Origin of the sequence: Tumebacillus avium, from assembly GCF_002162355.1 — a bacterium.
Lineage (GTDB): Bacteria > Bacillota > Bacilli > Tumebacillales > Tumebacillaceae > Tumebacillus_A > Tumebacillus_A avium.
The window spans coordinates 3,972,639-4,087,981 of record NZ_CP021434.1; the positions used below are offsets into that span (position 1 = coordinate 3,972,639).

Below are 115,343 nucleotides of genomic sequence, written 5' to 3' on the forward strand. Positions count from 1 at the left end.
GGTGCGGCTCACCAAACAGCTGGAAGAGTTCAGCCGGGAAGAAGGCGTCACGCTGTTCATGACCCTGTTTGCCGCGTTTAACTGCATGCTGTACCGCTATACGGGGCAGGAAGACATTCTGATCGGCTCGCCGATCGCTGGACGCAACCGGAGTGAATGGGAAGGGCAGATCGGATTTTTCGTCAACATGCTGGTCATGCGCACCGACCTCTCGGGAGCGCCGACATTCCGCGATCTGCTCAGCCGTGTGCGCACAACTTCGCTTGATGCCTATGCCCATCAAGACGTGTCTTTTGAGAAGCTGGTCGAGGAGATTCAGCCGGACCGCGACCTCAGTCTGTCGCCGCTGTTCCAAGTCACGTTTGCTATGCATCAGGCGGCGGGCAGCAACTTTGCGCTGGAAGGGATCGACCTGAGCGCACATGAGGTGGACAGAGGCGCGTCCAGCTTTGATCTCAGTTTGGCGATGGAAGAGACGCCGGACGGTCTGGCGGCGAGATGGGAATACAGCACCGATCTCTTTGAGAGTTCCACCATCGACCGAATGATGGGGCATCTGCAGACTCTGCTGGAAGCTGCGGTTGCACAGCCGGAGCAACCGCTGTGGAAGTTGCCGATGTTGACAGCAGGGGAGAAGCATCAACTGCTGGTCGAGTGGAATGACAACGCGGACCCGGAGCTGGCCGATGTTCTGTTGATCCCGACGTTTGAAGCGCTGGCGGCGCGAATGCCTGATCAGATCGCGTTGACTTATGGCGAGCAGACGATGACCTACCGCGAGTTGAACGAACAATCAAACCGCTTGGCGCGTGAACTGATCCGGCAAGGGGCACAAGCGGACACCAGGATCGGCATCTCGATGGAGCGCTCCTTTGAGCTGTTTGTCGCGATCCTCGGCGTGCTCAAGTCGGGCGCTGCCTACGTGCCGCTCGACCCGTCCTATCCGCCGGACCGCTTGACCTATATGCTGGAAAACTCGCAAACGGCCACCTTGCTCACCCAGCCGCATCTGGCAGAAAAGTGGAACTCCTTGCATGGAAACGTGTTCTGCATCCCAAGCGATTTTGTAACGCTTGCACAAGGGAGCGGGGACAATCTGCACCGTGACATCGCGGCTGACGATCTGGCCTACGTGATCTACACGTCCGGCTCGACCGGCTCGCCAAAAGGCGTCATGGTCACGCACCGCGGCCTGGTCAATTTTGCCGGGCATCTGGCGCGGGCGTTCGAAGTGCGCGAAGACAGCCGGTTCCTGCAGTTCGCTTCGATCAACTTTGACCTGTCCGTGCTGGAGATGCTGTGCGCCTTGCTGTCCGGGGCGCGGCTCTGTCTCGCCACGCCGGACACGGCACTGCTCGGGGCGCCGTTTGTGCGCTTCCTCCACGAGCAGGGGATCACTCATGTCATGCTCACCCCGTCGGCGCTGGCCACCTTGCCAGAGCAGGAACTGCCTCCTTCCTTGCAAATGATCGGCGTTGGCGGTGAAGCTTGTTCGCCGGAGCTGGTGCAGCGCTTTGCGCAGGGGCGGCGTTTCTTTAACGCATACGGCCCGACCGAAGCGACCGTCTGTGTGACGCTGGCCGAAGTGACCGTCGACACGGAGTGCGTGACGATCGGCCGGCCGTTGTCGAACACGGAGGTCTACCTGCTGGACGCGCATCTGCAACCTGTGCCGGTCGGCGTGCCGGGGGAACTGCATGTCGGCACGAACGGCTTGGCGCGTGGTTATCTGCACCTTCCAGAGCTGACACAAGAGAAATTCATCCCGCATCCGTTCTCCGCAAAAGCAGCTGCACGCCTGTATAAAACGGGCGATATGGCACGCTATCTGCCGGACGGTTCGATCGATTATCTGGGCCGCGTCGATCATCAGGTCAAAATTCGCGGCTTCCGCATCGAGCTTGGCGAGATCGAAGCTGTGCTGGTCAAACATCCCGGTGTTCGGGAAGCGGTGGTGACGGCGCGGGAAGACGTGTCCGGCAACAAACGCCTGGCCGCCTATGTGGTGCTCACAGCAGCGGATGCTGTTCCTCCACAGGAGCTGCAGCGCTTTGTGCAGGAAAGGCTGCCGTCTTACATGGTGCCGTCCAGTTACACGATCCTCGACAAGTTCCCGCTGATGAGCGCCGGCAAAGTCGACCGCGCCGCCCTCCCGGCGCCTGAGGAAGCCGGATGGGAGCAAGGCGGTACGCTTGCTGCGCCGGGCAACCCGGTGGAAGAGCTGCTGGCGGCGATCTGTCAGGATGTGCTGGGACTTTCGCGCATCTCGATCCATGATGACTTCTTTGAACTTGGCGGGCACTCGCTCTTGGCGACGCAGATCGTCTCGCGGATTCGCGACCTGTTCCAAGTCGAATTGCCGCTGCGAACCTTCTTTGAAGGGCCGACGGTGGCGAAACTGGCCCGGTATGTCGAAGGAGCTGTGCGCAGCGAATATCGCTTGTCGCAAGTTCCGCCGATCCAGAAGGCGCCGCGCGACCGCCCGCTGCCGCTGTCCTTTGCCCAGCAGCGTTTGTGGTTCCTCGATCAGATGGACCCGAACAGCGCGGTGTACAACATGATCGACCTGCTGGAGATGAACGGCACGCTGAACGTTGCCGCGCTGGAGCAGAGTCTGCAGGAGATCGTGCGCCGTCATGAAGTGCTGCGCACCACGTTTGCCGATCAGGACGGGCAGCCGGTGCAGGTGATCCGCCCGTTTGTGCCGACACCGCTCTTGGTGACCGATTTGCAGCATCTGCCCGAAACGGAGCGGGAGGAAAGGGCGATCCGCATCGCCAAGGAAGATTTTGCAAAACCGTTCGATCTGACGCGTGATCTGATGATCCGCCCGCACCTGCTCAGACTAGGAGCAGAGTCGCATCTGCTGGTGCTGGTCCTGCATCATATCACCAGCGACGGCTGGTCGACCGGGGTGTTTGCCAAGGAGCTGGCGGCGCTGTACGAAGCGTTTTCCGAAGGCGCACCATCGCCGCTGGAGGAGCTGGGCATCCAGTATGCCGACTTTGCTGTCTGGCAGCGGGAATGGATGCAAGGCGACTTGCTGGAAGAGCAGCTCGCATTTTGGAAACAGCATTTGAGCGGCGACCTGCCGGCCCTGCAGCTGCCGACCGACCGGCCGCGTCCGGCCAAACCGTCGTTTGTGGGCGGCATGTACATGTTCGAGTACCCGGCAGAGCTGGTCGACGCGATGAAGCGGATCTCCCTGCAAGCAGGGGCGAGCCTGTTCATGACGCTGCTGGCCGCTTTTGAAACGCTTTTGCACCGCTATTCGGGTCAGGATGATCTGATGATCGGCGCGGCGATCGCCGGCCGCAACCGGGGAGAGATCGAAAACCTGATCGGATTTTTCGTCAACATGATGGTGCTGCGCGTCGATCTCTCAGGCAACCCGTCTTTTACTGAGCTGTTGGGACGTGTGCGCGACATTACGCTTGGGGCGTATGCGCATCAGGACTTGCCGCTGGAAAAGCTGGTCGAGGAATTGCAGCCGGAGCGTGATCTGACCCAGTCGCCTTTGTTCCGGGTGGGATTTGCTCTGCAAAATGCGCCGCGTGAGACGACGGAGCTGAAGAATCTGACGCTTGCGTCGCGCTATCTGCACAACGAAACCTCGAAGTTTGACCTCAGTTTGAGTTTGATGGAGACGGAGCGCGGACTGATCGGGGGGATGGAGTACGACGCGGAACTGTTCGATGAGTCGACGATCAAGCGGATGATCGGACACTTCCGCATGCTGCTCGAAGGGATTGCGGCCGCGCCGGAAGCCCGCATTTCCGAACTGCCGCTGGTGAATGAAAAGGAACTGCACCTGCTGCTGCACGAGTGGAACGACACGGCGACCGACTATCCGCGCGACACGGCGGTGCATCGTTTGTTCGAACAGCAGGCGGCCAAGACGCCTGATCAAACGGCGCTGCTGTTTGGCGAGGAGCGCTTGAGCTATCGTGAATTGAACGAGCGCGCCAACCAGATCGCGCACGGGCTGCGTGCACACGGTGTCGGCCCCGACTCGCTGGTGGCGCTCTGCATCGACCGCAGCCTGGAGATGGTCATCGCCACGCTTGGCATTTTGAAAGCGGGCGGGGCGTATGTGCCGCTCGATCCGGAGTACCCGCAAGAGCGGCTGGCGATGATGCTGCAGGACGCCGGAGCACCCGTGTTGCTGACCCAGTCCGACCGGGTGGCCAAACTGCCGGTTGTGCAGGAAAAAGTGATCTGCATCGACCGTGATCAAGATTGGATCGCCGCGCAAAGCCGGGAGAATCTCGACGTGGAAGTAACGGCCGACCATCTGGTCTACGTCGTGTTCACGTCCGGCTCCACAGGGCGTCCGAAAGGCGTGTCGATCAAGCATCGCGGAGTGGCGCGTCTCGTCACAGAGACCAACTTCTTTACGGCCGCAGCTGACGATGTGTTCCTGCAAATCGCGCCGATCTCGTTTGACGCCGCCACGTTTGAACTGTGGGGGCCGCTCTTGAACGGTTCGGCACTTGCCATCTATCCGCCGGGCAAGATCGATCTGCTGGAAGTCGGGCGTACTGTCGAACGATATGGCGTCACCGTGCTGCATCTCACAGCCGGTCTGTTCAATCAAATGGTGGATGATCAGCTCGCCAGCCTGCAAAACGTGCGCCAACTGCTGACCGGCGGTGACGCGCTGTCGATCCCGCACGCGAAAAAGGCGCTGCAGGCGTACCCGAACTGCCGCATCTCCAACTGCTACGGTCCGACCGAAGTGACGATGCTGGCCAGCGTGTACCGCATGCCTGCTGCTGACCTGCTCGCCGATACGGCGCGCATCGGGCGTCCGATCTCGAATACGACGCTCTACGTGCTGGACAGTGAGCTGCGCCCTGTGCCGGTCGGCGTCCCGGGCGAGCTGTACATCGGCGGCGACGGACTGGCGCGAGGCTATCTGCACCGCCCGGAACTGACGGCGGAGCGTTTTATCAGCGATCCGTTTGCGGCCGACGGGAGCGCCCGACTGTATCGCACCGGCGACTTGGTGCGCTATCTGCCGGACGGGAACTTAGAGTTTTTTGGCCGGATTGACCAACAGGTGAAGATTCGCGGACACCGTATCGAGACCGGCGAGATTGAAGCGGTGCTCGGGGAACACGATCTGGTGCGCGAGTCGGCCGTGGTGGCCCGCCTGGATGAGACGGGCGATAAATATCTCGCGGCGTACGTCGTGCCTGACTACCACAGCGTCGCTCTGCTGGCCGACCAGCCGGAGGAAGCGTGGCAGGCGGAACAAGTCGAGCAGTGGGAGCTGTTGTTTGACGACTATTTCTACAGCCAGGAAGACGCTGGCCTCGACCACACCTTTAACATCACCGGCTGGAACAGCACCTACACAGGTGAGCCGATCCCGGCGCAGGAGATGCGGGTCTGGCTGGACAGCACGCATGAGCGGATCTTGCAGTTGCATCCGCAGCGCGTGCTGGAGATCGGATGCGGCACCGGGCTGATCCTGTACGGCATCTTGCCCCATGCCCAGTCATATCTGGGCATGGACATCTCCAGCGGCGTCCTGGAAGGCATCCGCCGCAACCTGTCCGGGCATCCTGCCGATCTGGCCAAGGTGCAGCTCTTGCACCGCAAAGCGGACGATTTGACCGGAATTGAGTCAGGTCAGTACGACACGGTGATCCTCAACTCGGTCGTCCAGTATTTCCCGAATGTGGACTATCTGGTGACCGTGTTAACCAGTGCGGTGCATGCGGTTGGGGCACAAGGCTCCGTCTTTGTCGGTGATGTGCGCAGTTTGCCGCTCCTGCGGGCGTTCCATACGGCGGTCGAACTGCACGGCGCTCCCGAAGACCTGACCTGTGGCCAACTGAAACAAGCGGCGCTCGCCCGCATGGCGCGCGACAACGAGTTGGTGATCGATCCGCAGTTCTTCGCGGCGCTCCAGCAGCATCTGCCGCAGATCTCCTCCGTCGAGATCAAGCTCAAACGCGGCTATGCGCGCAATGAAATGTCCCAGTTCCGCTACGATGTGGTGCTCCATGTCGGCGGTGCAGGGGAGCCGACCGCTTCCACTGCGGCTCTTGTCGCGATGGATTGGCAGGACGACCGTTTGACGTTGCAGCTTCTGCGCGACCACTTGTCCGCGCAAAGCCCGGCGCTGACCGTCGTCCGCAACATCCCGGACGCCCGGATCAGGGAAGCTGTTCGCGCAGCTGAGCTGCTCGCCGCTGACGAGGTCAACACGGCTGGCGAACTGCGCGCCTTGCTTCGTGACCTGCCGGAAGAAGGAGCTGTCGAGCCGGAAGACCTGTTCGCGTTCAGCAGTCTGCTGCCATATCGGGTGGAGCTCACCCGTACCGCCTCTGACGAAAGCGGCGCCTTTGATGCGGTGTTCATTCCGCAACCGGCCGACATCGCGGTCAAGCGGGAACTCACGGCCGATGCGCAGCAACAGGCTCCAGCCTCAGCTTCAAATGCGGCGATCCACTGGAAACGTTACGCCAACAATCCGCTGCAGGCGAAATTGGCCGCCAATCTCGTCCCGCGCTACCGCAGCTTTTTGCAGGAAAAACTGCCCGAGTACATGGTGCCGGCCGCCTTTGTCGTGCTCGATCATCTGCCGCTGACACCAAACGGCAAAATCGACCGCAAAGCGCTGCCTGCGCCCGACAGTTCGCGCCGTCCGGATACCGGCTATGTCGAGCCGCAAAGCGTGCTGGAAGAGACGGTCATCGAAGTCTGGCAGGAGATCCTCGGTGTGGAGAAGATCGGCATCCATGACAATTTCTTTGAGATCGGCGGACATTCGCTGAAGGCGACCCAAGTGATTGCGCGCCTGCGCGACGCTTTTGAGATCGAACTGCCGATGCAAAAGATATTCGACGCGCAGACGGCCGCCGAACTGGCGCAGGTGATCGAAGAGATCATCTTTGCCGAGATTGACGAGTTGAGCGAAGACGAAGCAGAAGGACTGCTCGAGTAGATAGGGAGAGGAAGGGTTGCCAACATGACGTCCAGAGATCTGTCAAAATTATCTGCAGCCAAACAAGCTTTGCTGGAAAAACGGCTGCGGGCCAAACCGGGAGCAGGAGCAGGGGCAGGTGCCTCTGCTCCCGAAGGAACCTCGTCCCGAATTGCCAAACGCACGAAGCAGGATCTGCTTCCGCTTTCGTTCGCCCAGCAGCGGCTGTGGTTTCTCGATCAGTTGGAAGGAGGAAAAAGCCCCGCGTACAACGTGCCGTTCGTCTGGACGGCACGGGGGGCGCTCCACCATGAAGCGCTGGAAAAGAGCATCAATCAGATCATCTCCCGCCATGAAGCGCTGCGCACCACGTTCCGCTCGGTCAATGGTCAGCCGGAGCAGGTGATCCATGAGCAGATGCCAATCGAAGTCCCGCTGTACGACCTCAGCCAGTTGCCGGAAGCGGAAAAAAGAGCAGAGGCGCGCGCCCTGACCCAGCAATTGGTGTACCGCCTGTTCGATCTGCAAGGAGGGTCGCTGACGGCGCTTAGCGTCCTGAAGCTGTCCGAGCAGGAGCATCTCGTGATCCTCAACCTGCACCACATCGTGTCGGACGGCTGGTCGATGGGAGTCGTGATGCAGGAGTTAGCCACGCTGTATGACGGGTATGTGACCGGAACTGCGCGCTCCTTGCCGGAACTTCCCGTCCAATACGCCGACTACGCCCTGTGGCAGCGCGACTGGCTGCAAGGAGAAGCTTTGCAAGGGCAGCTCTCGTATTGGAAAAAGCAGTTGGGCGGCGAACTGCCGACCCTGCAGCTTCCGACCGACCGGCCGCGCCCGAGCCGCCAGACCCAACATGGTGCCGCCTATGAGTTTGATCTCCCCGCAGAGCTGTACGAAGGGCTGAAAGAACTCAGCCGACAAGAAGGTGCGACGCTGTTTATGACGATGCTCGCGGCGTTCGCTGCGGTGTTGTCCCGCTATGCGGGCCAGCAGGATCTGCTGATCGGCTCGCCGGTGGCAAACCGCAGGCACAGCGAGATCGAAGGGCTGATCGGCTTTTTCGTCAACACGCTGGTCATGCGCGCCGACCTGTCGGGCAATCCGACCTTCCGGGAACTGATCGGCCGCGTGCGCCAAGTCGCGATGGAGGCGTTTGCCCATCAAGATCTGCCGTTTGAAAAATTGGTCGAAGAGCTGCAGCCGGAGCGGGAGGCAAGCCAATCTCCGCTGTTCAACGTGATGTTTGTACTGGTGAACACCGGAAAAGATGAACTCCGGCTGCATGGTCTTTCCCTGGAACGACAGGAATTTGCAGCGGAGACAGCCAAATTCGACTTGACCTTGGTCGTCGGCGAAGGAACGGACGGTTTGCATGCCGGGTTGGAGTACAACACCGACCTGTTTGATGAGGCGACGGTGGAGCGTCTGGCGAGCCATTTCGTACGCCTGCTGCAAGCGGCGGTGCAGAACCCGGACGGCCGTGTGGCCGGGATGAAACTGCTGACTCCGCAGGAAGAGCAGCTCCTTTCCGACTGGAATCAAACGGCCGCCGAGTTTCCCGCACATAGCTGTCTGCACGATCTTGTCACGGAGCAGGCGCATAAGACGCCCGATGCGATCGCCGTCGAGATGGCGGGCGAGGGCTGGACCTATCGTGAATTGCAGACCCGTTCGGACGATCTCGCGGCCTGGCTGCAGGCGCACGGCGTCTCCCAAGGGGATCGAGTTGGCATCGCCTTGTCCCGCTCCCTGCGTTTGCCGCTCGCTGTGCTTGCGGTGATGAAGGCAGGCGGAGTTGTCGTTGGTCTGGCTCAGGACTATCCGGAGGAGCGTCTGGCGGCGATTTTTGCAGATGCGAGACCGGCCCTCGTTTTGACAGAGGAAAAGCTGGCCGGGCGATACCGCGAGTACGGGGTACCGATGCTGCTGGTCGACCAAGAGCAGATTCCCGCAGCATCTGAACCGCCGTCCCAGACCGTTCGTCCGCAAGACTTGGCCTATCTGATCTACACGTCCGGCTCGACCGGCAAACCGAAGGCGATCTCAATGCCGCATCGGCCGATCGTCAACATGGTCGCCTGGCAAGTGCGCGATTTTGCTTTCAAGCAACCGGCGCGGACGCTGCAGTTTAGCACGCTGATTTTCGATATCTTTTATCAGGAGCTGTTCGCCACCTGGATGACAGGCGGGACGCTGATTCTGCTGCAAGACGAGGTGCGCCGCAATCCGGAGGCCCTGCTTGGCTGTCTGCTCGAGGAGCAGGTGCAGCGGGTGTATCTGCCGGTTGCGGCGCTTCAGCACTTGGCCGAAACGGCGCAGACCAAACAGACCTTCCCGACAGATCTGCAGGAAGTCGCCGTGGCCGGGGAACAGCTGCAGATCACACCTGCCTTGCGCGTCTTTTTTGAAAATTTGCCAGGTGCGGTGCTGCATAACCACTACGGCCCTTCCGAAGCGCATGTGATCACCCGCTATACGCTCAGCGGCGCGGCTACGGACTGGGACGTCTTGCCGCCGGTCGGCAGCGCGGTCGACAACGTGCGGCTGTACGTGCTCGATGAGTTGATGCAGCCGGTGCCGGTCGGCGTGACTGGAGAGCTGTTTGTCGGCGGAGTTGCGCTGGCGGACGGCTACTGGGAGCGGGAGGAACTGACTGCCCAAGCATTCTTCTGGCATGACTTTGCGGACGGGTCGAGAGAGCGCTTGTACCGCACCGGCGATTTGGTCAGTTGGCGCCGGGACGGCAATCTCTTGTATCGCGGTCGGATCGACGGCCAGGTGAAGATCCGCGGCTACCGGGTGGAACTGGGCGAGATTGAAACGGCGCTGCACGAGCACCTGTCTGTTTCCGAAGCGGTGGCAGGCGTCTACACGGATGACGATGGGAACAAACGTCTGGTCGCGTACGTCGTGCAGAACGCGGTGACGGAGGAGCGGGTCAACTACCGCGCCTATTTGGCAGAAAGGCTTCCGAGCTACATGGTGCCCGCTTCGATCATGCTGCTCGAAGCGCTGCCGGTGACGGTGACGGGCAAAGTGGATCGCCGCGCCCTGCCCAAGCCGGACGGGGGAGCGGTCGAAGGGGACGCGCAAGCGGACCTGCCGCGCAACTCGGTGGAGGAACTGCTCGCGGGCCTCTACGCCCAAGTGCTCGGCGTCAAGAACGTCGGCCTGCGGGACAACTTTTTCCACTTGGGCGGGCACTCGCTTTTGCTGACCCAGGTCGCGTCCCGCCTGCGCGATGTATTTGGTGTGGAACTGCCGCTGCAAAAGCTGTTTGATGCCCCGACGGTAGAAGAGCTCGCTCCGCTCGTCGAAGCGGCGATCTCAGACGGGGCAAGCGTGCTCCCCGCCATTCCGAAAACGCAGAAGGGGGCGCGGCTGCCGCTTTCATTTGCTCAGCAGCGCTTGTGGTTCCTCGATCGCTTCCAAGGTGCAGGCGAAGGCGACGCTTCTTACAACATGCCAAGCGTGATGAAGATGCAAGGCGAGCTCGATCTTGACGCGCTTCGACGGAGCATTGGGGAGATCGTCAGCCGCCACGACGCCTTGCGCACCGTGTTTGCCGAAGCGGACGGACATCCGTATCAGGTGGTGCTGCCGGAACTGGCGCTTGATGTGCCGTTCGTCGACCTGTCCTCGCAGGAGGGCGACATCCAGGCGCTGGCCGATCAACTGGTCGCCGCAGAGGTGGCCCGCCGCTTTGACTTGGCGCGCGGTCCGCTGATCAGCGCCAAGGTGATCGGCCTCGGTCAGCAAGAGTATCTGCTCGTCATGAACGTGCATCATATCGTCTCAGACGGCTGGTCGATCGGCGTGCTGATGAAAGAGCTGACGGCGCTCTACGCGGCGTATGTGCAGGGGCAGCCTGCTCCGTTTGCCCCGCTCCCGATTCAATATCCCGATTATGCGGTCTGGCAGCGCAACTGGCTGGAAGGGGAGACGATGCAGCGCCAACTGTCCTACTGGAACGTGCAGTTGGCAGGCGACCTCCCGGCGCTCCGCCTCCCGACCGACCATCCGCGTCCGGCCCGCAAAACGTATGTCGGACGGGTGGAGTCGTTCAAACTGCCGCTGCAGTTGGCAGAACGGCTGAAAGAGGTGAGCCGCGCCGAAGGCGCCACGCTGTTCATGACGCTGTTGTCCGCCTTCTCCGTGCTGCTCGGGCGCTATGCGCTGACCGACGATGTGGTCGTCGGTACGCCGGTGGCCGGGCGCAGGCAAAGTGAGACGGAGGCGCTGATCGGATTTTTTGTCAATACGCTGGCCATGCGCACCGATCTTTCCGGCGACCCCACGTTCGCTGAATTGCTGCGCCGTGTGCGCAAAATGTCGCTCGAAGCATACGCGCATCAGGATGTGCCGTTCGAAAAGCTGGTCGAGGAGATTCAGCCGGAGCGCGACCCGAGCCATTCGCCGCTGTTCCAAGTCATGTTCGTGTTGCTCAACATGGATCTCGGCGGGCAAGAGGTGCCGGGACTGTCCCTGTCGATGTACGGCTTCGAAGCGCAAACGGCGAAATTTGACTTGACCTTGTTCGCCAGCGAAGAAGAAGACGGTCTGTTGATGGGGCTGGAATACAATACCGACCTGTTCACCCGTGAGACGATCCTGCGCATGGCCGGACATCTGCACACGCTGCTCGAAGCGATCGTCGAGCATCCGCATCTCCAGACGTCGCGGTTGCCGATTATGGGAGCAGCGGAACGTCAGGCTGCGCTGCAAGCTGCCTGCGGGCCGACCGTCGAGATCCCGGAGGATCTGACCGTGCATGCGTTGGTCGAAGCGCAAGCGGCGCGGACACCGGACGCAGTTGCCGTTGAATATGCCGGGAACAGCCTGTCGTACCGCGAGTTGAACGCCCGTGCGAACTCTCTGGCCGTCCGCCTGCGGGAGTTGGGGGCCGGGCCAAACGTGCCGGTTGGCTTGAGCCTGAATCGCGGTCTGCACCTGATGGTCGCGATGCTTGGCGTGCTGAAAGCGGGCAGCCCGTATGTGGCGCTCGACCCGGCATATCCTGCCGAGCGTTTGGCGGTGATGGTGCAGGAGTCGCGGGTGCCGATCCTCGTGACAGAAGCGGGGCTGGCCGATCTGCTCCCGGCTGTGGAGACGACGCTGTTTGTAAACGGTGTGGAGGACCTGCCGCCCCTTGAGGAAAATGTGGACTCGGGCGTGACGCAGGCAGACCTCGCCTATGTGCTGTACACCTCGGGCACGACCGGCACGCCCAAAGGTGTGGCGATGCCGCATCGCGCGCTCGTCAACCTGCTGCTCTGGCAAGAGGCGCAGTTGCCTGCAGGCGAGCTGGCGCGCACGCTGCAGTTTGCTTCGTTGAATTTTGATGCCTCGTTCCAAGACAGCTTCTCAACGTGGATGAACGGCGGCACGATGATCCTGATCTCCGAAGAGGACCGCCGGGATGCCTATGCGATGCTGCGCCATGTGCAGCAAGAGCGCGTGACGCGCCTGTTCATTCCATTTGTCGCCTTGCAGCAGCTAGCCGAAGCGTCTGCTGCGACCGGGATCATCCCGACTTGCATCCGGCAGATCATCACGGCGGGCGAGCAACTGCAAGTGACGCACAGCATCCGCGATCTGTTTGCCAAATTGCCGGACGCCGTGCTGTTTAACGAATACGGACCGTCTGAAACGCACGTCATCACCCAGTACACGCTGCCCGGCGCTTCCGAAAATTGGAACCTGCTGCCTTCGATTGGCGACGCGATCTGGAACACCCAACTGCTGGTGCTGGACGAACACCGCCAGCCGGTGCCGTTTGGCGTGCCAGGCGAGCTGTATGCGGGCGGCATGTCGCTGGCCGACGGGTATCTGCACCGCCCGGAGCTGACCCGCGAGCGCTTTATCGAGTGGCAGGCCGCTGCGGATGCGCCTGCCGAGCGCGTGTATCGCACAGGCGACTTGGTGCGGCTGCTGCCCGACGGGAACCTGCTGTTCCTCGGACGCATCGACCTGCAGGTGAAGATCCGCGGCTACCGCGTGGAGCCTGCGGAGATCGAGGCGGCGCTCGCTCAGCACCCGGACGTGGTGGAAGCGGCGGTGCTCGCGCTGGAGATCACGCCGGGCCAGCGCAGTTTGGTCGCCTATGTGGTCTCAGAAAGCGGAGCGGAACTCGTCTCCGAAATGAAGAGCTATCTGACGTCAAAACTGCCGTCCTACATGATCCCGTCCGCGTTTGTCCCGCTGCCGGAGCTTCCGGTGACGCCAAACGGCAAAGTCGACCGCCGACGTCTGCCAAGTCCGGAGCGCGCGCACTTTGCGGCGGATGGCGAGTATGTCGCCCCGCGCAACGAGGCGGAAGAGACGATCGTCTCGGTCTTTGCCGACTTGCTCGGCGTGGAACAGGTCGGGATTCACGACAACTTCTTCGCGCTGGGCGGTCACTCGCTGTTGGCGACACAGGTGATCTCCAGGCTCTGTAAGTCATTTGCCGTGGAAGTGCCGTTGTCCAAACTGTTCGAGTGCCCGACCCCGGCCGAACTGTCCGCCTTGCTGACCGGCCTCCAAGGGGAAGAGCAGCCGCAATCCCCTGTTCCGCTCTTGCAGCAGCGCGACACCGTCGGGCCACGGCCGCTGTCGTTTGCGCAGCAGCGCTTGTGGTTCCTCGACCGTCTGCAAGAGGGCGCCGTTTCGCACAACCTGCCGCTCTTGTGGCAGATCGAAGGGGAGCTCGACACTGAAGCTCTGTCCCGGAGCCTCCGGGACATCGTGCGCCGCCACGAAGCGCTGCGCACCGTGTTTGTCCTGCAGGACGGCACGCCCGCAGCGCTCGTGCAGGAAGCAGGAGACTTGCTCCTGACCGTTTCCGATCTGACCGGCCTCCCGCCGGAACGGCGGGACGCGGAAGTCAGGCAGAAGGTGCAGGCCGACCTGGAACGCCCGTTCGACCTGTCGCAAGGGCCGCTCGTACGCGCCTTGCTGATCAGAACGGGGGAAGCGACACATGTTTTGCTGTTAAACATGCACCACATCATCGTCGACGGCTGGTCGCTTGGGGTGCTGACCGGCGAGTTGGCCGCACGTTACACCGCGTATCAAAACGGGCAGCAGACGCAATTTCCTGCGCTTCCCGTGCAGTACGGCGATTATGCCCTGTGGCAACAGGAGTGGCTGCAAGGCGATCGGCTGGAGCAGCAGCTGGCCTACTGGCGGGAGGTGCTCGGCGGCGAACTGCCCATCCTGCAGTTGCCGGCCGACCACGCTCGTCCGTCGTTCGCCGCGCACAGGGCGGGCATGGAGCAGTTTTCCTTGTCACCGGAATTGTCTGATGCGCTGCGCAGCCTGAGCCGCAAACACGGCGTCACGCTGTACATGACCTTGCTTGCCGCCTTGATGACGCTTTTGCACCGCTTGAGCGGCGACGAAGACCTGCTGATCGGCACGCCGGTCGCCGGACGGACCTCCCAAGAGCTGGAGCCGTTGATCGGCTTTTTCGTCAACACGCTTGTCCTGCGCGGCGATCTGTCGGCCGACCCGACGTTTGTCGAACTGCTGAGCCGGGTGAACAAGACGGCGCTCGGCGCGTTTGAGCATCAGGACCTGCCGTTCGAAAAACTGGTCGCCGAGCTGCAGCCGGAGCGGGCCGGGGGCCAGACGCCTTTGTTTAGCGTGATGTTCCAAGTCCTGTACCAAAAAGGGCACGAGCTGGAACTGCCCGGCCTGACGCTGACACCGCTCGACTCGATGCCATTGCAAACCAATTTCGACCTCGGACTCTTCTTTATGGAAGGGGATGCCGAGCTGTCTGGGAACATCGAGTACAGCGCCGACATTTTTGAAGCCTCGACGATCCGGCGCTTGGTGGAGCAGTTGGAGATGCTGCTCCGTTCGGTCACCTCCGATCCGTCTCAACAGCTCTCACAGCTCCAAGTGCTGACCGCCGAGCAGAAATCACAGCTGGCCGATTGGTCGGAAACGATCACCATGCCAGCTCCGGAACTGCCGGTGTACCGCCTGTTCGAGCAGCAGGCAGCGCGTACGCCGGACCGGACAGCTGTCCGTTTTGAACAGGAGCAGTTGACCTACCGGGAGCTTTGCGCGCGCGCGAACCAGCTTGCCCGCCATCTGCAAGCGGTTGGAGCGGGCCGGCAGACGCTGGTCGGCATCTGCTTGGAGCGCAGTCTCGACCTCGTCGTGGCCCTGCTTGCCGTCTGGAAAGCGGGCAGCGCGTTTGTGCCGCTCGACCCGGCTTATCCGCAGGAGCGCCTGGCGCTGATCCTCGAAGACACGAACCTGCCGCTGCTCCTCACCACCGAAGCGCTGCAGTCGACGCTGCCACAGCACGGGGCTCAGGTGGTGTTGCTCGATGCGGACTGTGGCAAGTGGGCCGACCTGCCGGAGGAAGACCTGGAGACCACAGCCGGCGCTTCGGATCTGGCCTACCTGATCTACACCTCAGGTTCTACCGGACGCCCGAAAGCGGTGGCGATCGAACAGCGGAACCTTGCTGCCACCTTGCAGGCGAGCCGTGAGCACTTCCAGTTCGAGCCAGGGGACGTGTTCCCGTGGATTGCCTCGTATGCGTTTGACATCTCGCTCTTTGAGCTGTTGAACCCGCTGCTCACCGGCGGAATCTCGATTGTGCTGAGCCGGGAGCATCTGCTCGACCTGCCGCGTCTGGTGCGCGACTTGAAGCAGTACACGATGATCCACACCGTGCCGAGTCTGATGCGCCAGATCGTGGATCACATCAATGGTCAGGAGATCGACAGCGCCTGCTACGACGGGCTGCGCACGATCTTCATCGGCGGCGATGCGGTGCCGCCGGAACTGCTCAGCGCCATGCACGACACCTTCCGCCGCGCTGACATCCGGGTGCTCTACGGCCCGACCGAAGCGGCGATCATCTGCGCACAGCTGCAGGTGCCGCGCGGTGCAAAAGCGGAGCGCCCGCTGATCGGCCGTGCGATGCATCAGGCCAAACTGCGCATCTGTGACGCAATTGGCAACCTGGTGCCGATCGGCGTGCCGGGCGAACTCTATATCGGCGGGCTCGGCGTCGCGCGCGGCTACTTTGAACGCCCCGAGCTGACCGCGCTGCAATTCGTGGAGCTGGAAGGCGAGCGCTGGTACAAATCGGGCGACCTTGTGCGCTGCCTCGCCGACGGCACGCTGGAGTTTCTCGGCCGCCTCGACCATCAGGTCAAAATTCGCGGCTTCCGCATTGAATTGGGTGAGATCGAAGCGGCGCTTGGCGAACACCCGGCCGTATCGGTTGCCGTCGTGCTCGCCCGCGAGATCAATGCCGGTGACAAGCAGCTCGTCGCCTATGTATCGCCGAGAGACAACGCGGCGCTGTCGGCAGCCGAACTGCGCAGCGCCTTGCAGGCCCGCCTGCCGGAGCACATGGTGCCGTCCTTCTTCGTCCTGCTCGACGCCATGCCGATGACGGCAACCGGCAAGATCGACCGCAAGCAACTGCCGCTCCCGGTGCATTCGGCAGCTGGGGACAGCCGTTTTATCGCACCGCGTGACTGCACGGAGCTGGCGATGGCTCAACTCTGGGCGGAGGTGCTCGGTGTGCAGGCGGTCGGCTCCTATGACAACTTCTTTGAGATTGGCGGACACTCGCTGAAAGCGGTGGCGCTGATGGAAGCGATTCGCAAGCGTTTCGATGTGTCGCTGCCGCTGACAGCGCTGTTCCAGTCCCCGACCGTAGCCAGCCTCGCCAGCATCCTGCGCGGCGAGGCGGCGGCCGACAGCGACGGCGTGCTCGTGCTGTTGCAAAAAGGGGACAACACGCGCCCGCCGCTCTTCCTGCTCCCGCCGCAAGGAGGCGGTGTGATGAGCTACTTGCCGCTCGTGCAGGGGCTGGCGGCGGAAGAGACCGTCTACGGCCTGCAGTCGGTCGGCTACGAGTCGGACGAAGCGCCGTTTGCCACGATGGAGGAGATCGCGGAGCGTTTCCTCGCAGAGATCCAAGCGGTGCAGCCCCAAGGGCCGTACCGCCTCGCAGGCTGGTCGTTCGGCGGCGTGGCCGCCTATGAGCTGGCCCGGCGTCTGGAAGGGCAGGGGCAGGAAGTCGAGTTCCTTGGTCTAATTGACGCCATGCTGATCGACCCTGCAGGCGGAGCAGCCCGCGCCGAGGGGCATACGGAAGAGGTGGCGCTGATCCATCAGGCGGCGCAGCTCGACATGGATCTGTCCCTGCTGCAAGGCTTGTCGGTGGATGCCGGACTCGACCTCGTCCTGCGCCGCGCGCATGAGCTCCACCGCCTGCCGGAAGGGACGACGCCAGAGTCGATGCGCCAGAAGATGCGCGTCACGATGAACAACGGCGTCGCCGGGTTCTCCTACGTGCCGCCGGGCGCGGTGCGGGCCGACCTGACCTTGTTCCGCTGCTCGGAAGTGCCGCCGCAGCCGGAACTGGAGCGTCCGCTGGTCGATCCTGAGCAGTGGAGCCCGTACACGCAAGGCACGGTCAACGTCATCCCGGTGCCGGGCGATCACCACAGCTTGTTCCTGCCGCCAAACGTGCAGGAACTAGCCGAACAACTGAACGTGCTGCTGCGTACATCGCAGGAAGCATAAGACAAAAAGGAGCAGCCGACCGGCTGCTCCTTTTTGCTGCTTTCTTTTACTGCGCGAAGCTCGGTTCTTTACATAACGGCGCGGTACGCATTGACGCGTCCGCAAATCCAGTACGTGCCGGTGCCGCTGATCTTGTCTGCGCTGGAGCAGATTTTATTGACAACTGTCGAGGGAGTCCCCGAAATGCCTTGATCTTGCCAGACAAGCGCCGCAACGCCGGAGACGACAGGAGCTGACATCGAGGTGCCGGACATGGTGGTCATGCCGCCGCCGTTGGCTGTGGCGTAGATGCTTTGACCCGGAGCGGCGATGTCGACCCAAGTTCCGTAGGTGGAGAAGGAGCATTTGGCATCGGCCGACGTGGTGCAGGCGACGGAGAAGACATTGCTGTACCCAGCCGGGTATTGCACGGCCGTGTTGCCGTTGTTGCCCGCAGCGGCGACAACGACCGAGCCTTTGCTCCATGCGTAGTTGACCGCCGTCTGGAAGGTGGAGCTGTACGCGCCGCCGCCCAGCGAGAAGTTGATCACTTTCGCGCCGTTGTCGGCCGCGAAATACAGGCCGTCGATGATGTCGGAAGTGTAGCCGGAACCGGCTGCGTTCAGCACCTTGACCGGCATGATGCGCGCGCCGGGAGCGACGCCCGCTCCTTGAAGTCCGTTGTTGAAGCTCGCGGCTGCGATCCCGGCGACGTGCGTGCCGTGGCCTTGGTCGTCGTCTGCGTTGGTGTCATCGTTGACAAAATCATACCCGGCCACGATCTTGCTCGACAGGTCGGGATGCTGGATGTCAACGCCGGTGTCGATGATCGCGATCGTGACCCCGGAACCGATGACGTAGTCCCATGCTTGCGGAGCTTGAATTTTGGTCAGATGCCATTGGCTGGCGAAGGAAGGGTCGTTTGGCGTGAAGTTGACGCTGTAGACCGCATCCAGCTCAGCCGCTTCGACAGCAGGGTCGCCCTGCAGCTTGGCGAGCAGTTCTTCCGCCGATTGGCCGGCCTGAACTTTCAGCACCTGATAGCCCGCTTTGGACAGGTTTTTCTTGACTTTGGCGCCATGCTTCGCCGCGATGTCCGCGCCAGTTTGGCCCGGTTTTACTTTGATCATGACCTGGTCGGTGGCGGGGGAGGCGACCCCCGCTTGTTCGGCAGGCTGCGCGGCGGAGACGGTGGCTGCCGGCAGCAGCGCAGCGGTCAAGGCGACCGCCAGCAACGGTTTCATAAGTTTTCTAAAGGTAGACATTTGAATGAACCTCCTTTTCTTTTATATATTAAGTATAAAATTAATTTGGCAAAGTTGCAAATCTTTTCCATCTGACTTATGTATAATTTTTTTCGACAACTTTGTAATAAATTAAGTGTTTTAAGAAGGGTTCTTATTTCACAACCAGAATATGAAAAGGAGAGAAACTAATTCGATTTTTTCTGAATTTCACTGTCGTTAATTGTACAACCAAGGCAATCGTAAGGAGGAAATCTTGAAGATGAGCCACGAGGATCAAACGTTGGAAGGGATTGCGGTCGTCGGACTGTCTGGGCGCTTCCCGGGAGCGAAAAATATTGAGGAATTTTGGAACAACCTGCGCGAAGGCGTAGAGTCGGTGCGCTTGTTCACCGATGAGGAACTGCTGGCAGCCGGGGTGAGCCCGGCTAAGCTGGAAGACCCGAATTTTGTCAAAGCGGGAGCGACGCTGGACGGCGTGGCCGATTTTGATGCCGCTTTTTTTGGTTTTAACCCGAGAGAAGCGGAGATCATGGACCCGCAGCACCGCTTGTTTTTAGAAACCGCATGGTCGGCCATGGAGCACGCGGGCTACGACCCGGACCGCTATGACGGCACCGTCTCCGTATTTGCCGGCACCGGCATTTCCCGCTATATGCTGTTTAACCTGCTGCCGAATCGCGAACTGGTGGAATCGGTCGGGCAGGTCCAGCTGATGATCACCAACGACAAAGACTATGTCGCCACCCGCACGTCGCACAAGCTGAACCTGAAAGGCGCAAGCGTCTCCTTGTCCACCGCCTGCTCGACGTCGCTGACGGCGGTGCATCTGGCTTGCCAGAGCCTGCTTGTCGGCGAAACGGACATGGCGCTGGCCGGCGGCGTGTCGATCGCTGTGCCGCAGACGGCAGGCTACACCTATGTCAACGGCTCGATCCTGTCGCCGGACGGGCATTGCCGCGCGTTTGATGAGAACGCCAAAGGCACTGTGCCGGGCAGCGGTCTTGGCGTTGTTGTGCTCAAGCGGCTGGAAGACGCCGTGGCGGACGGCGACACCGTCTATGCGGTGATCAAAGGCACCGCGATCTCCAATGACGGCGCACAAAAAGTCGGCTTCACCGCACCGGGCGTCGAAGGGCAGTCCCAGGCGATCGCCGAAGCGCTGGCCATCGCCGATGTGGAGCCGGACACCGTCTCCTACATCGAAGCGCACGGCACCGGCACGGAGCTTGGCGACCCGATCGAGATCTCGGCGCTGACCCAGGCGTTCCAGCTCAGCACCGACCGTACCGGGTTCTGCAAGATCGGTTCGGTGAAAACGAACGTCGGCCATCTCGACGCCGCTGCGGGTGTGACCGGCCTGATCAAGACGGTGCTCAGCCTGCAGCACGGCGAGATCCCGCCGACGCTGAATTTTGCAAAAGCGAACGGGAAGATCGATTTTGACAATTCGCCGTTTGTCGTCAACACCGAGCTGACCCCTTGGGAGACGGACGGCACGCCGCGCCGCGCCGGGGTATCGTCGTTTGGCCTCGGCGGCACAAACGTCCACGCCGTGCTCGAAGAAGCGCCGGTGCAGGAGAGCGAAGATGCGTCGAGACCGTGGCAGCTGTTGCTCTTGTCGGCGAAGACGGACGCCGCGCTGGAAGCGGCCACCGACAACCTCGCACAGCATCTGACCGCACACCCGGAGCAGCAGCTGGCCGATGTCGCCTACACGCTGCAAATGGGCAGAAAAGGATTTGCTGCCCGCCGCGCCCTCGTCGTACAAAACCACGCCGAAGCGGCAGCAGCGCTTGCTGAGCGCGATCCGCAAAAGCTGATGAGCCGCACCTTGCCGATGCAGGAGCGCCCGGTGGCCTTTTTGTTCACCGGCGTTGGCGACCAGTACGTCAACATGGGCTACGAGCTGTACCAGACGGAAGCTCTGTTCCAAGAGACGGTTGACGAGTGCTGCGAGATTTTGAAAAAGCACCTCGGCGCTGACCTGCGCGATCTGCTGTTCGACCCGGAGCGGGCTGCCAAAGGAGCTGGGCAGGCGGGACAAGCGTTCGACCTGCGCAAGATGCTGCGCCGTGAGGAGACGGCCGATCCGCAGGCGCAAAAATTGAACGAGACGTTGTACGCACAACCGGCGATGTTTGTGATCGAATACGCGCTGAGCCGTCTCTTGATGGCGTGGGGCATTCAACCGCAGGCGATGATCGGGCATTCGCTCGGGGAATATGTGGCGGCCTGCCACGCGGGCGTGTTTGAGCTGGAAGATGCGCTGATGCTCATCGCCAAGCGCGCACAGCTGATTCAAGAGCTGCCGGGCGGCGCGATGCTCGCCGTGCCGATGAGCGCGGAAGATGCACAAGGCTTGCTGACAGAAGGGCTGTATCTGGCGACGGTCAACGCGCCGAAGCACGTTGTCCTCTCCGGCACGCAGGAGAAGATCGCCGAGCTGGAAGCACGCTTGCAAGGACAGGGCATCGCTTGTTCCCGCGTGCATTCCACCCATCCGTTCCACTCGCCGCTGATGGAGCCGATCGCCGCCAAGCTGACCGAGCTGGTGCGTGCGATCTCCCCGCAGGAGCCGCAGATCCCGTTCCTCTCCAACGTGACAGGCACCTGGGCGACCGCCGACGATGTGACCGACCCGGCGTACTGGGCGCGTCACCTCTGCCAGACGGTGCGCTTTGCCGACGGCGTCCGTGCGCTGGCGGAAGACCCCAATCTGCTCTTGCTGGAAGTCGGACCGGGGCAGACCTTGTCCAGCTTTGCCGCGCAAACGCTGACTGGTCGCACCGTGCTGCCGACGCTGAAGGCTTCCTTTGACCAGCGCTCCGATGCGGCGTTTCTGCTCGGCACGCTCGGCCAGCTCTGGCTGGAAGGCGTGGAGATCGATTGGCAGGCCTACACGGGCGAAGAGCGCCGTCTGCGCGTTCCGCTGCCGACCTATCCGTTTGAGCGCCACCGCTACTGGATCGAACCGCTGGCGGGCGCAACCGTTGCCGCCGCATCCGTTCAAGAGGTCAAAACGGACGTCGCCGACTGGTTCTCGCTTCCGGTATGGAAGCGGACGCTGGCACAGCTTCCGGCGGCCGAACAAGCGCCGTCCCGCTGGCTGGTCTTTGCGGATGAAGGAGGACTTGGCCGCCAGCTTTCCCAGCAGTTAAGCGCACTTGGACATGAAGTGTTCGACGTGACGGCAGGGGAGAGCTACCAGAAAAACGGTGCCGCAAGCTACGTGATCAACCCGGCCAGCTCCGCTGACTATGAACAGGTGATGCGCGACTTGCTGCAGCAGGACAAAACGCCTGCCAAGCTGCTCCATCTGTTCAGCGTCACGGGCGACCGCGATTTCACCGGCGATTTCGAGACGGCACAAACGCTTGGGTTCTACTCCTTGCTGAACATCGCCAAGACGGTCTCCAAGCTGCACCTCGCCGATCTCCTCGAACTCTGGGTGATCGCCGACCAGATCAGCGAGATCGAAAGCGCCGATGAGCCGTTTGCGGAAAAAGCGACCCTGCTCGCCGCCTGCAAAGTCATCCCGCAGGAGTACGCCAACATCACCTGCCGCGCACTCGACATTCGCTTGCCGCAAGCCAACTCCCGGCAAGCCCAACGGCTGCAGACGCAGCTGCTGAACGAGTTCGCTGCCGGCAGCCCGGACCGTCTGGTCGGCTTCCGCGGTCAGCACCGCTTCGTGCAGACGTTTGAACCGCACCCGTTGCCGCAAGCGCAAGCTCGTCCGAAGTTCCTGCGCGAAAACGGCGTGTACCTGATCACCGGCGGTCTCGGCACGTTTGGCACCTGGTACGCCGAGTACCTCGCGCAAACGGTGCAGGCGAAGCTCGTCCTCGTCTCCCGCACGCCGCTGCCGCCGCGCGAACAGTGGGCTGACCCGCTGGCCGCCGAGCACGGCGAAGACAAGCTCAGCGCCCGCACCTACAACGTGCGCCGTCTGGAAGCGCTGGGCGCAGAAGTGCGCATCTTCAACGCCGATGTGGCTGACGTTGCGCAAATGCGTGACGTGATCGCAGCCACCGAAGCGGAGTGGGGCCAGATCCACGGTGTCATTCACGCCGCCGGACTGGTCGACCCGGACACGATGACGACGATCGCCGAGACGACCGTCGCCGAATGTGAACCGCACTTCCGTCCGCGCGTTGGCGGGGCGTATGTCCTGCAACAGCTGTTCGCCGACAAGCTCCTCGATTTCTGCCTGATCAACTCGTCGCTCTCCTCCGTCCTCGGGGGATCGGACTGGCCGCGCCGACGGCGGCGCACCTGTTCCTCGACGCATTTGCGCAGAACGGGCAGCGCGAAGGGAACTTCCCGTGGCTGCTCGTCAACTGGGAGCCGGGCACAGGCGCACAGATGCTCGACGCCATCGGCCGCGTGTTTGCGATGGAACAGGCGGTGCCGGTGATCGCAACGCCAAAAGACCTGCACCTCGCACTGAAAAAATGGATCCAGTTCGAAGCGCAAACAGGTCAAGCCGACGCGATGCATGAAAAGCTGTCCGGCCAGGCCCACGCTCGTCCCAACCTGCACACGGCGTATGTCGAGCCGCGCGATGAAGGGGAAGAGCTGATCGCGCAGATTTTCCAAGAGCTGCTCGGCATCGAAGCGGTAGGTGTGCATGACTCGTTCTTCCAGCTCGGCGGCAACTCGCTGCTCGGCACGCAATTGATCACCCGCCTGCGCAGTTCGTTCCAAGTCGACCTGCCCTTGCGCATTCTCTTTGAAGCGGCGACGGTCGCCGAGCTCTCCGTGATCATCGAAGAGCTGATCATCGAAGAGATCTCCAAGCTGAGCGATGAAGAAGCGTTGAGCTACTAGTTTCGGAGGTGTAAGCAAACGATGGACAACAACAAAACAGACATCCAAGAGAAGCGTTCCACACTCACCGCCGCCCAGCGCGAACTGCTCAAGCGGCGGATGCGCGGGGAAGCAACCGCCCCGGCGGCCGTCAAGCCCAGCGGCATCCCGCGCCGCCCGGCCGGCGACATTCCGCTCAGCTTCTCGCAGCAGCGCGTCTGGCTGCTCGATCAGCTGGAGCCGGGCACGGCGACTTACAACATCCCGTACGCTGTCCAGATGACAGGCGATCTGCGCCTCGACGTGCTGGAGCGGGCGCTGAACGAAATCGTCGCCCGCCACGAAGCGCTGCGCACCGTCTTCACCGCCGGAGAAGAGGAGGCGGTGCAGACCGTCCTTCCGCACCTGACGCTGACCGTCCCGCTGATCGACTTGACCGCGCTGCCCGCAGGGGAGCGCGAGGCGGAGACGGCACGGCTGACCGAACAGGAATCGAAGCGTCCGTTCGATCTGGCGGCTGGCCCGATGCTGCGGGCCACCGTCCTGCAGCACGGGGCGGACGCATACACCCTCGTGCTCGTCATCCACCACATCATCGGCGACGGCTGGTCGTTTGGCGTGCTGATCCGCGAGATGGCGGCGCTGTACGATGCCTTTTTGACCGGCCGCCCGTCACCGCTGGAAGCGCTGCCTGTGCAGTACGGCGATTTTGCCCACTGGCAGCGCGAGTGGATGCAAGGGGAGGTCTTGCAAAAGCAGCTCGGGTACTGGAAAGACCAGCTCGGGCAGGAGCTGACCACCTTGCATCTGCCGACCGACCGTTCGCGTCCCGCGATGCAGACCTTTACTGGTGCCTTATACGATTTTTGGCTGCCAAAAGAGCTGGAGCACAGGCTGGAAGCGTTGGGCAAAGGGGAAGGCGCCACGCTCTACATGACCCTGCTCGCCGCGTTCAAAACGCTGCTCTACCGCTACACGATGCAGGAGGACATCACCGTCGGCTCGCCGATCGCCAACCGCAACAAAGGGGAGATCGAAGGGCTGATCGGCTTTTTCGTCAACACGCTTGTCATGCGCACCGGAGTTGGGGGCGATCTGTCCTTCCGCGATGTGCTGTCCCGTGTGAAAGAGACGGCGGTGGGGGCGTTTGCCAACCAAGACCTGCCGTTTGAAAAACTGGTCGAAGAGCTCCAGCCGGAGCGCAACATGAGCTACTCGCCGTTGTTCCAAGTGATGTTCGCTTTGCAAAACGCGCCCGTGCCGGAGCTGAAGCTCTCCGGGCTGCACCTGCAGGCGCAGGAACTGGACAGCGGCACCTCCAAATTTGACCTGTCCTTATACATGATGCAAAAGGAAAGCGGCCTGCTGGCGCGCTTTGAATACAACACCGACCTGTTCGACCGCGCCACGATGGAGCGGATGGGGAAGCATCTGCACAACCTGCTGGACAGCATCCTCAGCGATGCGGGGCAGACGATCGCCACGCTGCCGCTGCTCACCGCGCAGGAAGCGTCTCTGTTCGCCGGGGAATGGAACGGCCCGCAAGCCGATTTCCCGCAGGAGGAGACGGTCTATAGCTTGTTTGAAGCACAGGCGGCCAGAACGCCAGACGCGCCGGCCGTTTTGTTTGAAAATCAGACCTTGACCTTCGGCGAGCTCAACGCCCGCGCCAACCAAGTGGCGCGCTACCTGCAGAAGCAGGGCGTGACGCCGCAGGGGCTGGTCGGGATCTCGATGGAGCGCACGCCGGAGATGATCACCGCGCTGCTTGGCATCATGAAGACAGGCGCGGCCTACGTGCCGGTCGACCCCGGCTACCCGGAAGAGCGCAAAGCGTACATGCTGGAAGACTCCGGCGTAAACTTGCTGCTCACCCAGTCCCGCGTGCTGGAGACGCTGCCCGTTCATTCGGCGAAAGCGGTCTGCCTCGACACCGACTGGGCGGAGATCGCAGAGGAGAGCCAAGACAACCTCGGCGTGCAACCCGATCCCTCCAGCATCTGGTACGTGCTCTACACGTCCGGCTCGACAGGCAAGCCCAAAGGCGTGGAAGGCACGTACCGCGCGATGGTCAACCGCTTCCAGTGGATGTGGAACTCCTACCCGTTTGCGGCAGGAGATGTCTGCTCGCAGAAAACGTCGCTCAACTTCGGCGACTCGATCTGGGAGATCTGGGGCCCGCTGTTGCAAGGGGTGCCGCTGGTGATCTTCAGCGACCTGACCGTCAAGGACATCGAGCAGTTTGTTCCGGCTTTGCGCACACACAAAGTCACACGGATCGTGCTCGTCCCGTCCTTGCTGCGCGCTTTGCTCGACACGTATGACGACTTGCAACAGGAACTGCCCGACCTGAAATTCTGGGTCTGCTCCGGCGAGGCTTTGACGGTCGAGCTGACCCAGCGCTTCCACAAGGCGCTGCCCGCTGCCCAACTGCTCAACCTCTACGGCTCGACCGAAGTGGCGGCCGACGTCACGTATTACGAGACGGAAAAGGTGCTGCCAGGCGCAGTGAACATCCCGATTGGGCGTCCGATCGCCAACGCCGAGCTGTACATCCTCGACCGCAACCTGCAGCAGGTGCCGATCGGCGTGCCGGGCGAGCTGTGCGCAGGCGGGGCGGTGCTTGCTCGCGGTTACTATAAACGTCCCGATTTGACGGCGGAGCGTTTCCTGCCCAATCCGTTTGGGCAAGGGCGTCTGTTCAAAACGGGCGACGTCGTGCGCTGGCTGCCGGACGGCAACATCGAGTTCCTCGGCCGCGTCGACAATCAGGTGAAGGTTCGCGGGTTCCGCATTGAGCTCGGCGAGATCGAAGCGGCGCTGATTCAGCATGACGATGTGCACTCGACGATCGTCACGGTGCGCGAAGACATTCCGGGCGACAAACGCCTTGTCGCCTACTCCGTGCCGCTTGAAGGAGCAGAAGTGAGCGCAGGCGACCTGCGCCAGTTTTTGCAAAACAAGCTGCCGGAGTACATGGTGCCGTCCGCGTTTGTCATGCTCGAAGCGCTGCCGCTGACGCCAAGCGGCAAAATCAACCGGCTGGCGCTGCCGGCTCCCGATGGAGCAGCAGGACAGGCGGAACGCCCGTTTGTCGCGCCGCGAACCGCTGTGGAAGCGGAACTGGCGGCGATCTGGCAGGAAGTCTTGCGTCTGGAACAGGTGAGCGCCGATGCCCACTTCTTTGAGCTTGGCGGCCACTCGCTCTTGGCGACGCAGATCTTGTCCCGCGTGCGGCGGGCGTTCGAAGTATCGCTGCCGTTGAAGCTGTTCTTTGAAGCGCCGACCTTGCAAGCGTTGGCCGAACAGATCGAAGCGGCCCAAAGCGAAGGCAAAGGCCTGCAGACACCGCCTGTCCTGCCTCAGCCGCGCGCAGAATACATGCCGATGTCCTCTTCGCAGGAGCGCTTGTGGTTCTTCGAGCAGCTGCAGCCGGGGACACCGACGTACAACATCCCGGAAGTGGTGCGGATCCAAGGGGCGATCGATTTCGATGCGCTGCAGTCCGCCTTGAATGAACTGGTGCGCCGCCATGAAAACCTGCGCACCTCGTTCCACATGGTCGGAGGACAGCCCGTGCAGAAGATCGAGCCGTTCACGCCGCGCCCGCTTCCGGTGATCGACCTGCAAGGCCTGCCGGAAACAGAGCGGTACCCGCGCGGGAAGGAGCTGGCGACCGAACTGTACAAACGGCCGTTTACGCTGTCTGACGGCGCACCGTTCTCGCTGACGCTCCTGCGCTTGTCGGAGCAGGATCACATTTTGGTGCTGATGATGCACCACATCATCACCGACGGCTGGTCGATGAGCCGGATCTATCAGGAGACGCTGGCCTTGTACGACCGTTACTCGCAAGGGGAAGTGTCCGATCTGCCGGAACTCCCTGTGCAATATGCCGACTATGCGGTTTGGCAGCGCGAGTTGCTGAACGGGGCAGGGCTGGACGGACAGCTGGCGTACTGGCGGGAGCAGCTCCAAGGGCCGCTGCCGGTGCTGCAGTTGCCGACCGACCGTCCTCGTCCCGCACAGCAGACCTTCCGCGGCAATTCGTTCTCCTTTGAAGTGCCGAGAAGCTTGTCGGACGAGCTGCACCTCCTCGCCAGGCAGGAAGGCGTCACGTTGTACATGCTGCTCTTGGCGGCGTTTAACACGCTCTTGTCGCGCTACTCCGGGCAAGAGGACATCCTGCTCGGCTCTCCGGTTGCCAACCGCACTCGGGAAGAAGTCGAAGGGCTGATCGGATTTTTCGTCAACACGATCGTGTTGCGCACCGACCTTTCGGGCGCGCCGACGTTCCGCGAACTGCTCGCCCGCGTCAAGCAGACCACGCTCGACGCCTACGCGAATCAAGATGTACCGTTCGAACGTCTCGTCGAAGCGGTGCGTCCGGAGCGCAGCTCCTCGCACTCCACGCTGATTCAAGCGGTGTTCGCGCTGCTCAACACGCCGGGCTCCGCACTGCAGGTCGAAGGGCTGCAGGTGGAACTGCCGGGCATGACGCTGACCCGCCTCGGGGTGGAGAAAGAGTCGGTCGACTATGATTTTGTGATCAACATGGTCGACAACGAAAACGGGCTGCGCGGCGTGTGCGAATACAACGCCGACCTGTTTGACACCGCGACGATTCAGCGCCTGCTGCGCCATTTCATCGCACTGCTCGGAGCGATTTTGGACAACCCGGAACGCTCGATCACCGAGCTGCCGTTCTTGTCGGAAACGGAGCGGGAGCAGGCGCTCGCCATCGGTGCCAACACCGGGACGCTTGCTCTGCAAGACACGCTCATCCACCACAGCTTCGAGCGCCAGGCGGCGCAAACGCCGGATGCGACCGCTTTGGTTGTCGGCGAAACGCGCCTGTCCTATGCACAGCTCAACCGCCAGGCCAACGCGGTGGCTGCTCGTCTGCAGCAGCTCGGCGTCGTGCCGGGGGCGCTGGTCGGGATCTACATGGACCGCTCGGCCGACATGGTCATCGGCATGCTTGGGGTGTTAAAAGCGGGCGGGGCGTATGTGCCGCTCGACCCGGCGTACCCGCAGGAGCGGGTGCTCTACACGATGGAAGACGCCAAGCTCGCGGTGCTGCTGACCCAAGCGCACCTGCTGCACGACCTGCCGGAGCACGGCGCGGAAAAATTGTGCCTGCCGCTCCCCGAAACGGAGCTGGCGGCGGATGACAATCTGACGTCCGCTGTAATCGAACGCGATCTGGCCTATGTCATCTACACGTCAGGCTCCACGGGACGACCAAAAGGGGTGGCGATCGAACATCGCAGCGCCGCCACGATGATCGAATGGGCCAAGGCCGAATTTTCCCAAGCCGAACTGGCGGGCGTGCTGTTCGCCACGTCGATCTGCTTTGACCTCTCCGTCTTTGAACTGTTCGTGACGCTTGCGGCGGGCGGCACCGTCCTGCTCGCCGAAAACGCGCTGCATCTGCCGGAGCTGGCTGCCAGAGACGACGTGACGCTGATCAACACCGTGCCCTCGGCGATCGCCGAACTGTTGCGCCTGAACGCGATCCCGTCGTCTGTGCGCACGGTCAACCTCGCCGGAGAAGCGTTGCCTTTGCACTTCGTGCAGAAGCTGTACGCCCTCGGCACGGTGGAGAAAGTCTACAACCTGTACGGCCCGTCGGAGGACACGACGTACTCCACGTACGCCATGATCGACCGCGAAACCGCGACGGCGCCGGTCATCGGACGCCCGCTCCCGAACACGCAGGCTTATCTGCTTGACGCGCATCTGCAACCGGTGCCGACGGGCGTGGCCGGCCAGCTCTATCTCGCGGGTGACGGACTGGCGCGCGGCTACTTGGGCCGCGATGACCTTACCGCCGAGAAATTCATTGGTGATCCGTTCTCCGCAGCGCCAGACGCGCGCATGTACGCCACCGGCGACTTGGCACGCTGGCTGCCGGACGGGAATCTGGAGTACTTGGGACGCCTCGACCATCAGGTCAAACTGCGCGGCTTCCGCATCGAGACAGGGGAGATCGAAACGCTCCTGCTCCGCCATGCGGCAGTCCGGGAAGCGCTTGTGCTGTTGCGCGAAGACGAACCGGGCCAGGCACGCCTGACCGCCTACCTCGTCACCGCCGCAGAGGGGGAAACCCCGGAGTCAAACGAACTGCGCAGCCTGCTCAAACAGCAGCTGCCGGAATACATGGTGCCGGGCCACTTTGTGTGCCTGACCGCGTTCCCCTTGTCGCCAAACGGCAAAGTCGACCGCAAGCGCCTGCCTGCGCCGGAGCAGGGGACAGGGGCGGCCACCGACTATGTGGCGCCGCGCAATGAAACGGAAGCAAAGCTCGCCGCGATCTGGCAGGAACTGCTTCGCCTGGAGCGCGTTGGCGTGCATGACAGCTTTTTCGAGATCGGCGGGCATTCCCTGATCGCCACGCGGATGGTTGTTGAGATTCAGGAGACGTTTGGCATCCTTGTGCCGCTGAAGGAGCTGTTTGAAGCGGTGACGATCTCCGAGCTGGCCACCTTGATCGAACAGGTGCAGCTGACCGGCGGCGCAACGGAGCCGGAAAAGCCGGCGATCAAAGCGATGCAGCGCACCGCCCGCACCTCGCGCCGCTCGTAAGCGGGACGCAGATCAACACGAGAAGAGAGGACGATGAAACGTGACCACTTGGGATGCAACGACACAGACTGAAGCGGAAGTATATGTACTTCGGGCATCATTCGCCCAACAGCGGATGTGGATTCTCGACCAACTGGCGCCGGGCAATCCGTTTTACAACATGCCCAACGCCGTGCGCCTGACCGGGAAGCTTGATGCGGACGTGTTGACCGACACGGTCAACGAAGTGATCTATCGTCACGAAACGCTGCGCACTTCCTTTGAGATGCAGGAAGACGGCTTGAAGCAGGTCGTGCACGCGGAGCTGGCCATCGACATCCCACTGACCGACCTGCAGCACCTCCCGGAAGCGGAGCGCTTCGACAAAGGGATGGAGCTGGCGCGGGAAGAGGAGTTCAAGCGACCGTTCGACCTCAGCCAGGCGCCGTTCATTCGCGCCCGCCTGCTCCGGCTGGCCCCGGAAGAACACCTGCTGTTGATCACCTTGCACCATATCATCTCGGACGGCTGGTCGATGGGCGTATTTTTCACCGAGCTGGCGGCGATCTACGACGCGTTCGCCAAAGATCAGCCGGTGCCGTTGCCCGAGCTGTCGATCCAATACGCCGACTTCGCGGAGTGGCAGTACAACCACCTGAGCGGACAAGTGCTGGACGATCAGCTCGGCTACTGGAAAAACAGGCTCAGCGGCTCGGTTCCCGTCTTGCAACTGCCGACCGACAAGCCGCGCCCGGCCGTGCAGTCGAACAATGGCCGGACGTACAACCACTTTCTGAAGCCAGAACTCGTGCAGAAGCTGCAAGCCTTCAACCAGCAGGAGCGCGCCACGCTGTTTATGACTCTGCTAGCCGCCTATCAGGTGCTGCTCGCCCGCTGGACGGGGCAGGAGGACATCTGGGTCGGCACGCCGATCGCCGGTCGCAACGTCAAAGGCATCGAGCAGCTGATCGGCTTCTTCGTCAACACGCTCGTCATGCGCAGCGACCTGTCCGGCAACCCGACGTTCCGCGAGCTTCTGCGCACCGTGCATACCAACGCCCTCGACGCGTTTGCCCATCAGGACCTGCCGTTTGAAAAGCTGGTTGAAGAGCTGGCCCCGGAACGGAACCGCAGCCATCCGCCCCTGTTCCAAGTGATGTTTGCTTTGCAAAACACGCCGCGCGAAGTGGTGCATCTGCAAGACCTGACCATGTCGCCCGTCCGCTATGACAACGGCACATCCAAATTTGACATCTCGCTCAACTGCGTCGAGAAGCCGGAAGGGTTCCTCTGCGCGATCGAATACTGCAGCGACCTGTTTGAAGAAGCGACGATCGTGCGCTTTGTCGAGCACTACGAGAACCTCGTCGGCGCTTTGGTCGACAACCCGGATCAGAAAGTGTTCGAACTGCCGATGCTGACCGACGCAGAGCTGGAGCAGATGCGCCAGTGGAACGGCGAGCTGTCCGCGCCGGTCGACGCCTGCCTGCACGGGAAATTTGAAGAGCAGGCGGCCCGCACGCCGGACAACGTCGCCTTGGAATTTGCCGGAGAGACACTGACCTACCGCGAGCTGAACGCCCGCGCCAATCAGTTGGCGCGCCATCTGCAAACGCTTGGCGTTGGCCCGGAGTCGCTCGTCACGATGTGTGTGGAACGCTCGCTGGAGCTCGTCATCGCGCAGCTCGGCATCCAGAAGGCGGGCGGCGCGTATGTTCCGGTCGATCCGGCCAACCCAGCGGAGCGCACCGCGTTTATCCTGCAGGACACCAACGCGACCGTGATGGTCACGACGTCCGATCTGGCCAAAGGGTTCCCGGCGCATTCCGCTCAGCTCGTCTGCCTCGATTCTGAACGCGAGCTGCTCGCAGGCTATGGGGAAGAGAACGTGGACAGCGGCGTCGCGCCTGACAACCTCGCCTACCTGATCTACACCTCCGGCTCGACTGGAACGCCGAAAGCGGTCGCCGTCGAGCACCGCCACGTCCTGTCCTCACTGCTGGCGACGCAGGAGGAATACGGTTTCCACGAGCACGACGTGGTCACCTGGATCGCGTCGGCGGCGTTTGACATTGCTGTCTTCGAGCTGATGAGCCCGCTGCTCGCCGGTGGACGGGCGTTGATCATGTCGCGCGACCAGATCCTGAACATGGAGCAGCTGCTGTTTGACCTGCAGCGCGTCACGGTGATGCACTGTGTGCCGAGCCTGATGCGCCGCATCGTCGACGGAGTGAAACTTGCCCGGCAGCACGGCGCGCAGTACGACAAGCTGCGCCTGCTGTTCAGCGGCGGGGACACCGTGCCGCCGCAGCTGCTGCACGATCTGAACGACACCTTCTCGTCGGCCGGCGTGCATGTGCTGTACGGCCCGACCGAAGCGTCGATCCTCGCGACCGCCCATCATGTCAAGCGTGGCGAGACCAGGGAAGACCGCAACTGGATCGGCAAGCGCTTTAGCAACGCAAAGCTTTATGTCTGCGATGCATACGGCCAGCCTGCGCCGCTTGGCGTGCCGGGCGAACTGCATATCGGCGGGCATGGCGTGGCGCGCGGCTACTTCGGCCGCGACGAGCTGACCGCCGAGAAGTTCATCACCGTCGACGGCCAGCGCCGCTACAAATCGGGCGACCTCGTGCGCTACTTGCCGGACGGCACGCTGGAATTCCTCGGCCGCATCGACGGCCAGGTGAAGATCCGCGGTTTCCGCGTCGAGCTCGGCGAGATCGAAACGGTGCTCACCCAGCATGAAGCGGTCAAGCACGCTGTCCTCTCCGTCTTCGAGCACCAAGGCGACAAGAACCTCGCCGCCTATATTGTGCCGGAGCCGGGGCAGACGGCAGAGGAAGCCGCCCTGCGCGAGTACTTGCAAAACAAGCTGCCCGAATACATGGTGCCGGCGGCGATCGTCTTCCTCGACGCGCTGCCGCTCAACCAAAACGGCAAGATCGACCGCAAAGCGCTTCCGGCGCCCGATGCGGTGTTGACGGCGGCGACCCGTCCGTACGTCGAACCGCGCACGCCGCTCGAAGAGCAGGTGGCTGCTATTTTTGCCGATCTGCTTGGCGTGGAGCAGGTCGGGGCGGAAGACAACTTCTTTGACCGCGGCGGCCACTCGCTCCTGGCGACGATGGCGGTGTCGCGCCTGAAAGAGGCGTTCAAGATCGACTTCAACCTGTCCGACCTGTTTGAAACGGCGACCGTCGAAGGCATCGCCGCGAAGATCGAATCCAAGCAAGGCGTCGCTGCCGGCGGTGCAACGGCGATCAAGCGCGTGGACAGAGGCGCGCTCCGAGGAGGCAAATGATGAGCCTAAACGTCAATTTCTACGAAGTGATGCCCCCGCTGAATCCGAAAGAAGTGCTGGATGAAGCGAACCGCTGCCTGTACTGCTATGACGCTCCTTGCGTGCAGGCTTGCCCGACCGGCATCGACATCCCGTCCTTTATCAAAAAAATTGCCTCAGGCAATCTCCTCGGCTCGGCGCGCACGATCATGGAAGCCAATCCGGTCGGCGCGTCCTGCGCCCGGGTCTGCCCGACATCTGAGCTCTGCGAAGGGGCTTGCGTCCTGAACAGCGAGTCGGACAAGTCAATCTTGATCGGCCTGCTCCAGCGCCATGTCACCGACTGGGCGATGGAAACGAAAACACAGCTGTTCACCGCCGGGGAGCCAAACGGCCGCAGCGTCGCCATCGTCGGCGCCGGCCCGGCCGGGCTGTCTGCAGCCCGCGAGCTGGCGCGGTACGGCTATGAGGTCACCGTCTATGAAGCAAAAGAGCAGGGAGGCGGCTTGAACACGTACGGCATCGTCTCGTTCCGCCTGCCGCAGGACATCCCGCAGTGGGAAGTCGAGCAGATCGAAGCGCTGGGCGTAGCGTTCCGCTATGGCGTCCGCGTTGGCGCTGACATTTCCGCCGACGAGCTGCTGGCGAACCACCACGCCGTGCTGCTCGCGCCGGGCATGGGCGCTGTGCCGCAGCTGAACATCGCAGGCGAAACGCTTGACGGTGTGCTCGACGCGATCGCTTTTGTGGAAGAAACCAAAACCCAAGCCCTGCGCCAAGACTTCATCGGCAAAAAAGTCGCCGTCATCGGCGCAGGCAACACGGCGATTGACGCCGCGACCTGCTCCAAGCGCCTCGGCGCGGACGTGGTGCAGATTCATTACCGCCGCACTGAGCAGGAGATGACCGCGTATGAGTTTGAGTTTGAATTTGCCAAGCAAGACGGCGTGGAGTTCCGCTGGCTGACAGCGCCGACGCGCATTGTAGGCGTTGACGGGCGCGTGACCGGCGTGGAGATGATCGCGATGGAGCTCGGCGAGCCGGATGAAAAAGGCCGCCGCCGTCCTTTGCCAGTGGCCGGAAGCGAGCAGGTGGTCGCCGTTGATTATGTGATCAAAGCGATCGGCCAGACCCGTTTGCTGCCGCTGATCGAAGCGTTTGGGCTGGATCATGAATCCGGCATCCCGACGCTCGATCCGGCGACGCTGCAAACGTCCCGCGAGCGCGTTTACGCGGCCGGAGACTTTATCTTCGGCGGGCAAGGCGGCACCGACGCGATGGTCGTCTCCGCTGCCCAGCAAGGCAAGCAGGCTGCACGCGCCATGCATGAAGCGCTGCAACACCAAGCCGCACTGTCGGTCTAACCAAGGAGGCCTATTTCGATGGCGGATTTACGTATTGAACTGGGCGGCATCAAGTCGCCCAACCCGTTCTGGCTGGCCTCTGCGCCGCCTACCAACACCGGATACCAAGTGCTGCGCGCGTTCGAAGCGGGCTGGGGCGGCGCGGTCTGGAAAACGCTTGGCGATCCGATCGTCAACGTCTCCTCCCGCTACGGCGGCTACCGCGTCGGCAACCAGCGCCTGATGGGGCTGAACAACATCGAGCTGATCACCGACCGCCCGCTGGAAGTGAACTTAAAAGAGATGGAAGAAGTGAAAAAACGCTTCCCTGATCGCGCCTTGATCGCCTCGCTGATGGTCGATCCGGTCCGCGAAGTCTGGCATGAGATCGTCAAAAAAGTCGAAGCGGCCGGCGTCGACGGGCTGGAGATCAACTTCGGCTGCCCGCATGGCATGGCGGAGCGCGGCATGGGCGCAGCGGTTGGGCAGCATCCGGAGCTGGTCCGCCAGCAGACGGAGTGGATCAAAGAGGTGGCGACCACGCCGGTGATCGTCAAACTGACGCCAAACATCACCGACATCCGCTACACCGCCCGCGCCGCGCGCGAAGGCGGGGCGGACGCGATCTCGATGATCAACACGATCAACTCGCTGATGGGCGTCGACATCGACACCTGGATTCCCCAGCCGCATGTTGACGGCAAAGCTGCACACGGCGGTTACTGCGGCCCGGCGGTCAAACCGATCGCCTTGAACATGGTCGCTGACTGCGCTGCCGACGGGCAAATCGCCTTGCCGATCTCCGGCATCGGCGGCATCTCGACCTGGCGCGACGCGGTGGAATTCATGCTGATGGGCTCCTCGAACGTGCAGGTCTGCACCGCCGTCATGCACCACGGCTTCCGCATCGTCGAGGACATGATCGACGGGCTGAACAACTACCTCGACAGCAAGGGCATCGAGTCGGTGGTCGAGCTGACCGGGAAATCGGTCGACAAGCTGTCCGACTGGGGCTCGCTGAACCTGAACTACAAAGTCGCGGCCCGCATCGACACCGAGACCTGCATCAACTGCAACAAATGCTACATCTCCTGCGAAGACGCTTCCCACCAGTGCATCGACCGCGTGGAAGACCCGGCGACCGGCAAGCAGATTCTGCAAGTGCGCGAAGACGACTGTGTCGGCTGCAACCTCTGCTCGCTGGTCTGCCCGGTGGACGGAGCGATTGAAATGATCCAGATTGACACCGGCAAGCCGCACCAGACGTGGGGCGAACTGGTACTCGAAAGGGGAACTGCGCGATGAAAAAGCTGATCCAAAACGGCACGGTCGTCACCGCTGCCGACACTTACCAGGCGGACGTGCTGATCGAAGGCGAGCGCGTGATCGCCATCGGACACAACCTTGACGCGGGCGGCGCGGAAGTGATCGACGCGTCCGGCTGCTACCTCTTCCCGGGCGGCATCGACCCGCATACCCACCTCGACATGCCGTTTGGCGGCACGACGACCGCCGATGATTTTGAAACGGGCACCCGCGCCGCAGCGTTTGGCGGCACGACAACGATCGTCGACTTCTGCCTGACTTCCAAAGGTCAGACCTTGTCGGATGCGATCAAAACTTGGCATGGCAAAGCGGACAACAAAGCGGTGATCGACTACGGCTTCCACCTGATGATCGCCGAAGCGAACGACAGCGTGCTCGAGCAGTTGGAGCAGGTGGTCAGCGAAGAAGGAATCACGTCTTTGAAAGTATTTATGGCCTACAAAAACGTCTTCCAGGCGGACGATGAAACGCTGTTCAAAACGCTGATCCGCGCCAAGGAACTCGGCGCGCTCGTCCAAGTCCATGCCGAAAACGGCGACGTGATCGACTACCTGATCAAGCAGGCGCTCGATAATGGCAACACCGACCCGATCTACCACGCCCACACCCGCCCGCCGGTGGCGGAAGGGGAAGCGACCGGCCGCGCGATCGCGCTGACGGCGCTGGCCGACTCGCAGCTCTACGTGGTGCACGTCTCCTGCGCCGAAGCGGTGCAGCGCATCGCCGAAGCCCGCGAGCGCGGTTTGAACGTCTACGGCGAGACCTGCCCGCAGTACCTGGCACTCGACATCTCCTACTTGGAGAAGCCGGACTTCGAAGGCGCGAAATACGTCTGGTCGCCGCCACTGCGTGAGAAATGGAACCAAGACGTTTTGTGGAGCGCTTTGAAAAACGGCATCCTGCAGACGGTCGGCTCCGACCAGTGCTCGTTTAACTTCGAAGGGCAAAAGGATCTCGGCAAAGGCGACTTCACGAAGATTCCCAACGGCGGCCCGCTGATCGAAGACCGCTTCAGCATCCTGTACTCCGAAGGGGCGCACAAAGGGCGCATCTCCCTGAACCAGTTTGTCGACATCACGTCGACCAAGTCGGCCAAACTGTTTGGCATGTTCCCGAAAAAAGGCACCATCGCCGTCGGCTCCGACGCCGACATCGTCATCTTCAACCCGAACGCGACCCGCACGATCTCGGCGAAAACGCACCACATGAACGTCGACTACAACCCGTTTGAAGGCATGGAAGTGAACGGGGAAGTGATCTCCGTGCTCTCGCGCGGCAACTTTGTCGTCCGCGAGCAGGAATATGTCGGCGCGGCAGGCAACGGCCGCTTTATCCGCCGCAACAAATTTCAGCGTCCCTAGGAGGTAGCAGCATCATGCAGAAAGTCAAAATCGGCCTCATCCAAGCCAAACATGAGATCCACGGCGACGAACCGGTCGCTGTGCACAAAGAAGCGGCGATCGCCAAGCACATCGGAATGGTGCGCGACGCGGCCGCACAAGGCGCCAAGATCATCTGCCTGCAGGAGATCTTCTACGGCCCGTACTTCTGCTCGGAGCAAAATCCGAAGTGGTACGAAGCGGCCGAAGAGATCCCGCACGGCCCGACCACCCAGCTGTTCATGCAATTGGCCAAAGAGCTGGAAATGGTGATCATCCTGCCGATCTACGAACGGGAAGGCATCGGCACCCTCTACAACACGGCAGCGGTGATCGACGCGGACGGCTCCTACCTCGGCAAATACCGCAAGCACCACATTCCGCATGTGGAAGCGGGCGAACCGCCACACGGGTTCTGGGAGAAGTTCTACTTCAAGCCGGGCAACCTCGGCTACAACGTGTTTGACACCAAATACGCCAAAGTTGGCGTCTACATCTGCTATGACCGCCACTTCCCGGAAGGCGCGCGCATCCTCGGCCTGAAAGGCGCAGAGATCGTCTTCAACCCGTCGGCGACCGTGGCCGGCACATCGGAGTACCTCTGGCAGCTGGAGCAGCCGGCACATGCGGTGGCGAACGGCTACTACATCGCGGCGATCAACCGCGTTGGCTTCGAAGCGCCGTGGAACATGGGCGAGTTCTATGGCCAGTCCTACCTCGCCGACCCGCGCGGCGCGATGGTGGCGGTGGCGTCCCGCGACGGGGATGAAGTGCTGGTCGCCGAAATGGACAAGCAATTGATCTACGAAGTCCGCCAAAAATGGCAATTCTACCGCGACCGCCGTCCGGAAACGTACGGCGAGATGGCGGAACTCCTGTAACGGGGAAGAGGGAGGCGCTCCAACATGGCGACACAAAGAGAAGAAAACGGCATCGTCACCTTAACGGATGCCGGCACCGCACAGGTGCAGGACTCAGCGCTTTGGAACGATGACCTGCGTCCGACCACGCGTGCCGAGCACAACTGGTCGGGCTGGAGTTTTGCGACACTGTGGATCGGGATGTGCATCTGCATCCCGACCTACACCTTGGCAGCCGGTCTGATTGGACTGGGTATGAGCGTATGGCAATCGATCTTTACTATTTTCTTAGGCAACTTGATCATCATGGTACCGATTCTTTTAAATGCCCACGCCGGCACCAAATTCGGCATCCCGTATCCGGTGTTTGCACGACTGTGGTTCGGCTCGAAAGGCGCGCATCTGCCGGCGATGGCCCGCGCGCTGGTCGGGGCGGGGTGGTTTGGCATCAACGCATGGATCGGCGGCGCTGCGCTCGACACGCTGTTGACAGCGTTTTATGCGGCTTGGGCGAATGTGCCGATGCATACCGGAATCGTGTTTATGCTGTTCTGGGTGCTGACGATGGTCATCGCTTATCGCGGACCGCAAGCGGTGAAGAAGCTGGGGGCGTTTTCCGCGCCGATCCTGGCGATTCTCGCCATCGCGCTGTTCGTCTGGGCGTATCTGAAAGCGGACGGCTTGGGGCCGATGCTGGCCACCCCGTCCAAGTTTGCGACAACCGGCGAGTTTCTGAACGTGTTCTGGCCGGCGCTGACCGGCGTCATCGCCTTCTGGGCGACCTTGGCGCTGAACATCCCGGACTTCTGCCGCTATGCGGTGTCGCAAAAATCGCAGGCCGGCGCGCAACTGCTCACCATGCCGGTCACGATGGCAATTTTCTCCTTCATCGGCGTTGCCGTCACCTCGGCTACCGTTGTGATCTACGGCGAAGCGATCTGGGACCCGGTGGCGCTCTTGGCGAAGTTCCCGCCGTACGTCGTTCTGATCGGCGCGATCGGCATCGTGCTGGCGTCGATCACCGTCAACGTGTCGGCCAACCTCGTAGCTCCGGCCCGCGCGATTGAGAACCTCTGGCCGCGCCGGATCACCTTTGGCGTCGGCGCGGTGGTCACCGGCCTGATCGGGATCGCGATGCAGCCGTGGTTCATCATGGAGAACTTCGGCAACTACATCTTTGGCTGGCTTGGCACCTACGGGGCGCTGCTCGGCCCGATCGACGGCATCGCTGTCGCCGACTACTGGCTGGTGCGCAAGCGCCGCCTCGATCTGGTGGAGCTGTACAAGCCAAACGGCAAATACTCCTATGCGGGCGGCTTTAACATGAAGTCGATGTACGCGCTGCTTGCCGGTATTGGAGCTTCGCTGCTCGGGCTGATCGTTCCGGGCTTGTCCTTCCTCTGGGAAAATGCCTGGACGGTCGGGCTGTTCGTCTCGATGTTTGCTTACTGGTGGCTGATGCGCACCGATGCGAGCTTGTTGACGCAGACGGAGTACGAGCACATCACCGACGTTCAGCGCCAAGGCGGTGTACAGCAAGATCGGAATGTTACCGTCTAAACGCACATAAAATAAAAACGAGATCCTCCTTTTGATTATTTATCAAAGGGAGGATTTTTTTATTCCTTTATATACCGATGTGCTTTACACACTATGGTTTTGTTGATAATATGAATGAGTTATTAATCATGAACCGAGGTGTTAATATGAACGAACTTTTGATCGGGTGGAGTGCGAACCGCACCGAATATCCGGGTGATCAGACCCTGCATCGTCTGTTTGAAGCGCAGGCGGAGCGGACACCCGATGCGCCGGCCGTGGAGTATGGGACACAGAGCTTGACCTTTCGGGAGTTGAATCGCCGGGCCAATGCGTTAGCTTGTCATTTGCAAGGGATGGGCGTTGGTGTCAACATGTTCGTCGGGATCTGCATGGAGCGTTCGGTGGAGATGATCGTTGCCATGCTGGCGATCCTCAAGGCTGGGGCTGCCTATGTGCCGCTGGATCTCGCCTATCCAAAAGATCGTCTTTCTCATATGTTGACCGATACAGGGCTTGGGGTGCTGCTCACCGAGGAGCATCTGCTGGAACTTCTGCCGGAGACGGATGCGCAAATCTTGTGTGTCGACCGCGACCGCGCGGCCATCGCAGCGGAAGCGGACAGCAACCTGCCGGAGTACGGCGATGCTGATCAATTGGCTTACGTCATCTATACGTCCGGCTCAACCGGCACGCCAAAAGGGGTCTGCATCCCGCACCGAGGTGTCGTGCGGCTGGTCTGCAACACCGACTTTGTGCAACTCGGGCAGGATGACCGCGTGGCGCAGGTGTCGAACACTTCGTTTGACGCGGCGACTTTTGAGATCTGGGGCGCGCTGTTGAACGGCGGGACGGTCGTCGGCATCGCCCGTGAGACCTCGCTGTCGCCGCAGCAGTTCGCCGCTGAGCTGCGTGAGTTGGGCATCACGACGATGTTTTTAACGACGGCGCTGTTCAACCAGACCGCACGATTCGCGCCGGATGCGTTTGCAACGCTGCGCCATCTGCTGTTTGGCGGTGAGGCGGTCGATCCGAAATGGGTGCGCACCGTGCTGTCCGAAGGGGCGCCGGAGCGGCTTTTGCACGTCTACGGACCGACGGAGAGCACGACGTTCGCCACCTGGCATTTGATCGAAGCAGTGCCGGAAGCTGCGGTTACCTTGCCGATCGGCGGGCCGGTGGCCAACACCACGCTGCTCGTGTTGAAGGAGAACGGAGCACCGGCCGCGTGCGGCGAAACGGGGGAATTGTACATCGGCGGAGACGGTCTGGCCGTCGGGTATTTGCATCGCCCCGAGCAGACGGCTGAAAAGTTCGTGCCGCATCCGTTCCAAGCCGGGGAGCGGCTGTATAAGACGGGCGACCTTGTGCGGGTGCTGCCGGACAGCAGTGTGGAATTTGTCGGGCGCATCGATCAGCAAGTGAAGATTCGCGGGTTTCGGATCGAGCTTGGCGAGATTGAGAGCGCGCTGTTCGCTCATCCTGCGGTGCGCGAGGCGGTGGTAACCGTGCGTGAGGATCACCCAGGGAACAAGAAGATCATCTCCTATGTCGTGCCGGACACGGCTGCGCTTGCACAAGCGGAGGAAGAGGCGGAGGATCAGGTGGCACAGTGGGAGATGGTGTTCGACAACCTCTACGGCTCACAGCGCGAAAATCAGCAAGACAACACGTTTAACATCATCGGCTGGAACTCCCATTTCACTGGAGAAGCGCTGCCCGCTGCCGAGATGCGGGAGTGGCTCCGGCACACGATCGAACGGATTCAAAGCCTGCGCCCGAAACGGGTGCTGGAGATCGGCTGCGGCACGGGGATGCTCTTGTACCGCATCGCGCCGGAGAGCGAAGCTTACACCGGCCTGGATATCTCGCTTGAGGTGCTGCAAGCGCTCGGCGGGCAGATCGCCCAAAGTCCCGAGCTGTCAGTGAAAGTGAAGCTGATGCAGCGTCCGGCCGACCAGTTGGATTTTGCGGCCGATGCTTTTGACCTCGTGATCTTGAACTCGGTGATTCAATATTTCCCGAGCATCGAATATCTGAAAAGCGTGATCGAAAATGCCGTGCGGTCGCTTGGCTCCCAAGGTGCTGTTTTCCTCGGCGACGTGCGGAGTCTGCCGCTCTTACAGGCGTTTCACACAGCTGTTGAGCTGTACAATACGGCTGACGGGGAGACGAGCGCGGAACAGGTCTGGCAAGGGGCGATGGGGCGGCTGCACAAAGACAACGAGCTGGTGATCGATCCGGCCTTTTTCCATGCGCTGAAGGAGGCAGTGCCGCAGATCTCGCGAGTGGAAGTCCTGCTCAAGCGCGGGGTGGCCCGCAATGAGCTGACTCAGTTCCGCTATGACGTGATTTTGCATGTTGGCGGCACAGATGCGCAGGAAGCGGCGTTGCAAGCGTACGAATATGCGGCCGGGGAGTTTGCGCTCCCAGCCGTGGAGGAACTCCTCCGGCGTGAGATCGGGCAGAACGGGCAGGCTGTCCTGCTGCGGAATGCACCGGATGAGCGCGTGTGGCGGGAGGTGCAGGCGCTGGAGCTTTTGACCGGGGCAGACGCGCCGCAGACGGCAGGTGAACTGAAGAGACGGCTGCAGGAACTGCCGGAACCGGGCGCGGTCAACCCGGAGGCGTGGTACCGGCTCGGGGAGCAGTTGGAACTTGAAGTGCGGGTTTCCCGCTCCGCTGGGCATGCCGGGCTGTGTGACGTGCTGTTTTGGCAACCGGGAGCGGCTGTGCCGGTACTGACTGCGGAGGTGGGGGCAGAACCTGACTGGGAGCGCTATGCCACCCGGCCGATACAAGCCCGCCATGTGCGGCAGTTGACGGCCGAGTATCGCCGCTATCTGGCAGACCGCCTGCCGGACTATATGGTGCCGTCGGCGTTTGTGCTGATGGAGCGCCTTCCGCTTACGCCAAACGGCAAGGTGGACCGCAAAGCGCTGCCGGTGCCAAGCGGCGCGACGGAGAGCGAAGCGCATGTGCCGCCGCGCGATGAGCTCGAAACGGTGCTGGCCGGCATCTGGCAGGATGTGCTGGGAGTGGAGCCGATCGGGGCGTTTACGCATTTCTTCGAACAAGGCGGACATTCGCTGCTCGCCACGCAGGTCATCACGCGCGTGCGCAACGTGTTTGGCGTTGAGCTGCCCTTGCAGCAGCTGTTCGACACGCCGACCCTGGCCGGATTTGCCGAAGCGGTGGCGAAGCTGACCGGGAGCCGCACAGACAGCGAACTCATCAAGCGCGTCACCGGGTCTGTCGCCCCGCTGTCCTTTGCCCAGCGCCGGATCTGGTTTATGCAGCAGTTGGAAGGCAAGGAAGCGGCTGCCTATAACATCCCGTATGCATGGGAGCTGCGCGGGGCGCTAAATGAGCAGGCGCTGCGCCGGAGTTTGCAGGAGATCGTCCGGCGGCATGCGACGCTGCGCACAACGTACGAACTTCGCGGGGCAGAGCCGGTGCAGGTGATCCATGAGGAGCTGGCGGTCGATCTGCCGGTGCTCCCGATGCAGAGCCGCGAGCAGGCGGAAGCGTGGATTGAACTGGAGGCGCGCACTCCGTTTGACATCGCAGCCGGCCCGGTCTTGCGCGCTGCCCTGCTGAAGCTCGGGGAACAGGAGCAGCTGTTTGTGCTGAACGTACACCATATCGCAGCTGACGGCTGGTCGGTCGGCGTGCTGCAAGAAGAGTTGAGCGCCTTGTACAGCTCCTTCCTTACCGGAGAGACTTCGCCGCTTCCTGAACTGCCCATTCAGTATGCCGACTATGCGGTCTGGCAGCGCGAGACGCTGGAGACGGAGCGGATGGCCGAACAGTTCCGCTACTGGAAAGGGAAACTTGGCGGCACGCTTCCCGTCCTGCAGCTGCCCGCAGGCATTGCACAGCCGAACATGACCTCTTTTCGCGGCGGGGTGGTTCAATTTTCGCTGTCGAAAGGGCTGCTTTCGCGGTTGCGCGAAGTCGGGAACGCGGAAGACGCGACGCTGTTTATGGTGCTGATGGCCGCCTATCAGACGCTTTTGCACCGCTACTCCGGGCAGGATGACATCTTGATCGGCTCACCGATCGCCGGACGGACGCGGCGGGAAGTGGAAGGGCTGATCGGCATTTTCATCAACATGCTCGCCATGCGCACCGACCTGTCGGGCAATCCGTCGTTTGCGGAACTGCTCGGGCGTGTGCGGACAACCGCCTTGGAAGCGTATGCGCACGGCGACGTGCCGTTTGACAAACTGGTCGCAGAGCTTCAGCCTCACCGCGATGTTCAGCAATCGCCGCTGTTCCGCGCCGTTTTCGGCTATGTCAATGCCAAGCAACAGCAGCTCCTGTTGCCAGGGCTGACGTTGACAACGCTTCCGGTGGACAATGCCGGGGCCAAGTTTGATCTGTCGCTTAACCTGATCCCCGATGGAGCAGGGCTGACCGCTTTGCTCGAATACAACGCCGATCTGTTCGAACACGCTGCCATCGAGCGGATGGCCGGCCATTACAGCAAGCTGTTGGAAAGCATCGCTGAAAATGCGGCCCAGCGTCTGTCCGGGCTGGAGCTGTTGTGCCGGGAAGAGCGGCAGGAGCTACTGGCGCTTGGCCGTGACACGGAGGCCGCCTACCCGCGCGATGCGGCGTTACCGGAACTGTTCGCAGAGCAAGTGCGCCATGCGCCGGGGCGTGTGGCGATCGTCCACGGGGACGTGCAAGTGACCTATGCGGACCTCAATGCCCGGGCCAACTCCTTGGCGCATCGTCTGTGCAAAGGAGGCGTAAAGTCTGGTGATCTGGTCGGCCTGCACCTGGCCGATGCGCTGCAGATGGTGACGGCGATGCTGGCGGTAGTCAAGGCAGGCGCCGCTTATGTGCCGCTCGACCCGTCGTATCCGGAGGAGCGTCTGGCATTTATGGTGCGGGACACAGGTCTACGCGTGCTGGTTACAGCGCAGGATATGACCCCCGCATGGGTTTGGGTGGAGCAGATCCGTCTCGATGCCGAAGCGGAGCAGATCGCAGCAGAGCCGGACTGTGACCCGGAAGTTGCCAGCTCTGCCGACAGCCTGGTGTATGTCATCTACACATCAGGATCAACCGGCCAGCCCAAAGGTGTGGCCGTCCCGCAGCGCGGTGTCGTCCGGCTGGTGCGCAACACCAACTATGTATCATTTGCGGAAGGCGACCGCATCGCACAGGTCTCCAACATGTCGTTTGACGCGGCCACCTTTGAAATTTGGGGCGCTTTGCTGAACGGGCTGACCCTCGTGTTGATTCCCAAGCACAAGGTGCTCGCTCCCGTCGAATTTGCAGCTGCGCTTCAGGAGCAGAAGGTGACGACGCTGTTCATCACGACGGCGCTGTTTCATCAGATGGCAGCGCTTGTTCCGGCTGCGTTTGGCGGCTTGAAGCACTTGCTGGTCGGCGGGGAAGCGCTCGATCCGAAATGGGTGCGTGCCGTGTTGGCAGCCAGTCGTCCGAAACGCATGTGCAACATCTATGGCCCGACGGAAGGCACGACCTATTCGACTTTTTATGAGATCGAAACGGTCAGCGAGTTGCAAGCGTCGATTCCGATCGGGAAAGCGTTAGCGAACACCACGCTGTATGTGCTGGATGCGGAGCGCTGCCTGACGCCGCAAGGGATGCCGGGCGAGTTGTACATCGGCGGAGACGGCTTGGCGGCAGGTTATTTGAACCGCCCGGAATTGACTGCCGAGCGCTTCGTGCAGAACCCGTTTGCGGACGGGGAGCTGCTGTATAAGACGGGCGACCTGGTGCGCTGGCTCCCGGACGGCAACCTCGAATACATCGGGCGCATCGACCAGCAGGTGAAAGTGCGCGGGTTCCGCATCGAACTTGATGAGATCGCCGGCGTGATCAATCAGCACCCCCATGTGCAAAAAGCGGTGGTCACGCTCCGTGAGCAGCGGCTGGCCGCCTATGCGGTGCCGAAAGCGGGGGAGGAGTTGACGCGCGGCGACTTGCGCCATTTCCTGAAAGCGAAATTGCCCGACTACATGGTGCCGTCCGCGTTTGTTGTGCTCGATGAGCTCCCGTTAACGCCCAACGGAAAAATCAACCGCGACGCGCTGCCCGCTCCTGAAGTGCTGCATGCGGCGGAAGCGGGGTACGTGCCGCCCCGTGACCGCATCGAGTGGGAGCTGGCGGAGCTCTGGGAACATCTGCTCCACACCCGACCGGTCGGGGTGCTGGACGACTTTTTCGCCATCGGCGGGGAATCCTTGAAGGCGGTGTCGCTGATGGCTGCGATCCGCGAGCGTTTTGGGAAAGATCTGCCGTTGTCCGCGCTGTTCCAACATCCGACGGTGGCGGCGCTGGCTGAGCAGGTGCGGCAGGAAGCTAATGCTGCGAATGGCTGCAATCCGGTGCTGATTCAAGCGGGGGACGGTACGCAAACACCGCTGTTCCTGATCCATCCCGGCTTGGGCGGTGTGCTCTGTTACGCCATGCTGGCCCGCCTGCTCGGGGAGGAGCAGACCGTCTATGGACTGCAGGCAGCAGGATACGACGCGGAGGAAGCGGCTTGCGATGATCTCCATGAGATGGCCGACCGCTATACCGCAGCGATCCGTACGGTCGCCCCGCACGGCCCGTACCGCCTCGGCGGATGGTCGCTGGGAGGCTCGATTGCCTTTGAGATCGCCTGCCGCTTGGAACGCATGGGTGAAACGGTCGAGTTCCTCGGGCTGATCGACGCGCCGTTCCTTGGCACGAACAAGATCAGCGCCGACATCGACTATCACGACCGCAAAGCGGTGCTCCGCGACTATGCCGCCCATCAGATCGGACGTGATGTGCCGGAAGTAATGGAGATGGAGGAACGGGAAGCGATCTCCTATGTGCTGCGCCTGTGCATCGAACACCATGCATTTCCGCAAGGCGCTGATGAGCAGATGATCGAACGGGCGCTGAAGATCAACGCAGCCCACGGGTTTGCCGAACTGAATTATTTCAGTGAAGCAACCATCGCAGCAGACCTGCATCTGTATTTCGTCACCGAACAAGACCTCAACCGGCCGTTCCCGCTCTTAAATGCGGAGGAGTGGAGACCGCGCACTTCCGGAGCGATTCATGTTGCGCAGATCGCTGGCGACCACCACTCCCTGGTGCAGACGCCCCATGTTGCGGTGCTCGCGAATGTCATGAAAAACAGCCTCGTTTGATGCAAAAAGACGCCTGGCGATCAGGCGTCTTTTTGCATGCGGTTGAGCAGGGTGCCGTCGGTGTCAGGGTTTTCGCCCTGCACGTACGATTTCAAGTGATAGGTGACATAGTCGCCGTAGCGGCTGTTCGTCCGGGTGACCAGGTCTTCCACATAATAAATGCCGCGCGGGATGGCGTCGCGAAGCAGGGAGGCTGCCGCGCCGTACACGCCGCTGGCGACTTGCAGGTAGGTGGCGTTGACGCCGTATTCCGCATAGGCCGTCTTGTTGTCGAGGACATGGTACATGTAGCGCTCTTTGTCGGGATAGACGATCAGGACGCCGACGAGGTCCGCGCCGCTCAGTTTTGCAGCGGCGGGGTCGAGGACTTTCAACTCCTTTTGCCAGAGAATGTCCGTTTGATGCAGGTTGCGTTTGATCAGCGATGTGGTGTGATGGTTGACCTTGTAGAGGAAGCCGGTTTCCAACTGGCAAAAATCAGCCAGCGAGAGTGACTCTTCGTGCGGCATCAGGCTGCCAAAGAACTGTTTGGAACCGAGGCGGACGTTAAACTTCAGTTCGTAGACCTCGTTGTAGAAAAAAAGCGGCGTGCTGCCTTGCACCAGCATCGGGTAGCTGTGAATCGCTTCATCGAGGAAGCATTCTGGCGACCATGTGGTGTAGAGCGTATCGGGGTCGGCAAGGGAGGGGTCGGCGAAAAAGGAAGTGTCCTCTTCGACGATGTACAGGCCGAGCGGTTTTTCTTGGGGGTGTTGTTTGATCACTTCCAGCGCCATCCAGTTGACGACGCCCGGGTTCATGCCGGAGCAGACGATCGCCGTCGTGTTTTGAAAGGCAGCTTTTTTCTGTTCAAAGAGGCGGTAGCGCTCGATGAGCGGGAAGCCTTCGTATTCGTCTTCGAGATCGTCGATCATCGTATTTTCCAGTGCGGTGTTGACATAGGGAATGGACAGTTCGTCACAGCAGGCGAGCATGTCCAGCGTGTCCGCCCAGGAGACATCGATCACAAGCGTTGGCCTGTGCTTGTTCAGGTAGCGGCGGAAGAGCGGGATGTCGCGGAGGTTGAGCTGGTGCAGGTGGATCTGTGCGGCGAGGTGGGGGAAGCGCTTGGCGATGTTGCTTTTCTGTTGTTGTTTGATGTCGATCAGGTGCAGGGCGCACGTTTTGATCCGGTCGTGGAGCGGATCGGAGGGGTCGAGTGCGGCATGTTGGAAGATCGACAACAGAGCGTTCGCCACGCCGCCGCCGCTGCCGAGAATGGCGATCGTGTCTTGGGGTGTCTTGCTCATGGAATTCCTCCTTTCTGAAATTTGACTTACTATATGGTATGAACTGCGAGGTTTGCTTGAAAGGTACAAGCACATAGCAGCGTGCACACAAAAAGGTCCCGGCGTCCGCCGAGACCTTTTCTGCCGAGAGCTAATCGCCCTTCCTGCCGGAGCCAGAGCCCTTTTTGCCGGAGCCATGACCCTTTTTACCTGAACCAGAGCCCTTTTTGCCGGAGCCATGGCCCTTTTTTCTGCCGGAGCCATGGCTCTTTCTGCCAGAGCCATGGCCCTTTCTGCCAGAGCCAGAGCCCTTTTTGCCAGAGCCATGACCCTTCCTGCCGGAGCCAGAGCCCTTTCTGCCGGAGCCAGAGCCCTTTCTGCCGGAGCCAGAGCCTTTTCTGCCGGAGCCAGAGCCCTTTCTGCCGGAGCCAGAGCCTTTTCTGCCGGAGCCAGAGCCTTTTCTGCCGGAGCCAGAGCCTTTTCTGCCGGAGCCAGAGCCTTTTCTGCCAGAGCCAGAGCCTTTTCTACCGGAACCAGAGCCTTTTCTGCCGGAGCGATGACCCTTTCTGCCGGAACCGGAGCCCTTTCTGCCGGAGCCGGAGCCTTTTCTGCCCGAGCCTTTGCCTTTTTTCCCGGAGCGTTTCCCGGAGCGTTTGCCGGAGCTTTTTCCGGAGGAACCAGATCCTGCACCTTCTTGGGAGGCGGTCACCAGGTCGTGATCGACCGGGTCATTTCGAAGAAATTCACTGGAGCTGTTCATCTCACATGCAAGATTGACAAGGCCTGCGATCTCCGTTTTGCTCAGCTTTTCCAATACGGATCACCCCAAAGAGTAAAGTTGTTTTACATCTTATGGTCGAAACTCGTCACTTGCTGTAGACGACATCACATATCTTGAGAAAAAGGCATCTACCCAAGGAGGCTCCCCATGGCACCAAACTCTGCGCTCCCGGTCTGCTCACTGTTCGTTCACCCTTCCGACTTGCAGACCCTCCGCCGCGACATCGAGTCGGACGATCCCGTCCCGGCCCGCCTTAAACTGGACGGCCGCACCTATCAGGCGGAGGTCTCCTACCGCGGCTCCCACATCCGCCGCTATCCGAAAAAGTCTTATTTTCTATCCTTCCGCTCCCCAAGCACCTGCCAAGGAGCCCGCGAATGGCACCTCAACGCCGAATACGCCGACCCCTCGATGATCCGCAACAAATTATCCTTCGACTTTTTCCAGCAAATCGGCCACCTCGCGCCCGACGCCCGGCACATCCAGCTCAAACTCAACGGCGCTCTCCAAGGCGTCTACCTGCAGCTCGAATCGGTCGATGACCTCTTTTTGAAAAAACGCGGCCTGCCGCCTGGCACGCTGTACTACGCCATCAACGACGACGCCAACTTTTCCCTGATCAGCCCGATCGATGAGGATGTCAAAAGAGAACTCGAAGCCGGCTACGAACTCAAAACGGGGGAGGAGGACGACTTTCGCCATCTCAGGGAGCTCGTCTACAAAATCAATACCACGCCCCAAGCCGATTTTGCCGCCGAGATTTCCGCCTTGATCGAAATCCAACCCTACTTCAAATGGCTCGCCGGAGTCGTCTGCACCCAGAACTTCGATGCCTTTATCCAAAACTACGCCCTCTACCGCAATGCCGAGCAGGGCACGTTCACGCTCATCCCGTGGGACTTTGACGGCACCTGGGGCCGCAACCTGCGCGGGAAACTGCTGCGCCATGACTTTATCCCGATCACCGGCTATAACACGCTCACGGCGCGCCTGCTCACCGTCCCGGAATTGAAACGCCAATACCGGATGCTGATGACCGAAATTCTGGAGACGTCGTTTACCCCGGCCGGCATCGAACCGACCTTGCGCCATCTGCTCCAAACCATCCGTCCGGCGCTCGCCAATGACCCTTATCAACGCAACAGCCTCGACCGTTTCGATGATGAATATGATGTCATTCTGGAGTACACGGCCAAGCGTAACGCGTTCCTTCGCGAAGAGCTGGCCGTTCTGCGCTAACCTGCTGGGGCAACAAAACAGCCTGTCCGCCAACTGCGAACAGGCTGTTTCGCTATTTACAAGTGAAACAAGCATTGGTCTAGTACATGCTATCCCTTCAAAACGTAAGATATTGTACAACTCAAGTTGCCGGACAGATATCCTCCCGTGATCGATGTCCGCTGGGTACAAGCGCGGACAAGCAGCTTGAGAAAGGAGTGGTAGAATGCAATGCCCACCTCAATCATCATTTTGACCGTCAGCACGTTTCTGCTGATGATGCTGCTGATGTTCTGGCGGCCGCACCAGCTGAACGAAGCGGTCCCTGCCGTTGCGGGGGCTGCATTGATGCTTTTGATCGGAGCGGTGCCGATGTCCGATCTGGGGCAGATTTTGCAGACGGTGAGCGGGGCGGCGGTGACGATCATCGCGACCATCGTCATGGCGAACGTCTTGGAGAGCCTCGCGTTTTTCTCCTGGATTGCCGACCGGTTGGCAGTCAGGGCCCGCGGCTCCGGCCTGCGGTTGTTTTGGTACACCAATCTGCTGTGTTTTCTGATGACGCTGTTTTTCAACAACGACGGCAGCATCCTGATCACCACGCCAATCCTACTGATCTTGCTCAAACAGCTTGGTCTCAAGCCGCATCAGCAGATCCCGTATCTGGTCAGCGGCGCTTTGATCGCCACCGCTTCCAGCGCGCCGATTGGCGTCAGCAACATCGTCAACCTGATCGCTTTGCAGGTGGTCGGCATGGACCTGTACATGCAGACGGCGATGATGTTCGTCCCGGCAACTGCCGGACTCTTGCTGATGGTCGTGCTCTTGCTTGCTATCTTCAAACGCGACATCCCCAAACAGCTCCGTGCGCTTCCACCGCATATCTCGCTTCGTTTGGCTTCCCCTCAGCAGCAGCAAAAATCCCGCTTCATGTTGAAAATCTTCCTGTTCGTCATCGTGGTGCGAGTCAGCTTGTTTGTCGGCTCTTATTTCGGCATCCCCGTCGAAGTGATGGCGGCGGGCGGCGCGCTGGTGCTCTTGATCTGGCGCTGGGCGTACATGAAGATCCCGCCGAATGATCTTTGGAAAAAGACGCCTTGGCACATTTTCGCGTTTGCGTTTGGGATGTACGTGCAGATCTATGCTTTGCATAACATCGGGCTGACCCAGCTGATCATCGATCACCTGCAGCCGCTGATGTCGGACAACCGTCTCGATGCCATCCTGCTCATGGGCGGGCTGGTCACGGCGATGTCCAGCCTGTTTAACAACCATCCCGCGCTGATGATCGGCACGCTCGCCTTGACCGGGATGAGCCTCGACCCGCTGACCAGGCAGGTCGCTTACCTGGCCAGCGTGATCGGCAGCGATGTCGGCTCGTTGCTCTTGCCGATCGGCACACTGGCGACGCTGATCTGGATGCATCTGCTGCACCGCGCCAAAGTCAAGCTCTCCTGGTGGAGCTATCTGCGAATTACGATGCTCGTCATACCGCCCACTCTGATTTTTACGATGGTCAGCCTGTATGTTTGGATCGAGTGGTTGTTTGTTAAGTAAAAAGGAGGTTGTGGACATTTGAACAGATTTCGTTCCTATCTGGGGACCCAGGTGGAGGTCGAAGTTTCGGGCGGGAAATGGTTGTCAGGAACTTTGGCCGATGTTGGAACGGACGTGCTTGTCATGCTGATTCGGGAACGTTATCACTACATCCCGTTCGTGCACGTCCAAAAGCTGAAAGCGCGTCCGGCCGGTGCAGAAGAGCTGGATGCCGCCGAGATTCTCAATCCGGTGCAGGTCGAGGCTGCCAGCCTGTCATATCGCAATCTGCTGATTCATCTGCGCGGGCAGTTTGTCGAGCTGTATGTGTCGGGGAAAGAGACGGTGCATGGCTATCTGACCAGTGTGATGAACAACTATTTCGTTTTCTACTCGCCGGTCTATAAAACGATCTACATCTCGCTGGAGCACCTCAAATGGCTGATTCCTTATCCGCAAGGCACCACGCCGTATTCGCTTCAGAACTCGCTGTTGCCCGTCAATCCCAACCCGCTGCCGCTGTCCCGCTCGTTTGATGAACAATGCAAAAAGCTGGTCGGGCAGCTCGTCGTCTTTGATTTTGCCGACAAAGCAGACAAGATCGGGCTGCTCAAGACGGTGGAGAACAGCCGAATTGAATTGATCAACGCCGGCGGGGAGTCCTGCCATTGGAATCTGCATCATTTAAAAGCGGTGCATCTGCCGTAACAGCAAAAACAGGCCACGGAGCGGGGCCTGTTTTTGCTATGTATAGAGACGGCGGTACAGCAGCGCGGCGCAGACAGCGCCGAGCAGGGTGGCGGTCAGGTAGATCCAGAGGTCGTGCAGGGAGCCGGAGAGGAGGGCGGGGGCGAGCGAACGCGCCGGGTTCATCGACGCGCCGCTGACCGGGCCGCCGATCAGCGAGGCGAGCGCGACAGCAGCTCCGACGGAAACTCCAGCAAAGGAGCGAATCGCTTTGCCGTGTACAGAGGAGCCCAAGATCACGAAGACCAGCCAGAAGGTCAGCAGGAACTCAAAGCAAAACGCCTGATGCCAGGACGCTTGCGGCAGGGTGGCCCCAAGTGCGGCGGTGTTGCCAAAGAGCAATAACAGCATGGAGCTCGCCGCCAGCGCCCCCAAGAGCTGTGCCAGGATGTACAGGACGGCCAGCGGTCCCCGGAGCATGCCGAGCAGCCAGAAGCTGACGGTGACAGCCGGGTTGAAGTGTGCGCCGGAGATGTGGGAAAACGAGTAGATCAGCGCTATCACGGCAAGCCCGGCGACCGCTGCGGTGCCGGTTGAGCCGAGCGCGTGTGTTTGGGCATCGACGATGACCGCTCCGGTGCAGGCAAAGACGAGAAAAAAGGTTCCGATCGTTTCGGTGAGCAACAGACGGCGCATCGGGCGGCTCCTCATGCGGGAAGTTGTCCCAGTTTTCGTAGTACTAGACGTATTCGAAGCTCCATAAAAAAAGTACACGGTCTGCAGGAGGCAGACCGTGTGCTTTGCTGTTGTTGCATGATCAGACGCGCTTGTTTTTCATGGAGGAGATGGTAAGCGAGATGCCGGAGAGGAAAAGGGACTGGAGCAGTTTTTTCATCTCATCCTTTTGACGGGAGGTGCGGGGCTTGCCGATTCGTTTCAAGCTGGCTTGATTCAGAGCTTGAATCGCCCGCCAATGGTTCTCAGACGGGGAAGTTCCGGAGGGGAGGGGGAGGGAGAACGGTGCAGCTTGTTGCGCTCTCTTGCGCGGAAATCTCGTCCCGCGCTGCGGGCGGAAGTGCCCGGATGCGGCCGGAGCATCGGAGCTTGCCTGCACCGTTTCCTCAGCCTCATTTTGCTCAGGGGCGTCCTGCGATGCTTCCATCGCGTCGTCGCTTTCGGTTTCTCCGTCAGAGTCGTCCGCAGAGCCATCAGCAGAGCCATCAGCAGAGTCATCAGCGGAGTCATCAGCAGAGCCATCAGCAGAGTCATCAGCAGAGTCATCAGCAGAGTCATCAGCAGAGTCATCAGCAGAGTAATCAGCGGAGTCATCAGCGGAGTCATCAGCAGAGTCGTCAGCAGAGTCATCAGCAGAGCCATCAGCAGAGTCATCAGAAGAGCCATCAGCAGAGCCATCAGCAGAGCCATCAGCAGAGCCATCAGCAGAGCCATCAGCAGAGCCATCAGCAGTTTCACCGGCAGTTTCGTCTGCTGTCACCGCTGCGCCTGCATCCGCTGTTTCGCCTGCGCTTTCAGCGCCGGAATTTTCCTCAGACGAAGTGCTGTTTTCAGCGTTTTCACTTTGCTGATAACGAAGCACCGGAGCGATGTTCATCAGCTGACCGATCTGGTAAAAAATCGTCTCTTTCACCGTCTTTACGATCTGCACATGCTCATCGGTGACGGCGAACACAACGCCGGTGACCGAACCTTCGCCGTTTTCCACTTTCACCATCTGCTTGTAGAAGGAAGCCAGCAGCTCGCGGAAAGTATCCGGGAAGGCCGCATCCAGTTCCGGGAGATCGCTCCCGAGCACGGAAATGTCGGTGGACAAAGATTTGATGTGGGCGAGTGGATAGTGCACCAGCTGCCGTTGTGCGGTGAACAGCGTGGCATAGTCCGACTGCACGCTCACCAGCATCCCAACGACCGCCGTATCGCCTGTTTGGTCAATCGTTACCGTATGACCGACCCATTCGCTCAACAGGGTACGCACAGTTCATCGCCTCGCTTATTTGTTGTCTTCTTTTTTGTTGTCGTTCTTGGCATTTTTATTGTCGTCTTTTTTCTCTTCTTGCTTCATCGCGTTGATGATCCAGGTGATCGTTTTGATGTGATAGATCGGGTAGTGGACATAGTCTTTCATCTTGTGCACGATCGTGACGACGCCTTCCCGCTGCAGCAGTACGACGCCTTCCAGCGCGTTCGGGCCGCCTTGGTTGATCTTGACATACTTGTGCTCCATCTGGCCGATCAGAGAATTGAAGTCATCCGCTTCCAGCACGACAGGCGGTGCAGCCGGAACTCCTGCAGGCTCTGCGTTTTCTGCCTGTTTCTCGACCACGATCGGCTCCGAGATCGTTTTGACATGCGGGGTGTGCACATAGACAACACCGTTTTCCGTCTCAACCGCCAGATGATCACCCTTGATGCCGAGCAGTTTCCCTTTGATCTTGTCGGGACCGCCGCGCTCCACTTGAATCAACTTGCCTACCGAGTTGCTCATGAAACCGAAATCCATCTAAACTACCTCCTGCTCAAAGATGTGCTTGCTGTACGCTTGGCTATCGTTAACAGTTACCCAGTTGATACTTACACCTTATGTCAGAGCAGGTAGGACAGGTGTTAGGGCATCGTCTAACTTGTCGAAAAATGGAGTAATAACTAGTGGGTAAGAGTCCCAACTTCACTACTTGTTGTAGAATCTATTCGCAACTTTACAAAAGAGGGAAATTATTGATAATATAGAGAATATTAATAGTGATGAACTTAATCCTTGCTGAGAATGAAAATTTTTCAATTTGAGGTGTGTATTGATGAATGAGCTGACTCGGTTTTGCATGGACGAGGAAACTGCAGAAGATCTTCTGGTGATTGATTTTGCAGAAGAGCAGCTTTCCATCTCTGACGTACAGGAACTGTTGCACGAGTGCATGGGCCCGTGCGTGCTGCTTCAACGTGTTCCAAGTATGCTGCACTGGCGTCAACTCGGGGAAGCAAAGGGCTGGCAGGTCCGCATCGAACTTTCTTCCGGTCAGGATGACACATGGGATGTTTGCTTTTTGCGGGAGGAGTAGTCAGAACATTTTGTGATAAAATAAGGAAAACGTGTGACTGGAGGGGTCCGATGAAAACAGGATTCACGGCAGGCTTGCTGCTCGCCAGTCTCCTTTTCCTCGGCTGCGGCCAAACGGTCGAGCAGCGCCAATATCTCGCGATCAGCGTGGCCAAAGATTTCAGCATGGCCGTCCTTGATTATCAACACCGCACCTCAAACGATGATATCAAAGGCTTGGAGTTTGCCACAGAATCCGCGCAAGAGATCGTCAAGCAGCAATTGAAGACGCCGGACGAGGTCAGGCAGCTCAAAGGCGACAAGGAAATGCCGGAAGTGGTCAACGTTGCGATCCTGGAAGCGACCCCGATCGACAAGGACGGGGAAACGGGCTTCATCGTCAACGCGCGCATCCAGTATTATCCGAATGTCTACCATTACGTCGACATCCTCGGCCTGAAAGTCGTTCCCATCGGCGGAGGAGAATGGGAAGTCGACGACGTCAAATTTGGGGAGGAGTTATGACCTTTACTAATGATCTGCATTCGCACCCGGACATCCGCACCATCCGCGACCTGATGCAAAACTTCCCCCACCCCTGGTTCCTCGCCGGCGGGTGGGCGCTTGACGTTGCCGGCGGACGCGTTTACCGCGAACACGAGGACCTGGACATCTGCATCTATCGCGAGCACATGCCGGCGATTCTTGAATACTTCGCGGACTGGCAAATCTCCGTCGCCATCCCCGGCGAGCACCGTCTGGAGCCGGGGACCCGTGTCGAGGATACCCTGCCGCCCCGCTACGGCCTGCACCTGCACAGGGGAGAGGAGTTCCTTGAAATCCTGCTAACTGACCGCGAAGGCGACATCATCCCGTTCCGCCGCAACACAGCGATCAGCATGCCCCGCAGTCAGTTCGAGCGCGTGGATGCCGCAGGCCTCCCGTACGTCGCCCCCGAATGGCAGCTGCTCTATAAAGCAAAAGAGGGCCGGGCGAAAGATGAGGAGGATTTTCAGGTGCATGTGCCGATGTTGACCGAAGATGGAAGAGTGTGGCTTCTCAGAGCTCTTTCAACACATTTACCTGGTCATCCTTGGATTTTAAAATTATCTTGCTAAAAGGCTTCACGTTCCGAAACTGCAAAATGACCCTTGGGATTCGTCGTCCCAAGGGTTTTTTTCGCTTGATCGAACATTTTATCCAACAATTACAAAAAGGATAGTCACTAATAATCTTTAACTTTATATAAGACATCTGAGAGAGTTATAACTGGAGGAGCAATTATGTTAATGATAGAGAAAGTACGCCTTTCGATAGGCATTTGCTTAGCAGGTGCTGTCATCTCGATACCTGTAAGTACTGCTTCAGCAGGCGGTACTTTTATGGCACTCGGAGTAGCCGACTATATGTACGCATCCGACTTGAATAATGACGATGCTTACAAATTCCGAGACAGATTGCTTGCGAATGGAAACTGGGTAAAATATGCGGAGTATTACGATGGGAGTGTGTGGGATACCGATTTTGTGAACTCTGGCAAGTATACTGATATCCTATTATTTACAGGACATGGCAGCTCCACCGGGAATCTTATCTTACAAGAGGCAGGCGGCAGCACATATACCAACACCAAGCGAATTTATGCAAACTGGGATGATGTGGGGAATGGTTGGGTTGGTTGGGACGATACAGTAGATCACGACTTTGAGTGGGCTATGTTTATGGCTTGCGATGTTCTGGTGCAAAACGGTTGGGGTGGAACGCTGGCAAATGGCGGTCACCATATCTTTGGCTACCGTGACAACTCATCCGAATCTGCCGACAGTTTCGTCGTTGACTCGTTCTTAACACGTGCTTGGGGCACGAATCAGCATGTTCCGGTACGAATGATTTTTGCTTGGGAAATGGCAAATGTCACGTGGGATGAGCCTGCCTGGGCAATTACCGGACACAAAGGAAACGAGAATGACTATTTCCACTTCGTCAATACAGGTGCAACGAAAGACATATCAGGGACAAGTGATATCTATCATTGGTTCTCTGGCGGCGGATACTACTTGGATGTCTGGAAGAACGAATCCTCGGAACAGCCACTGAATGTCGGCCAGACAAAAAAATTAGGAAACGTGAAAATTGAGCATGAAGCTCTAAACTACGAAGAACTCGCAAAGAGTTTCTTTACGAATGGATATGTGACAGAAACGGGTGGTGAATTCGGTTCTCAAATTTACACGGATGAGGGGGCAATCTTGAACGTATATCCGTCTGGCGCGATCTCGTATTCGCATGAAAGCGGCACAACGACGGCATTATTTTCGCAAGAACAAGCTTTGCAACAAGCAGATGCATTCATTCAGAAACACGGGGGAATGCCAAGTGATGCCTACGTAGATGAGATTATTCCTCGGAAGTCGGTTCATGAAGATACTGGTCAAGAATACGTGACCGGTTACCAAATCACGTATCGTCACAGTTATGAGGACGTCGCAATCCGTGGTATGGCAGGAGATGCGATCAAAGTGATCGTTGATAATTCCGGCGTACCGTTCTATTATCGGGAATGGAACTTTGTAAAATCGAAAGTCATAGGCAGCGAAAAAGACACCATCAGCGTCCAAGACGTATTAAAAAAAGCTGAATCGGAAATCTCAGCCAAGTCGAAGTCGACCAAAAAACAAAAAGTCGAGAACATAGAGATGGTATATTGGTCGAAACCGTTTGTGATGAAACAGGATATCATGAAACCTGCATGGCGTGTGAGCACGAAAATCCAAGATATATATGTGGATGCGCATACAGGTGAAGTCATTGATACTGAGAAGGCAATCAAAGAATTCGTCCAATAACAAATCCAATTTGCAGGAGGTGTGCCTGATGACAAAAAAGGTTCTGCTTTTGATCACGCTGTTGCTTCCTTTATCTCTTACCGGATGTGGACAGAATGGGGATTCCAACGAAGAGGCGTTGCGCGGCAAGGTTTCCAAAATAATGATATACCAAGAGGGGAACGCGTATTCTGTAGCTTCGGATGAACCCATTTTTGAAAAGATCGTCGATACGGCAGAAGAGGCTCTGGTGGAAGTGAACGATATTTACAAAGGGATTGACGAAACAGCCACCTATACCAAGACTGGCCAAACCCTGATGCTCGAACTTTCCGAGGCGAAACCGTTGGCTATTGGCGACCAGAGCGGTGATAAAATCCCGGTTCGGCATGTCGTGATCCCCCTTTCCGGGAAGTATTATGAAGAAGACCAACTTATTATGGCTGGAAACAGCGCCCAATTTCTCAATATGTACAAGACTGACAAAGGTCCGCTCCATGAACTGCAGGAATTGGCTGGCCAAGCGCTGTCGAAGTAAGTATCCCTTGACAGAATCCTACCATAAATGTGACAATACAAAATAAGCAACATTAAAACAGTAATTGCAAAGGCGCGTGATTGAGATGAGGTACTCATATCAGGGACACCACAAACAATCGCATATTTGCCTCTTTTGTAAAAAAGGGACCGTGTGGAAGTGAATGACTTCCGCCCGGTCCCTTTCTTTTGCTAAAGCGCTGAAAGGGGAACGTGAAGATGATCGTGACAACAACCGTTTTGTTGGATGGAGAGCAGGTGACCGCACAGGATGTGGCGCGCGTGGCATTTGAAGGCGCGGGCGTGACGGTGGCCGATGCGGCATGGGAGCGAGTGAAGGACTGTCGGGAGATGGTCGAGGAATTGGTGCGGACCGGTAAGGTGGTCTATGGCGTCACCACCGGGTTTGGCAAATTCAGCGATGTGCAGATTTCGCCGGAGGATGCGGCACAGCTGCAGGTCAACCTGATCCGCTCGCACGCCTGCGCCGTCGGCCAGCCGATGGCGATCCCGGCGGTGCGCGCACTGATGATGCTGCGGGCAAACGCCTTGTCAAAAGGCTACTCGGGCATTCGCACCGAGACGCTGCAGCTGTTGACCGACTGCCTCAACCACGGCGTGCATCCCGTGGTGCCGGAGCAGGGCTCGCTTGGCGCATCGGGCGACCTCGCGCCGTTGTCCCATCTGGCGCTCGTTCTAATGGGCGAAGGGGAAGCGTTTTATAAAGGAGAACGCCTCCCGGGCGGCGAGGCGCTGCAAAAAGCCGGCCTGACCCCGATCCAACTGCAAGCCAAGGAAGGCCTTGCTCTGATCAACGGCACCCAGATCATGACGTCGATCGGCACGTTGACCTATGTCAAAGCGGAACGCCTCGCCAAGGCGGCCGACATGATCGCGGCGCTGACCGTCGAAGTTCTGCGCGGCATCCCGGACGCTTTTTCCGAAGAAGTGCACCGCGTGCGCCCGTATCCGGAGCAGATCGGCGTGGCGAGCAACCTGCGCAAGCTGCTCGCAGGCAGCAAGCTGACCACCGGGCAAGGCGAGATCCGCGTCCAAGACGCCTACTCGCTGCGCTGCCTGCCGCAAGTGCACGGCGCATCGCGTCAGGTGCTGTCTTATGTCGCTGACAAGATCGCCATCGAGATCAACTCCGCGACCGACAACCCGCTGCTCTTCCTCGAAGAAGGAAAAGTCATCTCCGGCGGCAACTTCCACGGGCAGCCGATCGCCTTTGCGATGGATTTCCTGAAAATCGGCATGAGCGAACTCGCCAACATCTCCGAACGCCGCACGGAACGCCTGGTCAACCCGGCCCTGTCCGAACTTCCGGCGTTCCTGAGCCACCAACCGGGCATGGAGTCGGGCATGATGATTCCGCAGTACGTGGCAGCATCGCTCGTCTCGGAAAACAAAGTCTTGGCGCATCCGGCTTCTGTCGACTCGATCCCGTCTTCCGCGAATCAGGAAGACCACGTCTCGATGGGCACGACTGCAGCACGCCACGCGGCGCAAGTGATCGACAACGTGTCGAAAGTGCTCGCCATCGAGCTGATCTGCGCCGGGGAAGCGGTGGAGTTTGTCGGCGCTGACGGACTGGCTCCGGCGACGCGCAAGCTGTATGACCTGCTGCGCGGCATCGTGCCGCCGGTGCTCACCGACCGTTCGACGTCGGCCGATATCGAAAAAGTGGCGGAAGCGCTGCTGCAAGGCGAGTGGATTCAAGACGTGCAAAAAATTACCGGCGAACTCATGTAGATCATAGATCGCTTTCATATTAAGGAGGAATTACGTATGACCACCCAACAAAAACGTGAAATCCGCGCCCCGCGCGGCACCGAACTGAACGCAAAAGGCTGGGTTCAAGAAGCAGCGCTGCGCATGCTGATGAACAATCTCGACCCGGAAGTGGCCGAGCGCCCGGAAGACCTCGTCGTCTACGGCGGCATCGGCAAAGCGGCCCGCAACTGGCCGGCGTTTGACGCGATCGTCCGCGAACTGAAGCGTCTGGAAAGCGACGAGACCCTGCTCGTGCAATCGGGCAAGCCGGTCGGCGTGTTCAAAACGCATGAGCGCGCGCCGCGCGTGCTGCTCTCCAACTCCGTGCTCGTTCCGGCGTGGGCGAACTGGGAGCATTTCCGCGAGCTGGAGCAAAAAGGCCTGATGATGTACGGTCAGATGACCGCCGGTTCCTGGATCTACATCGGCACGCAAGGCATCCTGCAAGGCACTTATGAAACGTTTGCCGAAGCGGGACGCCAGATGACGGGCGGTACGCTCAAAGGCACCTTGACCCTGACCGCAGGGCTCGGCGGCATGGGCGGTGCACAGCCGCTGGCCGTCACGATGAACGAAGGCGTTGTCATCGCTGTCGAAGTCGACCCGACCCGCATCGAACGCCGCATCCAGCACCGCTACTGCGACGTGATGGCGACCTCCCTCGACGAAGCGCTGGAGCTGGCCAATGCAGCAAAAGCGGAAGGCCGTCCGCTGTCGATCGGTCTGCTTGGCAACGCAGCGGAGATCTACCCGGAATTTGTCCGCCGCGGCATCAAGCCGGATTTTGTCACCGACCAGACGTCGGCGCATGACCCGCTGAACGGCTATGTTCCGGCAGGCTACTCGTTGGAAGAAGCGGAAGCCCTGCGCAAGTCCGACCCGGACAAATTGATCGCCCTGGCCAAGCAAAGCATGGCGGTACACGTGCAAGCGATGCTCGACCTGCAAAAGCTCGGCTCCACCGTATTTGACTACGGCAACAACATCCGCCAAGTGGCGCTTGATGAAGGCGTGAAAGACGCGTTCAACTTCCCGGGCTTCGTTCCGGCGTACATCCGCCCCCTGTTCTGCGAAGGCAAAGGCCCGTTCCGCTGGGCGGCTCTGTCCGGCGATCCGGAAGATATCAAGAAGCTCGACGAAAAGATTCTGGAGCTGTTCCCGGAAAATGACCACCTGCGCCGCTGGATCACCATGGCCGGCGAAAAGATCGCCTTCCAAGGTCTCCCGGCCCGCATCTGCTGGCTCGGCTACGGCGATCGCGCGAAATTTGGCCTCGCGATCAACGAAATGGTCAAAAATGGCGAGCTGAAAGCGCCGATCGTCATCGGCCGCGACCACCTCGACTGCGGCTCGGTCGCATCCCCGAACCGCGAGACGGAAGCGATGAAAGACGGCTCAGATGCAGTTGGCGACTGGGCGATCCTGAACGCTCTGATCAACACTTCCGCAGGCGCATCCTGGGTCTCCGTCCACCATGGCGGCGGCGTGGGCATGGGCTACTCGCTGCATGCGGGCATGGTTGTGGTTGCAGACGGCACCGACGAGGCTGCTGAACGCCTGCAGGCAGTGCTGACCTCCGACCCGGGCATGGGTGTCATCCGTCACGTCGACGCAGGATACGATGAAGCGATCGAAACGGCAGAAGAGCACGGCATCCGCATCCCGATGCGCGCACAAGACTAATCCCATTAGCAGCACAGAGCGAGGAGGAGGATGAGCATGGAACAACTGGATCTGTTGGTCAAAGGCATCGGGCGGCTGGTAACGCCGCCTGGGGATGCCCCGCGATTTGGCCGGGAAATGAATGAAGTGATCGAGATTGAAAATGCGGCGGTGGCGATTCACCAAGGAAGATTCGTCCACGTCGGCACAGAAGCGGAAGTGTTGGCAGCTCTGCAAGGCGTGACGGTCGCCGAGACGATCGACGTCGGCGGACGCCTGGTCACGCCGGGCCTCGTCGACCCGCACACGCACCTCGTGCACGGCGGCTCGCGCGAACACGAGCTGGCCTTGAAGCGCTCCGGCGTGCCGTATCTGGAAATCCTCGCTGGAGGCGGCGGCATTCTCTCCACCGTCAAAGCAACCCGCGCCGCGTCCGAAGAGGAACTGTACCACAAGGCGCGCAAGAGCCTGAACGAAATGCTCTTGAACGGCGTGACGACTGTGGAAGCGAAGAGCGGCTACGGTCTGACCACCGAAGATGAGCTGAAACAGCTGCGCGTCGCGAAACGTCTGCATGACACCCATCCGGTCGACATCGTCTCGACCTTCATGGGCGGCCATGCGGTGCCGCCAGAGTACAAAGGGCGCACGGAGGAGTATGTCGACTTGATCGTCAATGAAATGCTGCCGAAAGTAGCTGATGAGTTCCTCGCCGAATTTTGCGACGTGTTTTGCGAGCATGGCGTGTTTACCGTCGAGCAGTCCCGGCGCATCTTGATGGAAGGCAAGCGCAACGGCCTGATGCCGAAGATTCACGCCGACGAGATCGAATCGCTGGGCGGCGCACAGCTGGCCGGGGAGATCGGCGCGATTTCGGCGGAGCATCTGCTGGCGGCGACCGATGAAGGTTTGCAGGAGCTGGCCGACAATGGCGTGACGCCGGTGCTCTTGCCGGGCACTTCGTTCAACCTCGGGCTGCAAAACCACGCCCGCGCCCGCGACATGATCGACAAGTACAACTTGCCGGTCGCGCTGTCCACCGACTACAACCCGGGTTCCTGCCCGACCGAGTCGATTCAGTTGATCATCGCTTTGGCGTCGCTGAACTTGAAGATGACGCCGGAAGAGATCCTGACGGCGTGCACGCTCAATGCGGCGAATGCGCTGGGGCGCTCGACCGACATCGGGTCTGTCGCAAAAGGCAAGCGTGCCGACCTGACGATCTTCGACGCGCCGAACATTCAGTACCTGCCGTACCATTTCGGCATCAACCACACGTTTGGCGTGATCAAAAACGGTCAGGTCGCCGTCTGGGAACGCCAGATCGTCGACAGCGGGGAGGACGCGTAGATGAGCCACGAGATTCCGCACTTGAAAACGCCCGATGCAGCAGCGTTTCGCGACCAGATGGAAACGAAAGTCGCCCGCTGGATCAGCCAGTGGGACGGAACGGAAGAGCTGATCGCAGGCGTGATCGGCATTCCGCTCTCCAAGCCGTCGATCTCCGTCTCCGGCGCATCGACGACCCCGGCGGCGATCCGCACAGCGTTCAAATCGTTTACGACCTACTCGCTGGAATACGGCGTGGACCTGCAGACGTTGCCCGTCCGTGACTTGGGCGATATCGCGATGCACGTCACCGACAACGCCGAGTCGCATCGCCGGATCGAGGAAAGCCTGCGTGCGCTTTACCAAAAGCAGCCCGATCTGATCCCGATCATCTTTGGCGGCGATCATTCGATCACCTGCCCGTCGATGAAGGCGTTCGTCGACCGTCATCCGGGGAAAAAGGTCGGTATCATCCATTTTGACGCGCACCATGACGTGCGTAACTTCGAAGACGGCGGCGTCTCGAACGGCACGCCGTTCCGCGGCATTTTGGAATCGGGCATCGTCAGCGGGAAAAACATCGTGCAGATCGGCATTCGCGGCTTCATGAACTCGAAGCCGTACCACGATTATGTGACCGGTCACGGCGTGACCGTCTTTACTGCCCGCGATGTGCATCGTCAAGGCATGGAGGCGATTTTGACCCAAGCTTTGGAAATTGCCGGAGATGGCACCGATGTGCTGTATGTAAGTTTTGATGTGGACGTGATCGACCAGGCCTACGCGCCGGGTTGTCCGGCGATCGGCACAGGCGGGATGAACCCGTGGGACGCGATGGATGCGCTGCACCGCCTCGGCACGCTGCCGCAGGTGCAGGGGCTTGATTTTGTCTGCATCGACCCGACCGTCGATGTGCGCAATGTAACATCGCGGCTGGCGGTGCAGTTTATGCTGACCTTCCTCGCGGGCGTTTCGCAACGTCCCGTTCGCTAGACAGAACGATCACCAGAAGCTATTCTAAGATATGGAAAGTTAAGCTGCAGTGGGGGGAGTGGGAAGAACGTGTCTGATACGGCGAGTTTCTTCCGCAACCGATTCGTACAAGTGATCGTGTTGTCTGGATTGTTTTTGCAAATTGGCATTTGGGTGCGCAACTTCGCGGTCTTGCTGTTCGTCATGGACCAGACCGGAGGGAACGAGAACGCTGTCTCGATGATTTCGGTCGCCGAGTTTGCGCCGATTTTCATCTTTTCGTTTATCGGCGGCGCCTATGCGGACCGCTGGCGTCCGAAGCGGACGATGGTATGGTCCGATCTGCTCAGCGCCTTGTCGGTGTTTGCGGTGCTCGCGACACTGATGACCGGCATGTGGCAAGCGATCTTTTTCGCGACGCTGGTGTCGGCGATCTTATCGCAATTCTCGCAGCCTTCGATGCTGAAGCTGTTTAAGCAGCATGTTCCGGAGCATCAGATGCAGATGGGCATGGCGATGTTTCAAACGATGATGTCGATCTTTATGATCATCGGGCCGTTCCTCGGCACACTGGTCTATCAGAACTACGGCATCAACGTCTCGATCGGGATCATGGGCGTGGCGTTCCTGCTGTCGGCCGGCGTGTTGACGTTTATCCCGGCCGATAAGCAAGAAGTTGTGGAAGATAAGGGAACTTCGATCTTTGAGGAGATGAAGGAAGGTTTCCGCTACGTGATGGGCAAACCGGTGCTGAAAATCCTCGGCGGCAACTTCGCCGCGGCGGGCTTGGCGCTGGGCATCATGCAGCCGCTGACGATCTTCCTCGTCACGGAGAATCTGGGGATGCCAAAAGAGAATGTGCAATGGCTGATGATGACCAACGGCTTTGCGATGCTGCTCGGCGGCGGACTGGTCATGGCGATCTCGAAAAAGGTGCCGCCGCATGTCTTGCTTGTCATCGGGATGACGGCGGTGACGATTGCGACGGCGGTCACCGGCTGGTCGACCTATTTCCCGCTGACGCTGGGGGCGCAGTTCTTCGCCGGACTGCTGTTGCCTTGCATTCACATCGGCATCAACACGATCATGCTCAAGACGACCGAGGCGGAATTTATCGGCCGTGCCAACGGGATCTTGAACCCGCTGTTTATGGGCATGATGGTCGTGACGATGAGCATCGCCGGCAAGATAAAAGGGGCGTTCTCGCTGACGACCGCGTTCGAAATTTCGGCCGCGCTGTTCTTTATTGGCATCCTGTTGGCGTTACCGCTCTTTAAAATGAATCTGCGCTTCAACGACGAACCGGCAGCAGATGCGAAACCTGCCGACCAACCAGCCTAACCAAAAGTTAATGATTTACAAAAGCCATCAGGTTTCCTCTGGTGGCTTTTTATTTTAGTTATTTATTGTTATTATAAAATAAGAGTTTGCAGTGTTAGAGGAGGTCGCCGTTTCGATGAGCGAACGTTGCATCTATCAATTAATTGAAGAACAAGCGGCGCGGACGCCCGATCGCATCGCAGTGGTGAGCGGGGACGAGTCGTTAACATATCGGGAATTGAACTCCCTGGCCAACCGGCTGGCGGCAGTATTGCGTTCGAACGGAGTCGAGGCTCAGGAACTGGTCGGCATCTGTGCAGACCGTTCGGTCTGGATGATGGTTGGCCTGCTGGGCATTTGGAAAGCGGGCGGCGCGTATGTGCCGCTCGATCCGTCGTATCCGGCGGAGCGTTTGGCGCACATCATGAGCATGGCCGATGTGCGGGTGCTGGTGACCCAACATGCTTTGCAGGATGCACTGCCGGAGCATGGTGCGAAAAACGTCTGGCTGGATGAATTGCAGGGAACGCTGCAGGCTGGAAGTTCTGAAGATTTTGACCAAAATGCGGGTTGTTCTGCATCGGCAGACAGTTTGGCCTATGTGATTTTTACATCGGGTTCAACCGGCAAGCCGAAAGGCGTGGCAGTGGAACACCGCTCTGTTAATAACTTGCTGCAGGTATTTACAGACGTGATGAAGATGGGACAGGACGATGTGCAGTTGTCTCTCGCTTCGTTTGCGTTCGATATGTCGGTGTTGGAGCTGTATTTGCCGTTGACGCTAGGTGCACGGCTGATCCTCGGCGAGCGCGGACTGGCCGGAGACGGCGCCGGGCTGCGCACGGTATTGGAGGAGCAGGGCGTGACAATGCTGCAAGCAACGCCGGTCACTTGGCACCTGCTGCTCGATGCGGGCTGGAAGGGCCGTCCTGAGCTGCGTGTGGTCACAGGCGGGGAAGCATTGCCTGCTCCGCTGGCACAGCGGTTGCTGGAGACGGATGCGCAGATTTGGAACGCATACGGTCCAACGGAATGCACGGTATGGGCGACTTTGCAGCGTGTGGAAGCGGCGGAGCGCGCTCATGTGATCGGGAAGCCGCTGCCGGGAACGGACGTTTATGTGTTGGGTGAAGATCTGCGGCCGGTCGCTCCGGGTGAGTCCGGCGAGCTGTTCATCGGCGGCGTGCAAGTGGCACGCGAGTATCACAACGCGCCTGATTTGACAGCGGAGCGTTTTCTGCCGGATGGGTTTTCGAAGGATGTTGGGGCGCGGATGTATCGCACCGGAGACGTGGTGGAACTGCTGCCGGACGGGGCGTTGGCGTTTGTTGGGCGTGCCGATGATCAGGTGAAGATTCGCGGGTATCGGGTGGAGCTGGGGGAGATCGAGCGTGTGCTGGAAGCATCGCCGCTCGTGCGCCAGGCTGCTGCTGTGCTGCGCGAAGATGTGCCGGGCGAGCAGCGACTGGTCGCGTATGTTGTGCCGGAAAAAGGGGCGGTGTGCGCAGCGAACGACTTGCGGGCGGTGGCGGCGGAACGCTTGCCGGAGTATATGGTGCCGTCGCGGTATGTGCTGTTGGAGGCGATGCCGTTGACTCCGAACGGCAAGGTCGACCGCAAAGGGCTGCCCCAGCCGGAAAAATGGCGTCCGGAGCTGTCGGCCGGGTATGTGGCGCCGACGACGGCGGTAGAGCTTGGCGTGGCAGAGGTCTGGGAGGATGTGCTGGGCTTTGCGCCGGTCGGGATGCAAGACCGCTTTGTGGAGCTCGGTGTGCATTCGTTGCAGGCAACGCAGGCGGCGGCAAGGATTCGCGAGCGGCTGTCGGCAACGCTTACGGTGCGCGATCTGTTGGAGACGGAGACGGTGGCCGATGTGGCGCGGCTGGTGGCGGAACGTTCCGGCCTGGAGCAAGAGCTGGCGTTAGTGCCGGTGCCGAAAGGGGAATGCGGGACGGCCGGGGTGTCTTTTGCCCAGCAGCGGTTGTGGTTCCTTGATCGGCTGCAGCCGGACAGCGCGGTTTATAACATCCCTGTAGCGATTGAACTGCGCGGGCGATTGGATGTTGGGGCGCTGGGGGCGGCTTTGACGGAGATTGTGCGCCGTCATGAATCGCTGCGCACGGTGTTTGCGGAAGTGGATGGCGAGCCGCTGCAGGTGATTTTGGATGCGATGGCGGTGGAGCTGCAGGCTGAGTCGGTGACGCGGGAGCAAGCGGCGCTGGTGGCGGAGCAGGAAGCAGCTGCGGCGTTTGATTTGGCCCGTGGGCCGCTGTTCCGGGCTCGTTTGCTGTGCGTGGCAGAGGAGGAGCAGGTGCTGCTGCTGACGATGCACCATATTATCTCGGACGGCTGGTCGCAGGGGATTGTGTATGAAGAGCTGGCTGCGTGGTATCGGTATTTCACGGGCGCGACGGCAGAACGGCCGCAAGAGTTGGCGGTGCAGTATGCCGACTATGCGGCGTGGCAGAGATCGTGGATGTCGGGTGACAGGTTGGACGGGCAGTTGGCGTATTGGAAGGACAAGCTGGGCGGCACGCTTCCGGTGGCGCAGCTGCCGACCGACCGGCCGCGTCCGACGGTGCAGACGCAGCGCGGGAAGCTGAAGATGTTTACGCTGGAGCAAGAGTTGCTGGTGGCGCTGCAGGAGCTGTCCCGCCGTGAAGGGGCGACGCTGTATATGACGCTGTTGGCGGCGTTTCAGACGCTGTTGCACCGCTATTCAGGCGAGACGGACATTATCGTCGGCTCTCCGGTGGCGGGGCGCAATCATCCGGCGGTGGAAAAGCTGATCGGCTTTTTTGTCAACACACTGGTCTTGCGCAGCGATTTGCAAGGCAATCCGCGCTTTACCGACTTGCTGTCGCGAGTGCGGGTGACGGCGCTGGAAGCGTTGGCGCATGGCGATGTGCCGTTTGAGCGTCTCGTCGAGGAACTGCAGCCGGAACGCAGTCCGGGCATTTCGCCGCTGTGTCAGGTGGTGTTTGCGCTGCAGAATGTGCCGATGGCGGAGATGGAGCTGCCGGGGCTGACCGCAGCGGTGACGGAGCTGGACAGCGGGACGGCCAAATTTGACTTGACCGTGATGATGACGGAAGAGCAGGACGGGCTGTTGGCGCAGGTGGAGTACAGCACCGATTTGTTTGATGACGTGACGATTGAACGTTTGATGGCGCATTTCCGCATTTTGCTGCAGGGCATCGTGCAGGAGCCGGAACAGGAGATTGGCGCGTTACCGATGCTTACGGCGGAGGAGCGCGAGCAGGTGCTGTTCGGGTGGAATTCGACGCAAGTTGAGTTTGATGAGGAGTTGCTCTTGCATCAGTTGTTTGAAGCGCAGGCGGAACGTTCGCCCGATGCGGTGGCAGCGGTGTACGGGGCCGAGCAGATCACGTATCGGGAGCTGGAGGAGCAGGCGAACCGACTGGCGCACAAGCTGATTGAGCTGGGGACCGGCCCGGATGTGGCGGTTGGCGTCTGCTTGGAGCGCTCGCTTGAGATGGTGGTGGCGCTGGTCGGCATTTTGAAGGCGGGCGGGGCTTATGTGCCGCTCGATACGGATGCGCCGACGGCGAGGATTGGGCAGATTTTGTCGGATGCGAAGGCGCCGGTTTGCCTGATTCAGAGCCATCTGCGGGAGAAGATGCCGCAGGATGGGGCTGTGTATCTGGAGCTGGATCGGGAGGATGCGCTGGAAGGCTGTCCGACTTATGCTCCGGTTACGGCGGTGACGTCCGATCATCTTGTTTCGATTTATTATACGTCCGGCTCGACGGGCAAGCCGAAAGGGGTCTGCTCGACGCATAAGGGCTGGGTGAATCGCATGATCTGGATGCAGCAGCACTATCAGCTCGCGGCGGGAGAGACGGTGCTGCAAAAGACGACGCTGACGTTTGACGATGCGGCGTGCGAGTTTTATTGGCCGCTGATGGTCGGCGGACGGATCGCGTTGCTGGAGCCGGGGATGCATAAGGACCCGCGGGCGATTTTGGAGGCGGCGATCGAGTATCAGGCGGCTTTTATTACGTTTGTGCCGAGTATGCTTGCGCTTTTCGTGGATGCGGTGACGGAAGCGGATCGCGCGAAGCTGAAGGCGCTGCGGCATGTCGGCTCATCTGGGGAAGCCTTGCGCTCAGACTTGGTGCGTTCGTTTCAGGAAAAGGTGGGCTGTCAGCTGCACAATACGTGGGGCGCGACGGAAGTGTCGATCGACTCGACCGTTCATACTTGCACGGAGGAGGATGCGCGGGAGACGGAGATCGTGTCGGTGGGGCGTCCTCTCGACAACAACCGCTGCTATGTGCTGGACGCGCAGTTGCAGCCGGTGCCGGTTGGTGTGCCGGGCGACTTGTATCTGGCGGGCGTAGGTTTGGCTCGCGGGTATTTGAATGACCCGGAGAAGACGGCGGCGGCGTTTGTGCCTGATCCGTTTGTGCCGGGGGAACGGATGTATAAAACGGGCGATCGCGGGTATTTCCGGCGCGATGGACGGATCATGTTCCTCGGACGCATGGATGATCAGATCAAGGTGCGGGGCCAGCGTGTGGAGGTCGGGGAGATCGAAGCTGTGCTGGCGACGCATCCGGGTCTGGAACAGGCGGCGGTGAAGGCGTTTAAGGGCAGTGACGGGTATCGGTTGGCCGCTTATTGCGTGCCGCGTGCCGGGGCGGAAGCGGATGTGACGCCGGAAGCTTTGCGGGCGTTTATGGGCGAACGGCTGCCGGAGTATATGGTGCCGTGGCGGTTTGTGAAGATGGACGGTGCGCTGCCGACGACCGTTTCCGGGAAGATTGACCGCAAAGCGTTGCCCGATCCGGGGGAGGAGCGTCCTGACTTGCATGTTGGGTTCGCGGCTCCTGAGACGGAAGGGCAGGCGGCGATTGCGGAGATTTGGCAGGAGTTGCTGAAGGTGAAGGAGGTTGGGATTTATGACAACTTTTTTGACCTCGGGGGGCACTCGCTGACGGCTACTCGGATTTTGTCACGGGTGAACCGCAGGCTGGAGGTGCATCTGCCGCTGAAGGTGCTGTTTGAGGCTCCGACGGTGGCGGGGCTGGCGGAACAGGTGCAGAAGTTGCAGAGCAGCGGGGAAAAAGGCACTCCGGCCGCGATCCAACGCTTGGGCGGTCAAGGGGAGTATGAGCTGTCTCATGCGCAGAAGCGGTTCTGGTTCCAGTATCTGATTGAACCGTTGAATGCGTGTGGCGGGGTGAGTGCGAAACGGATTGACGGGCCGCTGGATCATGAACGGTTCCTCGATGCTTATGCGGCGCTTTGTGCACGCCACAATATCATGCGGGCGACGTTTGCGGAACGCGAAGGGGTACCGGTGCAGGTGGTGCAGGAGCGGCTGGTGGAGCCGATTGGGTATGTGGACTTCACATCTTTTGAGGAAGCGGAGCGGTGGAAGCAGTTGGCTGAGGTGATCAGGCGGGAGCAGAGGACTCCGTTTGATCTGCGGGTGGAAACGGCTTTCCGCGCCGGGCTGTATAAGATGGAGGAGAATGATTATCTGCTGGTGATCACACTGCACCCGATTGCGTATGACAGCTGGTCGGAAGCGGTGTTTATGCAGGATTTGAGCATGCTGTATCAGGGTGAGACTTTGGCTCCGGCTGTGCAGTATACGGATTATGCGGTGTGGCAGAATCGGCTGCTGGCGAATGGGGAGTTGGAGGAACAGCGGGCTTATTGGGCGGAACGGCTGAGAGTTGATGTTGGGTCGCCTGGGTTGCCGCATGATTTTGAGGTGGCGAATCCGCCTGATGTGGTGGAGGCGGACTTTTTGCGGAATTGGAAGGTTGATAAGGAATTGACCGGGAGATTGCGCGAGTTGGCTGCCGCTCAAGGGACGACGATGTATGTGTTGTTGCTTGCCGGGTATAAGATTTGGCTGTCGATGGTGGCTCGTCAGGAGTTGGTAACTGTTTGCGCACCGCTGTCGGGACGCAGTCATCCGGATTTGGAAGGCGTGTTGGGCGTGCTGGTGAATCCGGTTGCGATGCGTACGGATCTGTCGGGCAACCCGAGCGGCTTGCAGGCGATTGAACGGGTGAAGGAGTCGGCTGTGGGGGCTTATGCTCATCAGGATTATCCGTTTGACCTTGTGCTGCAGGACTTGCGCTCCAAGGGGATGGCTTCGGGGGCACTTTATCATGTGGTGTTTGTTGGGCAGAACGCGCATGTGGATGAGATGGTGCTGGAGGAGGGCGTGACGCTGACGAATCGCTCGCTGCCGGAGCTGTTTGGTCCTTGGGGGCTGGATGTGCGGGATTATGTGCACAATCGGTTTGCGGGGGACCCTTCGGTTCAGCTGGATCTGCATGTGGATGTGTTTGAAGGGGAAGAGGATGTTTTGGTGATGACTCGGTTTAATCCTCTGAGATTTGCCGGGGAGACGGTTGAGGGGTTTTTGGGGCAGTATGTGAAGGTGTTGGAGCAGTTGGTTGAAGATCCTCAGGTGCGGCTGTCTCAGTTGCAGGTGGTGGAGGAAGAAGAGTTTGAGCTGGATGAGTTGTTTTAGGGCAATGTAGGTTGGGGGCTGGGTGGTCGGGTCCGGGCGGGACATGCTCCGGGTTCACGTTTCATCTTCACCCTTTGATTGAGTAAAACCGTAAAACCTTTTTAGCGGAAGGGTAAAGATTCAAAGATCACCACTTCCGCATATCCCGCCCTCCCCCAAGTTGGCCGGGCACTCGGTATATAGGGAAAGGGAAAAGGACTGTGCTGCTGCACAGTCCTTTTTGTTATGAGGTACTCGGTAGGCCGCTGGTGTCTGCTATTTTGATAGGAAGGACTGTGCTTGTTTCTCAGTACAGTCCTTTCGTGTTTGCTTGGGTGGATTACATTGGCAGGTTCTGGTTTTGGGTGTTTTGTTGCGTGGTGGGTGTCGTGGTGGCTGTTGTTTTTGGTTTACGGTACGTACCGAGCACCTGCCCGATTAGGTTTTTGAGGGCTGGGAATGGGACGGAACGTTTTTTGCCGTATAAGAATTGGGTCAGGGTGTTGAAGGCTTGATGCAGTTCCGGGGTGTAGGGATGCCAGTTGATCTCGCGGGGCTTGGTGCCTTTGTTGACCATGATGGATGTCGGGTGGCTGAAGGTATGCAGACCTTCCGGGCCGTGATAACGGCCCATGCCGCTGTGCTTGACTCCGCCGAAGGGGAGGTGCGGGTTGGCGACGGTGGTGATCACATCGTTGATGCAGACGTTGCCGGAGATGAGCTGGGACGCAACTCGCTTCGCTTTGGGGAGGTCTTTGGACCACACGGAGGCGTTGAGGCCGTACTCGGAATCGTTGGCGAGAGTGATCGCCTCCTGCTCGGTTTTGAAGGGCATGATTGGCAGGACGGGGCCGAAGGTCTCTTCGCGCATAATGCGCATGTCGGGAGTAACTCCGGTCAGGACCGTTGGTTCGAAGTAGAGCGTGCCTTCTTGCAGGGCACGCCCGCCGCATTGGATGGTTGCTCCTTGGTCGATGGCATCTTGGAGATGCTCCTGCACCAGCTCTAGCTGGGGCGGAAATGTCATGGAGCCGTACTCAATGCCTTGGCGCAGCTGTTTGGTGGCGGCGACCGCTTTGCGGACGAATTCGTCATAGACGGATTCTTCGACGTAGAGGCGCTCGACCGACATGCAGACTTGGCCTGCATTGGTAAATGCTCCCCAGAGCGCTCCTTTGACGGCACGGTCGATGTCGGCATCGGCGAAGACGATCATCGGGTCTTTGCCGCCCAGTTCAAGCTCGACCGGGATGAGGTGCTCGGCCGCTGCTGCCATGATTTTTTTGCCGGTCGCGACGGAGCCGGTGAAGAAGATTTTGTCCGGCTTGGCTGCCACAACCGCCTGGCCGGTTTCGCGGCCGCCATGCAGGACTTGTACGACGCCCGGCGGGAATCCGGCCGCTGTGAACAGGTCTTCGATCACGGCACCGACTAAGGGAGTTACTTCGGAGGGCTTAAATAAAACGCAGTTTCCGGCGATCAGCGCGGAAAGCACGGGGACGATCGACAGGTATAAGGGATAGTTCCACGGGGAGATGACCCCGACCACGCCCATCGGCTTGTATTCGACGTAGGAATGGTTGCCGAAAAAGAGGATCGGCGTTTTGACGCGCTTGGGCGCGAGGATGTTCGCTGCTTCTTTTTCGTAGTAATGCAAGGTGTCGGCGGTGGGGAAGATCTCGGCCATCACGGCTTCGATCTCGACTTTGCCGGTCGCTTTGGCAATATCTTTTGCAATGGTCTCGATTCCATCCACGAGATGTTCGCGCACACGCTTCAGATAGCGCAGCCGCTCAGCGAGCGGAGTCTGGCTCCACGACGGAAAAGCAGCGCGGGCGCGCTGCATCGCCGCATGCACGGCGGCCGGATCGGTTTCCGGGATCTCCGTGATGAGTTCGCCGGTCGCGGGATTGAGTTGGGTCATATATGTCATAGGATGTGCACTCCTTTTAGACGCATCAGTCAATTTTATTGTACTGGATGCAGGGGAAAAAGAGTATCATTTCTTTTTGCCAGCCCTCGCGCATAGAATGTCTCAAGCATGGCTGTGGGGGGAGGGCTGGACGCTTGGACATGAACGATCCGCTGGTCTGGACGGTCGCCGTCGGGATGCAGTTTGCATTCGCCTTTTTTCTGGTGGTCGCCACGTTTGAAGTGGTGCTGAAATCGAAAAAGAAATAAAAACCGCTTCCGGCGATGGAAGCGGTTTTTATTGTTCGTCCTCTAGTGTATCATCCTGGCGGTACACCGCCACGCGGTTGCGCCCGGCCCGCTTGGCGCCGTAATACATGGCGCGGTCGGCGTAGCGCAGCAGCTGCTGGCCGTCTTCCGCATCGCTTGGGTAGGCGGCGACGCCGATTGAGACGGTCGTTTCGATGTGGAGCATTTCGCCTTCGAGCGTCGGCACTTCAAATTTCTCGGCAGCCATGCGCCCCCGGATCGCTTCGGCGATCTCGGTTGCGATCTCGACGCTTGCGCCCGGCAGCAGCACGAGGAACTCTTCGCCGCCGTAGCGGGCGACAAAGTCGCTTTTGCGCACCGTCTCTTCGAACAGGCGGGCGGCGCGCTCCAGCACGGCATTGCCGGCGAGGTGGCCGTAGCGGTCGTTGACTTGTTTGAAATGGTCGAGGTCGATCAGCAGCAAGGAGAGCGGCGCATCGGTGATCCGCTCCATCTCTTCGGCCAGACGGCGCTCGAGGAAGCGGTGATTTGGCAGTTGGGTCAACTCGTCGTACAAGCTCTGCTTCTCCATGTTCGCGTACCGCATGGCGTTGCGGTAGGAGACGGTGAGCTGGTTGGCGAGGATGGAGATCGCATCGAGCGTGGTCGCGTCAAATTCGCTTTTTTTCGTGCCGAGCAGACAGCAGAAGCCGACGTGGCGCTCGGTGCCTTTGAACGGCGAGATGAGCAGGGTGTTGTAGCCAAATCTGAGCAGTGCGTCGTTGAGCAGCCCTTTGCGCAGCGTCGGCGCTTCAGGGTTGGGCACATACACGGACAGATAGGCTTCCAGCGCTTGCACCTCAGCTTGGGTCAGCCCGTCCGATTGCGAGCGGACGACGAGTTGGTCGTCTTCGCGCACGAGGATGACGCATTGCACACGGTCAAACCATTTCGGCAGCTCTTTGGTCACGCGGCCAAACATCACGTCGGCCGCCAGCTCGCCGGAGAAATAGCCGGTCAGCCGGGTCAGGTTGCGAAAGAGCGACGAGGAGCGGTAGAGATCGTTGAACAGCTTAAACACATAAACGCACAACACAAGCGGGAGTCCGAAGGCCAACAGCCCTTGGAGCCCGTCTTTTTCATAGAGCAGGATCACGACGACGCCAAGCGAGGTCGCAAACAGCGTGGAAAACAGGTCGAACTTCATATGCAGCAGCAAGTACGTTTGGATCTGCGTGCCGTTCAGGGAGCGGAAGTATAGGCTGAGGATGAGATGGTTGGCGAGATAATGCACGCAGATATAGGTAAGAAGCGGTATGTAATTGTCGTGCAGCAGGGTATGGTGGGAACCGCCCGTCAGGTAAAACGCCGTTGCCGCAATGCCCGCCGCCAACAAGAACATGCCGCTGTTGGCGAGCGCTTTCCAGAACTCCAGTTTGCCCTCCTGGTACCAGCGCGCGAAAAAGATGATAAACTGGCTCATCAACACGACGGGAGCCAGACCAAATTTTAAAAAGATCAGCAGGTCTACGCTCAGCGACAAGGAGATGACGAACTGATTGCGCTTGAGCCTGAAAAATTCGGTCATCGCATACAGCACAAATAAGGCGAGCAAGATCGGCGCGTCCGACAAGGAGACCACAGGCTGCGTGAACCGGAAAAGCGCGGTGACAAGCAGTGCAAGGCCGAGTGCTGTTGATAATCCGGCCAGACGTGAAAATGTCACAGCTGAAATCTCCTTTCAACAACTTGTAATTAACTAGCTAAAGCATTCTACACAGAGTTCTCAACACCTTTCTAAACAATAGAAAAATATAGATAAATCATACTGCTTATTACAGGTGTTTTTGTTAAGTGTTTTCGGAAAAATGGGACTGGAAACTTGTTATGAAAACTGGTAGTATTTCCAATTAATAGATTGAACGTGAGCCCATTGTTTCTGGAACTGAAATAGAAGAGTTTTTTGTTTAAATGAAGGGTTTTCTTATTAAATAATGTCGACTTAGAACTTGTGATTGAAGACGTGATGCAAGGCGGCTGGCTGTTCAAACGGGAGGAAGCACCATGTTAAACATACAAGCACTGGAAAAATTGATCCAACAAGAGATGGAAGCGGCGAAAGTGCCAGCGCTGTCGATCGCCGTCATCAAAGGCGACGAGGTGCTGTTCGCGCGCGGCTTTGGCGTGACCGACGCTGAAAATGGGGGCCTTCCGGTGACGGCCGACACGATCTTTCGCGTTGGCTCTGTCTCCAAGGTGATCACCGGCACGCTGATCATGAAGCTGGTCGAGCAGGGGCTGATCGATCTCGACACGCCGGTTACAGCATATGTGCCGTGGTTGACGCTGAGCGATCCGGACGCTGCGGACAAGGTGACGATGCGCACCTTGCTCACACATCGTGCAGGCTTCGTCAACGCAGGCACGTACCTCGGCAGCCGCGATCCGCAAGGATTGCGCAACTACGTGCGGGATGTGTTGTCACAGGCAAAACTGTACTCGCAGCCGGGCGAGCTTTTCAATTACAACTGCCACAGCATCGACATCGCCGGTCTGGTCGCGGAAGAGGTGACCGGGCGGTATTATGACGATCTGGTGCGGGAGCTGGTGTTTGAGCCGCTGGGCATGAAGCGTTCGACGTACGACCCGGCGGTCGCGATGACCTACCCGCTGGCGTTGCCGCACAACCTGACCGAGGGCGGCTATGAAGTGATTCACAAGATGCCGGACAATGTGGCGCATCATCCGTCGTTTTACCTGATGACGACCGCAAACGACCTGCTCAATTTTGTCCGCATGCACTTGCAGGACGGCACGAATGCCTGGCGCGAAGTGCTCCGCCCGGAGACGGTGCAGGAGATGCACGCGCAGCAAGTGGAACTGCAATCGGCGATCGGCTACGAGCTGGGCCTGACCTTCTTTAAAGTGCGGCGCAACGGCGTCTGGCTCTCCACGCATTTCGGGGATATCACGACCTACAGCGCCAACCTCTACATCGCGCCGGAGGAGGGCGTTGCGGTCGTCATCATGAACAACCGTCCGTTCCCGCATGACAAAGTCATCGCGCCGATCCTCGACCAGTTGCTGCCCGACCGTTCCGATCAAGTGGCGGAAAAAGCGACCCGGGCAGCAGACCGCTTCCTCTGGCCGTCCTATGAGGGCGCGTACATCGGCAGCACGGCCGGGCTGATCGTCGTCGAGCAGAACGGGGAGGAACTGCGTGCCGCAGTGAACGGCAAAACATTGTCCCTGCGCCCGTTCCAAGACCAGTATGCCGGCTTTAATGAAGAAAACGTGCGGGAAGTGCTGGTGCATTTCGTGCCGAATGGGGATCAGCCTTGCAAGCACGTCATGGTCAACAACACCCGCTGCCATCGCATCAACTACGATCCGTCGTTCCGGCCGGAATCGCATTGGATGGAAGCGTACCAAGGCGTTTACGCGCATGATCTCTACCTCGGCCCCTATCGGATCGCGCTGGAAGACGGACAGCTCACCGTCGAAGATCTGGAGTACGGCTCCGATTTCAAAGAGACGTTGCTGCCGGTGGCTCCGCACCTGTTTGTCGGGCCACATGCCAAAACCTTGGAGTTCCAACTCGGAGCAGACGGCCGCGTAAAGTCGTATCTCGCCATGTTTGGCTGGGAGATGTTCCGCATCTAGCGAGCGAAACCTATACTTTCCGCCAGTTCTGAAAATGCCATCCCTTCACTAAGATGTAAACACTTCTTCTTACATAAAGGGAGGGCTTTCTTGATGAAAAAACAAATCGCTTGGGCCGTGCTGGCGGCTGCTTTCACGATGGGAACGGTGTCCGGGGCGCCGTTGACCGGTTCGCACACGGCTCATGCACAAACGGCAACCATCGTCGATCCGGCGCTGCTCTCGACGCTGGCGGGGCTGACCAATCTTGATTCGCTGAAAGTGATCCTGACCTATGAGCAAGCTCCGACCCAGTCTGACCTCGACCTGTTGGCAGGGCTTGGCATCACATCCGGAAAAAAGCTGAAGAAACTGCCGATCGTGATCACCTCGGCGACCAAGGTGCAGCTCCAGGCCCTGCTTGGCCTCGAAAACAGCAACGTAAAAGCGGTTTATACCGATAAAAAACTGCAATACTTCCTCGAAGAATCGGTGGCGAAGATCGGGGCGAAGCAAGTCTGGAGCGATCCCGACCTCGGCTATACGGGACGCGGCGTCGGCGTGGCGGTCATCGACAGCGGCATCGACGGGACGCACCCTGACCTGCAGTTTGGCAAGCGCACCGTGCAAAATGTCAAAGTTGTCGATGATCTGCTCACCACGTTCATCAACCCGGTCTACGTGGAAAACGTCCTCGACTCTGACAACCTCGGCGGACACGGCACGCACTGCGCCGGCATCATCGCGGCAGACGGCACGTCCACCAATGGCCGCTACAAAGGGGTCGCGCCCGACGCGAACCTGATCGGCGTTTCCTCAGGGGCGGCGATTCTCGTCACCACGGCGCTGGAAGGCATGGACTACGTGCTGGCGAACAAGGACCGCTACAACATTCAAGTTGTCTCCAATTCGTGGGGCACGACTGGGGCTTACGACCCAAATGACCCGATCAACGTGGCGAGCAAAGCACTGCATGACGCTGGCGTGACGGTGGTCTTTGCCGCCGGGAACGAAGGGCCGGGCGAAAACACGCTCAACCCGTATTCGGTCGCACCATGGGTGATCGGGGTGGCGGCAGGCAACAAAAATGAAAACGTGCTGGCCGATTTCTCCTCGCGCGGCATCCCGGGCGACAGCGTCTACAAACCGACGATCACCGCGCCGGGCGTAGACATCATCTCGGCCAAAGCGAAGCAAAGCGTGCTCGCGCCTCTGTCGCTGCAAACCGACTTGGCGATGATCCCGCTGCAGCACCTCCCGTACTGGACGACGATGAGCGGCACCTCGATGGCCACGCCGCACATCGCCGGGGTGCTGGCCCTGATGGAGGAAGCCAACCCGAACCTTACGCCCGACCAGGCCAAAGCGATCCTCGAGAACACGGCGATCCCCATGCCGGGGTACCAGGAGTTTGAAGTGGGCAAAGGGTATGTAGACGCACTCGCCGCCGTACGCCAGGCCAAACAATAATTCGCAGGTAGCAATTGTCCCATGGTTTCCATGGGACTTTTTACTTATCGTTAACGTTGTTAAGTGTATTTCACTTACAGCAAATGAGAAGAACTACTAAAAACGGGTTGACTGAATATTCTTCATTGTTGTACTCTAACTGCAAGGGCACGTTAGATGTCCTGCCATTAAAGAATCAAGTGGGGTCATTTACAAAAAGCAACGTGTGGTTCAACGGGAAGACCCCTTGCGGTCAGCAAGGGGTCTTTTCGTGTTGTTCATGTTGGTCATGCGTAGCGGCGGGGGAGAAGGTGAACGACTCCCCGTGTTCGCGGATCAGGATGCGGGACGCTTCGGCACCGGCGATCTGCAACAGCCGCTGCAACGGCTCGTCGACCGGTTCATGTGACAAAACAAACGTGTCCCAGTGAATCGGAACGAGGTGCTTCGCCCCGCTGTCTAGGAACATCTGCCAAGCCTGCTCCGGCGTGCAGTGCGCCCCTTGGTAGGAATCGGGGGAGTAGGCGCCGATCGGCAGGAAGGCGATGTCGATCGGGCCGTATTGGCGCAGTTCAGCAAACGATGGCGTGTAGGCGGTGTCGCCAGCGAAAAACAGTCGCACGCCTCGATATTCGATCAGGTAGCCGGTCCATCCATAATCGCCGTTCCACGGAAAGCGCCGTCCCCAGTGCTTCACCGGCACCGCCGTGATGGTCAGTCCGTCGGCCAGTTCTACCCGCTCGCGGCCGCCGAGCTCCAGCACGCGCCGAAATGACATCCGCTTCAAGAGCCGCGATGTGTTGTGGGCGGTGACCACGCTGGTGGCAGGGTTCTGCAGCCGCTTGAGCGTCGGCAGGTCAAAATGGTCGAGGTGAGCGTGCGACAACAGGATCAGGTCGGGCGCACCCGCTTCTTCCACCGTCAGCGCGGCCGCCGTGTGCCGTTTTGGCCCGATCACCAAAGGTCCGCCGAGCGACACGCCTACTTTTTCCGAAAAAACGGGGTCGGTGATGATCTTTTTGCCGAGCACGTTCAGATACAAAGTCGAGTGTCCAATCCAGCTCACCGTCACATGATCATCCGACCACTCGGCGATGGCCGGTTTGCGTTGGGGTTGTTTATAGGCAGGTTTCGGATGCAGTTTGCGCATCCGCGAGTATTGCAGCAAAATAAGCGCCGCCAGGGCGGCCGCGAAGAAGACCAGAATCCCGAGTACCCACAGCAAGACTTTCATCTCTCTGCTCCTTTTTTTCTCTTTTTCGGTGCTTCTATTGTATCATGTATCTAAAGGAGTGAACGATTATGGCGAAACGTTCGAAACTGGTCGACTACGGGCACAAGGAAGGCGAGGCGGTGGAAAAAGGCACGCTGTTTGTGCTGGACTCGTTTGAAGGGTTCGAGGAAGCAGATTTGGCGAAGATCGTGGAGCTGGCGGAGACGAGACGGTTTACGAAGATCGTGCTGTTCCCGCATAACGAGAAGACGCTGCGGACGATGGGGGAAGAAGGAGTGTCGGCGTTTCACGCGCGGGTTAAAAACCTGGCCTATCTGGCGGACGACTCGCCCTCCACGCTGCCGATCGTCGTGGACAAATGGGAGGAGAAGCGCAAGAAGTACACGCCGATGGAACTGATCGTGCGCTATTTTGAAGAAAGCTACCGGGCTCCGTATTTCTTGTACCTGACCGACCGCTATGCGAACATCTTCTCGACCTTTGCGTCGTTTGAAGAAGTGATCAAAAAAGTTCGCCTGGTGATCGACCGCAAAAACGGGCTGCTGCCGACCTCCCGGCTTGATGAGTACCAAAACCGCTGGGACTACGTATGACACCGGACGAGGCAAGTCCGATTTTAGGCGATATATGGCGATTTTTGACAAAGAGCGGAGAAGATCTCGCTCTTTTTTTATTTGCTTGACACTTTGGATAAAGGAGGTGACAATAAGAACATAGTTTTTTGGTCTTTTTGGTCTTTTTGTATTTTTGGGTATAACTGCTGAAATTTCGCCCAAGAATTAAAAATATCGAATCAAACACAGAAATGAGGAATCGACAAACAATGATCTTGCTTCCCAACCTCGACGTAAGACTTGAACAAAAAATCATCGACTTGTACGAGGAGCATAAAAAACGTGCTGCCAACATCGATTGGAGCTATCACGAATTTGTACCTTGGGAATTAGGACGCAGTTATAAAGAAATACCGTGGAGCATCGAACAGCAGACCCTGCCGCAGCCGATTGCGATGGCGATCGAAACGGCCTTGCTGACCGAAGTGAACTTGCCGTGGTTCACCACCTACCTCAGCTCGACGTTTACCGGGTCGCTCGACGTGATGAAGGAGTTCATCTACACTTGGGTTGCGGAAGAGGACCAGCACAGCAACCTGCTGGAGACCTACCTGCTCCTGACCCGCAACGCCAACCCGGATCAGTTGCACAAGCTGCGCCGCACGGTGGTGGAAAGCGGTTTTGAAACGAGCTTCACCACACCGATCGAAGCGATCACCTACGCTTCGTTCCAGGAGCTGGCAACGCTGGTGTTCTACACGAACGTGGCGAAAGTCGCCGCGCCGTATGATGAGACCTTGGCTGCGCTCCTGCGCCGTCTGGCGAAGGATGAGTCCTTGCACTACTCCTTCTACCGCGATGTCGTCAAGGCGCATCTGGAACTGGAGCCGAACTACTTGATGTATGTGGCGCGCGTGCTGCTTGGCTTCTTCATGCCGGGCAACAACATCCCGGGCTATGACGACCGGATGAAAGTGATCGCCAAAGAAGTCGGCTACGGCCCGGCGCATTACTACAGCCAAGTGGTGATGAAGCTGGTCGAGTACTGGGGTATCGCCGATCTGCGTCCGACCACCGTCGAAGCGGAAAAGGCGCGGCTGGATATCTTGAAGTACTGCGACCGTCTGGGGCGCATCGCGAGACGTTTCGCATAATGGCGATCAAACTCACGAAGCGCCGTCTGGAGTTCTTGGAACATCTGGTGCGCCTGTTTCAGGAGGCGCAGGAACCGGTGCATTATGCTGCGGTCGCCGAGTCGGTTGGCGTCAGCAAATGGACGGCGTACGATGTGTTGAAGGAATTGGAGAAAGTGGGCTTCCTGGCCCGCTCCTATTCGGTCAACGAGAATGAAACGGGGCGTTCGGTGGTGCTGTATTCGCCGACGCAGGCGGCGTTTGAACTGTTCCGGCCGGTGCGCCGCAGCTTGACGGCGCTGGCCGACTGGAACGCAGTTAGGGAACAGGTGTCCCATATTGCTGAAGCGCTGCAAAAGCGTTCGGTGCGCGAGGCGCAAAACCGCATTCTCCAGGCCTCCCCGAAAGTGGAGCAGAAGCTGGAATTTTGCGCTTGGATGCTCGGCGGGTTGATTCACTACATGTCGCGCATGGACGATCGGTTGAAGCGCGTGGTGATCGAGATCACGTCGGGCATCAAACAGTCGGAAGTGTTGCTCGCGATGTTTGTCGGCACCGTCTCCGGTGTGGTGATCCGTTCGGTCGGCAAGGAGCTCGATCCGAAGATGACCGGATTGGTGCAGCAGTTTCACCAGTGCCTGCCCGACCTGAGCCAGGAGGAAGTGCAGGTCATGGCTGAGTTTCTGCGCCAGAAGATGGACGACAAGTTTCAATAGTTTTTATCAGGATGGACCAAACACTCGATTCCCAAAAGGGGGTCGGGTGTTTTTGGTGTCTTTTTGTGTGATTAATGAGACGACAAGATTTCCAAAGCGAAGCGGACGATTCTTTGTTATAACAAGAGAAGAACTTGACTGCAGGTGGAGGCGTACAGAATGAAAGCAAGAGATGTGTTGATGCTGGTGGTGCTTGCCGCGCTGTGGGGCGCGTCGTTTTTGTTTATGCGAGTGGGCGCTCCGGCGCTGGGGCCGGTCGTGTTGATCGAACTGCGCGTGCTGCTGGCCGGGCTGGCGCTGCTCGCCATCGCGGTTTTTGTGAAGCATCGGGTACAGGTGCTGCATAAATGGAAAAGTTACCTCGTGCTTGGCGCGGTCAATGCGGCCGTTCCGTTTACGCTGATCGCCACGGCGGAGCTGCAGCTGTCGGCGTCGCTGGCGGCGATTTTGAATGCCACCACGCCGCTGTTTACCGCCTTGGTGTCGTTCGTCTGGGTGCGGGAGTCTCTGACGCTGAAAAAGCTGGCCGGGCTGCTCCTTGGCATTTTTGGCGTGGCGGTGCTGGTCGGCTGGGACGCAGAGAGTGGTGTCCAAGGGCTGTTGCTGCCAGCCGGGTGTTCGCTGTTGGCGGCGCTGTTTTACGGGATGGCCGGCGTGTTTTCGGCCCGGCACTTTAAAGGCGAAACGTCGATGGACATGGCGATCGGGCAACAGCTGGCTGCCGCCTTGCTGTTGCTGCCGTTTGCGGCGGTGACGCTGCCGGAGCGCATTCCGACGCTGGAAGTGACGTTGTCGGTGCTGGCCTTGGCGATTTTCTGCACGGCGCTGGCCTATTTGCTGTATTTTGCGCTGATCCAGAACGTGGGGGCGGTCAAAACGCTGAGCGTGACGTTCCTCGTCCCGGTGTTTGGCATTTTGTGGGGCGCGATTTTTCTGCACGAAGCAGTGACGATCGGCACGGCAGGCGGGCTCTTGTTGATTTTACTGAGCATCGCGCTGGTGATGAATTTGCGGTTTAAATTGAAAAGTAGCTTACTAAAAATTTCAAAGAAATGATGTTGTTCTCCCTGCGAATTTTTATTAAAATGGTTAAATGAATTCCATGAATTTTATGTCGCAGGGAGTGTTCAGGATGATAACAACGATCGATCGCGGTGCCCAGCAGTGGTTTGAAGATCAGGCGGCGAAGCGGCCCGATGCAATTGCGGTTGTGTTTGAAGATCGACAGGTTACATACGCGGAACTGAACGGCCTGGCCAACAGGATTGCGCGCTATCTGCGCAAGCTGGGGGTCGGGCCGGATGTGTTGACGGGCATCTGCGCCGAGCGCTCCGTGGAGATGGTGGCAGGACTCCTTGGCATTTTGAAAGCGGGCGGGGCGTATGTGCCGCTCGACCCGTCGTATCCGGCAGACCGTCTGCGCTACATGCTGGAAGACTCTGCGGTTCAGGTACTGGTGACACAGGCGCATCTGGCCGACTCGCTGCCTGTATGCGCGGCAGAGGTCGTCTGTCTGGACGGCGACGTGCAGGGAGCGGAGATCGCGTTGGAAAGTGCGGAAGATCTGCAGATCAGCGTAAGCGCAGACGATCTGGCCTATGTGATCTACACTTCCGGGTCGACCGGACGCCCCAAAGGGGTGATGCTGAACCATCGTGGGATGTGCAACATGATTCCGGCGACGGCGAAGCTGTTCGATGTGCGCGAAGACAGCCGGATGCTGCAGTTTGCTTCGTTTAGCTTCGATGCGGCGACCAATGAGATCTTCACCGTGTTGTCTGCCGGCGGGACGCTGTGCCTGGCGCGCAAGAACGCGTTGATGCCGGGGCCGGGCCTCATCGGACTGCTGCGGGATTTGGAGATCACCAATGTGACCTTGCCGCCGTCTGTGCTCGCCATGCTGCCTGACGAGTTTCCGCAGTTGCGCTCGGTCGTGTCGGCAGGAGAACACTGCCCGCTGGAAACGGCGTCGCGCTGGGCGCGGGGGCGGCGTTTCGTCAATGCGTACGGCCCGACGGAAGCGACGGTGTGCGCATCGGCCGCCGTCTATCTCGGTGAATGCACAAAAGTCACGATCGGGCAGGCAATTGAAAATGCGGAGCTGTTCGTGTTGGACGAACAGATGCGGCCGGTCGCAGTCGGCAAGGAAGGCGAACTGCACATCGGCGGGCTGGGGCTGGCCCGCGGGTATTTGCATCGCCCGGAGCTGACGGAGGAGAAATTCGTGCCGCATCCGTATTCGGAAGACTCTGAACAGCGTTTGTATAAAACGGGAGATCTGGTGCGCCCGTTGGAAGACGGGACGCTGGAGTTCTTAGGTCGGATCGACCAGCAGGTGAAGCTCAGAGGCTTTCGGATTGAGCTGGGTGAGATCGAAGAAGTGCTGATCGGGCATGAGCAGTTGCGGGAAGCGGTGCTGCTCGCCCGCGAGGATGTGCCGGGGGATAAGAAACTGGTGGCGTATGTGGTGCCGCATGCGGGTCAGGAGCGTCCGCAGGCGGCAGAGCTGCGCCGTTATCTGCAGGACAAGCTGCCCGACTTTATGGTGCCGTCCTCCTTTGTTGTGCTCGATGGGTTTCCCTTGACGCCAAACGGCAAGGTGGATCGCCGGGCCTTGCCTGCGCCCGATGCGCGGCGCGGGGAGCTGGCGGCGGAGTTCGTGTTGCCGCGCACGCCGCTGGAAGAGTCGCTGGCGGAGATCTGGCAGGATGTGCTGGGGCTGGCCGGCCTTGGCGTACACGATCCCTTTTTGGAGCTGGGCGGCCATTCGCTGCAGGCGGTGCAGATTTTGGCGCGGGTTCGGGAGCAGTTGGGTCTGGAGGTCGGGCTGCATCAGCTGTTTGCGTCGCCGACGATTGCCCTTTTGGCCGCTGAGTTGGAGCAGATACGTCTCGCAGGCAAAGGCGTGCAGAACGGCACGATCCCGCGTGTGCCGCGCACGGAGGAGATCCCCGTTTCGTTTGCGCAGGAACGGGTGTGGTTCGTCACCAAGATGAATCCGGACAACCGGGCGTATGCGGCGCAGGCGATGATGCGTTTTCATGGGAATCTGCGCTGTGATGTGCTGGAACGGGCGTTGACGGCGGTGGTGGAGCGGCATGAGATGTTCCGCACGACGTTCCACGAAGCAGATGGACGGCCCCTGCAGCGCATTCATCCCCCGTTTGACGTGACTGTGCCGCTGGTGAGTCTGCTTGCGGTGGAGGAAGCGGAGCGGGAGAGTCGGTTGGCGCAGCTGATGCAAGAGGAGATGGCGCGTCCGTTTGAGATGACGGAGCTGCCTTTGGTGCGCTGGACGCTGTATCAGGTCGGGGCGGACGAGCATGTTTTGCTGCATATTGAACACCACATGGTGCATGACGGCTGGTCGTACAACGTGTTTTTGCGGGAGTTTACCGCGCTGTACAACGCCTTTTGCAACGGGGAAGCTTCGCCGCTTGCAGAGATGCCGGTGCAGTTCGCCGATTTTGCCCATTGGCAGCGGTCGTGGGTGCAGAGCGAACAGGCGGAGGAGCAAGTCCTTTATTGGAAGCAAAAGCTGGCCGGGTGCCAGCCCGTGCTGGAACTGCCGAGTGACCGTCCGCGTCCTGCAGTGCCGAGCCATCGCGGCGGCGCGGTGCGGGTGGATCTGCCGGCCGGGTTGTGCGAAGAGCTGACCGCGATGGGGCGGCAGGAAGGCGTGACGCTGTATGTGACGCTGCTGGCGGCGTTTAATGTGCTCCTGTACCGCTATACGGGGCAGCAGGATCTGCTGGTGGGGTCGGCGGTAGCGAATCGCCGCCTGCGCGATACGGAAGGCCTGATCGGGATGATCGTCAACAACGTGGTGTTGCGCACGCAGTTGGGCGGAGAGGTGCCGTTTCGGGAACTGCTGGGCACGGTGCGCGACATGGCGTATGAGGCGTTTGCCCATGAGGATCTGCCGTTTGACAAGCTGGTCGAAAGGGTCAACCCGGTGCGGGACGTCAGCCGCAATCCGCTGATTCAAGTGATGTTTTCGTTCCATGACTCGCCGCTGCCGAAATTGGAGTTACTGGATGTAACGGTCAAAGTCAAAGAAGCGTTAAACAATGGGTCGGCAAAGTTCGATCTGAATGTGGTCGGACTTCCTCATTTGGAAGATCGGCTTAGCGAGTCTGCCGATGTTGCGGGCAAAGGCGGGTTGACGCTGATCTGGGAGTATAGCTCCGATTTGTTTGAGGAGTCGACAATTCATCGGATGGTCGGGCATTATCAGACTCTGCTGGCGAGTGTTGTCGCCGAGCCGGATGTACCGCTTGCGAAAGTGCGGATGATGGAGGAGTGGGAAGCGGAGCAAATTCTGACTGTGTGGAATCGGACGGAAGTTGAGGGCGTGCCGGAGTTGCCGCTGCATGCGTTGTTTGAGGCGCAGGCGGAACGGACGCCGGATGCGGTCGCAGTTGTGTATCAGGAAGACTGCTTGACCTACCGGGAGCTTAACGAGCGTGCGAACCGCTTGGCCCGCCGTTTGCTAACGCTTGGGGTGACGGCGGAGATGCCGGTTGGCTTGTGCGTAGATCGTTCGCCGCAGATGGTCGTCGGTCTGCTTGGCATTTTAAAAGCAGGCGGCGCGTATGTACCGATGGACCCGGAGTATCCGCAGGAGCGACTGGCGTTTATGGTGGAAGATGCGGGGATGCCGGTGGTGGTGACGGAGAAGAAGCATGCCGCATGGCTGTCCTCTGCCCAAATCCTCTGTTTAGACGAGGAACTGTTGGAGCAGGAGTCGGGAGAGAATCTTGGTCTTACGGCTGCAGTCGATCAGCTAGCTTACCTCATCTACACCTCCGGCTCCACAGGCACGCCAAAAGGGGTGCAGATCGAGCATCGGAATGTGGTGAACTTCCTGCACAGCATGCAACAGGAGCCGGGTCTGCAAGCGGACGATGTTCTGCTGGCCGTGACTTCGCTGTCGTTTGATATCGCGGGGCTGGAGCTGTTCTTGCCGCTGGTGACGGGGGCAAAAGTGGTGTTGGCAGACCGGGCGACTGCAGCGGATGGGAAGAAGCTCGCCGCGCTGCTGGCCAGCGAAAGCGTGACGGTGATGCAAGCGACACCAGTCACGTGGCGTCTGCTCGTCGATGCCGGATGGAGAAGTGCCGGGCGCGTGAAGATGTTATGCGGCGGTGAAGCGTTGCCTGCCGACTTGGCACAGCGCTTGACGGAAGACGGCTCGGAGCTGTGGAACCTGTACGGGCCGACAGAAACGACGATCTGGTCAACCTGTGCCCGTGTGGACGGAGATCGCACAGAGTGGCAGGGAGCGCCTTCGATTGGGCGTCCGATCGCAAATACGCATGTTTTTGTGCTCGACGAGCAGTTGCAGCCTGTCCCGATCGGCGTGCCGGGCGAACTGTGCATCGGCGGGGCCGGTGTAGCACGCGGATATTGGAACCGTGAAGAGCTGACGGCGGAGAAGTTTATCTCCCATGCGTTTGGCCGTCTGTATCGGACGGGCGACCGGGTGCGCTGGCTGCCGGATGGGAAGTTGCAGTATCTGGAGCGGATGGATCACCAAGTGAAACTTCGCGGTCTGCGAATTGAACTTGGCGAGATCGAGGCGCGGCTGAATCTGCATCCTCTCGTGAAAAGCGCGGCCGTGGTTGTAAAAGGCGTATCCCATGCAGACAAGCGTTTGATCGGCTATGTGGTGCCGCGCGGTGCGGAAGCTCCGACCGCTGCAGAGCTGCGAGTTTATTTGAAGGAAGGGCTGCCGGAGTATATGGTGCCGGCGACGGTGATGCTGCTCGATGCCCTGCCACTGACGCCAAATGGAAAAGTGGACCGCCGCGCCTTGCCCGAGCCGGACGCTCTGGCTGGCAAAGGCGAATACGTCGCGCCGCGCAATGCACGTGAGCGGCTGGCAGCCGATATTTTTGCACAGGTGCTGGGACGAGCGTCGGTGGGGATCACCGACAACTTCTTTGAGCTGGGCGGGCATTCGCTGCTGGCGATTGGCGTTGCGTCGAGGCTGAGCAGTGCGCTGGGCGTCGAAGTGCCGTTCCGCGCTGTGTTTGAGGAGCCGACGGTGGCCGGGTTGCTGGAAAGCCTTGCCGGGCTGGAACAACAGCCGGGTCACAAGCAGATACAGTTCCAGTTGCCGCAGATTGAGCCGGTTTTGCATGAGGAAGATGTGCCGCTGTCACTTGCCCAGCAGAGACTATGGGTGCTGGAGCAGATGTTAGCGGGAAGCGCGGCGTATCATTTCCCGTTTGCCATGCGCCTGCAAGGTGCGCTCGATGTAAAGGCACTGGAGCAGGGCGTGCAGGAATTGGTGTCGAGGCATGAATCGCTGCGCACCACGTTTGCCGAGCGGAACGGTCAACTGGTGCAGGTGATCGGAACACCTGAGCCAATTAAGTTGGAGGCTGTTGTTGTTTCGGAAGATGCTGTGCTGGACTTGATGCATGCAGAAGCCCGGCGTCCGTTTGATCTCCAGCACGGCCCGCTGTTCCGCGTGTCGCTATGGAAGGTGCGCGAGACCGAACATGTCCTGCTGTTGAACATGCACCACATCATTACCGATGGCTGGTCGTATGGTGTGCTGGTAAAAGAGCTGTCGGCACTATATGCAGGTGCTTCGCTTGCGCAGTTGCCTGTGCAGTACGCCGATTTTGCCGCTGCCCAGCGCCGCTGGATGCAGGGAGAGGTGCTGGAGAACCAGCTTGCCTATTGGAAACAGCAGCTCGGCGGCGAACTGCCCGTCCTGCAACTGCCAACCGATCATCCGCGCCCGGCGGTGCAGACCTATAATGGGGCATTTTGCAAAATGGAACTGCCGCGCCGTCTGTCCGAAGAGCTGCGCACGCTGAGCAGACAGCGCAGCGTAACGCTGTACATGACGCTGCTCGCCGCGTTCCAGACGCTGTTGCACCGCTATACAGGTCAGGAGGATCTGCTCGTCGGCTCCCCAATCGCCGGACGCAACCGGCCGGAAGTGGAAGGGCTGATCGGATTTTTCGTCAACACGCTGGTCATGCGCACCGATCTGGGGGGCAACCCGACGTTTGGCGAACTGCTCAGCCGCGTGCGGGAAACGGCGCTGGGGGCGTATGCGCATCAGGACGTGCCGTTTGAACGCTTGGTGGAGGAACTGCAGCCGGAGCGGGTGTTGAGCCATTCGCCATTGTATCAGGTCACGTTCCAACTGCTGTCCGACTGGGAGCTTCAGCTGACCGGACTGGACGTTCAACCCCTCGACGTGCAGACCGGCACGGCAAAATATGATCTGTCTGCCGCTGTCATCGAGGAAGGCGACAAACTGGTCGGGCGCTTCGATTACAACACCGATCTGTTCGACCCGCAGACGATCGAACGCATGATGGGGCATTTCTTCGTGCTGCTGGAAGGCATCGCTGCACAGCCGGACGGGCGCATCGGTGAACTGCCGTTACTGACTGCAGATGAGCGCGAAAAGGTGCTGGTCGAGTGGAATCGGACGGAGACCGCGTATCCGCGCGATGTTGCTGTCCACCAGTTGTTTGAACTGCAGGTGGAGCAGATGCCAGATGCTGTTGCGGTGGTATACGGGGAGCAATCCTTGACGTATGCGGAGCTGAATCACCGTGCCAACCAAGTCGCGCATTCTTTGCGGGGTATCGGGGTGGTGCCCGATCAGCCTGTCGCCATTTGCGTAGAACGGTCGCCGGAGATGATCGTTGGGCTGCTGGGGATCTTGAAGGCGGGCGGGGCGTATCTGCCGCTCGACCCGGAATATCCGCAAGAGCGCCTGGCTTTTATGCTGGAAGACGCCGGGGCTGCTGTGCTGCTGACACAACAGCATTTGGCAAATAGTCTGTCATTGCGGACGGAACATCAGATCTGTCTGGATGGGGAATGGGCGCAAATCGCACAAGAGCTCGACACCAACCTGCCTTCCGTGACAGGTTCGGAACATCTTGCCTACATCACGTACACGTCAGGCTCGACAGGGCGTCCGAAAGGCGTCTGCATTCCGCACCGCGCGGTGGCCCGGCTGGTGAAAGGCACCGATTATGCGGAATTCTCTCCTGCTGACGTGTTCTTGCAGTTCGCGTCGATTTCGTTTGACGCCGCGACGTTTGAAATCTGGGGGAGCTTGCTGCACGGGGCGCAGTTGGTTCTGTATCCGGCAGGCAAAGCTTCGCTGCAGGAGTTGGGTCGCGTGCTGCAAGAGCATAGCGTGACAACGCTGTGGCTCACAGCCGGGCTGTTCCACCAGATGGCCGAGGAGCAGTTGCCGCAGCTGGCATCCCTCAAACAACTGCTCGCGGGCGGCGATGTCCTGTCTGTGCCGCACGTGAAAACTCTTTTGCAAAATTTGCCCGGGGTGATGCTGATCAACGGGTACGGCCCGACGGAAAGCACGACGTTTGCCTGCTGTTATGGCATGACCGCTCCGGAGCAAGTCGGAGCTTCTGTGCCGATTGGCCGCCCGATTGCGAATACGCAGGTCTACGTGCTGGATCAGTACCTGCAGCCGGTGCCGATCGGAGTGCCCGGCGAGCTGTATATCGGCGGAGACGGATTGGCGCGGGGGTATTTGAACCTGCCGGAAATGACGGCGGAAAAGTTTATCGAACATCCGTTCTCATCTGGTGCAGAAGCGAAGTTATACCGCACAGGCGATCAGGTGAAGTTACTGCCTGACGGGACGCTGGAGTTCCTCGGCCGTCTGGACAATCAGGTGAAGATTCGCGGGTTTCGGATTGAAGTGGGCGAAGTGGAGGCGCAACTGCTGGCGTCTGCATCCGTTCGCGAAGCTGTTGTGACTGTAAGGGAGTTTGTGCCGGGTGATAAGCGGCTGGTTGCCTTTGTGGTGCCTGCTGGCGGAGTGGATTTTGATGAACTGGCATTGCGTCAGGAGTTGAAAGGCAGACTGCCGGGGTATTTGATCCCGTCCGCTTTTGTTGTGCTTGCTGCGCTTCCTTTGACCCGCAACGGTAAAGTTGATCTGAGGGCCTTGCCGGAACCGCAGGAAGCGGTTCGAGAAGAGCTGGTGGAACCGCGCAATGGAGATGAGGCTTGGATGGCCGACCTGTTTGCCGAACTTTTAGGAGCGCAGGTTGGCATCACCGACAACTTCTTTGCGCGGGGAGGACACTCGCTGACGGCGACGAGGGTCATTTCGAGACTGCGCGGCGAGTATGGCGTGGAGTTGTCCTTGCAGGCGTTTTTTGAAGATCCGACTGTGGCAGGTTTGGTGCAGAAAGTGCAGGCACTGCACGAGAGTAAGACAGGCGACAAGGATACGGAAACGGTTGCTGTTGCCGTTGCGACTGTGGCTCAGATGGTTGTGCCGGTGCTAAGGGAAGGTGCGCTGCCTCTGTCTTTCGCACAGCGCAGACTCTGGTTCCTTGACCAGTTTGAGCCGGGCAATCCTGTGTACAACATCCCAGTTGGCTTGCGAATCACAGGGCAACTTGATATCAATGCACTGTCCCGCAGTTTGCAGGAGATCGTAACTCGGCATGAGTCCCTGCGCACGGTGTTTGCCGATGAGCTCGGGGAGCCGTCGCAGATGATTGTGATAGCGCATGAGCCGATTTTAACGCTTGCAGAAGGCGACTTGCAGTTGCTGATCGAGGAAGAACAGCGTCACGCATTCGATCTGCAAAACGGACCCTTGTTCCGCGCACGCCTTGTGCGGATCGGGGAGCAGGATTATGTGCTGCTGCTCAACATGCATCACATCGTGTCGGACGGCTGGTCGATCGGCGTGCTGGCGAAGGAATTGTCGGCGCTGTATTCGTCTTTGCCGCTGGAGCCCTTGTCTATCCAGTATGCCGACTTCGCCGCCTGGCAGCGGGAATGGCTGCAAGGTGATGTGTTGGACCGTCAGCTCGGCTATTGGAAACAGGAGCTCGGCGGCAAACTGCCGATCCTGCAACTGCCAGCAGACCGTCCCCGTCCGGCGGTGAGGACGTATAAGGGAGCTGTGCATCGGTTGAAGCTGTCGGCGAAGTTGAGCAAGAGGATTCAACAGCTTTGCCAACAGGAAGGCACCACGCTTTTCATGACGCTGCTCACAGCCTTCAAAACCCTGCTTTCCCGCTACACCGGCCTGCACGACATCCTTGTCGGCTCGCCTGTCGCCGGGCGTAACCGGGCGGAGCTGGAAGGGCTGATCGGCTTTTTCGTCAACACGCTTGTTCTGCGCACCGATCTGTCGGGCGACCCGACGTTCCGCGAAGTGCTGGGGCGTGTGCGGGAGATGGCGTTGGCGGCGTTTGACCATCAGGATGTGCCGTTTGAGCGATTGGTCGATGAGCTGCAGCCGGAGCGCCATGCCAGCAGTTCGCCTTTGTTCCAAGTGATGTTCGTCCTGCAAAATGCGGTGACAGAGCCATGGGAACTGCAAGGCGTGGATGTGGAGCCGCTGAAGATCGATCAGCAGACGGCCAAGTTCGACCTGACGCTGACGGTGGCCGAAGACGGGGAGGAGCTTGGCGTCCATGTCGAGTACAACACCGACTTGTACGACCGCGCCACCATTGAGCGCTTCTGCGGACACTACGAGACGCTGCTTGAAGGCATCGCCGCCAACCCGGAGCAAAAGATCGCCGAACTGTCCTTGTTGACGGCAGCGGAGCGTCAGCAGGTGCTGGTGGAGTGGAATGCGACCGAAGTGCCTTTTGCAGACGTTTGCTTGCATGAGCTGATCGAGGAGCAGGTGCAGCGCACGCCGCATGCGGTGGCGGCCGTGTATGGGGAGCAGGAGATCACCTACGCGGAGCTGGACGTGCAGGCGAACCGATTGGCGCACCGTCTGATTACCCTTGGCGTTGGGCCGGATGTGCCGGTTGGCGTGTGCATGGAGCGGTCGCTGGAGTTGGTCGTGGCGCTGGTCGGAATTTTGAAAGCGGGCGGTGCTTATGTCCCATTGGATGCGGACGCGCCGACCGCGCGGATTCGTCAGGTGCTGGAAGATGCTCATGCGCAGGTCTGTCTCACACAGGGGCATTTGCAGGAAAAATTGCCTGTGGACGCGGCGACGTACGTGGCTCTCGACCCGGGCAGCGACGTGCTGGACTCGTATCCTGTTTACGCGCCGCACGTGCCCGTCACGCCGGATCATCTCATCTCCATCTATTACACCTCCGGCTCCACAGGCACACCAAAAGGCGTCTGTTCCACCCACCGGGGCTGGGTCAACCGCATGCTGTGGATGCAGCGCCAGTATCAACTGCAGCCGCAGGAGACCGTTTTGCAAAAAACGACTTTGACCTTCGACGACGCCGCCTGCGAATTCTACTGGCCGCTGCTGGTTGGCGGGCGCATCGCGCTGATGGAGCCGGGGCTGCACAAAGACCCGCGTGCGATCCTCGAAGCGGCGATTCGGTATAAAGCAGCGTTTATCACCTTTGTGCCAAGCATGCTCGCGCTGTTCGTCGATGCGGTTACGCCGCAAGACCGTTTGCAGTTGCAGCATCTGCGCCATGTCGGTTCTTCGGGCGAAGCGCTGCGCTCCGATCTGGTGCGCCTGTTCCGGGAAAAAATCGGCTGTCATCTGCACAACACCTGGGGCGCTACAGAAGTGTCGATCGACTCGACGATCCACACCTGTTCCGAAGAAGATGAGCATGTCGCGGAGATCGTTTCTGTGGGGCGTCCAATTGACAATAACAAATGTTATGTTCTCGACGAGCGATTGCAGCCTGTGCCGGTCGGCGTGGCCGGAAACTTGTATCTGGGCGGGATTGGTCTTGCTACCGGCTATTTGAATGACCCGGAGCGCACGGCGGAAGCGTTTTTGCCGAGCCCGTTTGTTGAAGGCGAACGCTTGTACAAAACGGGGGATCGCGGCTATTTCCTTGCAGATGGCAGCATCATGTTCCTCGGCCGCCGCGATGATCAGGTCAAAGTGCGTGGGCAGCGCGTGGAGCTGGCCGAGATCGAAGCGGTGCTGGCGACTCATCCCGATCTGCAGCAGGCGGTAGTGGCGGCGTTTAAACGCCCGGACGGCTATCTGCTTGCGGCGTATTACGTGCTGCAGGAAGGAGCCGCACAGGTGACCAGCGAGGTGCTGCGCGCCTACATGAGCGAGCGTCTGCCCGATTACATGGTGCCGTGGCGCTTTGTCGCACTCGACAGCCTGCCGACGACGGTCAGCGGCAAAGTCGACCGCAAACAGCTCCCCGACCCGGGCGACGAGCGTCCCGAGCTGGCCGAGGCGTTTGTCGAGCCAAGCACGCAGGCGGAGCGTACGGTGGCGGCGATCTGGCAGGAGATCCTCGATGTGAAAGGGGTCGGAGTGCGCGACAACTTCTTTGAACTGGGCGGGCATTCGCTGTCCGCGACGCGCATCATCTCCCGCATCAACCGCGAGCTTGGCGTGCAGTTGCCGCTCCGTGATCTGTTCGAGTCGCCGACGGTGGCCGGACTCGCGGAAAAAGCGGCCGGAGCTGCAAGCGATGAGCAGGGGGCGATTCCCCGTTTCACGCAGCGGACGGAGTTCCCGTTGTCGCATGCCCAGCAAAGATTTTGGTTCCAATATCAATTCGACCCGGGCAACACATCGGGGGGCGTGATGAACTTGCACCTGCTGGATGGGCAGCTGGACACGGACAAACTGCTTCGCGCGTACCGTGACCTCACGAACCGCCACAGCATCATGCGCACGAAGCTGGCAGAGCGTGCCGGTGAAGGGGCGGTGCAGGTCGTGTATGCAGATGCGGAGGAGCCGATTCGTTTCGTTGATCTCACGGAGTTGCCCCCAGGAGAGCAGGTGAATCTCGTGCTGCAAATGCTGGCCGAAGAGAAAAACACGCGGTTTGACCTCACGCGCGACTTCTTCTTCCGCGCCTGCCTGCTGAAGGTAAGCGACAGTCAGCACATCTTGATCTGCAACGTTCACCCGATCGCGTATGACGGCTGGTCGATCACCGTGTTCTTAAAGGATCTGGCTGCGCTGTACCAGGAGCTGGATCTGCCTCCCGCTTTGCAATACGGGGAGTATGCGGCCTATCAACACGCGCAGTTGGCGGAACACCGGTTGGACGGGCAAAAAGCGTATTGGGAACAGCAACTTGCAGCGGATGTGGGGCCGCCTGCTCTGCCGTATGATTTTGAAACGGCGCCCTTGGACACTGTTCCGATGACCGACCGCCGTGTGACACTGGAGCCTGCGCTGACCGCCAAGCTGCGTGCGCTGTCGGCGGAGCAGGGCACGACGCTGTACCTGACGCTGTTGTCCGGCTTGAAAATCTGGCTGGCGCTGACTTCCCGCCAAGAGGTGATCACCGTCTGTTCGCCGATTGCCGGCAGAAGCCATCCTGATCTGGAAAGCGTGCTTGGTCTGATGGTTAACCCGCTGGCCCTGCGTACAGACCTCGCCGACAACCCGACTGCGCAGGAAGTGCTGGAGCGGGTCAAGGACACTGCGTTTGCCGCTTATGCCAACCAGGATTATCCGTTCGACCTCGTCCTGCAAGATGTGCGCGCCCGCCGGGGTGGAGAGCTGGCGGAGGCGTTGTACAACATCGTTTTTGTTGGCCAAAACGCGCACCTTGAAGCGACTGAGCTGGAGCCGGGTGTGACGCTCCGCTATTGTTCCTTTGATGAGTTGTTGGGCAGTCTCGGGATTGATCCCGGCTCTGCTGCGGCGCAAAGGAACATCGAATTCGATGACTTTGCGGACGACCCGACGGTGGAGTTCGACCTGCACATCGAAGCGTACGGTTCCGGTGATGAACTGACCCTCGTCACCTCGTACAACACCAAGCGTTTCACCGCCGAAACGGTGGACATGCTGCTCAGTGAATACGAATATGTGCTGCAGCAGTTCGCCTCTGACAGTTCTCTGCGCCTGTCGCAGATCCAACTGCCAGAGCTGATCGATCTGTTTTAACCAAACTGTTTTAACCCCAAATGAATCGGGCAGTGTCAGAGTGACTGACACTGCCCGGTTTTATTTTTATAGAAGGTATCGTTCGGCATATATCGAATAAGACGTTAGAAAAACTTGCCAGACAAAAGAGGTGTATCTGATGAAAATGCTGGATTTGAGCATCGGCCGTCCCTCCGTGGAGGTAAAAGTCGTCTCTTCGCTGCTGTTTGAAGCCGCCTTGGGACTGGCGGCGGTGACATATGCGGAGATCCAAGACACGCTGGAACGCACAGCGTCCGAGTGGGACGAGATCTCGTCGCGTCTGACGCTTGAAGCGCAGCAGGAGTTGGCGTACTGCGCGAGACACAACACGTGGCAGGCGTTGCTGCGGCTGCTGCACGGCGGGGATTTTGCTGAGATTGGGGAGTTTTTGGCACATCTGGACTCGATGCCGATGGAGGAATTTCGTTATGAGGTCCTGCCGCCGTTTGGCGGTCTGCAGGAAGAAGAGCTGCGCCGCCGGGCTGCTGCAGGTGATGAGAACGCTTGTGACACGCTGATTCAGGCGGCAGCAGGACATGGTTTTCTCGCAGCGTATGTTCCGTTTGTCCTGCGCGAGGATTCGGAGGTGCTCAAGCGGCATTTGTTGGTGCTGGTAGAAAGTTGGTATGAGGCGGCCATTTTGCCGAAAGAAGCAGAGTGGTCACGAGTCTTGCAGCGAGAGGTGACGGTGAAGCGGGAGATGCAGGAGCGGTTGTCTCCGGTGGATTTTGTGGAAGCGGCGCTGGGGAAAGCGTATCAGCCCGATCCATGGGTGCGGCGTGTTCTGCTGGTGCCGCATATCGCGTACCGGCCATGGACCATTCAGGCGGATCTGCCTGGGACGCGGGTGTTTTACTATCCGGTGAGCGACGAAAGCCTCTATGGAGATGATGACCCGTACCGTCCGCCCGCATCGCTCGTTCTGCTCCACAAAGCGCTGGGGGATGAGAACCGGCTGCGGCTCCTCAAACTGCTGTCTGAAGGGGAGCGCACGCTGCAGGAGCTCACCGAAGCGCTGGAACTGGCCAAATCGACGATACACCACCACCTCGCGTTGCTGCGGTCGGCCGGATTGGTGGTGTCGAACGGGAGTGCGTATGTGCTGAAACCGGCCATGCTGGAACAGGCTGACAAGCAGTTAACTGCCTTTCTGGAGCGCGGGAGACCAGCGCGATGACGGGTCAACAAATGAAAAGCGGTCATCAGAGCGTGGACGGAGCGTCACACTCGGTACAAGCCAGATCGCCCGGTGCGGATGGATCGAGGCATACAGCACCGTCATCGGTTTGGAACAACCGCGATTTCTTCTGGTTGTTCCTTGGCCGGACGATCGCGCAAGCCGGGACGGCGGTGACGTCGATCGCCATTCCCTGGCTGATCTTGGAGCTCACAGGCTCGGCGATGCAGACCGGGCTGGCGTTTGCGGTCGGATTTGTTCCGTATCTGCTGTTATCGCTGCCTGCAGGTGTCTGGGCAGACACCATGAATCGCAAAACGCTGATGGTCGCCGCCGACTGCGGCCGGCTGCTCCTGCTCTTGTCCATCCCGCTCGTGCAGTGGCTGTTTGGCGAGATCCCGATTCTCCTGTTGTTTGCAGTACAGGCCGGGATCAGTCTCTTGTCGGCGCTGTTTGACGCGGCGTACAGCGCCTGTCTGCCGAATCTCGTAGAAGGGCGGCAACTGCAGCAGGGGAATGCGGCGCTGCAGTTGGGGAGTTCGCTCAGCCGCATCGGGGGACGCGTGGCCGGCGGGATGCTGATCGCCGTTCTGGGGCGGCGAACACGTTGCTGATCGATGTGCTTGCTTATGCGGTTTCGATTCTGACGATCTTTTTCATTCGGGCATCCTTTTCAAGAGAACGTAAAAGCGCTGCTTCCAACGGGATGTTTGCGGGTATCAAGGAAGGACTGCGCTATGTGTGGAACATGAAAACACTGCGCATGATTGCCTTGTTTTCCATGCTGGTCAATCTGGTGGGACCGGGGATGGACATTGCGCTGATCTATCGCGCCAATCAGGAACTGCATCTGTCCGCCGCATGGGCCGGATACATCATGGCAGGGCTGAGCGGGGGAATGTTTGCCGGATCGCTTTTGCTTGCACGGGCGAAACAGCGTATCGATACAAAAAACTTGCTGGCCGCCGTGACCGCCTTGCAAGTGATTCCGCCATTTCTATTCGCTCTTGTCGGCACGCCCGCCGTGCTTGTGCTCGGACAAGTGCTGACCGGCTGCCTGATTATCGTCTGGAACGTCACCTCGACGACGCTTCGGCAGTCCACCGTTCCGGATGAGCTGCAGGGTCGGTGTGCGAGCGTGTTTCGGATCATCGCGTGGGTGACCATTCCGCTTGGCAGCGCCATTGCGGGGGCGGTCAGCGAGGTCTGGGGATCGCCGGTCTTCTTCCTGATTGCAGGCGCGGTGCTTGTGCTGGTGGGTTTGAGCTTTTGGCGAACGCGAAGAAGTCTGGCATTCTAGGTGACAGAGTATTAGTTATGTAAAAAACCGCCATCTTGCACCTTTCGTGCAGCAGTTGGCGGTTTTGATTTTTGCAGCGTTATTCTTTGTAGCTGGCGATCAGCAGCAACCCGTCGGTGTCGCCGATATTGATCACGTTGTGCGGGATGCTGGCGTTCCAGGAGAAGGCATCGCCTTCCTCAAGGATGACCGAGTCGGAGCCGTGTTCGGCACGGTAGCGGCCTTTGAGCACGAGGTGGCATTCGTAGCCTTCGTGGAAGTGCGTTTCGCCGGTCACATCGCCCGGTTTCGAGCCGACCAGCATCACGCGCAACGGGCCATCGGTGGTCAAGTATTCGATGTTGAAGATCCCGAACGATTTCACCTTGCGCTCTTCCTTGCGCACGACCGACATGCGCTCTTTGTCGGTCATAAAGAAGTAGGTGATCGGGACGTTCAAAAAGTTGGCGATCAGCTCCAGGGAGGCGATCGAAGGGGAAGTCTTGTTATTTTCAACATTCGAGATAAACCCGCGCGACAGCCCGGTCCCTTCGCACAGCTGGGGGATGGTGAGGCCTTTGCGCTTGCGGATCGCTCGAATTGTGCAGCCAATGTCCATCGGGCGTCACGTTCCTTTTTTTAAGTGTACCTTAACTATAGCAGACGGGGAGAGGCTTTCGCTAGTTCATTATGATGAACTTAGTTTCTTCATAGTAATAATTTGATTGACAGGCGGGAGGGCAGGGTGATATGCTGTCTGTGCGTCATACAAAACTAAGTTTACTTATATGAAACTGAGGAGGATTTTCCACGTGAATAAAAATGCTGTAGCTTTGACTCTTTTGCGGGTTGTGCTTGGCTTGACGTTTCTCTTCCACGGCTGGCAAAAGATGCAAATGGGCTTGGACAACGTAGGCGGTTACTTTGTCAGCCTCGGCCTGCCGTCGTGGCTTGCGTATGTGGTGGGCAACTTGGAGCTGTTCGGCGGCCTGTTGCTGATTGTGGGCATGCTGACCCGCTACATTTCGCTGGCGTTTGTCGTCGTGATGATCGGTGCCGTCTTCTCCGCGAAGTTCGGCAACGGCTTCCTCGGCGCAGAAGGCAAGCCGGGCTTTGAGATCGATGTCGTCCTGATGACGATCGGCGCTTTCTTTGCGATCACCGGCAGCACCGGCTATTCGGTGGATGCGGTGTTCAAGCGCCAAAGCCAGGCAGTGGATGGGCATAAGGCATAACGGTTTATAAGAAAAGGCAGAGCCAGGCGGCTCTGCCTTTTTTGTGCAAGCCCTTGAAGTTTCCGCCCAGAAGCGAGATACTTTTTAGAGAGAATTCTATCGGGACTAGAGGAGAAATAAAAACATGAGCCTTGAGAAAACTATTGATTCGAAATATATCCAACAACATCTAGCCAACGAGCGGACGTTCCTAGCGTGGATTCGCACCGCGATCACGATCATCGGCCTGGGCTTTTTAGCAGCGGGCGTCGTGTTTAAGACAACGCCGTTTTCGGAGATCGGGCATCTGATGGCGTCGATCATCGGTGTAGGCTCCGTCTTATTAGGCAGCCTGATCACATACAGCGCCTCTCGCAATTATCGGGTGAAGAAGAGCGGCATCAATGACGAAACCTTCCAGGCATCGTCCCACATCATTGTGTTTACGGTAGGGAGCTTGATGCTGATCAATCTGTTCCTTGTGCTGCTGGTAGCGGTCTTGCTGCTGGATTGATCGGTTGTTTTGTTTTTAGTTAACATAATATATATTATCGGACGTTATGTGGATGGAGATATTTCCTTACACTTGCGTAATTGTTCTACTTAGCTGTTGTTGATTGACTAAGGTGGTTGCGGAAAGAATTACCTTTTATTCAGAGGTCAGTGGGTTCAAATTCACTTGGGTTGTACAGCTAGACTTGAAAGGAACTAGCAACCCAAACGAAGGTGCAGAACAAGTGCTGAGATAAATGGGTTTGTCACTGCTGCCCAAATCCTCAACAACTCGTCTAGACCGACTCGCCTACTAGCTAACCTCTCGCGACCACTGCACCCTTTGTCTTACCACATCAAGAATACCTTGACTGCTGAACTCTACTGCAAGTGGCTCTGTAAGGAAATTGAATACTACCCATTTGGTTCTATTAACTAGTTTCCGTATTGACTTACAACTCTTACTCCCCTCGCATCTATAAAGTTGTGTTTTTGATAGAGTTGTTTTAGACTCTATAAGTAGTAATACTACAAGAATAAAGGAGGAAGTTCATTTGAATCTACCGTTGCAGATCTATGATTTCATCGCAGTCATATTCCCTGCTGCAATGTTGTTGGCAATACTTCGAACAGAGATCCCTTCCCTACCTATTTGGCAACAAAGTTACCAGATAGGAAATCTAGCCATTATGCTTATAGTTTCTTATATTCTTGGGCAAGTGATTCAACTCATTGCTAGAGTGCTCGAAAAGAATAAGTACACAAAATGGCTATTCTACAGAAAAGAACGAGTTCCAAGTCCGGAAGAAATTGAGTTAGGCGCACGGAAATCGAAGGTTATTCTCGCACGAAAACAAGCTCAGGCCATATTGACCGGATTAAGCGAGTTTTATGGGTTTCCAGTGGCTGCGGACGAAAAAGGATTGTTCGAATTGGTATATGCTCCGGTACATGATCGACTCGCAAAAAGGGATGTATTTCTTGCACTGTCAAACATGATGCGAGCCCTCGCAATGATTTCGTTTATGTACGGTTTTTATCTCGTCGTTAAAATTGTAATTTCGTTATGCTGGGGCTGGCAACCCATAACTTTTGAGTACTGGTTTCTTGGAATATCAATTCTGTCGTATTTTGCTTTCAGGAAAGGATATCTCGATAATAAGAATTTTTCTGAAGCAATACCATATGGCGCATTTTTAGCATGGTACCAACAACAAAAGTTATCGAAAAAATAGGAGGATGAAAAAAATGATGCAGGTTAATTTTTTAGATGTTGGACAAGGGGATAGCACTTTTATCAGATTTCCGAATGGAACAACTATGTTGATTGACTGCAAAATTAACGACGAAGGCTTCTTCACTTGGTTTGATGATCTTTTACCTTTAAATGAAGATGAGGAGAAAAGAGTACTTGACTATATTGTGATTACACATCCCCACAAGGATCACATTCAAGGAATAGGCATGCTGAAAGATCGTTACATTATAAATAATATTTGGGAGTCAGGTCATCGGCTATACGTACCAAAAGAGGATAAAGACAAATATCCGCATTACTACGCTATGCTTGATCTCATTCAAAAGGTGAAAAAGAATGGAGGAGAGCATCTTAAGCTTGAGGCATATAATGATGTTGAATTACCAGATGAGCCGGATGTTGGAGTTTTAGTTCTTTCTCCGACGAAGGCTTACTTGGAGGACGAAAAACCTACAGAACGTGATATACATGACCAATGTGCCGTACTGCGTATTGCGTATGCGGGCAGATCAATACTTTTTACAGGAGATTCGAGTATGGAAGCATGGAAAGAAAGAATTGTTCCTTACTACTCAGATGATAGCGGAATGCCAAATCTTATAAAATCCACCGTCTTACACGCGAGCCATCATTGTTCCTACACTTTTTTCAAACCGAAAGGAAAAAAAGATGATGAACCGTTCATTGATGCTCTCGAAAAAATCGAGCCAGAGATAACAATTATTTCTGTCGGAGAACAGAACAACCATGGTCATCCGGATGATGATGCATTAAACAAATATCTTGAGAAAACGACTCATGAACAGGTTATGATGACAAAAGATCACGGAACTATTAATATGGAAGTTTACGATAACGGTGATTATAATATTTATACCGAGAATATGCGCACTAGTGAGAACCGTTATACTATTGGATCAATAAAAATTGCAACTTCACCTGCACCAAAAGAAAATGGGAAGTACAACAAAGAAGCTGTTCTGGATTTTAGAGCTAATTTTACAAAGTTACCTAAAGGTCAAGGTGTCAAGCAATACAAATGGATTGTCCAAAATAATGGTATAGGTGATGATGGAAGCCACCATGAATGGTACGTAGGCCAAGAAAAATCATTATCAACATATTCAAATTTCACTGCATACGAAGGTACGCATACTCTTCTATGTGAAGTTAGGAATCAGAAAGGGAGCCTGATTGCAACACATTCCATAAAGGTAATCGTTGAATAACACAATTAAGTAATAACTTGGAATAAACACTAAAAACACCCTGCCTAATTTTGTTGGCGGGGTGTTTTGGAGTTGGTATGTTCTTCCTCCGTTGTCTGCTTCGACTCCTATTTAGAAAAAAAACCTTGTCATTGCGACAAGGTTTTTTCTGCGAAATGTTGAGGCTGTCTTTTCCCTCTGATCTGGCCCATGAACAGCAAGGTCAGCAGCGCCAGGAACAGCATCAGTGCTCCGGAGCCGAAGAACACGCTGCCGGTGCCGTAGAGGTTGGCGAACGTGGCGCCGATCGTCGGTGCGAGCAGTGTGGCTGCGCTCTGCATCGAGTTGGAGACGCTGGAGACGCGCCCGATCAGCTCTTGCGGGGTCTCGGTCTGCAGGATGAAGCCAAACGGAACGGTGGCTGCCGCTCCGAACAATCCGAACAGCAGGAAGATCAGCGCCCAGACCAGCAGCGGGAAATGCACAACTTCCATGCCGCCAAGGCCGATCAGCATGTTCAGCCCTCCGGCCAGCAAGCCGACGAGCGCCATCAGGGTCAGCGGGGATTTGCGCCATTGCGGGAACTGCCCGGCCAGTAAGGCGCCGGCCACGCTGCCAAATCCGATCACGCTCATCAGCGTGCCGTAGCCGGACTCGACGAGGCCTTGTTCTTTGGCCCAGATCGCCAGCAATCCGTCATACAGGAAGACGAGGAACATGCCGATCGTGATCAGGGTGAGCCCGACGGTCAAGGTGCGGGCGCTGAGCACATGGGCAAATCCTTCTTTGAAGTCGCCCCAGAACGTGCGTTTGACAGGCGCTTCCCCGGCCTCGCCAGCTTGAGCTGCCTGCTGGTTCGGCTTGTCGCGGTGGACGGTCGGAAGTTGCCAGATGAAGATCAGGGACAGTGCCATCAGGGCTGCTTCCAGCCCGAAGAGGCTTTTCGGCCCGATCACGGAGACCAGGGCGCCGCCGATGGCCGGCGCGGCGATCATCGTCAGCGACATCGTCATTTGGCCCAGCGAAATCGCGCCCGGAATCTGCTCCAACGGCACGATATGGCGAATCATCGCCTGACGGGCCGGGAAGAACAGCGTGCCGATCGCCGAACGCAGGAAGACGAGCGGCAACAGCAGATAGAAATTCGGCGCGAAGATAAAGCCGGTGATCAACAGGACGCGGATGCCGGTGCAAAACAGCATCAAGGCCCGCAGCGGGAGCCGGTCGACGTAAACGCTGAGCACGGGGCCGAGAAAGACCATCGGAATCCCCAAGGTGAGCATCAAAATGGCAGTTTCGTTTGCCCCGAGATGCCAGTGGTAGACGATCAGCACCATCAGTGCGGTCAGGTCGAGCCAGTTGCCGAAGCCGGAGAACAGGTCTCCTGTCCACAGCATGCGGTATGAACGGTTTTTTAATGGTGCGAATAAAGGTGACGACATCAGCGCTCCACCCTTTCTTGGTTAGGGCCCCGGCTGCGAATTGACGCAGCCGGGGGATTTTTTATTTCGAAGTGTATACGGTCAGGTCTTGCAGGCACAGACGGAGGCATTGCGCCACGCCTTGCACAGCCGGCTGTTCCATCAGCGTGCTGTGTTCGCCTGATACTTGGTGCGAGATCACAGTTTGCGCTACCTGGCCCCAGCCGAGCGTCGTGTCGAGCACGTAGCCGACGCTTTGCTTGGCGACGAACTGGTCGGCGCTTTCCTGCGCGATCAGCAGGGTCAGGCGGCCGTCATACGGCTGCGGCGCGTACGCCTGCTGGGCCATGATGTTGTTTTTGAAGACATGGTAGCCGCGCAGCACCGCTGCCTGATCGAGGTCAGGCGGGAACAGCTGGCGCGCTCTGCCCTGCTCGAACACGTAGTCGAGGATCTGCTGTTCGCTCAGCGTTTCACGCTGCTGGAGCAGTTCGGACAGGTCTTCGCCTAATTGACGCGCCCAGTTGTTGGCGAACATCAAAGCGAAATCTTTGGCATCTTGCTGCGGACGATCTTGCTGCCACGTCGGCATCGCCGTATCGAGCAGGAACACATCGGCGGCGAGTTCGCCTTGCTCGCGGAGCTGGCGTGCCATCTCGTAGGCGACCACGCCGCCCAGCGACCATCCGCCGAGCAGGTACGGGCCCTCCGGCTGCACGAAGCGGATCGCTGCGATGTAATGCGCAGCCATCGCCTCAATCGTGGTCAGCGGGGTCTCCCCTTCTTCCACGCCTTGGGACTGCAGGCCGTAGACGGTGTGTTCAGCGCCAAGCTGGCGGGCCAGTTCGACATAGGTGTGCACCATGCCGCCGCCCGCGTGGACGAGGAACAGCGGTTTCCGGTCGGCGTCGGTGCCTCGTTGCACTTCGACCAGCGAGGAAGGCAGCTCTTGGGAAGCTTGGCGCAATGCGTCAGCCAGGCCTTCGATCGTGCCGCCTTGGTAGAGCGCTTGCAGGGCCAGTTTTTGCCCAAATTCTTTCTGGACTTCCGACATCAGGCGCACGGCGAGCAGCGAGTGGCCGCCGAGTGCAAAGAAGTTGTCGGTGATCCCGACTTCCGACAGGCCGAGCAGTTGCGCCCAGATCTCGGCGAGACGCTGTTCGGTCTCATCGCGCGGCGCGAGGTATTCATTCTCGCGCACGACATCGGCGTCGTCCGGCTTCGGCAGGGCGCGGCGGTTGATCTTGCCGTTCGCCGTCAGCGGCAGAATGTCGAGGACCACAAAGGCGGCCGGCACCATGTGCGCCGGGAGCTTGCTCTTGGCGTGCTCGCGAAGCTCCGCCGTATCGATCGCAGCGTCCGGGGCGGCCGTCAGATACGCGGCGAGGCGTTTGTCGCCCGGGGTGTCTTCGCGGGCGATGACGACCGCTTCTTCGACCGTCTCGTGGTTGGAGAGCACCGTTTCGATCTCGCCGATTTCGATGCGGAATCCACGGATCTTCACCTGGTTGTCGATGCGGCCGAGGAACTCGAGCAGCCCGTCCGGACGGAAGCGCACGAGGTCGCCCGTTTTGTACAGGCGTGCTCCTGCTTGACCGGTGATGAAGTCGGACAGGAACGATTTGGCCGTCTTTTCCGGATCGTTGAGATAGCCGGGGCCAACCCCGATGCCGCCGATGTGCAGTTCGCCCGGAACGCCGATCGGCACAAATTGCATCGCTTTGTCCAGCACATACAGCTTCATGTTCGGAATGACGCGGCCGATCGAGATGTTGGTGATCTCTTCGCCCGGCGGTTCGGAGATGAAGTGGTGTGTGACATCGTCGGAGCATTCGGTCGGGCCGTATGCGTTGATCAGCCAGGCATCCGGATAGTAGGCCAGCCATTTGCGGCAGAGTTCCGGCGGCAGGACTTCGCCGTTGGGAATCATCCAGCGCAAGGCGGTCAGATCCGGGCGGTGCGGATCGCGCAGGGTGACTTCATCGATCATCGCGCGCAAGAGCGAAGGAACGGTCTCGACCACGGTCAGGCGCGAACGCTCCATCTCGTCGAGCTGGTTGCCCGGATCGAATGCCACTTCATCCGGCAAGACGTGCGTGCTGCCGCCGACCATCCAGGCGGTCAAGAGCTGCCAGACCGAGATGTCGACGCATTGCGAAGAGTTTTGCGCGATGCGGTCTTCCCGCGTCACCTGCAGCTCGTCGACTTTGGCCAGCAAGTGGTTGACCATGCCTTTGTGCTCGACCATCGCGCCTTTCGGTCGCCCGGTGGAGCCGGAGGTGAAGATGACGTAGGCGCGGTCATTCGGTGTGACGGCATAGTCTGGCGTGTTGGCGCTTTGCTGCTCGATCAGCTCCTGCATGTCGTCGAGGCAGATCACCTGCGCCTGGTGTGCCGGCAGCATCCCCGCAAACTGGCGGGAGGTCAGCATCACTTGCGGCTTGGTGTCTTCGATCATAAACGCCAGACGGTCTTGCGGGTATTTCGGGTCGAGCGGGACATAGATGCCGCCCGCCTTGAAGATCGCCAGCACGGCAACCGCCCACTCCAAGGTGCGCTCTCCGAAGTAGCCGACGAACAGGCCCGGCGCAACGCCTTGCGCTTGCAGTTGGCGCGCCAGACGGTTCGAGGCTGCCTCCAGCTCGCGATAGGTCATGCTCTCCCCTGCGAACACCAGCGCGGTGCGCTCCGGCGTTGCGGCCGCTTGGCGGTCGAACAGCTCGTGCGCGCACAGGTGATGCGGGTACGGGCGCGGGTTGTCGTTCCAGTCGGCGAGCTGCTGCTCCTCGCTGTGCGAGAGAATGCGCAGTGTCTGCACCGGGAGATCGGCCGCCTGCACCATCTCGGTGAGCAGGGTCTGCAGATGCAGAGTCATCCGCTCGATGGTGTCATCGTCAAATCTCAAGCGGTCATAGGCGAGCTTCACGCCGATCTGGCTGCCCGGGATGACGGTGACGGTGATCGGATAGTTGGTCTGTTCGCGGGTCGCCGCGGCGGAGATCTGGAGATCGTCCGCTCCGGCAGCCGATTCGGCCGCTTTTTCATCGGCCGGATAGTTTTCGAAGACAAAGATCGTCTCGAACAATGGCACGCCGCGCGGGACATCGCTCCACGACTGCACACTCATCAGCGGTGTGTATTCGTATTGGCGCATCTCCGCCTGCTGGTTCTGCAGAGCTTGCAGATACGGGATGAGCGGCGTTTCGCCGGGCAGATTTTGACGGATCGGCAAGGTGTTGATGAACATGCCGACCATCGTGTCGACTCCGGCCAGATCGGTCGGACGGCCGGAGACGGTCGTGCCGAACGTGACATCCGCTTCCCCGCTGTAGCGGCTGAGCAGCAGCGCCCACGCCCCTTGCACCAAGGTGTTCAGGGTCAGCTGGTGCTGTTTGCCAAACGCTTGCAACGACTGCGTCAACTCGGCGGACAGCAGGGCTTTTTGCTCATTGAAGCGTTGTTCCTCGGCTTCCAGACTGGTGCGGTGCGTGTCCACACGCAGGCTGGTCGGTGCGATAAATCCGGCGAGCAGACCGCGCCAGTAGCGCTCGGCGGCCTGTTCGTCCTGCGCCTGCAGCCAGTGGATAAAATCGCGGTACGGACGCGGGGCGCGCCCTTGCAGGCTCTGCCCGGTTGCGGATGCCCGATAAGCGGCAAACATCTCTTGGAATACCACCGAGGTTGACCAGCCGTCGAGCAGCAGATGGTGCGACGTCCAGATCAGGCGCTGGACATTGTCGCCAAGTCGAATCAGCGTGATGCGCATCAGCGGCGCTGCGGTCATTTCAAAGCCGCGCTTGGTGTCTTCGAGCAGGAACTGCTGCAAGGCGGCCTCTTGCTGCTCCGGGGTCTGGCCGCGCCAGTCGAGCTCGGCGAACGGCATGGTGACCGTTTTGAACACCGCTTGCAGCGGTTTGGCCGATTCATGCCAGAAGAACGCGGTGCGCAGGATCGAATGGCGCTGCAGGACGGAATTCCATGCCTGTTGCAGGACATCCGCATCGAGTGCGCCTTGCACTTCCAGATTCAGCTGTGTGACATAGAACCCTTCGTTTGCTGCCAGCAGGCTGTGGAACAGCATGCCCTGCTGCAGCGGCGACAGTTCATACAGCTGCTCCATGTCGGCTGCGCGGTCTCCGAGGTCGGCCAGGAAGGCATCGAGCTCATTCTGGGTGGTGCGCGCTTCCGGGAAGTCGGAAGGCGTAAAGCCGCCCGCTTCCGGCGAGAGACAATGCGCGATCAAGGCGCGAAGCTCTGCAAGGAATGCTGATCCCACCTCTTCGATCGTTGCGGCATCGTGCGCATTGGCCGAGTAGATCAGGTTCAGGCGCAACTGGTCGCCCGCCACAAGCCCGGTGATGTCGAGCAGGTGGCTGCGCGTCATGCGCTCGCTGTGTGCGCTGCCGCTCGGATGGCCGGCCAGTTGGAACATCGTGTCTGCGCCTGCCGTTCCGGTGTCAAACTGGCCGAGGTAGTTAAAGGAGACCTCGGGCGTTGGAATGGCGGCCATCGCCTGGCGCAGTTGCTCATCGTGGTGCAGATAGCGCAGCAGGCCGTAGCCGATCCCTTTGTTCGGAATGGCGCGGAGCTGTTCTTTGACCGCTTTGATCGCATCGCCCGGCGTTTGCTGTCCGGACAGCTGCAGGCAGACCGGATAGATCGAGGTGAACCAGCCGACGGTGCGGGAGGTGTCTACGCTGTCGGAGATGTCTTCCCGTCCGTGTCCTTCGAAGTTCACAAGCAGCTTGTTGTCGCCTGTCCAGCCTGCGAACGCCTGGGCCAGGGCGGTCAACAGCAGGTCGTTGATCTGCGTGTTGTACGCCTGAGGAGCTTCTTGCAGGAGCTGCTTCGTCTCTTCCTGGGTCAGCGTCACCGTTACTGTCCGGGTCGAACCCGAGGTGTTCGCGGCATCGGCACGGTCAAGCGGCAAGGCGGACGGCGCATGTTCGGCAAGTTGCAGCCAGTAGCTCTGTTCGTCTGTCACCGCTTGCGACTGTGCCGCTTCGGTCAGGCGCTCTGCCCACTCGCGGAACGATGTGGTCTTTGGCGGCAGTTCGGCCTGTTCGCCGCGCAGGAGCTGCCCGTAGAGCGTCTCCAGATCTTGCAGCAAAATGCGCCACGATACGCCGTCGACAACCAGATGGTGCACGACGAGGAGCAGGCGCTGCGGGCGGTCGGCTCCGAAGTCGAAGAGCACCGCTTGCACGAGTCTGCCGTCAAGCTCAAGCCCGGCTTGGAAGGAGTTGGCCTCCGTCACGAAACGCTGTTCTTGTTCGTCTTGCGGTGCGTGCGACAGGTCGACAAGCACCAGCGGCACCTCATCGCTCACGCCGGCATTTTCCTGTTGCCAGCCATCGGCGGTGTGGACATAGCGCATGCGCAGTGCGTCGTGATGGGACAAGAGCTCGGCCAGCGCCTGGCGCAGCGTCGGCTCTTCCGCACGTTCGCGCAGGGTCAGCAGAAACGGCAGGTTGAAGTGATGGGCGTCTGCCTGTTGCTGCTCGAAGAACCAATGCTGCGCCGGAGTCAGCAGCACGTCGCCGGTCACCACGCCCTGTTCGGCAGAGACGGTCGTATGTCCGGTGCTGACCACATGGGACAGTTCGGCGATCGTCTGGTATTGGAACAGGTCTTTTGGCGTAAAGCGAATGCCGCGCTGCGTCGCCAGATGCAGGATCTGAATCGAGAGGATCGAGTCGCCGCCCAGCGCGAAGAAATTGTCTTCGATGCCGACGCGCTCCACCCGCAGGACTTGTGCCCAGATTTCGGCAAGCGCTGCTTCCGTCTCGTTGCGCGGCGGCGCATAACGGTTGGCAGCATCGGCGCTGAAGTCGGGCGCAGGCAATGCTTTGCGGTCGATTTTGCCGTTGGCGGTCAGCGGGAACGCTTCCAGCGTCACGAGGGCCGACGGGATCATGTAGTCCGGCAGGAGCTCTTTGAGCAGGGCGCGCAGTTCCTCTGTGGGGACGTCTGCCGCATCGGCCGCCAGATAGGCGACGATGCGTTTGTTGCCCGGGATGTCTTCCCGCACGATGGCGAGCGCCGCCCGCACAGACGGATGGCGAACCAGCACTTCTTCGATCTCGCCCAGTTCGATGCGATAGCCGCGCACTTTGACTTGATGGTCGAGGCGGCCGAGATACTCCAGATTGCCGTCCGGCAGCAGACGTGCCAAGTCGCCGGTTGCATACATCCGTGCGTTTGGCTCGTCAGCAAACGGATTCGGGACAAATTTCTCGGCGGTCAGCGCCTCCTGCCCCAGATAGCCGCGCGCCAAGCCGTCTCCTGCCAGATACAGCTGGCCGGACACGCCGGGCGGAACGAGTTGCATGTGAGCATCGAGCAGATAGAAGTCGGTGTTCACCAGCGGACGCCCAATCGTCGGCGCGGTTGCCGCCGTATGATCGACCAGCGTGTAGGTCGAGTAGGTCGTATCTTCCGACGGGCCGTACAGATTGTAGACGTTCTGCACCGTTCCGAGCTGGTACAGCTGCTGCACCAGATGCAGCGGCAGCGCCTCGCCTGCGAGGTTGACGGTACGAACAGAAGCCGGAATGGTTTGCTGGCGCAAAAGCTCGGCGATCGCAGACGGTACGGTGTTGATCAACGTCACGTCGTTACGTGCCGCGAGCTGCGGCAGTTGCAGCGCATTTTCCGCTACGATCACTTTGCCGCCGCTGCGAAGCGTCACAAACAGCTCGTACACAGAGAGGTCGAAGCAGATCGAAGTTGAGAACAATACGCCAGCCAGATCTTCGGCCGTATACTCTTCCTGCGCCCATTGCACCATCGTCGCGGCGCTGCGGTGTTCGATAGCCACGCCTTTCGGGCGTCCCGTCGAACCGGAGGTGTAGATCACATAGGCCAGATTGCGCGATGTTACGCCGGAAACCGGATTGTCAACTTGCCCGGCATCGGGCAGCGGCAGGCACAGCGCCGGCACGTCATGCGGCGGCAGTTCGGCGAGCAGCGCGTTTTCGGTAACCAGCATCGCCATGTTGGCGTCTTGCATCGTGTACAAAATGCGGTCTTGCGGATAAGCCGGATCGAGCGGCACATATGCCCCGCCCGCTTTTAACACCCCAAGCATGGCGGCGAGCATCGAAGGTGTCCGCTCCATGTAGATGCCGACCAGCGATTCGGCGCCGATGCCCGCCTGCTGCAGGCGATGCGCGATCGCGTTGGCCTGCTCGTTCAGTTCGCGGTAGGTCAGCGTTCCCTGCTCGGCCACCACGGCGAGGCGCTCTGGCGTTTTTGCCGCTTGCAGCTCGAACAGCTGATGGAGGCAAAGATCGGCGTAGGCGGCTTTTCTCCCCTGCCCTTGGCTCAGCAGCAGTTGCTGCTCAGCGGCAGACAACAGCGGGACTTGGGCGACCGGAAGGGCCGGTTTGACTGCCAAGGCTCCCAGCAGTGTTTGGAAATGCAGCGTCATCCGCTCGATCGTCGCGCGTTCAAACAGATCGCAGTTGAAGTTGAAGCGTCCGACCAGCGTGTCGCCCCAGTCTTCCATCGACAGCTCGAGGTCAAATTTGACCGTGCCGTGTTCAAAGTCCAGCGGGCGGAGTTCCAAGCCCGGCAGTGTTGCGCTGTGACCCGCGGTGTGCGGCTGGAGGTTGAACATCGTCTGGAACAAAGGTGAACGGGAGGCGTCGCGCTCCGGCTGCAGCTCGACGACCAATTTTTCAAACGGCAGATCCTGATGCGCGTAGGCGCCAAGCGCCGTTTCGCGCACGCGGCTGAGCAGTTCTTCGAACGTCGGATCGCCGGAGAGGTCGGTGCGCAAGACCAGCGTGTTGACGAAGAAGCCGATCAGGTGTTCCGTCTCTTTGCGGTTGCGGCCGGCGATTGGCGTCCCGACGGTGATGTCCTCCTGGCCGCTGTAGCGCATGAGCAGCACTTGGTAAGCGGCGAGCAGAGTCATAAACATCGTCGAGCCGGCGCGGCGGGACAGCTGTTGCAGATGCTTGACCGTCTCCCCTTCGACCTGGAACTGGACGATCGCGCCGCGATACGTCTGCACCGGCGGGCGGGGATGGTCGGCTGGCAGCTGCAGCACAGGCAGTTCGCCGCTCAGCTGTTCTTTCCAATAGGACAGCTGTTTGTCGTACACATCGCCTTGCAGCCAGCCGCGCTGCCAGGCGGCAAAGTCGGCGTATTGCACCGGCAGTTCGGCAAGCGGCGCAGGCTGGTCTGCGTGGAAAGCGCCATAGAGCGCGGCTACTTCTTGCAGGAACACGCCCATCGACCAGCCGTCCGATACGATGTGATGCAAGTTCAGCACAAGTACATGTTCCTCATCATTCAGTTTCAGCAAGGAACTGCGCAAGAGCGGGCCTTGCGAGAGATCGAACGGAGTCAGGGCTTCCTGTTCCACGTAACGCTTGGCTGCTGCTTCCCGAGCGGATGCCTCTTCCCCGCTCCAGTCCAGCACCGGCAGTGAGACGGCATAAGGCGCGGCGATTTTTTGCAGGGCTTCCCCATTGTTGTTATCAAACGTGGTGCGCAGCGCTTCGTGGCGGCGGACGATCTCGGTGAGGGTCCGTTCCAGCGCCGCGATGTTCAGGCTGCCAACCAGACGCACCGCAAACGGCATGTTGTAGACGGTGGTGCCCGGATTCAGCTGGTCGAGCACCCACAGACGGTGCTGCGCGAACGACAGCGGCAGGTCTCCGTCACGCGAGATGATCTCGATCGGGGTGACCGCCATGCCGTGTGACGCTTGCTGCAGGGTCTGCACATGCTCCGCCAATTCGGCGACGGTCGGCGCTTCGAACAGCGCGCGCAGCTGCAGGTCGAGGCCAAAGACTTCGTTGATGCGCGAGACGACTTGCGTGACGAGCAGAGAATGCCCGCCCGCTTCAAAGAAGTTTTCATAAATGCCGACCTGCGGACGGCCAAGCACTTCCGCCCAGATCCCGGCGACCATCTCTTCGAGCGGCGTGCGTGCAGCCGCATCGGACGCCGTTTCCCAAAGCGAGGCGTCAGGTGCGGGCAAGGCGCGGCGGTCGACTTTGCCGTTCGGGTTCAAGGGCAGCTGGTCGAGCATGACGAAGGCGGACGGAATCATGTATTCCGGCAGGCGCTCTTGGAGCGCAGTTCGCAGTGCGGACACGGTCAGCGTCTGTGCTTCTTCGGCGACCACATAAGCGATGAGGCGTTTTTCGCCGCCGGCAGCAGTTGCGATGACGACCGCTTCCTGCACATCTTCCACGCTGTTCAGCGCGGTTTCGATCTCGCCAAGCTCGATGCGGAAGCCGCGAATTTTCACTTGGTTGTCGAGGCGGCCGAGGAATTCGATCGTCCCGTCTGCCGTGTAGCGCACCAAGTCGCCGGTGCGGTACCAGCGCAGGCCATCTTTATCGACGAATTTCTCCTGCGTCAGGCTCTCCAGCAGGAAGTAGCCACGGCTGACTCCATAGCCGCCGATCAGCAGTTCGCCCGGAACGCCGAGCGGAGCGGCCTGCTGCTGCGGGTCACAGATGCGCAGGTGCACGTGCGGCAGGGCGCGGCCGATGTAGAACTTGTCCATCTTCACATCGCGCGGAACTGCGAAATGAGAACAGATGATCGTACCTTCTGTCGGACCGTACAAAACGTGAATCTGCGCGTTGCGGAACACGCTGTGCATCGCGTCGAGCAGATCGGGCGGCACCGCATCACCGCCGATGTAGATCGTGCGCAAGGCGTCGAACGACGCTGCGTCGATTCCGTTTTCCTCTGCCGTCTGCACGATCTGGCGCATCAGGCTTGGCACGGTGTGGATCATCGTCCAGTTTTGCAGGCTCGCCGTCAGCTTCGGCAGGTCGAGCACTTCTTCGCGGGTCATCACGACCGATGTGCCGCCGCTCAGCAGCGGATTCATCAGCTCGAACAGCGCGATGTCAAACGCGACCGAAGCGATCCACGGCATGGTGTCGCCGGACGTGAAGCCAAACGCGTTCTGGCTGGCCTGCAAGACGCTGACTAGGTTGTGGTGTTCGACCATGACCGCTTTCGGGCGTCCGGTCGAGCCGGAGGTGTAGATCATGTACGCCAGGCTGTGCGGGCTGGCATCTTCCGGCAGATCGTGTCCGTCTTGACGGTTG

Annotated in this window: 49 protein-coding genes and 2 pseudogenes (2 of these 51 cut by a window edge); 39 read left to right on the forward strand and 12 right to left on the reverse strand. The window is 59.3% G+C overall.

Going from position 1 to position 115,343, the window contains the following annotated elements:
• Positions 1-6,880, forward strand: a pseudogene (locus CBW65_RS18885) (amino acid adenylation domain-containing protein); its annotated part reaches 5,645 nt to the left of the window's first position; the annotation flags it as partial.
• Between the two features lie 102 nt (positions 6,881-6,982).
• Positions 6,983-17,491 carry a non-ribosomal peptide synthetase gene (locus CBW65_RS18890; protein ID WP_087458154.1) on the forward strand — a complete coding sequence of 3,503 codons (10,509 nt, stop codon included), beginning with the start codon at positions 6,983-6,985 and terminating at the stop codon, positions 17,489-17,491.
• Between the two features lie 68 nt (positions 17,492-17,559).
• Here the strand turns inward: CBW65_RS18890 and CBW65_RS18895 are convergent, their stop codons facing one another.
• A complete protein-coding gene (locus tag CBW65_RS18895; protein WP_087458155.1) occupies positions 17,560-18,735 on the reverse strand; it encodes a S8 family peptidase in 1,176 nt (391 codons plus the stop codon).
• Positions 18,736-18,976: 241 nt separating this feature from the next.
• Between CBW65_RS18895 and CBW65_RS18900 the strand changes: the two genes are divergently transcribed.
• The 10 genes from CBW65_RS18900 (at position 18,977) to CBW65_RS18940 (ending at position 46,989) form a co-directional block, all read left to right on the forward strand.
• Positions 18,977-23,134: a type I polyketide synthase gene (locus tag CBW65_RS18900; protein ID WP_198299660.1), complete on the forward strand. Its 4,158-nt coding sequence runs from the start codon at positions 18,977-18,979 to the stop codon at positions 23,132-23,134.
• Positions 23,083-23,547, forward strand: a complete 465-nt coding sequence (locus tag CBW65_RS24610; protein WP_198299661.1) for a phosphopantetheine-binding protein — start codon at positions 23,083-23,085, stop codon at positions 23,545-23,547. The genes CBW65_RS18900 and CBW65_RS24610 overlap by 52 nt, the downstream gene beginning before the upstream one ends.
• A 21-nt stretch (positions 23,548-23,568) precedes the next feature.
• Positions 23,569-30,114 (forward strand): non-ribosomal peptide synthetase, encoded by a 6,546-nt coding sequence (locus tag CBW65_RS18905; protein ID WP_087458156.1) that lies wholly within the window; start codon positions 23,569-23,571, stop codon positions 30,112-30,114.
• Positions 30,115-30,154: 40 nt separating this feature from the next.
• Positions 30,155-33,397 (forward strand): non-ribosomal peptide synthetase, encoded by a 3,243-nt coding sequence (locus tag CBW65_RS18910; protein ID WP_157722059.1) that lies wholly within the window; start codon positions 30,155-30,157, stop codon positions 33,395-33,397.
• Positions 33,394-34,740: an NAD(P)-dependent oxidoreductase gene (locus tag CBW65_RS18915; RefSeq protein WP_408646508.1), complete on the forward strand. Its 1,347-nt coding sequence runs from the start codon at positions 33,394-33,396 to the stop codon at positions 34,738-34,740. The genes CBW65_RS18910 and CBW65_RS18915 overlap by 4 nt, the downstream gene beginning before the upstream one ends.
• Before the next feature lie 18 nt (positions 34,741-34,758).
• Positions 34,759-36,024 carry an NAD-dependent dihydropyrimidine dehydrogenase subunit PreA gene (preA, locus tag CBW65_RS18920; RefSeq protein WP_087458159.1) on the forward strand — a complete coding sequence of 422 codons (1,266 nt, stop codon included), beginning with the start codon at positions 34,759-34,761 and terminating at the stop codon, positions 36,022-36,024.
• Positions 36,021-37,406, forward strand: a complete 1,386-nt coding sequence (gene hydA, locus CBW65_RS18925) for a dihydropyrimidinase (RefSeq protein WP_087458160.1) — start codon at positions 36,021-36,023, stop codon at positions 37,404-37,406. The genes preA and hydA overlap by 4 nt, the downstream gene beginning before the upstream one ends.
• Positions 37,407-37,420: 14 nt before the next feature.
• On the forward strand, positions 37,421-38,305 hold the full coding sequence (locus CBW65_RS18930; protein ID WP_408646509.1) for a nitrilase-related carbon-nitrogen hydrolase: 885 nt from the start codon (positions 37,421-37,423) through the stop codon (positions 38,303-38,305).
• Between the two features lie 24 nt (positions 38,306-38,329).
• Positions 38,330-39,844, forward strand: coding sequence for an NCS1 family nucleobase:cation symporter-1 (locus CBW65_RS18935; RefSeq protein ID WP_087458162.1), 1,515 nt, complete (start codon positions 38,330-38,332; stop codon positions 39,842-39,844).
• Positions 39,845-39,990: 146 nt separating this feature from the next.
• Positions 39,991-46,989, forward strand: a complete 6,999-nt coding sequence (locus tag CBW65_RS18940) for a non-ribosomal peptide synthetase (protein ID WP_198299662.1) — start codon at positions 39,991-39,993, stop codon at positions 46,987-46,989.
• A gap of 20 nt (positions 46,990-47,009) precedes the next feature.
• Here CBW65_RS18940 and CBW65_RS18945 read toward each other — a convergent pair whose 3' ends face one another.
• Positions 47,010-48,278 (reverse strand): saccharopine dehydrogenase family protein, encoded by a 1,269-nt coding sequence (locus CBW65_RS18945; RefSeq protein WP_087458164.1) that lies wholly within the window; start codon positions 48,276-48,278, stop codon positions 47,010-47,012.
• A gap of 130 nt (positions 48,279-48,408) precedes the next feature.
• Positions 48,409-49,071, reverse strand: a complete 663-nt coding sequence (locus CBW65_RS24615) for a hypothetical protein (RefSeq protein WP_198299663.1) — start codon at positions 49,069-49,071, stop codon at positions 48,409-48,411.
• A 114-nt stretch (positions 49,072-49,185) separates the two neighbouring features.
• On the opposite strand from CBW65_RS24615, the gene CBW65_RS18955 reads away from it, so the two are divergent.
• From CBW65_RS18955 to CBW65_RS18965, 3 genes are all read left to right on the forward strand, one after another.
• Positions 49,186-50,277, forward strand: coding sequence for a CotH kinase family protein (locus tag CBW65_RS18955; RefSeq protein WP_087458165.1), 1,092 nt, complete (start codon positions 49,186-49,188; stop codon positions 50,275-50,277).
• 210 nt (positions 50,278-50,487) lie between these two features.
• Positions 50,488-51,813, forward strand: coding sequence for an arsenic transporter (locus tag CBW65_RS18960; protein ID WP_087458166.1), 1,326 nt, complete (start codon positions 50,488-50,490; stop codon positions 51,811-51,813).
• A gap of 18 nt (positions 51,814-51,831) precedes the next feature.
• Positions 51,832-52,500 (forward strand): DUF2642 domain-containing protein, encoded by a 669-nt coding sequence (locus CBW65_RS18965; protein ID WP_087458167.1) that lies wholly within the window; start codon positions 51,832-51,834, stop codon positions 52,498-52,500.
• Positions 52,501-52,536: 36 nt separating this feature from the next.
• Here CBW65_RS18965 and CBW65_RS18970 read toward each other — a convergent pair whose 3' ends face one another.
• The 3 genes from CBW65_RS18970 to CBW65_RS18980 all read right to left on the reverse strand — a co-directional run bounded on the left by CBW65_RS18970 (position 52,537) and on the right by CBW65_RS18980 (position 54,997).
• A complete protein-coding gene (locus CBW65_RS18970; RefSeq protein WP_087458168.1) occupies positions 52,537-53,175 on the reverse strand; it encodes an aquaporin in 639 nt (212 codons plus the stop codon).
• Between the two features lie 121 nt (positions 53,176-53,296).
• Entirely contained in the window at positions 53,297-54,397 is a 1,101-nt protein-coding gene (locus CBW65_RS18975; protein ID WP_157722060.1) for a hypothetical protein, read from the reverse strand.
• 90 nt (positions 54,398-54,487) lie between these two features.
• Positions 54,488-54,997 carry a hypothetical protein gene (locus CBW65_RS18980; RefSeq protein WP_087458170.1) on the reverse strand — a complete coding sequence of 170 codons (510 nt, stop codon included), beginning with the start codon at positions 54,995-54,997 and terminating at the stop codon, positions 54,488-54,490.
• A gap of 295 nt (positions 54,998-55,292) precedes the next feature.
• Between CBW65_RS18980 and CBW65_RS18985 the strand changes: the two genes are divergently transcribed.
• From CBW65_RS18985 to CBW65_RS19035, 11 genes are all read left to right on the forward strand, one after another.
• Positions 55,293-55,553, forward strand: coding sequence for a hypothetical protein (locus tag CBW65_RS18985; protein ID WP_087458171.1), 261 nt, complete (start codon positions 55,293-55,295; stop codon positions 55,551-55,553).
• Positions 55,554-55,603: 50 nt separating this feature from the next.
• Entirely contained in the window at positions 55,604-56,056 is a 453-nt protein-coding gene (locus CBW65_RS18990; RefSeq protein ID WP_087458172.1) for a hypothetical protein, read from the forward strand.
• Entirely contained in the window at positions 56,053-56,649 is a 597-nt protein-coding gene (locus tag CBW65_RS18995) for a nucleotidyltransferase domain-containing protein (protein ID WP_087458173.1), read from the forward strand. Before CBW65_RS18990 ends, CBW65_RS18995 begins: the two co-directional genes overlap by 4 nt.
• A 165-nt stretch (positions 56,650-56,814) precedes the next feature.
• Positions 56,815-58,377 carry a hypothetical protein gene (locus tag CBW65_RS19000; protein ID WP_087458174.1) on the forward strand — a complete coding sequence of 521 codons (1,563 nt, stop codon included), beginning with the start codon at positions 56,815-56,817 and terminating at the stop codon, positions 58,375-58,377.
• Between the two features lie 28 nt (positions 58,378-58,405).
• Positions 58,406-58,894, forward strand: coding sequence for a hypothetical protein (locus tag CBW65_RS19005; protein ID WP_087458175.1), 489 nt, complete (start codon positions 58,406-58,408; stop codon positions 58,892-58,894).
• Positions 58,895-59,112: 218 nt separating this feature from the next.
• Positions 59,113-60,648 carry a histidine ammonia-lyase gene (gene hutH, locus CBW65_RS19010; protein ID WP_087458176.1) on the forward strand — a complete coding sequence of 512 codons (1,536 nt, stop codon included), beginning with the start codon at positions 59,113-59,115 and terminating at the stop codon, positions 60,646-60,648.
• 36 nt (positions 60,649-60,684) lie between these two features.
• Positions 60,685-62,352, forward strand: a complete 1,668-nt coding sequence (gene hutU, locus CBW65_RS19015; RefSeq protein WP_087458177.1) for a urocanate hydratase — start codon at positions 60,685-60,687, stop codon at positions 62,350-62,352.
• Positions 62,353-62,388: 36 nt separating this feature from the next.
• Entirely contained in the window at positions 62,389-63,681 is a 1,293-nt protein-coding gene (hutI, locus tag CBW65_RS19020; RefSeq protein WP_087458178.1) for an imidazolonepropionase, read from the forward strand.
• A complete protein-coding gene (gene hutG / locus CBW65_RS19025) occupies positions 63,682-64,653 on the forward strand; it encodes a formimidoylglutamase (RefSeq protein ID WP_087458179.1) in 972 nt (323 codons plus the stop codon).
• 69 nt (positions 64,654-64,722) lie between these two features.
• Entirely contained in the window at positions 64,723-65,973 is a 1,251-nt protein-coding gene (locus CBW65_RS19030) for an MFS transporter (RefSeq protein WP_087458180.1), read from the forward strand.
• Positions 65,974-66,088: 115 nt separating this feature from the next.
• Complete coding sequence (locus CBW65_RS19035) at positions 66,089-72,472, forward strand: non-ribosomal peptide synthetase (RefSeq protein WP_087458181.1); 6,384 nt, start codon at positions 66,089-66,091, stop codon at positions 72,470-72,472.
• A 319-nt stretch (positions 72,473-72,791) separates the two neighbouring features.
• Here the strand turns inward: CBW65_RS19035 and CBW65_RS19040 are convergent, their stop codons facing one another.
• Positions 72,792-74,384: an aldehyde dehydrogenase family protein gene (locus tag CBW65_RS19040; protein ID WP_087458182.1), complete on the reverse strand. Its 1,593-nt coding sequence runs from the start codon at positions 74,382-74,384 to the stop codon at positions 72,792-72,794.
• A gap of 276 nt (positions 74,385-74,660) precedes the next feature.
• Positions 74,661-76,337 carry a GGDEF domain-containing protein gene (locus CBW65_RS19045; protein WP_087458183.1) on the reverse strand — a complete coding sequence of 559 codons (1,677 nt, stop codon included), beginning with the start codon at positions 76,335-76,337 and terminating at the stop codon, positions 74,661-74,663.
• Between the two features lie 338 nt (positions 76,338-76,675).
• On the opposite strand from CBW65_RS19045, the gene CBW65_RS19050 reads away from it, so the two are divergent.
• Together CBW65_RS19050 and CBW65_RS19055 are read left to right on the forward strand one after the other, a co-directional pair.
• Entirely contained in the window at positions 76,676-78,274 is a 1,599-nt protein-coding gene (locus tag CBW65_RS19050; protein ID WP_087458184.1) for a serine hydrolase domain-containing protein, read from the forward strand.
• Positions 78,275-78,367: 93 nt separating this feature from the next.
• A complete protein-coding gene (locus CBW65_RS19055; protein ID WP_087458185.1) occupies positions 78,368-79,723 on the forward strand; it encodes a S8 family serine peptidase in 1,356 nt (451 codons plus the stop codon).
• A 232-nt stretch (positions 79,724-79,955) separates the two neighbouring features.
• Here the strand turns inward: CBW65_RS19055 and CBW65_RS19060 are convergent, their stop codons facing one another.
• The gene (locus CBW65_RS19060) at positions 79,956-80,936 is read right to left on the reverse strand and encodes an MBL fold metallo-hydrolase (RefSeq protein WP_087458186.1); all 981 of its coding nucleotides are present in this window, start codon (positions 80,934-80,936) and stop codon (positions 79,956-79,958) included.
• A 68-nt stretch (positions 80,937-81,004) separates the two neighbouring features.
• Between CBW65_RS19060 and CBW65_RS19065 the strand changes: the two genes are divergently transcribed.
• From CBW65_RS19065 to CBW65_RS24940, 7 genes and pseudogenes are all read left to right on the forward strand, one after another.
• Complete coding sequence (locus tag CBW65_RS19065) at positions 81,005-81,529, forward strand: hypothetical protein (protein WP_087458187.1); 525 nt, start codon at positions 81,005-81,007, stop codon at positions 81,527-81,529.
• Positions 81,530-81,762: 233 nt separating this feature from the next.
• Positions 81,763-82,644, forward strand: a complete 882-nt coding sequence (locus CBW65_RS19070; protein ID WP_087459296.1) for an acyl-ACP desaturase — start codon at positions 81,763-81,765, stop codon at positions 82,642-82,644.
• Positions 82,644-83,339 (forward strand): LexA family transcriptional regulator, encoded by a 696-nt coding sequence (locus CBW65_RS19075; protein ID WP_087458188.1) that lies wholly within the window; start codon positions 82,644-82,646, stop codon positions 83,337-83,339. Before CBW65_RS19070 ends, CBW65_RS19075 begins: the two co-directional genes overlap by 1 nt.
• 159 nt (positions 83,340-83,498) lie before the next feature.
• Positions 83,499-84,395, forward strand: a complete 897-nt coding sequence (locus tag CBW65_RS19080) for a DMT family transporter (RefSeq protein ID WP_087458189.1) — start codon at positions 83,499-83,501, stop codon at positions 84,393-84,395.
• A 76-nt stretch (positions 84,396-84,471) separates the two neighbouring features.
• Positions 84,472-97,188: a non-ribosomal peptide synthetase gene (locus tag CBW65_RS19085; protein WP_198299665.1), complete on the forward strand. Its 12,717-nt coding sequence runs from the start codon at positions 84,472-84,474 to the stop codon at positions 97,186-97,188.
• 139 nt (positions 97,189-97,327) lie between these two features.
• Positions 97,328-98,386 (forward strand): ArsR/SmtB family transcription factor, encoded by a 1,059-nt coding sequence (locus CBW65_RS19090; protein WP_087458191.1) that lies wholly within the window; start codon positions 97,328-97,330, stop codon positions 98,384-98,386.
• An 11-nt stretch (positions 98,387-98,397) separates the two neighbouring features.
• Positions 98,398-99,686 (forward strand): annotated as a pseudogene (locus tag CBW65_RS24940) (MFS transporter).
• Positions 99,687-99,765: 79 nt separating this feature from the next.
• Here CBW65_RS24940 and CBW65_RS19105 read toward each other — a convergent pair.
• A complete protein-coding gene (locus tag CBW65_RS19105) occupies positions 99,766-100,284 on the reverse strand; it encodes a helix-turn-helix domain-containing protein (RefSeq protein WP_087458194.1) in 519 nt (172 codons plus the stop codon).
• Positions 100,285-100,477: 193 nt separating this feature from the next.
• On the opposite strand from CBW65_RS19105, the gene CBW65_RS19110 reads away from it, so the two are divergent.
• The 4 genes from CBW65_RS19110 (at position 100,478) to CBW65_RS19125 (ending at position 103,858) form a co-directional block, all read left to right on the forward strand.
• Positions 100,478-100,900 carry a DoxX family protein gene (locus CBW65_RS19110; protein WP_232463369.1) on the forward strand — a complete coding sequence of 141 codons (423 nt, stop codon included), beginning with the start codon at positions 100,478-100,480 and terminating at the stop codon, positions 100,898-100,900.
• Between the two features lie 124 nt (positions 100,901-101,024).
• Positions 101,025-101,393, forward strand: a complete 369-nt coding sequence (locus CBW65_RS19115; RefSeq protein ID WP_087458196.1) for a YidH family protein — start codon at positions 101,025-101,027, stop codon at positions 101,391-101,393.
• Positions 101,394-101,925: 532 nt separating this feature from the next.
• Positions 101,926-102,606 (forward strand): hypothetical protein, encoded by a 681-nt coding sequence (locus CBW65_RS19120; protein ID WP_087458197.1) that lies wholly within the window; start codon positions 101,926-101,928, stop codon positions 102,604-102,606.
• 13 nt (positions 102,607-102,619) lie between these two features.
• Positions 102,620-103,858 (forward strand): ComEC/Rec2 family competence protein, encoded by a 1,239-nt coding sequence (locus tag CBW65_RS19125; RefSeq protein ID WP_157722061.1) that lies wholly within the window; start codon positions 102,620-102,622, stop codon positions 103,856-103,858.
• 128 nt (positions 103,859-103,986) lie between these two features.
• Here CBW65_RS19125 and CBW65_RS19130 read toward each other — a convergent pair whose 3' ends face one another.
• Both CBW65_RS19130 and CBW65_RS19135 read right to left on the reverse strand, forming a co-directional pair.
• Positions 103,987-105,279, reverse strand: coding sequence for an MFS transporter (locus CBW65_RS19130; protein ID WP_087458199.1), 1,293 nt, complete (start codon positions 105,277-105,279; stop codon positions 103,987-103,989).
• 61 nt (positions 105,280-105,340) lie between these two features.
• On the reverse strand, positions 105,341-115,343 hold the 3' portion of the coding sequence (locus CBW65_RS19135) for a non-ribosomal peptide synthase/polyketide synthase (RefSeq protein WP_157722062.1). 6,461 nt of this gene lie beyond the right edge of the window; only the last 10,003 of its 16,464 coding nucleotides appear in the window; its start codon lies beyond the right edge, outside the window; its stop codon occupies positions 105,341-105,343.

What these genes read in the sequence shown, in the direction of transcription:
- CBW65_RS18995 (WP_087458173.1), top strand. Translation starts at nt 56,053, where the DNA reads ATGACCTTTACTAATGATCTGCATTCGCACCCGGACATCCGCACCATC.
- hutI (WP_087458178.1), top strand. Translation starts at nt 62,389, where the DNA reads ATGGAACAACTGGATCTGTTGGTCAAAGGCATCGGGCGGCTGGTAACG.
- CBW65_RS19075 (WP_087458188.1), top strand. Translation starts at nt 82,644, where the DNA reads ATGGCGATCAAACTCACGAAGCGCCGTCTGGAGTTCTTGGAACATCTG.
- CBW65_RS24610 (WP_198299661.1), top strand. Translation starts at nt 23,083, where the DNA reads ATGCTCGACGCCATCGGCCGCGTGTTTGCGATGGAACAGGCGGTGCCG.
- preA (WP_087458159.1), top strand. Translation starts at nt 34,759, where the DNA reads ATGGCGGATTTACGTATTGAACTGGGCGGCATCAAGTCGCCCAACCCG.
- hutU (WP_087458177.1), top strand. Translation starts at nt 60,685, where the DNA reads ATGACCACCCAACAAAAACGTGAAATCCGCGCCCCGCGCGGCACCGAA.
- hydA (WP_087458160.1), top strand. Translation starts at nt 36,021, where the DNA reads ATGAAAAAGCTGATCCAAAACGGCACGGTCGTCACCGCTGCCGACACT.
- CBW65_RS19035 (WP_087458181.1), top strand. Translation starts at nt 66,089, where the DNA reads ATGAGCGAACGTTGCATCTATCAATTAATTGAAGAACAAGCGGCGCGG.
- CBW65_RS18915 (WP_408646508.1), top strand. Translation starts at nt 33,394, where the DNA reads ATGATGAGCCTAAACGTCAATTTCTACGAAGTGATGCCCCCGCTGAAT.
- CBW65_RS19090 (WP_087458191.1), top strand. Translation starts at nt 97,328, where the DNA reads ATGAAAATGCTGGATTTGAGCATCGGCCGTCCCTCCGTGGAGGTAAAA.
- CBW65_RS18935 (WP_087458162.1), top strand. Translation starts at nt 38,330, where the DNA reads ATGGCGACACAAAGAGAAGAAAACGGCATCGTCACCTTAACGGATGCC.
- CBW65_RS18895 (WP_087458155.1), bottom strand. Translation starts at nt 18,735, where the DNA reads ATGTCTACCTTTAGAAAACTTATGAAACCGTTGCTGGCGGTCGCCTTG.
- CBW65_RS19055 (WP_087458185.1), top strand. Translation starts at nt 78,368, where the DNA reads ATGAAAAAACAAATCGCTTGGGCCGTGCTGGCGGCTGCTTTCACGATG.
- CBW65_RS19085 (WP_198299665.1), top strand. Translation starts at nt 84,472, where the DNA reads ATGATAACAACGATCGATCGCGGTGCCCAGCAGTGGTTTGAAGATCAG.
- CBW65_RS19125 (WP_157722061.1), top strand. Translation starts at nt 102,620, where the DNA reads ATGATGCAGGTTAATTTTTTAGATGTTGGACAAGGGGATAGCACTTTT.
- CBW65_RS18960 (WP_087458166.1), top strand. Translation starts at nt 50,488, where the DNA reads ATGCCCACCTCAATCATCATTTTGACCGTCAGCACGTTTCTGCTGATG.
- CBW65_RS18905 (WP_087458156.1), top strand. Translation starts at nt 23,569, where the DNA reads ATGGACAACAACAAAACAGACATCCAAGAGAAGCGTTCCACACTCACC.
- CBW65_RS19000 (WP_087458174.1), top strand. Translation starts at nt 56,815, where the DNA reads ATGTTAATGATAGAGAAAGTACGCCTTTCGATAGGCATTTGCTTAGCA.
- CBW65_RS18980 (WP_087458170.1), bottom strand. Translation starts at nt 54,997, where the DNA reads ATGGATTTCGGTTTCATGAGCAACTCGGTAGGCAAGTTGATTCAAGTG.
- CBW65_RS19105 (WP_087458194.1), bottom strand. Translation starts at nt 100,284, where the DNA reads ATGGACATTGGCTGCACAATTCGAGCGATCCGCAAGCGCAAAGGCCTC.
- CBW65_RS19130 (WP_087458199.1), bottom strand. Translation starts at nt 105,279, where the DNA reads ATGTCGTCACCTTTATTCGCACCATTAAAAAACCGTTCATACCGCATG.
- CBW65_RS18975 (WP_157722060.1), bottom strand. Translation starts at nt 54,397, where the DNA reads ATGCTGGTGAGCGTGCAGTCGGACTATGCCACGCTGTTCACCGCACAA.
- CBW65_RS19060 (WP_087458186.1), bottom strand. Translation starts at nt 80,936, where the DNA reads ATGAAAGTCTTGCTGTGGGTACTCGGGATTCTGGTCTTCTTCGCGGCC.
- CBW65_RS19115 (WP_087458196.1), top strand. Translation starts at nt 101,025, where the DNA reads ATGAGCCTTGAGAAAACTATTGATTCGAAATATATCCAACAACATCTA.
- CBW65_RS19040 (WP_087458182.1), bottom strand. Translation starts at nt 74,384, where the DNA reads ATGACATATATGACCCAACTCAATCCCGCGACCGGCGAACTCATCACG.
- CBW65_RS18955 (WP_087458165.1), top strand. Translation starts at nt 49,186, where the DNA reads ATGGCACCAAACTCTGCGCTCCCGGTCTGCTCACTGTTCGTTCACCCT.
- hutH (WP_087458176.1), top strand. Translation starts at nt 59,113, where the DNA reads ATGATCGTGACAACAACCGTTTTGTTGGATGGAGAGCAGGTGACCGCA.
- CBW65_RS18970 (WP_087458168.1), bottom strand. Translation starts at nt 53,175, where the DNA reads ATGCGCCGTCTGTTGCTCACCGAAACGATCGGAACCTTTTTTCTCGTC.
- CBW65_RS19080 (WP_087458189.1), top strand. Translation starts at nt 83,499, where the DNA reads ATGAAAGCAAGAGATGTGTTGATGCTGGTGGTGCTTGCCGCGCTGTGG.
- CBW65_RS18930 (WP_408646509.1), top strand. Translation starts at nt 37,421, where the DNA reads ATGCAGAAAGTCAAAATCGGCCTCATCCAAGCCAAACATGAGATCCAC.
- CBW65_RS18990 (WP_087458172.1), top strand. Translation starts at nt 55,604, where the DNA reads ATGAAAACAGGATTCACGGCAGGCTTGCTGCTCGCCAGTCTCCTTTTC.
- CBW65_RS18900 (WP_198299660.1), top strand. Translation starts at nt 18,977, where the DNA reads ATGAGCCACGAGGATCAAACGTTGGAAGGGATTGCGGTCGTCGGACTG.
- hutG (WP_087458179.1), top strand. Translation starts at nt 63,682, where the DNA reads ATGAGCCACGAGATTCCGCACTTGAAAACGCCCGATGCAGCAGCGTTT.
- CBW65_RS18890 (WP_087458154.1), top strand. Translation starts at nt 6,983, where the DNA reads ATGACGTCCAGAGATCTGTCAAAATTATCTGCAGCCAAACAAGCTTTG.
- CBW65_RS19065 (WP_087458187.1), top strand. Translation starts at nt 81,005, where the DNA reads ATGGCGAAACGTTCGAAACTGGTCGACTACGGGCACAAGGAAGGCGAG.
- CBW65_RS19005 (WP_087458175.1), top strand. Translation starts at nt 58,406, where the DNA reads ATGACAAAAAAGGTTCTGCTTTTGATCACGCTGTTGCTTCCTTTATCT.
- CBW65_RS19050 (WP_087458184.1), top strand. Translation starts at nt 76,676, where the DNA reads ATGTTAAACATACAAGCACTGGAAAAATTGATCCAACAAGAGATGGAA.
- CBW65_RS18940 (WP_198299662.1), top strand. Translation starts at nt 39,991, where the DNA reads ATGAACGAACTTTTGATCGGGTGGAGTGCGAACCGCACCGAATATCCG.
- CBW65_RS18945 (WP_087458164.1), bottom strand. Translation starts at nt 48,278, where the DNA reads ATGAGCAAGACACCCCAAGACACGATCGCCATTCTCGGCAGCGGCGGC.
- CBW65_RS18985 (WP_087458171.1), top strand. Translation starts at nt 55,293, where the DNA reads ATGAATGAGCTGACTCGGTTTTGCATGGACGAGGAAACTGCAGAAGAT.